Genomic DNA, 115,343 nt, shown 5'->3' with positions numbered 1-115,343 from the left:
GGCTTTTGAAAAGATTAAGAAAGCACATGATTTTGAAACTTCCAGGTTACAGGCTGCAGAAACGATTGCCCGTTACCGTCATTTAGGGACTATTCTTAGTGGCGTAATTGAGGATACCGGTGCGGCGAAAAAATTTGCATTCTCTGATAAAATCGATGCGGTTCTGACCAATAAGTTCTGGGGTTTCCTGATCTTTATTGGTATCCTGTTCTTTATTTTCAACTCTATTTTCTCCTGGTCAACGTACCCGATGGAGATGATCGAGGCGGGTTTTATGAAGCTGACAGAGTTGGGTCATACCTATTTGCCGGAAGGTTTACTGACTAATTTATTCCTCGATGGAGTCCTGGCAGGTTTAGGTGGTGTCATCGTCTTTATTCCACAGATTGCCATTCTCTTTGCATTTATCTCCATCCTGGAGGATACCGGATATATGTCCAGGGTGACCTTTATGATGGATAAAATCATGAGGAAATTCGGTTTGAGTGGTAAGTCTGTCGTACCGATGATTGGTAGTCTGGCTTGTGCCGTTCCTTCCATCATGAGTGCCAGAAATATCGAGAGCTGGAAAGATAGAATTATTACGATTATGGTGGCTCCTTTGGTGAGCTGCTCGGCAAGATTGCCGGTATATACGTTGCTGATCGGTCTTGTGGTACCTGAAAAGATGATCTGGGGTTTCATTAACCTGCAGGGTTTAACCTTAATGGGGATGTACCTGATCAGTATTGTTGCCGCAATTCTGGTTGCTTTTGTAATGAAATTTATCATCAAAGCGAAAGAGAAGTCTTATTTCATCATGGAATTACCAGTGTACAGGATGCCTCGCTGGGGCAATGTGCTGTACACGATGTATGAGAAATCCAAGACTTTCGTTTTCGAAGCGGGTAAGGTGATTATTGCGATTTCCATTATTCTATGGGTGATGGCATCTTACGGTCCTTCGGATAGCTTTGCCATGATTGACAAGAAATACGACGCTATAGAGGCTCAAAAAGATAGTGTGCAGATTTCTACGCTGGAAAGAGATAAGTCGGCAGAGAAGCTGGAAAATTCTTACGCAGGGATATTAGGTCATGCGATAGAGCCGGCAATTAAGCCTTTAGGGTTCGACTGGAAAATCGGGATTGCACTGATCACTTCATTTGCCGCAAGGGAAGCCTTCGTAGGTACCATGGCCACGATTTATAGTGTGGATGGTGGAGATGAAGCCGTAGGTACGATCCGGGATAAGATGAGGGCAGCTGTGAATCCGGATACTGGTTTACCTGTGTTTACTTTTGCTACCGCATTTTCATTGATGCTCTTTTATGCATTTGCCATGCAGTGTATGAGTACGGTTGCCGTAGTTTTCAGGGAAACGAAATCATGGAAATGGCCTTTAATTCAGCTGACTTACATGACCGCAATGGCCTATGTAGCCAGTTTGATCGCCTTCCAGCTTTTGAAGTAATTTACTTATCTTGGGGAGGTGGAAAAGAAGGATATCTTAGCGCAATACATGCCCCCGGCGGCAGCACCAATCATCGCGAAGTGGATAGATTATTTTCAATGTGAATTTAAAATATCTAAAAACCGGGTGACGAAACTGGGCGATTACCGCCATCCCTATCAAGGGTTGGGGCACAAGATCTCCGTTAACAACGACCTGAATCCTTATGCTTTCCTCGTGACAACGGTGCATGAATTTGCGCATTTGCTAACCTGGAACGACCATAAGAATAAGGTCAAGCCGCATGGCGGAGAATGGAAGCATAATTTTAAGCGCATGATGGCGCCTTTTATTGAGCAAAGTATTTTTCCGCAGGATGTGGAGTTGGCTATTGTCAGTTACCTTGCTAACCCTTCCGCCGCCAGTTGCACCGATTTAAAACTCTCCCGTGCGTTAAAAAAGCACGATGCATTAAAAGACGCTTCCCGTTTGGAAGAACTGCCTTTACACGCCGTGTTTACCATCAAAGACGGTCGCCAGTTTAAGAAAGGGGAGAAGCTCAGAAAAAGATACCGCTGCCTTTGTCTGGACAACGGCAATATCTATTTGTTTAATCCTTTGGCTGAAGTTATACTAGCCGCTACAGGTACATAAACCGCTTCTTTATCGGCAATTTCCCATTTAAAATTTAACTTTTCATTCTTGAATGTTGCAGGGCTTTTCTGTAGACTGTCGATCAGGGCATCCGGGATTCTCACGATAACATTCGCGGTATAGCTGTTTTGTCCGCTGCCTTTAAGCTGTATAATGCTTTCTTCCGGGATGTCTATAAATTGCTCAAAATGCATCGCAAAGAGGCCGTTTTGTGCAATGGCATCTTCCAGTGTTTTCAATTGTTTTTCTTCGTTCTCTGTGGTTTGAGAAGCGGTGGTAGCCGATCTTACGGATAGGTAAGGTTGTTTTTTTAGGGCTGCATCATCGGAGGCCGTACGTTGTTCCTTTTTAAAGGCAATGTTGTTCCTGAAAAAGGTACGTGTTTCCGTTAGCCCGTTATTATTCTTTATCTTTTCCTGTAACAGCACTAAGCTGTCGTTTTTCAGGTAGTATTTTTTGCTTTGATTGCTGATGAGCTTGTTGTCCAGATATTCTTCATATAAGACCGGCTTGCCATTCGTATTGTACTTTTCTACATACATTGATTGCTCGCCCTGTAGGAATATAAGGCTGCTTTGTTTTTCCAGTGCAGGGAGGCTTGCGTTGATAGAGTCTGCATATCTGAGAATCGTGTCATCGGTCATTGCAGTCGCAGAAGACTGGTTGATCAGGTCTGCCTGGGGGTGTTTGGGTTGTTGTGAACAACTAAACAGGGACAATAATAGTGGTATCTGGAATAATAGCTGAGCGTGCTTCATAGGTTAATCTTAAATGTAATTAACCAATAGAACGCGATTATCGTGCCATGCAAAAGAAGCGATACTTCTTAGTAGGCCAGCAATTTATCAATAGTTGCTGCTAACCTGCTTTTCGCAAGAAAATCTTCTTCCAGAATTTTACTCATCGGAATTGCGGTATCAGCACTGGCGCAACGCATCACGGGAGCATCGAGATCGCTAAAGCAATGCTCGCCAATCCATGCTGCCAGTTCTGCCCCGAAGCCATTGCTTAAGGTGTCTTCATGAAGGATCAGAACCCTGCCTGTCTGCTTTACAGCTGCGCTTACTGCGGTTTTATCCCAGGGTTGCAAGCTGCGTAAATCTACCAGGGTGATGCTCAGCTCCGGATGTTCTCCGATATAGGCGAGTGCCCAGTGAACGCCGAGTCCGTAGGTAATGATGCTCAGCTGCGAGCCTTCTTTTAATACGTTGGCTTTGCCGATTTCCAGGTGATATTCTCCTTGTGGAACGAGTCCCGTTAAACTCCTGTACAGGTATTTATGTTCAAAAAACAATACCGGATTAGGGTCGTCGATGGCTGAAAGCAACAGCCCTTTGGCGTCTTCAGGAAATGCCGGATATACGATTTTCAGTCCCGGGGTTTTCGTAAACCAGGCCTCATTGCTTTGAGAATGAAAGGGACCTGCGCCTGTTCCGGCGCCTGTAGGCATCCTGATCACGACATCCGCTTTTTCTCCCCAGCGGTAATGTGTTTTCGCCAGATTGTTTACGATCTGATTGAAGCCGCAAGTCACGAAATCTGCAAACTGCATCTCTACTACTGATTTATAACCGTTAATAGAAAGGCCTAATGCGGCGCCTACAATTGCAGATTCGCAGATGGGGGTGTTTCTAACCCTTGCTTTGCCAAAAAGACTGGTAAAACCTTCAGTAATCTTAAAAGCACCACCATATTCTGCAATATCCTGACCCATTAACACGAGATTATTGTGTTTGTACATGCCGGTTTTCAGGGCATCAGTAATGGCATCCAGATACCGGATTTCAATAGCAGGGGCATCCTTTGGAAGGAGAGCAGGTTCAAAATTAAAAGGCGCATACATATCTTCGAGTTCCGCCAGGGCATTAGCTACCGGCTCTTCTTCCTGAAATGCAGCTTCTATTTCATGCTCGATACCGGCTTTGAAATCGGCTTTAATCTCTGCGATAAGTTCAGTTGTTAAGACGTTTTCCGCCAGCAGGTAGCGTTCAAAGTTCGCTACCGGATCTTTTTCTGCCCAGGCATCCATCAAAACTTGTGGAACGTATTTAGTGCCTGAGGCTTCCTCATGGCCCCTCATTCGGAAAGTTAAGCACTCTACCAATACCGGTTTCGGGTCTTTCCTGATTTGAGCAGCAATTCCGGCTAAAGTATCATAAACTTCCAGGACATTATTCCCGTCAATTTGAATCCCTTCAATGCCATAACCAATTGCCCGGTCTACCAGATCTTTACATTTATATTGTTCACTGGTAGGGGTAGATAGGCCATAACCGTTGTTTTCTATCAGGAAGATCACCGGAAGGTTCCATACGGCGGCCACATTGATGGCCTCATGGAAATCACCTTCACTGGTGGCGCCGTCGCCGGTAAAGACTAAGGTTGCTTTTTCCTGACCGGAGATCAGGTCGGCAAGGGCTATCCCATCGGCAACGGCCATTTGAGGGCCCAGATGGGAAATCATGCCAATGATTTTATAATCCTGAGTACCGAAATGGAAGGAGCGGTCGCGGCCTTTGGTAAAGCCGTTCAGTTTCCCCTGCCATTGTGCCATCAGTCTTTTTAAAGGGATGTTACGCGCGGTAAACACCCCCAGATTTCTGTGCATAGGGAGGATATACTCGGATTCCTCCATCGCCAGCGTACTTCCAATGGCAATGGCCTCCTGACCGATGCCGGAAAACCATTTGCCAATTCTGCCTTGACGTAATAGGATAAGCATTTTTTCCTCTACCATTCTGGGGTAAAGCAATTGCGTATATAGATTTAGTAATACCGCATCGTTCTTATCTTTTCTGTCAAACTGCATATTTAAGGGTTTTTGTTTGCTTTCTTTTTCTCTTCGTAAAGCTTCGCAAAGGACTTAGGTGCAACCTCCGGCATATTCCGGTATTTGCCCCAGGTCTTCTTGAAGAAGAATTTGAGAAAGAAGTTTTTCATCTTTCCACCGATCATATCCATCCTCGATCTTTTCTGCATCCCTGTTGTGAAGGCATTCCAACCGATTTCTTCCACTTTCGTGTTCAGATTGTCAGCCACAGCGTCTCTTCTGTTCAGTAATAACATCTTATGTACGTCGATCTTCACCGGACACACTTCGGTACACTTACCGCATAGACTGGAAGCATTACTGAGGTGTTTAAAATCCTTCATGCCCTGTAAATGTGGGGTGATGATGGAACCAATGGGACCGCTATAAGTGGTGTTATAGGTATGCCCGCCGATATTTTTATACACCGGACAAGCGTTTAAACAAGCCCCGCAACGGATACAATATAAGGCCTGACGTTGTTCTTTTTGTGCCAGCAGATTGGTACGGCCATTGTCCAGCAGTACCACATACATTTCTTCCGGGCCATCTGTTTCTCCTGCTTGTCTCGGACCGCTCAATATCGTATTGTAAACGGTCAGATTTTGTCCGGTTCCGTGACTCGAAAGTAAGGGCCAGAACAAGTCCAGATCAGCCATAGAAGGAATCACCTTTTCAATACCGACAATCGCAATATGGATTTTAGGAAAAGTGGTACATAACCTCGCATTTCCCTCATTTTCCGTTAAGGCAACACTACCGGTATCGGCAATTAAGAAGTTCCCTCCGGAGATGCCGATGTCTGCTCTGAGGTATTTTTCCCTTAGCAATTCTCTGGCCTTTTGAGTCAGTTGTTGTGGGGTTGCATCTATTGGTGTTCCAAATTTATCATGGAACAGCCTGGCAATTTCCTCCTTGCTGAGGTGCATTGCAGGAGTAACAATATGGTATGGAGCCTGGCCCAGTAGCTGAACAATATATTCGCCAAGGTCACTCTCTAAGGATTCAATGTTATTTTTCTCCAGGAAATCATTGAGGTGGATTTCTTCTGTGGTCATCGATTTAGACTTGATTACCGTCTTTCCGCCACTTTTCTGGATGATGTTTAATATCTCTCTCTGTGCCTCTTCTATATCATTTGCCCAGATTACTTTCCCCCCTCTACGTTGAAAGTTGGATTCAAATTCAGGAAGAAACTTATCAAGGTTCTCCATCACCCTCCATTTAATCACATGCGCTTTCTTCTTCGAGTTTTCTAAATTCTCAAACCTCGATACACCCCGCTCTACCGCAACATTATACTTGCCAATATTATGATTAATTGTCTTGCGATGCCCTAAATCAAAGGCTTTTTCATCGGCCTTAACCAAAAATTCATCAGATATCTTCATCGTCATCAAATATAAAAATAATTAAGCTTCGGGTGAGACCTGCATCACATATTTAAGGATCAAAAGCTTTAAAGCAAAGTCCAAAAGCTATTTGAAAGGAATTCCTAAGCATAAATCACAATATAAGGAAAGGAAGGTGAGTATCGACGAAAATATTTTCGTCGATTGGTCGAGAAGTTCCGGCATTTCGTCGAGAGGTACACTGTCATGGTCTAAAGCGGCAAAAACCGCTGAAACGTTTCTCCTTTGAGCACGTCTTAACTACAAAACAACCTTAAAAACTTAAAAATTAAAGATATGAAAACTGCAATCAAAACTCTAATCGCTTCAACATTAACAGCTATCGTTTTAACTTCTTCAGCGTTTACAACCATCGCCAAAGAGAAATCACCAGCCAACACTGCGCCGGTAAAATTCAATAAAGTGGTAGTCACCGGAAATGCGAAGGTAGTACTGGTACAAGGAAACAGAGAAACCATCAATAGCTACGATGCGCTGAATGAAAGCAACACCAGTGTGAAACAAAAAGGATATACTTTGTACATCAATTCCAGTGATCAAAGCACGATCTACATCCAGGTAAAAGACCTGCAAAGAATTGATGTGGCCAATACTGCAACCGTTAAAACACGTGGTAACTTTGACCTTGCAGTACTTCAGGTCTTCTTAAAAGACGAGGCTAAGGCAAATGTGAACGCGACAGTAGGAAGTCTTTACACCAATCTAAGCGGTCAGTCTGATTTGAAATTAAGCGGATCATCAGCAGAACACCAATTGGTTAACAATGGCGTTTCTAAATTGAACCTGAATGATTTTGTGATCGCAAAATTGTAGTCATAGCTTAGACACGGTCCCTACCATACCCAAAAGAGCCGATACACCTAACGGAACCTGTTTTACGAAGAACCACTCTACATCGGGGTGGTTTTTTTTGCTATAAAAAAAACCTGCACCAGGCAGGTTTTTAATATTTTAAGGACGATAACTATTCCCTTTTTAGTTCTTTTTGCTACCGTCTTCGTTCTTGTCTACTTTAGGACGAGTGGCACGATTTGCCAGTTCCCATGCTGTAAAGTAAACCAGTTTCGCTCTTTTAGCCAACATAGGGAAATCGATTTTGCTGATTTCATCTCCCGGCTGATGGTAATCCTCATGAACACCATTGAAATAGAAAATCACCGGAATACCGTGTTTCGCAAAGTTATAATGATCTGAGCGGTAATAGTAACGATTCGGGTCGGTTCTATTGTTGTAAGTCTCATCAAGATGAACGTTCACATAATCTTTATTTGCTTTTTTACCGATCTGATCTAACTCAGAGCTCAACATATCTGAACCAATGATGTACACAAAATTATTGTCAGGATGTTCTTTATCACCACGACCAATCATATCGATATTCAGGTTGGTAATTGTGTTTTCCAAAGGAAATACCGGATGTTCAGAATACCATTCAGAACCTAAAAGCCCTTTTTCTTCACCGGTAACGGTCATGAACAAGATACTTCTTTTAGGGCCTTTACCAGCTTTCTTCGCTTTGGAGAAGGCTTCTGCCAGCATCAATACACCGGTTGTACCAGAGCCATCATCATCTGCGCCATTGTTGATTTTATCATCGCCTTTAGCATCCGGTGTGATACCGATGTGGTCATAATGCGCGGTAATCACCAGTACTTCTTTCTTAAGCTTAGGATCAGAACCTTCCAGGAAGCCCAATACGTTTTCTGCTCTCACTTTCGCTTCTACCCGCTTCGCAGAGGCTGAAACTGAAACATTGATTTCCTGAGTTGCAGGCTTACCGCTTTCAGCGATTTTCTTTTTAACGTCAGTTACGCTGGTTTTTGCTGCAGCAAAGATCTGATTGGCCAGTACTGTTCCGATAGTGATCACCGGAGTTTCCTGCGGACCATCCATTTTCTCCAGCTCTTCCTTCGTTTTCATCACCAATGCCGGTGAGCTCAGGTAAGCTTTAAGGTTTTCAGGCATAGCATCTACCGTAGGGTCGATGATCAATACTGCTGCCGCTTTTTGTGAGGTTAAGTATTTTATTTTTGCAGCAGCCACAGACCTGCTGTTCGTAGAACCGGCAGTACCATTAGGTTCACCTGTTTTGAAGATCATCACCACTTTTCCGGCAACATCTACACCTTCAAAATCATTGTAAGCTTCCTTTTTCAAACCGTAACCGGCGAATAAAACACTGCTGGTATTAAAGCCGAAACCCGCACCTGAAACGGTTTGTGGAACAACATAGAAATCTTTTAACGCTTCCGCAGGCTGTCCGTTGATCGTTAAGACCTGCGACAGAGAAATGGTAACCATATCAATCGGCTGAAAGTAATCGCCGTTTACCGGACCTTTTAAACCCAGTTTCTGAAAGAAAGTCCTGATATAATCAGCCGTCATCCAGCCTCCTTTTTTACCTGTTTCTCTACCTTCATAGGCATCTGAAGCAAGTACGGAAAGGTGCTTATAAGCGTTGTCTTTGGTGATGGTTTTACTGAACTTCACTGCATCTTTATTTTGGGCAGTAGCAGAACAAGCCATCGTCAGTACGAGACTGGCGTACAATAAATGTTTTTTCATCTGTTAATTTTAGTTTTGATTAGCAAGACATTTTGTTGACCCTAAGCTCATGTCTTCCACCTTCAAATTCAGTATTTAAAAAGGTGCTGGTCATTTCTTTTGCCAGTTCTTCTGAAACAAATCTAGCCGGGATACATAGAACATTGGCATTGTTGTGCACTCTTGCTAAAGCTGCAATCTCGTTCAACCAGCAAATGGCTGCGCGGATATGCTGGTGCTTATTGGCGGTAATGGCCACGCCATTTGCGCTGCCACAAACCAGAATACCAAAGGTATATTCCTGGCTTTCTACTGCCAATGCCACAGGGTGAGCAAAATCCGGGTAGTCAACAGACTGTGTAGAATGGGTCCCGAAATCTTTCACCTCGTAGTCGGCAAGAAAAGACTTTAATAATTCTTTGTATTCAAAACCGGCATGGTCGGCGCCGATTGCAATTTTCATTTTTGGGGCTGTTGACATCTTCGAAAATATTGGGTTAGTTTTTTCTAATTCTGGCTACACCATAAAGTTCTTTGTTTTTCTTACGCTCAATACTTGCTGAAATATAGATACTCAATTCATAAAGCAAGAATAGTGGCGCAGCTACGATTAACATGGTATATGGATCTGCAGTAGGCGTAACGATTGCTGCAACGATCAGGATCAATATCGTAGAATATCGTCTGCTGGCACGCATAAATGCTGGTGTCATGACGCCTAGTTTCGATAAGATATAAATGATCACCGGCAACTGGAAGATTACACCCGAACCAATGGTTAAGGTCATCACAGATGACAGGTAAGAATCGATGGTAAATGTATTTTCAATATCCGGACTCACGGTGAAATTGGTCAGGAAGTTGATAGATAAAGGGCAGATCAGGAAGTAACCGAACATAATCCCCAGGAAGAAAAGGAAAGAGGCAAATGCGACAAAACCACTTGCTGACTTTCTTTCATTTTCATGAAGGGCAGGTTTCACAAACAACCAAAGTTCGAATAACAGGTAGGGGATACCCAGGATAATTCCCACCATCACACAGGAATTTAGTTGCAGGGTAAACTGACCTGCCATTTCTGTATTGATAATCTTCGCATCGATCTTCGTAATACAAAGGTCGGAGCCCAGAGAAGGAAATTTCTCTACCAGTTTACACATCATTCTGTAAGTCCAGAAATTAGGGTTTTTAGGCCCCATAATGATGGTATTAAAAATGAAATCAGTAAAATAAAAAGCTCCGGCTGTTAATAATAAAACTACTGCTAATGCGCGCAACAGATGCTTGCGGAGGATATCGATATGATCAAAGAAGGACATTTCTGCCTCTAAACTTTTTCCTTTTTCTTTTATAGCACCAATAAGGTCCCTTTTCTTAGTATCACTCATGTACGTTATTTGTAAAACAAAAATACCATTCTATTTTGTTTAGAATGGTATTTACGTTTTAAATCTACTAAATAGTTTTTATTAGCGGGAATTTGCTTTGTAACAAGTATAAATCCCGCTTATGCTATGACTAATTGTTATTCCGAAAACTCGAAAGTCTCCATGAATTTAGTGGTAAAATTACCAGCTCTAAAGTTCGGATCTTTCATTAGTTTCAAGTGGAATGGAATCGTCGTTTTAATACCTTCAATTACAAATTCACTTAAAGCACGCTCCATGGTACTAATAGCTTCTTCGCGGGTTTGAGCCACACAAATTAGTTTAGCAATCATTGAATCGTAGTTTGAAGGAATCTGGTAACCAGCATATACGTGCGTATCTACCCTTACCCCATGACCACCCGGAGAGTGGAAATTGGTAATTCTTCCAGGACAAGGTCTGAAGTTGTTAAACGGATCTTCAGCATTGATCCTGCACTCGATAGCGTGCATATTTGGTAAATAGTTTTTTCCTGAGATTGGAACGCCGGAAGCTACTTTGATCTGTTCTTTGATCAGGTCATAGTTGATTACTTCTTCGGTTACCGGGTGTTCTACCTGGATACGGGTATTCATCTCCATGAAGTAGAAGTTACGGTGTTTATCTACCAGGAACTCAATTGTTCCGGCACCTTCATATTGTACCGCAATGGCACCTTTGATGGCTGCTTCACCCATTTTCTCCCGAAGTTCAGGTGTCATGAATGGAGATGGAGCTTCTTCAACCAGCTTTTGATGGCGACGTTGAATAGAACAATCACGTTCTGACAAGTGACAAGCCTTACCATATTGATCTCCGATAATCTGGATTTCAATGTGACGGGGATCTTCGATATATTTCTCTAAATAAAGACCATCATTTCCAAAGGCTGCACCAGACTCTTGTCTTGCGCTATCCCATGCATTTTCAAAATCTTCATCTTTCCAGACTACACGCATTCCACGGCCACCACCACCGGCAGTAGCTTTAAGGATGACAGGGTAGCCCATTTCATTGGCTATCTTAATACCTTCTTTGAAATTGTCAAGCAAACCTTCCGAACCTGGAATGGTTGGAACACCTGCTTTTTTCATCGTTTCTTTTGCGGAAGCTTTATCACCCATTGAGTTGATTTGCTCCGGTGTAGCACCGATAAATTTAATTCCATAATCACGGCAAACTGAAGAAAACTTAGCGTTCTCAGAAAGGAAACCGTAACCCGGGTGAATGGCATCTGCATTAGTTAATTCAGCAGCTGAAATAATATTGGGAATGCTCAGGTAAGAATCCTTACTTGGCGGTGGCCCAATACAAACGGCTTCATCAGCAAAACGTACATGTAAACTCTCTCTGTCTGCAGTAGAGTAAACAGCTACGGTTTTGATGCCCATTTCTTTACAGGTACGGATGATACGCAAAGCGATCTCGCCCCTGTTGGCAATTAGTATCTTTTTAAACATATATTTTTTCTTTTCCCCCCCGAATTTTGCCGGGGTATATTAAGCAACAAAACGAATTACATCGGTTCAACTAAAAATAACGGTTGGTCATATTCTACCGGAGAAGCATTTTCAACTAAAACCTTAACGATTCTACCGGAAACTTCACTTTCGATTTCATTGAACAATTTCATCGCTTCGATAATACAGATCACTTTACCTACCTGGAACTCATCACCTACATTTACAAAAGAAGGTTTATCCGGACTAGATGAACGGTAGAAAGTTCCGATCATTGGTGATTTTATGGTGATGTATTTAGAATCATCTTCCACAGCAACAGGTGCTTTTGTTTCTGTTGGGGTAGTTGGTTGCGGAGCTGCCGCTGCCGGAGCTACTGCTGGAGCAATCTGTGCTGGTACCGTTGCCTGAACGTAGGTAGGAGCCTGATTGGTTTTAATCGTTATTTTGAAATCTTCCTGCTCAATAGCGACTTCATTTACGCCCGAACGAGAAACAAATTTAATAAGTTCCTGAATTTGTTTGATATCCATTTTTTGGTGTTTTTTAGAGAAAACAGTATGTCTTAACAATTATCTAAGTTAAGATTAATTATTTTATAAAATTTAATAAGCCCATTTTAAGTACACAGAACCCCAGGTGAAACCACCTCCAAATGCCGCAAGGATGATGTTATCGCCTTTTTTAAGTTGGCTTTCCCATTCCCATAAACATAGTGGAATCGTTCCATTAGTGGTATTTCCGTAACGTTGAATGTTGATCATTACCTTTTCTGTACCAAGGCCCATTCTTGATGCCGTAGCATCGATGATCCTTTTATTGGCCTGATGTGGAACCAACCAGGTTACATCATCAGAAGTAAGGCTATTGCGTTCCATGATTTCGGCCGCAACATCTGCCATATTAGTAACCGCAAATTTGAATACTGCCTGACCTTCCTGATGCACAACGTGCTCATTATTGTCCACAGTCTCATGGCTTGCCGGTCTGGCAGAACCGCCAGCTTTTTGGTGTAGGAATTGACGGCCCGCACCATCACTTTTCAGGATGGAGTCCTGGATGCCCATTCCTTCCTCATTTGGCTCTAAAAGAACAGCACCGCAACCATCACCAAAAATGATGCAGGTAGTACGGTCCTGATAGTTGATGATAGACGACATTTTATCGCCACCAACAACCAATACTTTTTTATGTTTACCGGATTCGATGAACTGTGCTCCTGTAGATAATCCGAAGATGAATCCTGAACAGGCAGCCTGTAAATCATAACCCCAGGCATTCTTAGCGCCGATTTTGTCGGCAAGAATGTTTGCTGAAGCAGGGAAAGGCATGTCCGGAGTCGTGGTACAAAAGATAATCAGCTCGATCTCTTCTGCAGTAATTCCACGTTTTTTAAGTAAGCCATTCACGGCATGAACTGCCATGTCTGAAGTACCCAATCCTTCACCTTTCAATATTCTCCGCTCCTTGATCCCGGTTCTGGATAAAATCCATTCGTCCGTAGTTTCTACAATGGATTCTAGCTCTTTATTAGTTAGTACGTAATCTGGTACGTAACCATTAACAGCCGTAATCGCAGCGTGAATTTTATTCATTTTCAATGTTCTTATTTAAATGCAGCTTGAATTTTACCTACCAAGCCAGTAGTAATCATGTCTCTTGACTGAAGAATCATGTTTTTGACTGCTGTCGGACTTGAAATGCCATGACCTATGACCACAGGGGCATTGACACCTAGAACCGGGCTTCCGCCATAGTTTTCGTAGTTAAAGCGGTCAAAGAAATCATCCTTTAATCCTCTTTTTAGTGTCAATACATAAAATGACTCTGCCAGTTTCAGCATCACATTTCCTGTAAATCCATCGCATACAATCACGTCAGCTTTATCGTTGAATAAGTCCCTTCCTTCTACATTACCCACAAAGTTGAATAGTTCGGTTTCTTTCATTAAAGGGAAAGTTGCCAAGCTAAGCATATTGCCTTTTTCATCTTCTTCGCCAATGTTTAATAAGGCTACTTTAGGTTTTTCTATACCAAACATACATTCAGCATACAAACTACCTACAGCACCAAATTGAAGCAAAGTATCAGGCTTGCAATCGGCATTTGCGCCAACATCAAGCATTAAACCTAAGCCTCCACTGAGTTTTGGAAGAATTGTAATGATACATGGCCTGATGATTCCCGGAATAGTTTTAACACTAAACACGGCGCCAACAAGCATTGCACCAGAATTACCGGCGCTCGCAAAAGCATCGATTTTACCTTCTTTAAGTAAGGAAAAGCCGACAGCAATGCTGGAATTAGGCTTTTGAACAATAGCCTTAGTGGGATGTTCGCCCATACCAATCACTTCTTCGGTATGAACATATTCAAAGTGATCCGGATTGAATCCGTTTTCAGTGAGAAGGGGCTTAATCTGCTGCGTATCTCCGATCAACACTATGTGCTCCCCGGGAGATAACAATTGATGGGCAGCTATTGCTCCTAAAACGTTAGCTTTAGGAGCATAGTCTCCGCCCATTATATCGAGACCTATTTTCATAGTAAAAAATCAGTTTGTGTTAGAAGGCAAAATTGCCTTTGTTTCCAGTCGCTAAAGGTAAACTTTCAGAGACTTAAAACACAAACTATTTTTCAAGAAAATTAACCTATTGAAGTGTTTTCAATAACCAATTTACCGTTGTAGTATAGGTTACCATCAACGTTGTATGCATGGTGAGGTACGTGAATTGCACCAGTGGTTTGACAAGTAGCCAAAGAAGGAGCTACTGCTTTATAGTGAGTTCTTCTTTTATCTCTTCTACTCTTAGAAATCTTGCGTTTTGGATGTGCCATTGCTGATTTGTTTAATTATTATTTTAATTTTTTTAATGCTGCCCAACGCGGGTCATTATCGTTATTTTCTTCTTGTTGTTCTTGTTGTGTGTTGATTGAAAAACTTTCCAGTCTTGCAATCATCTCCTCGTCGCATTTCTGGCCACTGCCATCCTGCACACAGGCTTTAATATAAGGTACCGATACGTTGATAAGCTCATAAATCGGAAGTGAAACATCAAGCTCACTCTCTTTTCTGTTCAGGACTATGATTTCTAAATCATCACTTTCCAGCTCATCTTCAGCAAACTTTACAATCTGCCTTTCTTTTATTGAAATCGGTGCATTAAACTCCGACAAACACTTGTCACAATCCAATACGATTGTTCCCTGAATATCGAAATACAAAAGTAACATTGTTTCCTGTTTATCCAGTTCAATGCCAACTTTTAAGTTTCCTTTTTTTACTAAAGAGTATTCAAAGGAGTCAAAAAAAGTGTTATCTACCTCAAAATCAAACTGATGCTTGCCAATTTTTAAGCCGGTAAAAGGAATCGTGAATTGTTTTATAGGTTTCAATTGTAACAAAATTTTAGCCCGCAAATGTAGGAATTATTTTATAGAATTAAAATGTTTTTTCATTCTAATTTGCGTCGTCTTTTATATCGGCCGCAGTTTCTATAATTTTTCCTCCGCTTCTCAGTTGGTTTTTCAATAATTCTTCCTGTTCTCTTCGGTTCCGCACGATGTGAGTTGCTGCAAATAAGGCTTCTATAAATGAAGTCGGATCTGCCAGGTTCTTTCCTGCAATGTCGTATCCTGTGCCATGATCCGGTGAGGTACGCACGATTTTAAGGCCCGCAGAATAGTTCACTCCGGTGCCAAAAGCGATGGTTTTAAAGGGGATTAATCCCTGGTCATGATACATCGCCAATACCGCGTCAAATTGCTTGTAACTTCCCTTGCCAAAAAAACCGTCAGCAGGGTATGGACCGAAACAAATGATCCCTTTATCGAAGGCTTGCTGAATCGCCGGCATAATAATATCAGCTTCTTCTGTGCCCAATAATCCGTTATCACCGGCATGTGGATTCAATCCCAATACCGCAATTTTCGGTTTTTCAATCCAGAAATCTTTTTTTAAACTCTCATTCATCAACACCAGTTTCTTCACAATCTTCTCAATTGTAATGTTTTTTGAAACTTCCGTGATCGGAATATGTCCGGTTACTACGCCTACCTTAATGTCTTCACTCACTAAAAGCATCAATACGTCGTTGCTTCCACTGCGTTCCATCAGGTATTCGGTATGGCCCGGGAATTTAAAGGTATCTGATTGTATATTGTGTTTGTTGATCGGGGCAGTTACCAATGCATCAATTTCTCCTTTGATCAGGTCTTCTGTCGCCTTCTCTAAAGAAAGCAAAGCATATTTTCCACCAATTTCATTGGCTACGCCAAGGTCGATTTTCACATCTTCCTCCCAGCAGTTGATCATATTCGCCTTCTTTGGATTGGCCAGTGCAGCCTCTGTAATCACGTTGAAGTTGAAATCGCTCAACCCTAAAGCCTTGCGGTGGTATGAAGCAACCTTGGTATGTCCATAAACGATAGGGGTACAGTAATCGAGGATTTTGCTTTCCGCTAAAGTCTTAAGGATGACCTCTAAACCGATACCGTTCACATCTCCTATACTGATTCCAATTTTAATCTTATTGCTCATACTTCAAAAAAATTTAGCGCAAATTACAGAATTCATTTTAAAATGGTTGGTTTTTCATGCGCTTGTATTTACGGTTTTTTGGAAATCAGGAGGGATCTGGAAAACGATAGAAAAATGATATCCTTATTTTTAAGGCCGTAGAGGCTGTTTTAGCCGATTGTTGGTCTGATACTCGCAAAACTTTGCTTATTTTGCAGCTTTTAGAAGGATAATATATGAGTTTGGTAAGGGCAAAAAAACATTTAGGACAACATTTTTTAACGGATAAAAAGATTGCCGCGAAGATCGTAAACGGTCTGGTACATACCGATCAGTACAAACAGGTACTGGAAGTTGGACCGGGAATGGGGATCCTTTCAGACCTGCTTTTGGAAAGAGAAGATTTAGAAACTTTCATGATCGATATCGATGTGGAGTCTTATCATTTCTTAAAAGAGAAATATCCGCAGCTGGGCGACAGGTTAATCAACGGCGACTTTTTAGCCCTGGACCTTTCGGCGATCTTCAAAGAAAAATATGCCATTATCGGCAATTTCCCATACAATATCTCCTCACAGATTCTTTTCAAAATATTGGAGAACAGAGGTCAGGTGGTAGAGATGGTAGGGATGTTCCAGAAAGAAGTTGCAGAGCGCTGTGCTTCCAAAGAAGGAACTAAAGATTACGGAATTTTAAGCGTCCTGATTCAGGCGTATTACAATATAGAATATCTGTTTACGGTGAAACCGGGTACGTTTAACCCACCGCCAAAAGTAAATTCCGGCGTGATCAGGTTGAGTCGTAATGACGTGGAAACACTTCCTTGTGATGAAAAACTGTTCTGGCGTACGGTGAAAGCTGGTTTCAACCAACGCAGAAAAACGTTAAGAAATGCGCTTTCCGGCGTAGTTCCAAAAGAGAAAATGGACGACCATATTTTCTTCGACAAACGTGCCGAGCAGTTGAGTGTAGCGCAGTTTATTGAGCTGACACAACATTTAGCTCATCTTTCACAATAATTTTCCGGTTGGAAAGCCATCATCCATAGGTGGCAATTCATCAGGTTATAACTAATAATTGATCAGCAATAATATGAGTAAAGGAAGAATTTTAATAGTGGATGAGTTGCATCCTGTGTTTAAGGAACGTGCCATCGCTTTAGGATATGAAGTGGACGATCAGCCATTATATACCCGTGAGCAGACACTGGCAGCGATTTCCGATTATCAGGGGATTGCGGTGAGAACGAAATTCAGAATCGATCAGGAGCTGATGGCCGCTGCACCTTCACTGAAATTTATTGCAAGGGCAGGAGCCGGATTAGACAATATTGATGTGGATTACGCAAAGAGTCGTAACATCGAACTGCTAAATGCGCCGGAAGGTAATATGGATGCCGTAGGAGAGCACGCTACAGGAATGTTGTTGTCATTGATGAACAACTTGCGTAACGCCGATATGGAGGTCCGTAATGGCGCCTGGGACAGGGAAGGCAACCGTGGTTATGAGCTGAAAGGTAAAACCGTTGGGATTGTTGGTTACGGATTTATGGGCAGGAGCTTTGCAAAGAAGCTGGCCGGATTTGAAGTAAACGTGATCGCTTATGATAAGTATAAGACTGGTTTCAGTGATGCTTATGCCAAAGAGGTAAGCATGGAAGAGATCGTGAGACAAAGCGATGTGCTGAGTTTACACATTCCCCTGACCACAGAAACACGCCAGATGGTAGATGAGGAGTATTTCTTCCATTTCCGCAAGCCGATATTCTTTATCAATACTGCCAGAGGTGAAATTGTTAACACTCAAGCCGTGCTACAAGCCATCAGTTCAGGGAAAATCCTGGCCGCTGGTTTAGACGTGCTGGAAGTGGAGAAATTTCCGGCATTACAAAATACGCCCTGGTTTAATGACCTTAAATCGGCCGGGAAAGTCATCCTGAGCCCGCATGTTGGGGGCTGGACCTTTGAATCTTACCGTAAAATATCGGAAGTTTTAGCGGATAAGCTTTCGACTGTCATTTAAACAGACATTTTTGATAAACTGCCCAAAATCAAATTAAATAATTTGTTTTTGTGGTTATACCCCATTATCTTCGTTTTTATTGAAGCAAGACTATGTAGGCATAACAGCCTATATAGTCTTGTTTGTTTTTATAGTACTACATAAAATAAATTGAGCTATGACAGAGGTTACCTATTATACCCAAGATGGTTTAGACAGACTAAAGGCAGAATTACACCATATGAAAACCACCGGAAGACAACAAATCTCTAAGGCAATTGCCGAAGCCAGAGATAAGGGTGATCTTTCCGAGAACGCGGAATATGATGCAGCGAAGGAAGCGCAGGGTTTGCATGAAGCTAAAATAGCGAAATTGTCTACTACACTTTCTACCGCCAGATTAATTGATGAATCGAAGCTGGATACTTCTAAAGTATTGGCATTATCTATAGTTAAGATCAAAAATGTAAAGAATGGTTCCACCATGTCTTACCAGTTGGTAGCAGAAAGTGAAGCTGATCTTAAAACCGGAAAAATCTCCGTTAAATCGCCGATTGCCAAAGGTTTACTTGGTAAATCAGTAGGGGATACCATCGAGATTCAGGTTCCTGCAGGAATGATTGAATTTGAAATATTAGAGATCACCCGATAATCCTTAATCCCCCCAATTCTATGGCAAGTATATTTTCAAAAATAGTAGCTGGTGAAATCCCTGCGCATATCGTAGCGGAAACAGCCGAATTCATGGCGTTCTTAGATGTTAATCCCCTAACCATGGGCCATGTCCTGGTCATTCCTAAAAAGGAAATTGATTACATTTTTGATATGGATGAGGAAAGCTATTTCGGTCTGACCTTATTTGCTAAGATTGTAGCTACGGGGCTAAAGGTCGCGTTCCCTTGCAAAAAAGTAGGCGTAGCCGTTATCGGCCTGGAAGTACCGCATGTACACATACACCTGATCCCTATGAACGCAGTGAACGATATGAACTTTAGTAAGGAAAAATTGAAACCTTCTGAAGAAGAATTGGCGGAAGCAGCATTAAAGATCAAAGCAGCGTTGAATGAAACTACTGCTTAACAGATAAAAGCATTGGGTGTTTACCCGAATTGAAAAGGGCGTCTTAACAGGCGCCCTTTTTTTATGGAATGACTGGCAGATTGCGCTGATTGTGGTCGGGAAGAGCGTTTAGTTGCCGATAGGTTGCTGTAAGGCTCGCTATGGGTTGCGTAACAGTTGCTATAGGTTTTATTACGGCAACCTATACTGAACCTATGCTGTGCCCTTTTACAACATGCCTTTCTTCCCGACTACAACCCAGGCACATCCCGATCTTGTGATTTTATGGAATTCCGGGCTTGATTTCTTTTCTTTTCAGAGGAAATAATGAAAGGCTGCCCGGGAATTCCGGGCAGCCGATTTCTATAGGGGGGTAAATGTAGGGGCAGGTTGTTGTTGTTGGAAGCTGTAATTGATGCCTTCCGGATTAGAAATAAGATCAGCCATCAGTTCATCAATCTGAGCACAATCTACATTGGGCATACAGATGAGGTGTGAAAGACCGTTTTCTGAGGCCAGCTGCCACTTCTGACAGATCCATTTGGATGGGGCAGGGAAAACAACGGTGATGGCATTTGGATTGCTCCAGGCCTCGATTCCGATGCTTTTCAACTGTGCTTCCGCATAGGCAGCAACCCTAAGGCTGTGCAATGCTCTTTCTTTTAGACCTTCTAAGCCTAATTTTTTCAGGGTATACCACAGGAACAATGGCGTATGGCCATTTCTGGAACCTGTAATGGTGGTATCAACGCTTCCGATATAATCAATGGAGCGTGCAATCCTGTCCCGGTTGGTTTTCTTAACAATCACCAGGCCGCATGGCATTGGGGAACCCAGAAATTTATGTCCGCTAATCGCAATACTATCTGCGCCATCGGCAAAGTCGAAAGCCGGTCTTGGCTCAATAAAGGCACTATAACTTCCGGATAAAGCACCGTCAGCATGTATGTAATGGTTTTTTATCGCCAGATTTTTCAGGATGCCCTTGATCTTTCTAACATCATCCTTCGCTTCGGTCATCGTGGTGCCAATGTTGGCAAAAATCACGACCGGAAGGTGTCTGTTCATCAATAAGCTATTGTGCAGGTCTTCATAATCCATTTCGCCGTTTTCCTGCGAACGAATGGCAATATTTGGCATGTTTAGCAATAACAGGTTCTTCTGTACACTGTAATGTGTGGCGTCAGAATAGTAAACCATCGCCTTTGGGTAAAGCTCTCTGGCCAGATACAGGCCGTATAAGTTTCCTTCAGAACCACCATTCGTCACATATCCCCACCAATTGCCGGTAGGAGCACGAAACAGCTGCGCAAAAAACTCAATGACTTCTCTCTCCATTTCTCTCGTATCTACCGCATACGTGGACTCCGTAAATGGATCTCCAAGGTTGTTGATCGGATATTGAAGGAAAGGAAGTAGTTCGGTATAGTCAAAATCTTTAGAAACCGGATAACCCAGAAACAAACGGGTTCTATCCTGTACTTTTTCGTATAGTTCTGATAATCTTTTGTTATCCCCGGATGATAGGTTTGTAGTCATTTTCTGTAGGTGGTTCAGACTGCAAATCTATAATTCTCCATTCAATTGATCTTAGATGTGGTTAATATTAGAAAATAAACACTTAATTTTGGGGTTATACAGGTTAATCTATCTTAATGAGGCCGGATTGCTGTAAAAATCAGAAAAACTAAACTAGATGGAACAGTTCGATAAGATGGATCAGCGCATATTAAATGCGTTACAACACAATGCAAGGCTAAATACGAAGGAGATTGCGCATCAGGTGGGGCTTACCGTAACGCCGACTTATGAGCGTTTGAAAAAGATTGAAAAGACGGGAGTAATCAAAAATTATGTGACACTGCTGGATCGGGAAAAGATTGGAAAAACCCTGGCTGCATTTTGTAATGTGACGCTGCAGGTGCATTCGCTTCCATTATTAAAGAAGTTTGAGGCTGCAATGACTAAGCTGGACGAAGTCATGGAATGTTACCACGTTGCCGGAACCTACGATTACCTGTTGAAAGTAGTGGTGAATGATATGAACAGATACCAGGATTTCTTAACGAATAAGCTGGCGGCAATTGAGAACATTGCCAACGTAAACAGTTTGTTTGTGATGACAGAAATCAAGCACAATACGGCCTATACCATTGATAAATAAAAGACTATTTCAGCTTTTCGTTATTTCTATGACGGTCGGTATCTCTGATGGTCTTTTTAACAAGATTTTTTTCTAAAGCGCTGGTCAGGTCAATTCCGGTCTGATTGGCAAGGCAGATCAGCACGAATAACACATCGGCCATTTCATCGGCAAGGTCTACCGCTTCATCGCTTTTCTTGAAGGATTGCTCGCCATATTTTCTGGACATGATTCTGGCCACTTCACCCACTTCTTCCATCAGAATTGCGGTATTGGTGAGCTCATTGAAATAACGGATTCCTGTTTTATTGATCCATTGGTCTACGGTTTCCTGGGCTTCTGCTATAGTCATGTTATTCTTTGTTTTTAGTATCCATCATAATGGTGACAGGTCCATCATTCACTAAACTAATCTTCATATCTGCACCAAATATCCCTGTTTTGATCTCTTTTTGAAGGAGATTTGAGAGTTTGGCAATCATTTCCTCGTATAGCGGAATGGCTTTATCAGGTCTTGCAGCTCTGGTAAAACCAGGTCTGTTGCCTTTTTTTGTTGCCGCAAAGAGGGTAAACTGACTGATCAGGAGAATATTTCCGCCAACATCTGCCAGGGATTTATTCATCAGGTCATTTTCATCGCCAAAAATCCTCATGTTGACGATTTTCTGGCTGAGCCAGTCCAGCTCTTCTGAAGTATCGGTATCTTCAATACCCAATAATACCAGAAAACCAGTGTCGATGCTGCCGGTAGTCTTTCCTTCTACTACACAACTGGCTTCGGTTACTCTTTGTATAATTGCTCTCATAGGGATTAAAAAGCGGGATTAAGCCCGGGTTTCGTTGCCATGGAAAATACTCAGGTAGCTTTCATACCTGCTGATTTCAATTTCTCCATCTTCTACCGCCTTAAGCACGGCACAGCCCGGTTCATTGACGTGTCTGCAGTTATTAAACTTACATTTGTTCATTAAGGCACGCATTTCTACGAAATAATGGCCCAGTTCTTCAGGTCTGATGTCGAAAATACCCAATTCACGGATGCCGGGGGTATCAATCAGATATCCGCCAAAAGGTAAGACATGCATTTCTGCAAAAGTGGTGGTATGTTGCCCTTTGTCACTCGCTTCCGAGATTTCTCCGGTTTTGATGTGTCTATCGGGCAGCAAGGCATTGATCAGACTTGATTTTCCTACGCCGGAGTGTCCGGAAAACAGGGTAGTCTTGTCTTTTAACAGGCTTTCTATTTGTGGGATATTAGTTCCTTCCAAAGCCGATACTGTATAACAAGGATAGCCGATGTTTTCATAGATGTGCTTGTATTCTTCTAAAACCGCCAGTCCGTCTTCATTGAACAAATCCAGTTTATTGAAAATCAATACTGCTGGAATTCGGTAAGCCTCGGCAGTTGCCAGAAAACGATCAATAAAACCTAAAGAGGTTCTTGGCGAAACCAGGGTCACCACCAAAAATGCCTGATCCATGTTGGCGGCAATGATTTGCGCCTGCTTAGACAGGTTGATGGATTTACGGATGATGTAATTGTTCCGCTCATGTAATTTATGAATTACCCCGTTTTCTGAGTTTGGCTCCAGCTCAAAGTCTACCTGATCGCCTACGGCAATAGGGTTGGTGGTTTGAATGCCCTTGATCCGGAACTTACCTTTAATACGGCAGTCGTATCTGTTGCCGTCTTCCGCCTGTACCTGATACCAGCTTCCTGTTGATTTTATGACTAATCCTTGCATATGATGGCGCAAAGGTAAGAAAATGTTTGTCGGGAATCAGGGTTTACAAGCGCTTAGCTGTTGCTTTCCGCAAAACGGGGCTAAATTTGGGCGGCTGTAGCGCTTTCTTGTTTTTTGGTGTTGAAAATGAGTGTATTAACAGTCGATACCCGAAAAACCGATCTCTACCCCCTTTAAGCGCAATTTTTTTAAAAATCGAGCAAATATTTATGTAATCATTTGTTAATTAGAAAAATATAACTTTACTTTACGCCACAGCACACTAAGTGTAAAAAGTACAATGTTTAATAATTCAACCATTATTTCCATTATTATTACCACCGGGATATCTCGGAGGGAGGATAGCTAATGGGTATAAAATACTAAAAATAAAAACCACAAAAAGCGCCTTCCTCTAATCGGGGAAGGCGCTTTTTTTTTAACCTAAAACTATGAATATTTTAAAATTTGGAGGTACATCTGTTGGTTCCCTGGAAAGCATCACTGCTTTGCTGGGTATCTTAAAGGAGCAGCAAGGGGCTGAAAATCCTATCGTCGTCTTATCTGCCATGAGCGGGGTAACGAATGCCCTGGTTGATATGGCAGAAAATGCAGGGAAAGGGAAATCTTACGGCGAGGAACTGAGCGCAATTGAAAAGAAACATTTTGAGGTGATCCGTGCGTTATTGCCGGCAAGTGCTCAGAACCCGGTACTCACCAGGCTTAAAATTTACTTTAATGAACTGGAAGATATTTTGCAGTCGGTCTACAACCTGAAAGAACTGAGCCTGCAAACCAAAGACCTGATTTTAAGTTATGGAGAGCGTTGCTCGGCAGTAATGGTGAGCCATATCGCAAAGCAAACCTTTCCGGAAGCCTTATATGTAGATGGATCGGAACTGATCAAAACTGACCATAACTTCGGACAGGCGAAAGTAAGTAGCTACCTCACAGAAACTTTAATCAAGGATTTTTATGAGACGAATGCTGATAAACTATTGTTCGTAACCGGTTTTATTGCGAGTAATGAAGAAGGTAGAATTACCACTTTAGGAAGGGGAGGAAGTGATTATACTGCTGCAATCTGGGGTTCTGCCCTGAATGCACAGGAAATTCAGATCTGGACAGATGTAGACGGGATGCTGACTGCCGATCCCAGGATGGTGAAAAAAGCATTTTCTCTTGCCGAGTTGAGCTATACCGAAGCGATGGAGCTTTCTTATTTTGGCGCCAAGGTAATTTATCCGCCAACCATGATCCCTGCTTTTCTAAAGCGGATTCCTATTGTCATCAAAAACACGTTCAATGTTGATTTCCCGGGTACCTATATCAAGCATGGCGCAGGAAGTTCAAAATTACCAATCAAAGGGATTTCTTCTATTGATGAAATCAGTGTGCTGAACCTTTCCGGTAGCGGAATGGTTGGGAAAGCCGGTTTTAGCGGTCGTTTGTTCTCCATGCTTTCCCGTGAACAGATCAATGTGATCCTGATTACACAGTCTTCTTCTGAGCATAGCATCACTTTCGCCGTGAAACCAGGCGATGCCTTAAAAGCATTGGCATTGATTAATAAAGAGTTTGAATTGGAATTACAGGCACGTAAACTGGAATATCCGGAAGTAGAAAACGGGCTTGCCGCATTGGCCATTGTCGGCGAAAACATGAGACGCACTCCAGGTATGTCAGGAAAGTTGTTCCATGCTTTAGGAAGAAACGGGGTCAATGTAAGGGCAATCGCTCAGGGTTCTTCGGAATATAATATCTCGGTAATCATCTCTAAACCAGATTTGTCGAAAGCTGTAAATGCAGTGCATGATGCTTTTTATGCGAATCTGAAAAGAACACTCCATGTTTTTTGTCTGGGAACAGGTAACATCGGGAAAACCTTATTTGCACAACTGGAAGCGCAAACCACTTTCCTTGCCACCAATAACGACCTTCAGGTAAAGGTGATGGGCGTTTGTAATACCCGTAAAATGCACCTGAATGTGGATGGTATCGCCTTGAGCAATTGGGAAGAGAACATGGAAAGCAATGGTGAACCAGCAGATTTGCCGCTGTTCATCAAAAAGATGAAAGCGATGAACTTACCAAATTGTGTGTTTGTTGACAATACTGCAAGTCACAATCCGATTCAGTTTTATCAGGATGTGTTACAATCGAGTATTTCTGTGGTGACTTGCAACAAGATCGGTAATTCTGCCGATTACGAGCAATATGTGGCTTTTAAACAGGCAGCAAGAACTTATGGTGTAGATTTTCATTATGAAACCAATGTAGGTGCAGGCCTGCCGATCATCCGGACTTTAAAGGATCTGATGATGAGCGGAGACCGGATTCACCGCATTGAAGCCATTTTATCGGGTACCATCTCTTATATTTTCAACAATTATAAAGGCGATAAATTGTTCCATGAAGTGGTTAAGGAAGCCCAGGATAAAGGTTATACTGAACCGGATCCGAGAGACGACCTTAACGGGAAAGACTTTATGCGTAAAATGTTAATTCTGGCGCGTGATGCAGGTTATCCATTGGAAGAAGCTGACATTGAGATCGAAAGTATGCTTCCTCCGGCTTGTCTGGCAGCAGCTACTGTAGCCGACTTCTACCAGGAACTGGAGAACAATACTGAGTATTTTGAAAAGTTAAAGAAACAGGCCGCTGATGGCAATAAAGTGTTGCGCTATATCGGGAAACTGGAAGCAGGGAAGGTGGAAATTACCCTGCAAATGGTAGATGATAACCATCCTTTTTACATGCTTTCCGGAAGTGACAATATTATTTCATTTACCACGGACCGTTACAAAGACCGTCCATTGGTAGTTAAAGGCCCTGGTGCAGGTGCAGAAGTGACTGCCGCAGGTGTTTTCGCTGATATTATAAACGTTGGTAAACGATGAGAGAATCTATAAAAGTTTTTGCCCCGGCTACTGTAGCCAATGTGGTGTGTGGATATGATGTTTTGGGCTTCGCGGTGAATGAACCGGGTGATGAAGTGATCATGAAATTAACTGGTGGTTCCGGAATCACCATTACAAAAATTACCGGTGATGAGGGGCGTTTACCCCTTGATCCGAAGAAAAATACCGTGAGTGCCAGTGTGCAACATTATTTAAACCACATCGGGAAACCGGATACGGGGATAGAAATTGAGCTCCATAAGAAAATGCCAATTGGCAGCGGATTAGGTTCCAGCTCTGCCAGCACAGTAGCGGGATTGTTCGCGGTGAACAATTTATTTGATAGTTTACTGACCAATAAAGAATTGGTTCCTTTCGCGATGAAAGGGGAGGAACTGGCCTGTGGTTATGGACATGCGGATAATGTGGCTCCGGCTTTGTTAGGCGGTTTTGTACTGATCAGAAGTTATGAGCCTTTAGACATCATCAGTTTGCCACACCCTGAGGATTTATATGCTGCAATCGTTTATCCGGAGGTGGATGTGCCTACGAAAGATGCCAGACAGATGATCCGTTCCAAAGTATTGTTGAAAGATGCGGTTACGCAATGGGGTAATGTGGCAGGTTTAGTGAGTGGTTTGTTTTTAAAAGACCATGACCTGATTGGTAGGAGCATGACGGATATCCTGGTAGAACCTACCCGTTCTATTCTGATTCCTGATTTCTACAAGATGAGGTCCCTGGCGATGAAAACCGGTGCCATTGGATTTGGAATCTCCGGTTCCGGCCCTTCAGTTTTCGCCTTAACAAAAGACGAAGGTACCGCAAGAGCAATCACGCAAAAACTTCAGCAGCATTTAAAAGGAATTGGCATCAACAGCCTTTCTTTTGTGTCATCAGTAAATAAAAAAGGACCTGTTATCTTAGATTAAGAACGATGAAATTATACAGTACAAACAACCACGAATTAAACGTTGACTTTCCAACAGCTGTTTTTAACAGCATGCCTTTGGATAAAGGCTTATATATGCCGGTAAATGTTCCTTTGCTGGACGAGGAGTTTATTCAGAACATCCACAAATACAGTATGCCGGAGATTGCTTTCCAGGTGGCTTCTACTTTACTGGATGGCGCAATTCCTCTGGATGATCTGGTGAAAATCATTGATGAGACCCTCAGTTTTGATGCCCCGGTGGTGGAACTGGAAGAGAATACCTATGTTTTGGAATTGTTTCATGGCCCTTCCTTAGCTTTTAAAGATTTTGGCGCGCGTTTCATGAGCCGGGTGATGGCTTATTTCCTAAAAGACGGGGAGCAAATGCTGGATGTATTGGTGGCTACTTCCGGAGATACCGGTGGTGCAGTGGCACTGGGTTTTCTTGGTGTGCCCAATACCAGGGTGACCATTCTTTATCCGCAAGGGAAAGTGAGTGAAATCCAGGAGTTACAATTGTGTACCAATGGCCATAATATCCATGCGATAGCCGTTGATGGTACTTTTGATGATTGTCAGCATTTGGTGAAACAGGCTTTTGCGGATGTGGAACTCAATCAGAAACTGCGCTTAACTTCTGCCAATTCTATCAATATTGCCAGGTTGATCCCCCAGACTTTTTACTATTTCAATGCCTGGGCACGACTGCGCAGGGCAGGTAAAACGGAGGTGATCTTCTCTGTACCTAGTGGCAATTTCGGGAATATTGCTGCGGGATTACTCGCTTATAAAATGGGCTTGCCGGTTAAACAGTTCATCGCAGCAACCAATGTAAATGACACGGTTCCGCGTTTTCTGGAGACCGGAGTATATGAAACCAGGCCGTCTGTACAGACTTATGCGAACGCAATGGATGTTGGTGCGCCGAGCAACTGGGTGCGGATCATGGACCTTTTTAAACAAGATCGCAGTGCTTTAAAAGAGATTTTGAAAAGCTATACTTATACGGATACGCAAACATTGGCCGGTATCCAGTCTATTTACGATCAGTTTGGGTATATCGCTTGTCCGCATACTGCGATTGCTGCCCTGGCTTTGCAGGATTATAAAAAAGAAAACCCACAGGAAAATGCTGCGGGTGTATTTTTATCTACTGCTCATGCCTGTAAGTTTCCGGATGTGTTTCCTGCAGAATTAGCGGCAAAAATCAAGATTCCGGCTGCTGTGCAAGAACTGGATCTTAAAACCAAACAACTGGAGAAAATGGATACTGCTTACAGTTCTTTTAAGAATTATCTGGTTAAATTTTACGAAAACGCATAATAGCAATATCGCCCATCATGAAATTAAGGGTGCTATCACTGACAACATAACTGCTGGTTTTTTTCAGCATTTCCATAAAAGTGGCCTCTCCTTCACCGGGACAGGCCATTTTTGTCATGGCCATCGGATGGGTGAAATTGATCGTGCTGTCATCCGCCACTAAAGTGCCGGAAAAAGAATTACAGCTGCTATAGCCGCTAACTTTCTTGTTGGTAATGTCAAATGTAAGGGTTGGTTTTTTTGCGGGATATAATCCGTTAAAAGCTATTCTGGGGCCGGAAATATAGTTCAGTTCCCAGGTTCCTCCAAGCTCTGACAAGCCACCGTTTCCTATTGATCCAGGTTTTAGGGTGGTACATGCAGCGAAAGTACTGGTTACAACAAATGCCAGTATGATGATTCTTTTCATAGCCTTAGGATTTAAATGATAGCCGAAAGGTACAAAGAGTATTCCAAAAAATACCCATCGGCTATCAGGAAGGCCTAAAATACAGCGTTGGCGATTTTTTTAGTAGGCTCAGGATTACCCATCGTATAGAAGTGAAGCACTGGTGCGCCCATCTCTTTTAGCTCTTTACATTGGTTGATCATCCATTCAATACCTACTTCTTTCACCTCTTTTTCAGACTTGCAGGCCTGGATCGCTTCGCTCAGTTCAATAGGGATATCCAGGTGGAAAATCTTTGGTAAACTGATCAGTTGTTTGCTACTGGTAATTGGTTTCAATCCCGGGATAATAGGGACGTTAATCCCATTTTCACGGCATTTATCTACCAGTGCTTTGTATTTTTTATTGTCGAAAAACATCTGGGTAACGATGAAATCTGCACCCAGATCTACCTTATGTTTTAAGTATTTGAAATCCGTATCCAGGTTTGGCGACTCATAATGTTTCTCCGGATATCCGGCTACGCCGATACAGAAATCTGTCTTTTCAGAGTTCTCCATATCATCGTGCAGGTAACGGCCATTGTTCATGTCTTGTACATGTTGTAACAATTCTGAGGCATAGGCATGGCCATCCGGTGTAGGGATGAATGCATTGTCGCTTTTTCGGGCATCACCACGCAATACCAGTACATTATCAATGCCCAGGAATTGAAGATCGATCAATGCATTTTCAGTTTCATCTTTGGTAAAACCTCCGCAAATCAAATGAGGAACGGCATCTACTTTGTACTTGTTCATGATAGCGGCACAAGTGGCTACGGTACTCGGACGTTTCCGGTAAGCTACTTTTTCTAACAGGCCGTTAGCATGTTGTTTGTAGATGTAATCTTCCCTTAAATAAGTCACATCAATAAAAGGCGGGTTAAATTCCATCAAAGGATCTATGGCGTCAAAAATGCCTTTAATACTTTGTCCTTTTATAGGTGGTAAGAGCTCAAATGAGAAAAGGGTTTTTCCTTTTGCGTTACTGATATGGTCTACGATCTTCATTAAAATATTACTTGTTAGGTTTCGGTATCTGTTATTTAGTAAGCCAGGTTAGGGCTTAACCATCTTTCCACTTCTTCCAGTGGCATGTCTTTTCTGGTCGCATATTCTTCTACCTGATCTTTGGTGATTTTTCCCAATCCAAAGTATCTTGACTGTGGGTGGGCGAAATAAAAACCACTTACAGCAGCAGTAGGGTACATGGCATAGCTTTCTGTCAGGCGGAGTCCGATTTTATTTTCGGCGTCCAGCAATTCAAAAAGTGTTCCTTTTTCACTGTGTTCCGGACAGGCAGGATAACCTGGTGCCGGACGAATTCCTGCGTATTCTTCTTTAATCAGGTCTTCGTTGCTCAGTTTTTCATCTTTCGCATAACCCCAGTAATCTTTACGTACCAGCTCATGCATTCTTTCCGCGAAAGCTTCTGCAAGCCTGTCGGCCAGCGCTTTTGCCATGATGCTGTTGTAATCGTCGTAGTTGGCTTCAAATTCTGCAACCAGCTCATCGCAACCAATTCCTGTGGTGACTGCAAAGCCTCCGAAGTAATCGGCTACACCAGATTCTTTCGGTGCCACAAAGTCGGAAAGCGCATAATAAGGTTCTCCAGCCACTTTTTCCGCCTGTTGGCGAAGCGTATGGATGGTTACTTCTTTGCCTTCAACGTCCAGTACGATATCATCGCCAACCGTATTTGCAGGCCAGAATCCAATCACACCTTTCGCGGTTAGTAATTTCTCGTCTACAATGCGTTTCAATAAGGCCTGAGCATCATCAAACAGTTTTTTCGCTTCATCTCCAACCAATTTGTCGTTGAAAATTTTAGGATAGCTGCCGCGCAATTCCCAGGTATGGAAGAAAGGCGTCCAGTCGATATATGGAACAAGATCTTCTAATGGGTAATCTTCAAATACTTTAGTTCCGGTAAAGGCAGGGGCAGGAGCAACCTGATCCAGATCAATTTGAAACTGATCTTTTCTGGCTTCTGCCAATGTCTTAAAGCGTTTGTCGGAACGCTTGTTTAAATGCGCTTCCCTTGCTTTATCGTATTCCTGTCTGATGCCATCAATATAAGCCCCTCTGGTTTCCGGATTCATTAAGGTACTGCAAACCGTTACACTTCTGGAAGCATCCAATACGTGAATTGCAGGGCCCGAATAGTTTGGCGCTACTTTTACAGCGGCATGGATTCTGGAAGTGGTTGCACCACCAATAATCAATGGAATGGTAAATCCTTCACGCTCCATTTCTTTGGCAAAATGTACCATTTCATCTAGTGAAGGGGTAATTAAACCACTTAGTCCGATGATGTCGGCATTGATTTCTTTGGCTTTCTGAATGATGGTTTGTGCGGGTACCATGACGCCCATATCTACGATTTCGAAATTATTACAGGCCAATACTACGCCTACAATGTTCTTACCGATGTCATGTACATCACCTTTTACAGTGGCCATTAAGATTCTTCCTGCCGAAGAGCTGGTTTTTCCATCAGGATTGTCCAGTTTTTCCTGCTCAATGAATGGAAGGAGGTAAGCTACCGCCTTTTTCATCACACGGGCAGATTTCACTACCTGTGGTAAGAACATTTTTCCGGCACCAAAAAGGTCTCCAACGATATTCATCCCGTCCATTAAAGGACCTTCGATCACGTGGATAGGTTTTGGATATTTTTGTCTGGCTTCCTCTACGTCGGCATCCAGGTATTCTATAATTCCTTTAACAAGGGAATGAGAAAGTCTTTCTTCAACTGAAGTTTTTCTCCACTCTTCATCTCTGACAATCTCTTTGCCTTTAGATTTGATCGTTTCCGCGAATTCTACCAGTCGTTCTGTCGCATCATCTCTGCGGTTCAGCAACACATCTTCCACACGTTCCAGTAAGGCCGGTGGAATTTCCTGATACACTTCTAACATCCCTGCGTTCACAATTCCCATATCTAAACCAGCTTTAATGGCATGGTAAAGGAAGGCAGAGTGCATCGCTTCCCTAACGGTATTGTTTCCGCGGAAAGAGAAGGAAATGTTAGATACCCCACCACTTACTTTGGCATGAGGCAGGTTTTCTTTAATCCAACGTGTCGCATTGATAAAATCTACGGCATAGTTGTTATGTTCTTCCAGACCGGTAGCAACGGTCAGGATATTCGGGTCAAATATGATGTCTTGTGGCGGGAAGCCTACTTCATCTACTAAAATATCGTAAGAACGTTTACAGATTTCTTTTCTACGTTCAAAGTTATCCGCTTGTCCTTTTTCATCAAATGCCATCACCACTACCGCTGCACCGTAGTTCATGATTTTTTTAGCACTTTCTATAAACTTTTCATCGCCTTCTTTCAGGGAGATGGAGTTCACGATTCCTTTTCCCTGTAAACATTTTAGTCCGGCTTCAATTACCGACCATTTAGAGGAGTCAACCATGATTGGAAGCTTAGAAATATCCGGCTCCGAAGCAATCAGGTTCAGGAATTTAACCATGGCCGCTTCACCGTCCAACATCCCTTCATCCATGTTTACATCGATGATTTGAGCACCACCTTCTACTTGCTGACGGGCAACAGTTAAGGCAGCTTCATAATCTCCACCTAAAATCAGCTTGGAGAATTTAGGAGATCCGGTGATATTGGTACGTTCTCCGATGTTGACAAATATGCTTTCCGGAGTAACGGTTACCGCCTCTAATCCGCTTAAACGCAGGTAAGGGGCTACTGTAGGGATCTTTCTCGGACTTACTTTTTTGGCCTTAGCAGCGATGCAGGCAATGTGTTCCGGCGTTGTTCCGCAACAACCACCTACAATATTTACGAAGCCATGCTGAATGAAATCTTCTACCAGGTGAGCAGTTTCATGCGGCATTTCATCGTAAGCACCAAACTCATTAGGTAATCCTGCATTTGGATACGCAGACACATAACAAGTGGCTTTTGCAGAAAGCTCTTCAATGTGAGGTCTCATGTCTTTTGCCCCTAAAGCACAGTTAAAACCGATGCTGATTGGGTTGGCATGAATTACAGAGTTTAAGAAAGCCTCTACCGTTTGTCCGGATAGGGTTCTTCCTGAAGCATCGGTAATGGTACCGGAGATCATGATATCTATCGTTCTACCGATTTCTTTCTCGTATTTTTTGATGGAATATATAGCTGCTTTAGCGTTCAGCGTATCGAAAATAGTCTCAATTAATAGAACATCAGAACCACCGTCTACCAGTCCACGCACCTGCTGATCATAAGCGGATACGAGTTCATCAAAGGTTAGGGCCCTGTATCCAGGGTCGTTCACATCCGGCGACAGGGAAAGGGTTCTGTTGGTTGGCCCTACGGCTCCTGCTACGAAAGATACCCGGTCTGGATTTGCGGCCATGAATTCGTCTACTGCCTCACGTGCCACTTTAGCACCGGCAAAACTCATTTCATAGTCCAGCTCTTCCATCTGGTAATCTGCCAGGGAAATGCGTTGGGTACTGAAAGTGTTGGTCTCAATAATATCAGCACCGGCCTTTAGGTATTCGGTATGTATTGCTTTGATAATATCGGGACGGGTAAGGTTCAGCAAATCATTATTGCCTTTCACATCACAAGGGTGATCTTTAAATCGTTCACCTCTAAAATCTTCTTCTGTTAAGATGTAACGCTGGATCATGGTACCCATGGCTCCGTCAATAATTAATATGCGTTTCTCTAACTCTGCTCTAATGTCCATTTTTTTAGTTCTCCGGGTAACGCGTATGGTTTTATAGCCGCATAGGAATGCCCTGTCGGTTAAGTTTTGTACGCAGTTAAAAGCTTATTGAAAAGTCCGGTATCGGGTCGACTTTAACTTATCTTTCGGGAACCAATGGTCCGGTTTCCAGTAGAATGTAGCACCTTGTAAGCACAGGTTGCTAAGACATCGCAGGGTCTAATCCCTCCGTCTTTCTCTATAAGCTCTACAAAAGTGCAACAAAGAAAAATCATTTCCAAAAAAACAGCACTTAAAGCATATAATATTGCAATTGCCAGTGGTATTACGGGGTGGTTCGGAATAATATTCTGAAAATCTGTGGGTTTGTGTTCAGAAGAGTCGTTTTAAGGGGCGTTTGCATTATGGGTTTTCGGGAGATTCAGGGATTATCCCGCAACAAAAAGGGCTGCCAAAAATTTGACAGCCCTTTTGCTTATAATTTACTCCTGCTTATTTTCTGTCTCCGAAGATTCTCAATAAGAATAAGAAGATATTGATAAAGTCAAGGTATAGGGATAATGCACCCATGATGGCTAATTTTTTACCATCAGCTTGTACCATTGGGTCACCACTTTCTTCCAGGCCTGCACCGATACGTTTCAGCTTTTGAACGTCATAAGCGGTTAATGCCGTAAAGATGGCTACACCGAAAAAGCTCATTACATAACTGAATGTCGGGCTACCTAAGAACATATTGATGATGCTGGCGATAAATAAACCAACTACACCTACCATTAAGATCGGACCAAATTTCGTTAGATCCACTTCTGTGGTGTATCCTAAGAAGGCCATGATACCGAAGATACCTGCTGCGGCACCAAAACAGGCTACAATAGATCCTGCAGTATATACCAACAGAATATAGCTTAAGCTGATCCCTAATAAGACAGAGAAAAGTATAAATACACCCAGTAGGGCGCCGTAAGAAAGACGGCTAAAGCCGGCTCCCATTAACATGACTAATCCCAGTGGGGCAAACATGGCGATATATCCTAAAACTGTACTTCTTCCGGTTTCAAAGTTGATCAACTGGCTTAATAATGCCGGTGAGTTTGATACAACGAAGGCCGCCAAAGTAGATACACTTAAGGCAACGAACATCCATAAGAATACATTTGCGAAGAATTTCTTAGCAACGACTCCTCTTTCCTGCTCGACAAATACTGATTTGTTTGCCCATTCGTAATTATTGTTGTTATCCATTTTTCTTTTAAATTTTATAGTTAAAGATACTAATTAGTTTACGTTCATACAAAACCTATGCCCCAAGCCTTTTTGTCAGCGTTTCTTCTACTTTCTTGAAAATTTGAAGTGGTTTTAAGGTTCTCCATGCCAAATCGTCAAGCTGACCGCCAAAGTTGATGTAGTAATCCAGGTTTGCACTTCTGAACTCTTCGATCACATGTTCCTGGAAATTGATGCCGCAAATCCATCCATCTTCCACATCCTGGAACCACTCTTCATAATAGCTGTCCTCCGAAGCATGGAAGTTCAGGATGTTTTCTCCGATGAGGATAAACTTGTTGATGCCTTCATCAATCATGAGTTCCAGAATCTCTCTTTTCAGGAGCATGATGTCGTTGTCGATGGCATCATTCCACTCCCCGATAAACTCAATAATCGCATAATTCCTGTCGTAATCCGCATACAATACTTTTATGTATAGGGTGTTGGAGCCGAAATCATCCCATTGCGGGTGGATCAGGAAATTGTAAAGTTGTTTGTCAAAATAGAATTCTGAGTATTCGGTGTTATAAAATGGAGAACGTTCATCTTCCGCCGCGATATAATCATCACGCCACAGGTAGAAAGGTTCGATTTCGTGCATATAATATTCCGGTTATTTGCTGCCGGCCTCTACTGCTTTACGCACGCTGCCGTAGCGTAATAGCAAGTCTTCCGCCTTTGCGTAGTCAATGTTTAGTTCTTCCATTACCATTAGTATGCCACGATCCACCAATTTATGGTTGGTTAGCTGCATGTCTACCATTTTATTTCCCTTGACACGGCCGAGTTTAATCATGACAGTTGTGCTGAGCATATTTAAAACCAGTTTTTGTGCCGTGCCGGATTTCATGCGGGTAGAGCCGGTCAGGAATTCAGGACCTACGACTACTTCTACCGGAAAATCGCTTTCAGCAGCAATCGGGCCACCTGTATTACACACGATACAGCCGGTTAAGATGCCATGTTGACGTGCGGTATTTAATCCGCCAACCACATAGGGCGTAGTACCCGAAGCAGCCAATCCGATTAAACAGTCTTTTTCATTGATCTGGTATTCCTGCAGGTCGATCCAGGCTTGCGCTGCATCATCTTCCGCATTTTCTACGGCTTTTCTGATCGCAGTATCGCCACCGGCAATTATACCGACTACCCAATCAAATGGAACGCCAAATGTTGGCGGGCATTCTGAAGCATCTACTACACCCAGACGGCCGCTGGTGCCTGCGCCAATGTAAAATAAGCGGCCACCATTTTTCATGCGTTCCGTAACGGAAATCGCCAGTTTTTCTATTTGTGGAATCACCTTTTCCACGGCAAGTGGAACGGTCTGATCTTCCTTATTGATCCCCTGAAGAATTTCAAGGACAGACATCTGGTCAATGTGCTGATGTGTTGATTCCTGTTCCGTTACTCTGATCATGTTTTTTTTGTTAAAACTCGGGATTTTCTTTTTAAACGCGAAATAATCCCGGCTCATATTGCTTATTCGGGAACAAACCTGCAACATTCTTGTTAATTCTTATAAAGAGTAAACAATTGTTAATGATTAGGACTTAATTTACTAAATGATAGGGTTATTTCATAACTTTACGCAGCAATAAACCATGAAAAAGACCACCCGCAACCACCTTTTAATCGCGCTCACCTATTCTCTGACTTTAATAGGGGGGATGGTTGTTGGCTTTAAGTTTTTAAAAGATCAGGGGTATCAGCTTCAAAAGCCAATGGCGTATGCTGCGGATAGTAGCAGGAAGGTCGATGAAATCATTCATATCATCAATAAAAACTACGTTGATGAGGTGAATGCAGACAGTATGCACCATTTGCCGATTGATAGTTTACTTCATCAGCTGGACCCACATAGTGTTTATCTGCCGCCGGCAAAAGCCAATGAATTTGCAGAGACACTGGGCGGTAATTTTGAGGGGATCGGGATTGAGTATTACATTTTAAATGACACTTTACTGGTCACTAATGTGGTTAAAGATGGTCCGGCATTTCTTTCCGGAATCCGCCAGGGAGATAAAATCCTTAAAATCGATACCGTGTTTGTGAGTGGAAGAGATCTTCCGAGAGAACAAATGATTGGTAAGATCAAGGGTAGAAAAGGAACTGCGGTTAAATTAAGCATCTTACATCCTGGAAATCCTCAGCCGGTATTACTCTCCGTAAATCGGGCAAGGGTAAAAGTGAGCAGCATTGATGCCGCTTATATGCTGAGTCCGGAAACCGGATATGTGCGCATCAGTAAGTTTGGTGCAGATACAGACTCCGACTTTGTCGAGTCTGTGCGTAATCTGAAAGGAAAAGGCATGAAAAAGCTGGTCTTAGACCTGCGCGACAATGGGGGAGGTTACCTGACTGCCGCAACTGGCCTGGCCAATCAGATTCTTACAGAAAACAAGCTGATTGTATATACCCAGGGAAAACATGAACCACGTACCGATTACTTTAGTACCGGTGGCGGGGAGTTTGAACAGGGGAAACTGGCGATATTAATCAATGAAAACTCGGCTTCTGCCAGTGAAATTCTTGCCGGTGCGGTACAGGATCTGGATCGTGGAGTGATCATTGGACGTCGCTCTTTTGGTAAAGGTCTGGTGCAGGAGCAATTTCCTTTTGTGGATGGCTCGGCCTTAAACCTGACCATTGCGAGGTATTATACGCCATTGGGTAGAAGTATCCAGAAGTCTTATAAGAAGGGCTACAATGCCTATCAGAATGAGATTGAAGACCGTTTTAATGATGGGGAGCTGACTTCCGTAAGTGCAAAAGACAGTCTGAAGAAGAGTAAGGCCTTTTTAGGAGGTGGCATCCAGCCGGATATCTATGTAAAAATGGATACCAGTGGTTTCAACAGGTTTTATGCGAAACTGATTGCGAAGAAAGTGTTGTTTGATTTTGTGTATGACGTATTGGGAAATCGTTATACCGCTTCTTTTTTAGAACAAAACCTTGCAACCTTTACCATTAATGATGCAGATTACAAGGATTTAGTTAAATATATTCAAAGTAAGAATATTGTGATAGAGCCTAAATTACTACAGGCAGCAAAACCTTTAATCCTGAATGATGTTAAAGTTTTGCTTTGTAAATACCACCTGGGTGATGCCGGTTATTACAAAGCACTCAACTTAAGCGATGCGATGGTCAAACAGGCATTATCCAGCTTGCAGTAATTCAAATACTATTTCTGTCTGAAATAAATCTGGATCGGTGATCCTGAAAAATCAAAGTTTTCACGTAGTTTGTTTTCAATGAAACGTTTATACGGTTCCTTGATGTACTGAGGTAAGTTACAGAAGAAAGCAAACATTGGTGAAGTACCATTGATTTGCGTAATGTATTTGATCTTGATGTACTTTCCTTTCAATGATGGTGGCGGATATTTTTCAATAATCGGCAACATCACATCATTTAATTTAGAGGTTGGAACTTTCTTCCCTCTGTTTTTGTATACTTCTAAAGCAGTTTCAACTGCCTGGAAGATACGTTGTTTAGTGATTACAGAGGTGAAAACGATTGGTACGTCTGTGAACGGTTGTAATTTAGTACGAATCTGCTCTTCAAAAATCTTAGTGGTTTTGGAGTCTTTTTCTACTAAATCCCATTTGTTGACCAGGATTACGATACCTTTTTTGTTTTTCTCAGCAAGATGGAAAATGTTAACATCCTGTGATTCTAACCCTTCCATAGCGTCGATCATTAAGATCACCACATCCGCTTCTTCTAAAGCTTTGATGGTACGCATTACAGAATAAAACTCGATGTTCTCTTTTACTTTAGTTTTCTTACGAAGACCTGCCGTATCGATGAACATGAACTCATGTCCGAATTGGTTGTAGTGGATATGTATAGAGTCTCTTGTAGTTCCGGCGATTGGAGTTACAATATTTCTTTCTCTACCAATCAGTGCATTGATTAGTGATGATTTACCAACGTTAGGTCTGCCAACAATGGTCAGTTTAGGTAATGCATTCTCTTCTTCTACGATATCTTCGAAGTGTTTGATTACATCATCTAACAGATCACCTGTTCCAGAACCAGTCATAGAAGAGATCGGGTAGATCTCACCTAAACCAAATCCGTAAAATACGGAAGCATCATTTTGTAATTGAGTATTGTCTACTTTATTTACAACGATGAATACAGGTTTATTGCTGCGTCTAAGTAACTGTGCAATTTCGTCATCCAGGTCGGTAATGCCGGTTACGACATCCACCATAAACAACAATACAGTTGCTTCTTCGATAGCAATTACCACTTGTTCGCGGATAGCTGCTTCAAATAAATCTTCGGAATTGGCTACATAGCCTCCGGTATCAATAACAGTAAACTGCTTATCAGTCCATTCTGCCGATCCGTAATGACGATCACGGGTTACACCGCTAAAATCATCAACAATGGCTTTACGACTCTCTGTTAAGCGGTTAAATAGGGTAGATTTGCCTACGTTTGGTCTTCCGACGATTGCGATAATGTTGCTCATGTGTATGTATGAATTGTATTAATTATTAAGGGGTTGCAAAGGTAAGCTTAATTTTCGTACCCGAAACTTTTTAAATAGTTCTTTTTACTTCGCCAGTCCGGAACCACCTTTACGAAGGTCTCTAAAAAGACTTTTTGATCCAGGAATTTCTCAATATCCTTACGGGCCTCAGTACCAACCTTTTTAAGCATTGCGCCACCTTTACCAATCAGGATGTTTTTCTGCGAATCACGTTCTACGATGATCTCTGCACTAATCCTGGTAATTTTTTCTTCTTCTTTGAAGGAAGTAATTACTACTTCTGTGCTATATGGAATCTCTTTCTGGTAGTTGTTGAAGATCTTCTCTCTGATGATTTCCGAAACGAAGAACCTTTGTGTACGGTCTGTCAGATCTTCTTTATCATAGAAAGGAGCATGTTCCGGTAATTGATCCAATACCGTTTCCATGATGCCATCTAAGTTATATAAGTGTAATGCGGAGATGGCATATATATGTTTAGGATTTAACTTTTCCTGCCAGTAAGCCATTTTCGCTTCTACTTCTTCTTGTGTTGCATTGTCGATCTTATTGATCAGGACAATCATCGGGATCGTAGTGTCAATGATTTTATCTAATACATCATTCTCATCATGTGTTTCGTTAATGTCGGTAACGAACAGAATAAGATCTGCATCAGTAAGCGCTCCTTTTACAGAACTCATCATAGAATCTTGTAAACCGTAACGCGGTTTTATGATCCCCGGAGTGTCCGAAAATACGATTTGATAATTTTCTTCATTGACAATTCCCAGAATACGGTGACGGGTAGTCTGAGCTTTCGGAGTAATGATAGAAAGCTTTTCACCCACCAGGGCATTCATTAACGTTGATTTACCCGCATTGGGCTTACCAATTATACTTACAAAACCTGCTTTATGTGACATGAAAATATTTTTTGAAATAAATTTGCACCGCAAAGAAACGAATTATATCTTTGCATTCCAATTCGGAGGAAGAGTTAACCAATTAATTAACACAATCGGAATTGTATATAGTGCGGGATGGAGCAGTTGGTAGCTCGTCGGGCTCATAACCCGAAGGTCATCAGTTCGAGTCTGGTTCCCGCTACCAAAAAATGATTCGTCAACATGTTGTTGAAGGCAATCAAAATGGCCCGTTCGTCTAGGGGTGAGGACGCCAGATTTTCATTCTGGTAACAGGGGTTCGATTCCCCTACGGGCTACGATCCTCCTTACGTGTAAGGAGGACATTAATAAACTTGACTACAGAGGTAGGATAGTAATAACATAGAGTGCGGGATGGAGCAGTTGGTAGCTCGTCGGGCTCATAACCCGAAGGTCATCAGTTCGAGTCTGGTTCCCGCTACCAAAACAGGTTCGTCAACGTAAGTTGAAGGCAACCTTAAATGGCCCGTTCGTCTACCGGTTAGGACGCCAGATTTTCATTCTGGAAATAGGGGTTCGATTCCCCTACGGGCTACAATCTTCCTTTACAATGTAAAGAAAGATCATTAACTTGACTACAGTGGTAGGAGAGTATTAACATAGAGTGCGGGATGGAGCAGTTGGTAGCTCGTCGGGCTCATAACCCGAAGGTCATCAGTTCGAGTCTGGTTCCCGCTACCAAAACAGGTTCGTCAACGTTAAGTTGAAGGCAACCTTAAATGGCCCGTTCGTCTACCGGTTAGGACGCCAGATTTTCATTCTGGAAATAGGGGTTCGATTCCCCTACGGGCTACAAAAGCCGCTTTACGAAAGTAGAGCGGCTTTTTGCTTTTACAGCATTTCCATATTTTTTTCCTGTTTCTGCTGCTTCCATTGTAGAACTGATCCTGATCTCAGGCAGTCCAATCCTGGTTTTTTATTACCTTAGACTTTGCCAAAGCTTAGGTTATCCTTTATTATTTCCTCGAAAATGTTAATTGCGGCAATCCATCCGGTCAATATAAACTGGTGCCAAACCCATATTTATGCCTTTAATTAAGCAATCTCTTGTGAGGCATGGTAGCGATTCCACTACAAATTATACAGGTTCTGCTGCTTGGAAAGACAAGAAAGGAAAAGATTTATCGCTTTATAATTCCTCCTTTATAAAGGAAATCCCCGGAATAAGTACTGAACATTGGCCCGGAAATGGTAAGATTGTTTTAATCATGGGGCATAAACCAGGGTAGTAAAAGCTGGATCAGCATAGATCATCTGATTTTTGCTACTTTATTGCAGTCGAAAATGGTTCCTCAATCCCCATAAAAGTTCGATATATTGCGACCTGACTCTAAAAACTATGGAAAAAAGAACGGTTTTAACTATCTCCTCATTTTTGTTAATCATTTTGGGCATTGCTATTATTTTTGTGGGTATGTCCGGTCCTAAACTGATGTTGCCACCGGTGATTACTGGTTTGGGTTTTTTTGTGATCAGCTGGGCGCTGTTTGCGTTAAATAAATAGAACAATACTTCCCCCTTCCTTGTTTATTTCGATAATGAATCTGCTAATCTCTATGCTAAGGAGTTTCATTAAAAATAATTATTCGTTATATTCAGTTAATCATTAACCATTTACTTATCGAAATCATTTTATTATGAAAAAATCAATTCTTTATCTGGCCTGTATGGCAGTACCATTGGTGTATAGCTGTACTCAGGGTAACAATTCAGAAAAAACAGCTGCTGCGATGGTTGATACCACTGTGAGTAGTGCGTGTTATCTGGCTATTGATAGTTTAGATACTGCGGATCTTCACCTGAATACCAGTGCTAAGGGGAAAATTACCGGGGATCTTGTCATCAATTTTAAGGATAAGGGTGATAACGTAGGTAAAGTAGCCGGAGAATTTAGAGGGGATACCTTGTTTGTGGATTATACCTTTAAAATAGGTAAGGAAAATCCGGTAGTTTATAAAAACCCACTGGCATTTTTAAAGAAAGATGGTAAGTTGATACTAGGTGTCGGCCAGATTGAAACTTCTGTAGGCAGATCTTATTTTGTAAAAGGAAAGCCAATCTCTTTTGATAAAGGCAGGTTTACTTTTGCTCCGGTAGATTGTAAATAATAGTAATACATTAATAAAAGGCTGCGGAAATTCTTTGTTTTCGCAGCCTTTTTTGTGGAATTAACTTTTTAATTCCTCAGTGATCCCCTTCTAATTATTCAATTTTTCTCCCCAAATCCATTGTTAATACTGGCAATGAGAGGTCAAATACAGCCTTTAACTGCTAATTAAGGCTGGTTCCAACCTTAAATGAAACTATTTACAAATATATTCTATTAAATTAGTAGACTTTATTATATTTGAACCAGAAAGCTTTAAGAATTTGATTCTCAGTTCATCCGGACTGATGCTTTAAAAATATTAGATGTTTGGTTAGATCTAAGTTTTGTTTGGTTAAAAGCCAGGTTGGATGACCTGGCTTTTTTATTGTCCGGAGTCCGATAATCAAGGTTTTTGGGGATCAATCCTTAAGGAATTAATTATTAATTTACGACACACAAATAAATGAACCTATAAATGACCAAAATTTCAACCAAAACCAACAAATTTCCAATTCATGAAGACTGGGCTGTAGTGATCCTGGGATCACTCGTTATCCTAAGTACTCTTTTCTTTTTCTTATTACCGATTCCTGTTTTCAAATGGGAAAACACAGCTAGTTTAACCGACAAAATCTTTCAGCTGAATAACCTAAGCGCGATTTTAATACAATTTGTATTTATGAGTGTGATTGGGGCTTTAGGTGCATTCATCATGGGCAAATCTGTGAAAAGCTTTTTAAAGGGCTTTCCGGTAGTCTATGTACTCACCATTATTGCCTTGTTAATTGCAGGGAGTTCCGGTATGCGCGCCCTGAATCTGGAAGCTGTAATTTTTAGTCTGATGATTGGCCTGGCCATCAGTAATTTCTTCAAACTTCCAAAATGGTTTACCTCGGCACTGTCTACCGAGCTTTTTGTAAAGATCGGATTGGTGTTACTGGGTACCACTGTCATCTTTGCCGATATCTTGAAAGCAGGTTCTCTGGGGCTGATTCAAGCCCTGGTTGTCGTGGTTTCTGTATGGTATTTCGCTTACTGGCTTTGCCGGAAATTAAAAGTAGATGATGAGTTGACGATGATGATTTCCAGTGCGGTATCTATCTGTGGAGTGTCCGCTGCCATCGCTACTTCCGGAGCCATCAAAGGAGATTCCAAAAAACTATCTTATGTGATCTCGATGGTCTTGATTACCGCCATCCCGATGATGATTTTTATGCCTTACATTGCCCATTATTTTTCCTTTCCGCAGGCCGTAACCGGTGCCTGGCTAGGTGGAAGTATTGATACTTCCGGTGCGGTAGTAGCTTCAGGAAGTTTAGTCGGAGAAGAGGCTTTAAAAATCAGTACAATCGTTAAATTCTCGCAAAATGTATTGCTGGGGATCGCCGCTTTTGCGATCAGTATCTATTGGTCTTATACCAATCATAAAGATGAAAATGGTGAACGGGTGAAGCCAACCATTGGTGTGATCTGGGAGCGCTTTCCTAAATTCGTGCTGGGTTTCATTGCCGCTTCTTTATTGTTCTCTTTTTTCCTGCCCCAAGCGACGATTGCTAATGTGAAAGACAGCTTAAAAAACCTGCAGGGGGCCTGGTTTGCATTGGCATTTACCAGTATTGGTTTAGAGACAAATTTTAAGGATTTGTTCGGTAATCAGAGTAAAAAACCATTGTATGCCTTCCTGATTGCGCAGTTGTTTAATGTCATCATTACGTTGATTATTGCTTTCTATTTGTTTGGGAACAGCTAAATTTTCTGAAATCACAGATCATGGCAGGTTCCTTGCTGGTCTATCTGTACATTTGAAATTGTGTTTGTGAAAATGAGTGATACCCCAAAGAAAAGTTTGTTTAAAGCGATAAAAGGAAAAGTAATTTTAGCCGTTTTACTCGCCTGTTTTGCGCTGATTATGGCCTGGGCGGTGAGTAAGGTGGCTTTTAATGAAATGCTGAATACCGTAGAGAACATTTCTACGCCTAGTGAACGACTGAGGATGGTAAACCTCATCTCTTTAAAAATCAGCAGGCTGGATCAATTGCAAAAAACGCAAGCTTCAAATGATCCAAAAAACTATAGTAAACTTTTAAAAGAATCCAGGGAGCTTCGTACTTCTCTGGATTCTTTATCTAATTTATATGCGCAAGATTCCGTACAGCTTCAGCGGATCAGCAGTATTCAGAAACTATTAAAGGAACGTGACAACCAGTTTGTCAATTACCTGAAGGTTAGAGAGCGACTGGTGAACAACAAATCTTTCTCCACACAGGTGCAGAATCTGAGCGAACTGGTGAACAAAGGTGGGAATGACAGTACCGTTCTGGCTTCTCAGTTACAAACTTCTACCACGACCATTTATTCCTCAGAAGATAAAAACCGAGGTTTTTTTGGTCGCCTTTTTGGAAAAAAGAAGGAAAGTGAAGACAATAAATCCTATAAGATTATCAATGAAAAGAATTTGAAAGTAGATACGATCTCCCTTTCAAATGAGGATAAAACTTCTAAAAGTCTGGAAGAGACCCTCCGGAATATTGAAAAAGAACAACGCATCAACAGTGCGCGGTTTTTGGATAAAGAAGCGGAGCTGGCCAATGCAAATAACCTTTTGATCAATCAGATGCTGGACATCCTCCGTAAGGTGGAAAGTGAGGTGGTGACGCAGATTGAGCTCAATGGCATTCAGGCCAAGCACGTAGTAAATACAGGAATCACTACCATCAGTATCATTATGCTGGTGTTTTTCCTGCTCATGCTGCTGATGCTTTATTTTATTCTGGTCGATATTACGCGAAGTAACCGATATAAGAATGAGCTGGAACAGGCCAGAGATCTGGCCGAATATCACGGAATGGCCAAACAGCGTTTCCTCTCCAACATGAGTCATGAGATCAGAACGCCACTTCAATCGATTATCGGCTATGCCGAGCTGATTCGTCAGCAGGAAAAGCCAAAAGCGAAGGATATTGATGCCATTTATCATTCTTCCGAGCACCTGTTACAGATCGTAAATGAGGTGTTGGACTATAACCGGATCATTTCCGGGAAGTTTACATTCGTAGAAAAGCCTTTTGACATTGCTAAATTACTGGAAGAAGTGGTCTTCGTCATGCGTCCACAGGCAGAGCGGAAATCCCTGAATCTACTCACAGAGATCTCCCTCCATGAAACAAAATATATCAGTGGTGATCCTTTCCGCTTAAAACAAATCCTTTATAATTTATTGGGTAATGCCATTAAATTCACGAATGAAGGGGAGGTGGTCTTATCTGTTTTTTATAAAAGACAGGGTGAAAGTCTGCATTTTACGTTTATGGTAAGGGATACTGGTATTGGTATTTCTGATGCTTCACAAGCCCTGATTTTTAATGAATTTGAGCAGGTTAATGCGAATGATCAGGAGGTATTACATCAGGCCGGAACAGGTTTGGGCCTAACGATTATTAAGTCTCTTGTGGAAACCCAGGGGGGACGGATTTATGTGAAAAGTAAAGAGGGGGCAGGTAGTGTATTCACGGTTTACCTTACTTTTAAAGTTGCGGAGAAGCCGATAGAAGAGACTTTGTCTCAATCAAAAGACAGGTTGAGCTGGAAACCATTTAAAGTCTGGGTAGTCGATGATGATCCGCTGATTTTAGAGCTCTGCACGATTATATTTGAACGCAACCACATTGATTATAAAAGCTTCCATTCTCCATTGGAACTCCTGCATGAGGCAGATGTAGCGGAAGGTTTAAAATATATCCTGCTGGATATGCGGATGCCGGAAATGAACGGTATAGAACTTTGTCGACTGCTGCGGGAGAAAATGGGAACCAGTGTTAAGATTTTTGCCATTACTGCACAGGTATTACCCGACGAAAGAGAGTTTCTTTTGAACAATGGGTTTGATGGACTGGTGATGAAACCTTTCCGTGAAAATGAATTGCTGGCAGTTTTCTCTGAAGAGCTGGAATCCACCTCTTTTTCCAAAGAAGCCGGGGAAGAAAAACCGGAAGAACAGGAACATACGCCTGATGCTGCAATTGAACTCGATCTTGCTCCGCTAAGAAAAATGACTTTTGATGATGAAGATCAATTGAAAAAGATCCTGACAAGGTTCTCCCTGGATTGTGAAAATGATCTGGAAGAGATTGAACAGGCCATGAAAAATGAGGATGCGGCAACGCTCAGCTTACTGAGCCATAGGCTGGCTGGACGTATCGCACAGATCGGTTCCAAAAACCTGGCTTCAGATTTCCGGCAGATGGAGATTGCCCTTCATAAACAGGATAATCCTGATGAAAACAGCAAGCAAATGCTTAGGGATTTATCAGAGAAATTAAAGAAACTGATTGCTCAGATCCGCGCGATGTAGCTTGCTTATTCTATTTCATAGCGTTCCATTTTACTGTATAGCGTCTTACGATCGATATTCAGTAATTTGGCAGCTTTTGATTTGTTGTATTTTACTTTAATCAGGGTTTCTATGATCAACATCTTTTCGTTGACTTCATTGATGGCTTTAAGATCGGAACCATTAGGTTTAGGAACCTGATTGATCGCAATGATCATTTCTTCCGGCAAAGAATCAATCTCTGCGGTTTCAGTTGGCGTCAGTAACACCATTCTTTTGATCACATTTTTCAGCTCTCTCAGGTTTCCAGGCCAGTCATATTGAAGCAACAGGTCTTTTGCAGCCGGAGAAAGGTGCTGAACATTTCTGTTCAACTCTTCATTTGAAAGTTTTATAAAGTGATTGATAAACAATTCCACATCTTTTCCCCTGTCCCTTAATGGTGGAAGCTGGATTTTAAACTCATTTAAACGGTGGTAAAGGTCTTCGCGGAAATCACCGTTGCTCACACTATTTTTAAGGTCATCGTTGGTTGCAGTAATGATCCTGACATCAACTTTAATATTTTTTGTGCTGCCTAATGGCTGAATGGTTCTTTCCTGTAAAGCGCGTAACATCTTCACCTGAACTTCGTAACTCAGGTTTCCTACCTCATCTAAAAATAAGGTTCCCCCGTTGGCTACTTCAAACTGACCTTTTTTATCATTGAGTGCGCCGGTAAAGGCTCCTTTAGCATGGCCAAATAGCTCACTGGCGGCCAGTTCTTTTGATAAGGCACCGCAATCTATCGCCACGAAAGGTTTGTCTTTACGCTTGCTGTGCATGTGTAATGCTCTGGCTGCATATTCCTTACCTGTTCCGGTTTCACCTTGAATGATGACCGACATATCTGTTGGGGCAACCAGGTTAATGTGTTCGTATAATTTATCAGCGATGCTGCTTTTTCCTTTGATGGCATCGGCATGTTCGATCGAATTGCCGGTAGCGGGTTTTTCTTTTTTACCTAAAGCATTGTTGATGATCATCAGCAATTCATCAGGATTTACAGGCTTCGTAATGTAGTCGAAGGCACCTAATTGTATAGATTTTACAGCGGTTCTGACATCGTTAAAACTGGTCATGATAATCACCGGCTGGGTCATCCCCATTCCCCGGATATGGGATAAAACATCGAGTCCTGTTCCATCAGGAAGGCGGTAATCTACCAGGAATAAGTCGAAATTTTGTTCGGCTGATAACTTCAGACTTTTCTTTACTTCATTGACTGCGGTTGGTTCATGCCCATGCTTGGTCAGGAAGCCTTCCAGGATTTGCGAAAAAGTAAGGTCGTCTTCAATAATCAGTATTTTTGCCATAAGAATCTCGCTTGTAATTATAGCAAAAATACGAAAGCCGGGGGACATCCGGCTTTCGTACACTATATTAATTGTTATTTATTGATGGTTTACTCAATAATAGCGATGGTTTACTCAATAATAGCACCGTCTTTACTGATTTTTAAAGAAGCGGCTTCGTCACCTTTTTTAACATCTACCTGAAAGAATTCAGTTTTGTCGGCGTTTACTATTAAGAATGCTGCTGCTGGAGTCCATTCTTTATATTTGTCGGATGCCAATGTAGTTTTAACTGCATCTGGAAGATCTTTCAATTCAACCGGAGTTTTTGTTGTGCTATCTTGTTTAACGCTAATGATAACCGGGTTTTTAACGTCTGTTGCTTTTACTTGTGTTAATCCTGCGAATGCTAAAATTGCTGCTGATAAGATGATCTTTTTCATAACTCTATATTTAAATTTAAATTCTTTTTGTTTCAATTACGATTAGATAAGGTTCATAATGGTGCCAAAACCAATGAATGTGCCTTAATTAGCTGATAATCAGTGTTTGTTTGATTTATGCTAAAACAAGAACTGTTGCATTGTTCCACACTTTGTGGTTAAAAGAAACAGGAGGAGTCACTAATGGCGGTAAAGCGACGGCTTATGGAGGAAAGCTGCAGGGAAATACCTGGTGATTTGGTAATAATGGGCTGTTTATATAGGTATAACTGCTTTGCCGGCTATTTCTGACAAATTATTACCTGATGAGAAAGTAACGGATTTTTCTTAACTTTGCCTTATGCTATCTAAGAAGACTAAATATGCAATAAAGGCACTTGTTGCGCTCGGAAAAAATGCTGGAAATCCTCCTATGCAGATCGTAAGGTTAGCAGAACAGGAAATGATCCCCCGCAAATTCTTAGAGCAAATTCTATTGGATATGCGTAATGCAGGCTATCTATATAGTAAGAAAGGTGCCGGTGGCGGTTATAGCTTAAATAAAGAACCAGGTGATATTTACCTGGCGGACATCCTTCGTATCACCGATGGGCCTATTGCCATGGTGCCTTGTGCCAGTCTTAAATTCTATCGCAAATGCGATGAATGCCATGATGAAATCACTTGTGGTATTAGGAAAACCTTTATCGATGTACGCGATGCTACACTAAAAGTGTTGGCGCAAACCTCTATTGCAGATGTGATTGCACGCGAAACGGATGGTAATTTCAGAGAGTAAATAAATATTTTCAGATAAAGTCTACTACTTCTATAGTCTTTTTATATATTTGTGTCATCAATACAAATATATAATCCCTTTAAACCTAAGGCTATGATTTTAAACAAGATTGAAAATGGTGTAAAAGAACCTAAAATTACATTGGTAGGTGCTGGTCCGGGTGATCCTGAACTGATCAGTTTAAAGGGAGTGAAAGCCATCAATACAGCGGATGTAGTGCTGTATGATGCACAGGTGAATGAAGCATTGCTAAACCATGCGCCTGAAAAAGCAATTAAAATATTTGTAGGTAGTAAATCTGACGATGATTCCTTTTCTCAGGATGCGGTCAATAAACTGATGATTGATTACGCTTTAAACTTTGGCCATGTGGTGAGGTTGAAAAGCGGTGATCCTTTTGTGTTTGCCCGTGGGTTTGAAGAAGTGGACTATGCAGAATCTTATAACATCCAAACCGAAATCATCCCGGGAATCTCCAGTGCTTTAGGAGTTCCGGGTTTACATAAAATCCCAATGACCTATGATACGCTGAGCGAGAGCTTCTGGGTATTGAGTGGTACAAATGCGGCGGGAGAGCTTTCTCCGGACCTGAAAGTTGCCGCAAAATCTAAAGCAACGGTAGTCGTATTGATGGGGATTGAGAAAATCAGAGAGATCACAGCGATTTTTCAGCAGGAAGGGAAAAACAGATTACCTGTGGCCGTAATTGAAAATGGTTCTTCTGTAAATGAAAACATCAAGATAGGAGTGGTAGACACTATTGCCGAGCTTATTGAAGATCATCAGATCTCCGCACCTGCACTATTGGTATTTGGTGATGTCGTCTCTTTACATCCTTCTTTTGCCAGAATCAAAAATTTCTATGAGTTGATCGCCATGCAATAAACAACAGACCGGAGGACTAAGCTCCTGGTATTGTCAAAATAACTATTAAACCTGAATTTTAAGATTAGCCGGATATCTCTATCCGGCTTTTTTACGTTTATCGGAATAATATAGGTGATCGTCGCATATTTGATACGAACACCATTCCTCAATTATTATTTAACTTTGCACAAAACATCTATATAATATGAATATGAAGAAAGCGAACTTTTGCTATCGTGGAATATTAAGTTTGTCCTTATTGGCAATGGTTCCATTTGTGTCAGTAGCGCAAAAACCAAATTGGCAGAACCTGGACCTTAATACAGATTCAACTTTTGGAATCAGTACCGAAAAAGCTTATAACGAATTGTTAAAAGGGAAGAAATCTAAACCTGTGATCGTTGCAGTGTTAGATGGTGGGGTAGATATTAAACATGAAGACCTTAAAAAGGTGATCTGGCTAAACAAAAAAGAGAAAGCCGGAAACGGAAAAGATGATGATAAAAACGGATACATTGATGATGTAAACGGCTGGAGTTTCTTAGGATCGGATAAAGGTTCTATCAATTATGAAACTTTGGAGTTGACCCGCTTAGTGCGCAGAGACAATGCTAAGTTTGCAAACCTGGACTCAGCTTCGGTAAAACCAGCAGACCTTCCTGCATTTAAAGCTTATCAAAAGAATAAAGCAGAATTTGAAAAGCAAATTGCAGAAGCTAAAGAAAACCTGGTGCGTTATACCGGATTGAAAATGGCAATTGACGAAGTGGTGAAAAAGATAGGTAAAGAAAACCCTACAGCTGCGGATTTCCAGAATTTCACTCCTGCAAATGATATGGAAAAAAACGTTCAGAGAATCATGGTGCAGCAATTGCAAAACACCAGTTTCAATGAGTTTTATGAAGATCAGGTAAAGGGTGGATATGACCACTTTAAAGATCAGGTGGAATACAACCTGAACATTGACTTTGATCCAAGATCAATCGTTGGGGATGATCCTAATGATGTAAAAGACCGTTTCTATGGTAATAATGATGTTGCCGGACCAGATGCTTTACACGGTTCTCACGTTGCAGGAATCATTGCTGCAGAAAGAAACAACAAAATCGGTATCAATGGAGTGGCGGATAATGTAGTCATATTACCTGTTCGCAACACTCCGAACGGTGATGAGCGTGATAAAGATGTGGCTAACGGTATTCGTTATGCAGTTGATAATGGTGCAAAAGTGATCAATATGAGCTTTGGAAAAGGCTATGCATGGGATAAAAAGATCGTTGATGATGCCGTGAAATATGCAGTATCAAAAGATGTTCTCTTAGTTCATGCAGCAGGAAATGATAATAAAAACCTGGATGAAGCGCAGAATTTCCCTAATCCGGAGTACCTGGATGGTGGTGTTGCAGCTTCATGGATCACTGTTGGTGCCTCAGGATGGAAGAATGACGCAACTGTGAAAGCGGATTTCTCTAACTACGGAAAAACTAAAGTAGATGTATTTGCACCTGGTGTCAACATCAATTCTACGACTCCGGGTTCTAAATACCAAAAACTGAACGGTACCAGTATGGCAGCTCCGGTTGTAGCTGGTTTGGCTGGTTTGATTCGTTCTTACTATCCTCAGCTAACCGCATCTGAAGTAAAAGACATCATTATGAAGTCTGTTGTTAAAGTAGATCAGGTAGTGAAAGTAGAACAAGGTGATAAAGTGAACGAAGTTCCTTTTGCTGACCTTTGTATAAGCGGTGGTATAGTGAATGCTTATAAAGCACTTCAATTGGCTGCTGAATACAAGAAATAATTACAATTCTTTTAAAAAAAGGCCTGGTATCGACCGATGCCAGGCCTTTTTTTATGGCCCGTATCAGTACCCATTACTGGGTATATTTCCTTAATTACAAGCTGAATCAACAAATTATAACGCAGGTAATCCTTCGCTATTGTATTTTTGTTAAAATGACAAGCAGATTTTGTATGGGGTTATGAAATGCGGGCTTGTTTTTCAAAAAAATTAAAAATTCTAAGATGTTTTCTTTTTTTAACAAAAAAACGCACGTTGATCATATTGAATGGTTGGGTGTGGACATGCATGCACATTGGTTACCAGGTATTGATGATGGTGCTAAAGATATGGCATCGGCCCTGAATTTTATGAAAAGCCTGCAGGAACTGGGCTTTAAGAAATTGCTGGCGACACCTCATATTTTTGCGGAATTGTATCCTAATGATAAGGAAGTCATTGGAAATACCTTAGAAAGCACCAGACAGGCGCTAACAGCAGCTTCGCTACAGATAGAGACTGCTGCTGCGGCCGAATATATGGTGAATGAGGATTTTGAAGTTAGCAACGACCTTTTGTGCCTCCCTAAAAAGCACATCTTAATAGAAATGTCTTATGTTTCGGAAATGCCGAATATAGAGCAGATCATTTTTAACCTCCAGGTTAAAGGATATGTAGTGGTTCTGGCACATCCTGAACGCTACAGTTTTTATCAGGATAAACACCAGCGTTTTCATCGTTTCAAAGAAATGGGGGTATTGTTTCAATTGAATCTGCTTTCCGTATCCGGCTATTATGGAAAAGATGTGAAAAGACTCGCAGAGTATCTGCTTCAAAAAAAATACTATGATCTGGCGGGAACGGATCTGCATCATGAGAAACATTTGCATGCATTGACCCGTGAAATACAAAGTGGAAGACTACATGAGAAGGTCGGAAATGTGGATTTCAAGAATATGGAGCTGTTTTTCTAGCTAAATACCCATTTGTAGCTAGGTGTAATTGAAATTTAAAACGATTATTTTTGCTTTCACATGATTCTGGTGATTAAGCCGTTTTTTAGATCGAAATTACTATGGTTAAAGTTTTGTTATCAAGAAAATACCTGAATTATTTGGCTATTTTCTGTGTTATTTTACTGAACGCTTGTTCTACGACAAAAAAAGTTCCTTATTTTCAAGATATTACTGCTACTGGTCAATCAAGTGCAGAAAACAGTGCTGCTTTTAAAGGGTTAACGATAGATCCTGACGATATTCTGTCAATTTCTCTGATAACTGTTGACCCAATAACCGGTATGCCGGTAAATCAATTGGCTAGTCAGACGGTAAGCAGTAATGTTGTAGCTGCAGTTGCAACAGCAGGGAGCAGTACTTCCGCTGCCAGTGGCTTCCTCGTAGATAAAAACGGAGAAGTAGACCTCTCCATTATTGGTAAAGTGAAAGTCGCAGGACTAACCACTTATGAGGCCCGTGAGCTCCTGAAGACCAAAGCCGCCGTCTTTTATAAAGACCCCAATGTGCAGGTCCGATATGCAAATTTCAAAGTGACCGTACTGGGGGAAGTCGCAAGACCCTCTTCTTATATCCTGCCAAATGAAAAGGTGAGTGTGCTGGATGCCCTGGGTATGGCTGGTGACCTCACCATTTTTGGAAGAAGGGAAAATGTATTATTAATCAGGGATAATGATGGCAAAAAAGAATTTGCACGATTAGACCTGAATTCCTCCCGGATTTTTGACAGTCCATATTATTATCTGAAACAAAATGATGTACTCTATGTGGAGCCTAATAAAGGTAAAGCAGCCTCATTGAATCAGGCAAGAACACAAACTTTTGCCGTCATCGGAACAGTCCTGTCCGTTTTAATTGTACTGTTCTCAAGGATTTAACCGCCATTACTTTATTAACCGCTAGACAATAAAAATGAAGAATATAAATTCTGAAGATAAAACCGCGCATGAAAATTCAGATGGCCTGGATGTTAAACAGCTCTTACTACGCTTATTGGACAATTGGTATTGGATTGCGTTATCCGTACTCCTTTGTCTTGGGCTTTCTTATTTATATGGGAAGTATAAAACGCCCTACTATAAAATTTCAGCCAGGGTACTGGTAAATGATGAGAAAAAGGGGTCCGGATTATCAGGTGGAGGCGATCTTTTAGGTGACATTGGAGGCCTTCTGGGCACAAAAAGCACCGTAGATAATGAAGCAGAAATTCTTAAAACCAGAAACCTGATGGAAGAGGTGGTTAAGGATATGAACCTGAACATTACCTATTATGAAAAAGGAGCAATTAAGAGTGTAGAATTATATGAATCCCCTTATCAGGTAAAGGTTTTAGCCCCGATGGATACGATTAAGTCCGTCGAAGTAAAAGTGAAATTCGCAGAAAAAGGGAAAGTAGCAGTAACAGCTGATGGCCTGGATACATTGGTCGCTTTTGATCGTTCCTTTAAGATTCCAGACGTCGGTGTAGTGCAGATTGTTGAAAATCCAGCGATTTCGCCTGCTAATGAAGATTATAGCTTTACCATTATGTCTGTTGACTCCCGGGTAATTGACCTGATGTCCGCATTAACTGTAGAAGTTAAAAATAAGCTGGTGACCGTTATTGACCTGGCCTTAAATCATCCGGTTCCGAAAAAAGGAGAAGATATTTTAGGAAAACTTATTGAAAAGTATGTACAAGCCAACCTTAAAGATAAGAATGAAGTAGCCGATAGTACCGTGAAATTCATTCATAACCGATTGGCACACATCAGTAATGAGTTGGGTGGACTGGAGGGGAATATCCAGAATTTCAAGCAGAAGAATAACCTGGCGGATATGTCTGAGCAATCTAAATTGCTGGTACAGACCACCGGGCAATATGTTAATGAACTGGGAAAAATAGAAACCCAGATCAGTGTTTTAAGTAGTTTGCAAGACTATTTAAAAGATGAAGGCAAGAATAAAAAAGTGCTGCCAAGTTCATTGGTCCCTACAGATATGGTATTCAATGCGGTTGTAGAGAAATACAATACCCTGACTTTAGAAAGAGCCAGACGCATGATTGGGGTAACTGAATCTAACCCTACCATACAATTGATGGATAAGGAAATTCTCAATGCCAGAGCAGATATTGAAACCAATATTGCCAGTACACTGAGTGGCTTTGTGATCGCCAGAAACCGCATTAATGATCAAATGAAAAGGGCGGAAGGTCAGATAAAAAACGTTCCTCAGATGGAGCGGAGTTACCTGAATCTCGCCAGACAACAGCAGATCAAACAGGAGCTTTACATCTTCCTGATGAAAAAAAGCGAGGAAACAGCCATCTCAAAAACAGCTAACATCGCAAATTCAAGAACAATAGATCCGGCTAAATCTGAAATCAAGCCATATAGCCCTAAAAAAGCTTACCTGTACCTTTTTGGATTGATTGCTGGATTGGCCATCCCTCTGGGAATAATGTACCTGAAAGACCTCTTAAATGATAAGGTCCAGCTGAAAGAAGATGTGACCAAGGCAACAAAAGTTCCGGTGATTGGAGAGATCAGTCACCAGGATGAAAGCATGGGCATTGCCAACAGTTCACGTTCTGCAATTTCAGAACAGTTCAGAGCATTGAGGACTAACCTGTCGTTCTTCTTTAAGAACAAAGATGAGAAGGTGATCCTGCTGACCAGTAGCATGTCCGGCGAAGGAAAATCATTTGTCGCCATTAACCTGGGGCATATCCTTGCACTGGCCAATAAAAAGGTATTGCTGATGGAACTGGATTTACGTAAACCCGGGCTTTCAGCGAAATTACAACTTCCCGGTACGGTTGGATTTACGAATTATATTGCCAATACTGAACTTAATATCGATGATATTATCATGCCGCTGAAGATTCAGAAAAACTTGTTTATGGTAAGTTCCGGACCGATTCCTCCAAATCCTGCAGAGTTGCTGCTGAGTGAACGCACGCAATCGCTGATGGAAGAATTGAAACAGAAATTTGATTATATCATCATTGATGCGCCGCCGATAGGCATCGTGACAGATGCACAATTGATGGCCTCTTATGCCGATGTCTGCATCTATGTGGTGAGACAAAACTATACGTTAAAACAACAATTGACAATTGTGGATGACTTGCAAAGAAGTCAAAAGATGAAGGGATTAAGCATTGTAATCAACGATATCGAAGCAACTAAAGGATATGGTTATGGATACAGCTATGGCGACTACGGCACCAGTCCTCAGAAAAAAGGGTTTTTTAATAAATTATTTAAATAAAAATAAGAATCAGATCAAATGAAATCAGGAAATAAGGTAGTGATGAACATGGGCATATTGTATGCGCGGATGTTGATTACCATGGGGATTTCATTGTATGCAACACGGTTGGTTTTAACCGCGTTAGGAGCGGTGGATTATGGGGTTTTTAACCTGATCGCCGGACTTATCGCCATGCTTTCTTTTTTGAATACCGCGATGGCAACCTCGACCCAGCGTTATCTTTCCTTTTATCAGGGGAAAAATGACCTGACCATGCAGAAAAAGGTTTTTACAAACAGCCTTATTTTGCACCTGGGGATCGGAGTCCTGGTTGTTGCCGGTCTGGAGATCGCAGGTTTATTCTTGTTCAACGGATTTTTGAATATCCCGGCAGATAGAATCCATATCGCTCAGATGATTTATCATTTTATGTCGGTTACGGTTTTCTTTACCGTGTTGGCCGTTCCTTTTACAGGTTCACTCGTAGCTCATGAAAATATGCTTTGGGTGGCAGTTGTGAATGTGGTGGAAACACTGTTGAAACTGGGAATTGCCTATTTGTTATATGTGATTGCGCAGGATAAACTGGCCGTTTACGGGATATTGACCGCAGGAATAAGCATCATCAGCTTTTTACTATATGGCGTTTACTGTTTTCGTAAATATGAAGATTGTACTTTAAAAGGTGTTTTTTCCGTTGACCGTAAACTGATCAAAGAGCTGACTTCCTTTGCCAGTTGGAATTTATTCGGTTCCCTGTGTGCCTTAGGTAGGGTGCAAGGCCTGACCATTTTATTGAATATATTTTTAGGAACAGTAGTCAACGCTGCATTTGGCATCGCCAACCAGGTTGCTGCGCAACTTAACTTTTTTTCCCTGACCATGTTGCGTGCCATCAATCCGCAAATCATGAAAAGTGAAGGCGCTAATAACAGGGAAAAGATGTTGAGACTGTCTATGATCGGCAGCAAATTTGGATTCTTTTTGCTAGCCTTTGTAGCCGTTCCCTGCATTTTTGAAATGAACACCATCCTGAACTTATGGTTAACGAACGTTCCGGAATATACCGTGGTCTTTTGCTCTTTAATGTTATGCGCAACGCTAATTAATCAGCTTACGATAGGCTTGCAGTCTGCAGTACAGGCGACGGGAAAAGTGAAAGCTTACCAAATTGTAGTGGGTGGGGTTTTATTGCTGGCTTTACCACTTGCTTATGGCCTGTTAAAATTAGGATACCCGCCGTATTATGTGTTTATCGGCTATTGTTTTGTTGAATTGATTGCCTGTATCCTGAGGCTGTTTTTCTTAAGAAGTATTGCAGGGATGTCTATCTCTCTATACTTTTCTAATGTCATATTCAAAATCATCATCCCACTTTTCCTACTGATACTGACCTGCTATTTGTCCGTTTCTTACCTCCATTTCGAGTTCAGATTTTTCTTTACCGGAATTGCTGGTGTACTGGTCTTTGCAATTAGTATCTACTTTTTTGGACTGTGTGCCGATGAGAAGTTATTCCTGAAAAAAATGATTCCGGCTTTGCTTGATAAACTGCAGGTAAAGAAACAATTGAAACATACATAAAACCAACCAAATATAAAATCCAGATGAACTTAATCCGCGCCGAAAAATGATTTCGGCGCATTTAAGTATGACCACCGTTTAAAAATTATAACACTCCGAATGAAAAATTTAATTAAAAAGATCGTCCCAAAATCAGCTAAAAGGCTTTATAGATCGAAGCAAACTCAGTTGTCGATTATTAAAGATTATATATATGATTATCGGAAGTTTAAAAGAGAATCTGCCTCATTTAAGCTAAGAAGTAAAGAAATGATGCAGGCATATATCCTTAAGGAATATCATGCGGTGGAAAAAGGACTGGCCCTGCGCGAACCGCGTCCGGGGTTTGGCGGGCCAAGGATTGGGGCATTAGCCGATATTGTGGATGATTATGTGACTAAGTACGGAGTAGATGCGATTACTGATATGACCGCTTACACGCTTCGCGAATACCTGAACTTTGATGAAGACCACCGTCAGGTATCCGCAGAATTAAAGGATAAACTGGAGCGGCTGTTATTGCGATGTGATGAATCAACGCTGAACAAAACCGGAGGTACAAAGATGGTCCCTAAACAGGAAATTCTGGATACCCTGAATTTTGATTACGAAAGGTTTTTCAAATCCAGAAATAGCGTCAGAGATTTTTCTGATGAACCGGTGCCTACAGCCACCATACTTAAAGTAATTGATACGGCCAGGTATACACCTTCGGTGTGTAACAGGCAGTCCTGGAAGGTCTATGTCATTGAACATTCCAATGTGGAACTGAAGCGGAAACTTTTGAATGTGCAAAATGGTAACAAGGGTTTTGGCGAACACATCAGCTCTTTAATTGTCATCACCGGTAAGCTGTCTTCTTTTTTCGCTTATGAACGAAATCAGGTTTATATCGATGGCGGAATGTTCGCGATGTCAATCGTTCTGGGCTTACATGCACAGGGATTAGGAGTTTGTTGCCTGAATACCAGTTATGCCAAAAAGCAGTACGAAGCATTTACAAATTCCATGGAAATGGATAGCGACTGTGCTCCGATCATGTTTTTAGCAGTGGGCAACCTCAAAGACAATTATAGTGTGGCTATTTCAGAGCGTAGACCATTGGCTGACATCGTTGAAGTAAGATAATAGAATTAATTTTTAATATATAATTGATGAACAAGTTAAAAGAAGTATTTAAAGGGATCTATGTAGAGTTATTCTGGTCTTTAGCCCTTTTTTGTTCCCTTTTTGTAAAGGGTAAAAAAGATGCAGGGAAGGTGTTAGTGCTTCCTGCTGCCAATTTGAATGGTGGTTTTGGGGAAGATATTATGATCACTTCCTTTATCAATAACTTCGCAAATGATGCGCAGGTTTGTATTTTAAACGGTCATAAAATCATTCGTGAAGACTATAGAACGATCAATAAAAATGTGGTGTTTCTGGATGGCTTTAATGAAAAGGTTAATTTTCTGAAACTGTTGTTTCTAATGAAAGACTGCGCTTTAGTGTATGTGATTGGCGCAGATATCATGGATGGAACTTATCGCGTTCACAATTCTATCAACCGCTTGAGAGTGATTGAGCTGGCGCATCGCATTGGTGTGAAAGCTCAGATCTCCGGATTTAGCGTCAGCAAAAATATACTGCCAGTAGTGAAAGCTAAATTTTCGGCAGTATCAAAAGACGTTAAATTGAAAATCAGGGATGTGGAATCTTATGTCAGAATGAAAGAATTTATTCCTGCCGACAGATTGATCCTGACCAATGATATCGCTTTTATTTGTCCGGATCTTCCGGCCGTGTACCAAAGTAAAACTTATGAAATCTATAAGGGATGGGTGTCTGCGGTAAAGGCAAATGGTAAAACCGTTATCGGGGTTTGTCCGAATGCCATCCAGGCTAAAAAGATTGGATTTGATAAATATCTTTCTGGTTTCAAGAGCCTGTTGGAAGGCTTTTTGGATACGGGTAACTACGCGTTTGTATTTCTTTATCATGACATCAGGCCGATTTGCGATGAGGCCAGCGACAGTACCATCAGCTGTATTCTGGACGAATATTTCCGTGCTAAAGGTGTGGACTGCTTCTTTACCGATCAGATCAAAAATGGGGTGGAACTGAAAGGTTACGTTTCCCTGGTCGATTTTACCATTACCGGAAGGATGCATCTGGGAATTTCAGGACTGACTTACGCCAGGCCAATGTTCGGCGTTTCTTACGCCAATAAATTTGAAGGCATGGTGAAGTTGTTTGAAATTGATCCGAACCTCTGCCTGATCGATTATGATAAGCTGGACAACTCAAAAGAGAAGATTCGCCTGTTTACGGAGAACTTCGGGGCTATCCAAAATAGTGTCAATAAGAACATTAACAGCGTAAAGCTGGAAACAACTAACAACTATACGCATGGGTAAAGGAATATTATTATTTCTAGTCATCTTCTGCTATATCTTCAGATCGGTAGTCCTTAAATCTAAAAAGAAGGATACTAAATTTTTATGGGTGAGCTTTTTCATTTTTTGCATTCCATTTGAATTTGGAAAGGCATTAAACACCCCGAAATTCAACGAGATAGCCGGAACAGTGCAGCCGATTTATATGATTTCCTTAACCATAGGATTGATCATTGCGGTACTGCCTTCTGCAAAAAGGAGATGGATGGAGTATTCCTTTAAACCAAATAACTGGGTCAACTGTGTTGGCCTGCTACTGATATTGTCTTTTCTGAATCCCTACAATTCTTTCCCTACCGGAACCTGGGTACTGGCCATCTTCTTCTTGTCAAACATACTTTTATTTAAAATGCTCAGCAGTTTTCTGAGTATGGAGGATGTATTGAATGGCCTTTTTGATGGCTTGATGTTGCTGACAGGGGCACAATTTTTTCTGGCCATCTGTTTTCCGGTATTGGGCATTTCTGCGGTGACAAAGTTGTTTCATGAATCCGCAGAGATCTGGGCCACCAGACTGGATACCCGAAGCGGGGCCGTAGGTTTCTTTAACCACCCCGGCAGACTGGCTTTATTCATGGTGATTACAGCCGCTTTTTTCCTGTCTACCTATCTTTATGATTTCAGGAAAAAGGCTAGTAAAACAGCCCTGATTCTTTGCGTCGCGATCATTTTCCTGACCTACTCCAGGACTTCTTATCTGGCGCTGATCATTACCCTTTCTGCTTGTTATTACCTGAATAAAAATGCCCATAAAAACCTTTTTTCAGTTGGGAATGTCCTGAAGTTTGTCGTGCCAACAGTATTGGCATTGGTTTACCTGATCGCCTATTCTCCTTTGAGTGAACTTTTCATGGGTAGCGATTCTTCGGATCAGTACGACAACAGGATGGTGCATTGGCTGATGGCCATTCATTTGTTTGATGTTTCGCCGATTATCGGTGTTGGATTAAACGGGCATCTTTCTTACCTCTCCCAACATCTGGGAATCATAAATCAAATGACAACTGATGATTTTTTTGCCATCAATCCTATCCATAATATCCACCTGATTGTCCTCGCTGAAGTGGGGATTTTGGGCATGATCTTATGGCTCGGCTTTTTATTCGGCAACATCTCTAAAGCTAAAAAAGAAATTAGTGAGGGACATAATCAAATCCTTTCCCTTAGTATGATCGGCATGTTTATAGCCTACATAATTTATGGGCTTAGCGGTTGGGCTCCATTTTCAACCGCCATTTTACCCCTATTTCTTTTCATCACCTTTTTTTCAATTAAATATAGACAACAATGAGGAAGATATTAATTGTTACGCCCTATATGCCATTCCCTCTAAATTCCGGAGGCAGGATTGCCCAATTCGAATTTGATAACGAGTTGCGCCATCATTTTGATATGACCATCGCATTTACCATGAAAGCCGCCGATCAGAAAGATCTGGAGCAGTTGAAGGCATTATGGCCGAATGTGAAGTTTAAGCCTTACCTGATTACGGAACAATCTCTTTCAGGTAAGTTTAGTTCGGTGATGTTCCGGTTTTCGGAATTCCTGAACCGCTTAATTGGAAAAGGCGTGTTTTATGCCTTTTGTAAAACAAATTTAGATCGCCTGCTTAAGCTAAATACGACCTTATTCAGGTCCAAAAGTTTTGGCTTCCCCCGCGCATTTATTGACCATTTCAGGAATGTCCTGCTGGAGAATAATTTTGAATTTGTACAGGTAGAATTTCATCAGCTGATCTCTTTTGCAAAATATATTCCGCAAAGTTCTTACCGGATTTTTGTGCATCATGAATTAAGATTCGTAAGAGAAAAAAGAGAACTTGATCTTTTTAGTTTTCAGTCTGCTTTTCTAAACCGCGTATATAAAAGGAATAAATCATATGAACTGTCTGCCCTGGAAAAATTTGATATGGTCTGCACACTTTCAGAAGTAGATAAAATCATCCTTGAAAAAGACCTGAAAAAAGCACGTCTGGTTTCTTCACCTGTTCCCATTAAAGCTTTGAGCTCCGGAATGAATTATTCCTTTGATCATAAGCTGGTTTTTTTAGGTGGAGAAGATCATTTTCCAAATAAAGAAGGACTGGATTGGTTCTTAAGAAACTGCTGGTCCGGATTAAAATCAAATTACCCTAAGCTGGAGCTGCAGGTCATCGGAAAATGGCACCAGGCAAGTATAGACGAGTATGAGGCAGAATTGGATTCCGTAAACTTTATGGGCTATGTGGAAGACCTGGCTGCGGTACTGGCAAACAGCATTTTTATTGTTCCGATTCGTATTGGTAGTGGTATTCGTATGAAGATTATTGAGGCCGTAAATATGGGAGTCCCATTCGTTTCTACAGAAGTAGGAGTAGAGGGCCTGTGTTTTCAAAACGGGAAGGATTGTTTGATTGGAAATACAGCTCAGGAGTTCTGCTCTTCTGTTGCCAAACTTATTGAATCAAATGATTTAGGGAGTCGCTTATCAAAAAATGCGCTGAACACCTTAAATGAAGAGAACTCTTATGAAAAGCTGATGGACAAAAGATTGGCGATATATAATTAATATGGCTTAATAAGCTGTAACCGGGATTTACCTGGTTATCAACCTGAACAGCAGACAAATTGATAAGTAAATGAAAAACATTGAAAAACAGTCACCAGCATTTCATCAAAAGACAGCAGCTACCGGAATAAAAGAGCAGTTTGCTAAACCAAAATTACTCGTTTTAGTGGTGTTGTATAAAAAGATGATTTCCGAATCCCCAACGATTAAAACGTTGTTGCTACAGCACAGGGATTTGTTTGAAATCGAGCTGGTGATTTGGGATAACAGTCCGGCGAAATGTCCGGAAGTTCAGATCAATGAACTTGAAAAGGATTTTGGTCAGTTTCAATACCGATGGACAGCGGAAAATACCTGGTTGTCAAAACTCTATAATCAGGTGCTGTCAGCTCATACTTATGATTATGTTTTGTTGTTAGATCAGGATACAAATATTCCTCCTTATTATTTTGATAAGCTGAATGAGGCTCTTTTTAAATTCCCGAAAGTTGCGCTTTTCCTGCCTCTGGTGCTTCATCAGAAAAAGGTAGTGAGCCCTGGTTCCTGGGTTTATTTCAAAGGAAAACATTGGAAAAAGATAAAAACGGGAATCATTCCCGCAAAGAATGTATTGGCTATTACCAGTGGAATGGTGATCTCCGCTAAGATGTTTGGTGTCCATAAAATGAAATTTGATGAACGCTTAAGCCTGTATGGAATTGATACCGGCTTTATGCTGAATTTCTCAAAATTTGAAAAACAGTTGTGCGTATTGCCCATCAAATTTGCTCATGATACCGTATTGTGGTCCAATCCTTCTGCCGATGTCATGTTAGGTAGGTTTAGGAATTTGAAAAGTGCCTGGCCTAAGATTTTGTCAGACAGGCCGGTAGCACGGGTGTTGGTTTATTTTTATAGTATGGCCGTGTCTTTTAAAATGGCGCTTAAATATCAGGATACCAGGTTTTTGAAGTAAGTTTTTATTAGCCCGTTAGCATGGAGCGCATGATCGCAGTGTGAGAGGGAATGATCGGATGGTCACAATGATTGCAAGACAGGAGTGACCGCAGTATAGAACCGAATGATCATAGGACAGAAATGATTGTAAGACAGCAATGGCGATGTTTAAATCATCATTGAAATAGAATTCTAAAATATAATCGCTTAATAATGAATATTATTTGTGTGCACCAGAGTGCTGATATGTATGGTTCTGACCGGAGTTTTTTACAGGTAGTAAATTACCTGAGCCTGTCACCCAATTTTGAAAAGATAACCGTTGTTCTTCCGCGAAATGGCCCATTGGTCGATGAACTGGAAAAATTAAAGGTGGAAATCATTTTCATGAACCTCTCTTTATTAAGTAAAACCTATTTGATGAAACTCCAGTGGGGGAAAATCATATTTCCTTTATTTTCATTTTCAGCTAAAAAGAAACTGTTTGACCAATACGATGTGGTCTATGTGAACACTTCGGTGATCCTGGACTTTTACCTGCTGGCACCCTTCCTGAAGCAAATGAAAATCATTCATATCAGGGAAATTCCAAATGGTATAATCAGTAAAGTGCTGTCGTTCTTTTTGAAATGTTCGAAAGCTAAAATCATATTCAACTCCCAATCTACGTTAAATAGCTTTAGTCCTTTAGCCCAAAGTCTGGTTATTCACAATGCATTTGAAGGCTTTGCTAAAAAGAGTCCGGCTGAAATAGCGCTGGTTTCTCCTGAGCATGACGTTCTGGTCACCGGAAATGAGTCGCTGATCTCTGAAAGGGAAACGTTGACCTCTGGAAATGAAATAACCGCTGGAAATGAAATAACTAAACGTGTTGACACTGAAAAAGAAAGTGCCGGATCAGGAATTAAACAACCGGAAAAAGCACCGCTAAAGATATTGTTGATTGGCAGGATCAATAGCTGGAAAGGGCAGGATTTCGCCATAGAAGCATTGTCTGGAATACCCAATGCGGATGTATTGTTGAGAATCGTAGGCAGTACCTCTGCTGGAAATGAGGAAATGGTACAAGATTTAAAGAAAAAGGTAAAGCAGCTTGGCTTAACTGATAAAGTCGAGTTTATGGACTTTGTCCGGGATACGGCAGAAATTTATAGCTGGTCGGATGTAGCCATTGTACCAAGTACCAGGCCAGAGCCTTTTGGTAGAATTGCTATTGAAGCCATGAGCTTAAACAAACCGGTTATTGCTGCCAATCATGGTGGTTTGCCCGAAATTATTGAACATGGATACAGTGGTTTCTTATTTGAGCCAAATAATAAAGCAGCGTTTATAAAGGCCATTAGCCAATATATTGATGATCCTGAATTGTTAAAGAAACATGGCAGGAATGCCAAAATGGTGTTTGAAGAAAAGTTTTCTTTAATCGGATTTTATAAAAAACTGGATGAAGCCTTTAAAAAGGAATCGGCCTGATAACCGGCTGGCTTTAGAACGGGCCCGCCTGAAAATGAGCAGATCCAAAAAATGAATTGGTCTGAATATGAGCCGGCCTGCGAAGGACTAACATTGAAAATGTAATAACATAAAAATCAAATGAAAAAAACAATCTTCTGCTCTTTTCTGGTTTCTCTGGCATTATTATCAGCGCCTGGTGCGCCTGTTTACGGGCAAAATAATACTGGTGCTCAATTGAAAGTTGGTGCTTATTATTTTGATGGCTGGACAGGTAAAACAAGTCATATTTCCAGGTCATTAAAGGAGGATTATAAGGAACGCGCTCCGGTTTGGGGCTGGGTAACCAGTACGCCGGCTGGCATTCGTAAACAGGTGACTGCCGCAGTAAATGCAGACCTGGATTTTTTCACCTTTTGCTGGTACTACTCTGAGCTTGGTAAGCAGAATCTGGCGGAACCCAGAAATAATGCGCTTCGGTTATTTGTCAATTTAAAAGATAAACAGGGTTTAAAATTCAATTTGCTGGTGTCCAATCATTATGGATATATCATCGGTCCTGCCGACTGGGATAAAGTCTCAAAAATATGGCTCGACCTCTTTGAGATGGATGCTCATCTGAAATTTAATGATAAACCTTTGATTACTTTTTTAAGTCTGAAAATGCTCATGAGCTCATTTGGTTCCGCTGCAAAAATTAAAGTAGCCCTGGATCAGTTGAGAGCGGGAGCGGTAAAAAGAGGATTAAAAGGCGTAAATATCGGAATCAGTCTTTCTCCTGATGAAAAGGAAGTCGCACTGGCTAAAAAAGCCGGATTTGATGTGTTGACCGGGTATAATTACCATGACCAGACACTAATCAATGGACAATCGGTTAGTCCGATCACGGCAATAAGTAAGCGGGAACGGGCAGTATGGTCTCAGTTTTTAAAGTTTGACATGCCTTACATCCCCGTGAGTACTTTAAACTGGGACCCACGTGCATGGGATGAAATAAATAAAATAAAAAAGCCTTCTCCTCATTTTAAAGGTTATGCTCCGGCATCGGTTTTTCAGTCTGTTAAGGGCTTGAAAGATTGGGTTCTGGAAAACAATCCGACCAGATCAAAGGATCAGATTGCAGTACTCTATGCCTGGAATGAATACGGTGAAGGAGCGTGGTTAACACCATCACTTATCTATAAAAACGGACTCCTGGAGGCTGTGAAAAAGGCTTTAGGATCCTCAGATTAACTGGATACCGACAGCCTGTTCCTGAACCCATAACCCAACTTTGTTTAAAAGCTTTAAAAAAAATCATTACGTTAATGAAAGCAATATTTCAATCGATAATCAGGAAGAGAAATCCTTCCTTCAAATTTGATGAAAACATCAGTAGCCGAACCTTGTTCAATCTGGCAGTCAGCAAAAGCATTGAGCTTTTAAGAGGACTGTTGTTCCAGATTTTTCATTTGAAAAAGCCGAAACCTATCTTTTTAGGCAGAGGGGTGCGGACTTTCAATAACCAGCACATCAGTATCGGAAAATGGGTTAAAATTGATGCCGGTGTCTATTTGAGTGGCCTGGGTAAAGGGAAACTGATCATTGGAGATTCTTCCGGCATTGGGGCCTACTCACAAGTGGTCATTTCTACTTCATTTAACAATTTAGGAGAGTTTATTCATATTGGTAAACAGGTAGGAATCGGGCAATTTGCCAGCATTGGTGGTTCTGGTGGGGTTTCCATCGGAAACAACACCATCATCGGACAATATTTTAGCTGTCACCCGGAAAATCACAATTACAATGACCCGACTAAACTGATCAAAAATCAAGGGACTACCCGTGCTAAAATTACCATTGGAGAGAATTGCTGGATTGGAGCCAAGGTGACTATTCTGGCCGGTGTCTCGATTGGGGACAATTCAATCATAGCTGCCGGAGCAGTGGTCACCAAAAGTATGCCTGCAAATTCAATTATAGCCGGCGTTCCTGCCCGTGTGATTAAAGGGGTTTATGATTAATAAATGAACCTAAAAGAAGGAAAACGAAAATGAAAAAAGAGCCACTGTTTAACCAAAAAAAAATATTTAAAAATATAGCCTTAACTGTCTTTTACAGCTTGATTTTAACTGTAAGCCTCCGTGTTTACGGACGTGGCCTGGCGGATCCTATTCCCTTAAAAGTATTGGTTTTGGGAAACAGCATTGCCTGGCATGGGGCGAAACCTGCTGTGGGCTGGAAAGGCAACTGGGGGATGGCAGCAACGGCAGCGGAAAAGGATTTTGTCCACTTATTGAGGTCAAAGATAAAAGCGGTTAGTCCCCGGACTGAATTTCAATGGGCCAATATTGCCGACTCCTTTGAGCGGAAATTCTGGAAATATGATCAAAAGGATTTTAAAAAATTCAGAGACTGGAATCCAGATTTAATTGTGCTGGAAATAGGGGAGAACATCAACGATACCCTTGCGGTAAAACACCTTTTAGGGGAGCACCTGGATCGCTTCGCTAATGAATTGTCAGCGGGTAAGAAAACTAAAATTTGTCTGGCAGGCAGCTTCTGGCCAAATGAACATGTAGATGAGATCATGAAGGAAGCCTGTGCCCGCAACAACTGGATATACGTAGACCTTCAGGGTCTTTATGAAGACAGAAATGAAAATACCGCCATTCAGCAATATCAAAATCAAGGAGTGGGGATGCACCCTTCAGATATTGGAATGGCGCATATAACAAATAGAATCTGGAATGAAATACAACACTTATTTAAGTAATCTATAATGAAAATAGCAATTATTGGTACCCGGGGCATCCCAAATCATTATGGAGGATTTGAGCAATGCGCAGAATATTTAGCGTTGGGTCTGGTGAAAAAAGGACATGAAGTCCTGGTTTATAATTCGCATAACCACCCTTATCAAAAGAGTAAGTGGAATGGTGTTGATTTACGTCATTGCTATGATCCCGAGTATAAGCTGGGGACTGCCGGCCAGTTTATTTATGATTTGAACTGCATTCTCGATGTCAGAAAGCAGGGATGTGACGTGATCTTACAGCTGGGTTATACCAGTGGTTCTGTATGGGGATGGCTGTTGCCAAAGAAAGTAGTCGTCACTACTAATATGGACGGACTGGAATGGAAACGTACCAAGTACTCTGATAAAGTAAGGAAGTTTCTGCAGTGGGCGGAGAAATTAGGTGTAAAATATAGCGATCACCTGATCTCTGATTCCATTGGAATACAGGATTATCTGAAAGAAAAATACAATGCAGATTCTACTTTTATCGCCTATGGAGCAACCTTATTTAAGGACCCAACCATAGGAATCCTTAAAAGTTATGATCTGGTTGCCTATCAATATGATATGCTCATTGCCAGATTAGAGCCAGAAAACAGTATTGAAGTTATCCTGGATGGCGTGGCAAAAGCAAATGTTAAACGCCCGTTTTTAGTAGTAGGTAAACATGAAACCACCTACGGTAATTATTTAAAGGAGAAGTTCGAGGCCTACCCGCAGATTAAGTTCATCGGGGGGATTTACAACATTGATATTTTAAACAACCTGCGGTATTACGCCAATATTTATTTCCATGGCCATACCGTTGGCGGAACAAACCCGTCATTATTAGAAGCCATGGCATCCAATAGCCTGATGTGCGCCAATGACAACCCTTTTAACAGGTATATACTAGGGGAAGATGCCATTTATTTCAGGACTGCCGATGAAGTCGCAGATCACTTGAAAAAGGTACGTTATGACCTTGAAAAGTATCAAATGATGAAGAAAAACAATTGCGATAAGATTACCGGAATATACGACTGGGAATTGATCGTGGATCAATATGAAAAGCACCTTTTGAGTGTAAAAGGTGTGCTGACAAGGTAGTTTTAAAAGCTTAAAAGACGCGCTGGGGGGCGTTTTCCATACGCAGTATTGTAGCGCTGTTAACCTGCGCCGCAATACTGCCTGGAATATTTATCTACTGAAAATCCTGCTGCTGGTTATTGAAAATCCTTTTTCAGTTTCAACATCAGACCAAAAGAATTGTTTAGCAATTTCCCCTGATCCACCGCTGTTGCAAAACCAGCACTATACCCGTTTTTAAGCGGCTTAGTGCCTTCCAAATAAAAGGAGAATTGTGGAACTGTTTCAAATATTTCACTGTTTACAGGGCTTTTGATAGCCCCTGTGGAGTTCCCGTATTTGCTGGTTCCAAAAGTCCCGTAGTTATCTGAATAGGTAACTTTGGTCATGAAATCCCAGTGGTACAGTCTTCCGCTAAGTCCGGCATGAAGTGCCACCACGCGGTTGTTGATAAAGTAATCAGCCGGTTTTACCGCCTGACCGGCTCTGGCATCATGTCTCGGGGTGATCAGTGGATTTCCGATCCCCATGCCTTGATAAGACCAGCCGTTTTTATAATAAAAGTTGTTGTAGTAATCTTCGTCTCCCGATTTGGTAGGCGTAGACCATGGGTATCCCGCCTGATCTTTTGAATAAAAGAATTCAAGTAAGATTTTCTTCCAGGCAAAACCGGAACTCTCCGGGTTGAAACGTTTGTTTTCCAAAGAAAGCCCGTTTAAACCATCCTTGATATTAGCCAGTTTCGACAAAGCACCAACATCGTAAAAGGTTTGTCGGTAGAGCATCACCTTAATATCATTAAAGTCGTACTCCATTCCCAGGTCAATAGAGCCCAGCTGATTCCCTATTTTGGAGGTAGGAACCCCCTTTGTACCGTATGATTTTCCGCGCACCACATATAAAAAGGTCTCGGCGGGAGACAACTTGAAATTGTCGCCATAGGCGGCCTGTTCATTCCCCCAGAACACCTGGTGATTGAATCCACCATACATTTTAAAGCGCCAGTCTGCTTTTCCTAACCTCACATATAAAGATTTCTGATGGAAATAGCTGACGGGCTTCGTATCGTTGATGTAATATTTAATCGTGGGTCCGGCAATGATACTGTCCAGGATCCGGGTTCTTCCTATCCAGCCATGAACAAAGTTTCCTTTGACAGCGAAAAGGCCACCAAATACGGGTAGCGTATAGTAATTGGGGATAGAAAGTTCCAGTTTTGGGATTCCGGGGGCATTTCCGGAGACCGAAAAATTGCCGGAACTCAGCACACTGTCGCCATTTAAACCCATCACATCTTTTGATCTGCCTGCTTTAAGTTGAAAGACGCCCATTCTTGCCTTCGCATAGGCCGAAATCAATTGGACATTTGCGCCTTTTCCTGCATTTGCTCTGGCTTCAAAGCCAAAACCCCAGTCGAAAAGCTTCTTTCTCCCGGGACTGTCGGAAGGGAGGTAAGCACTGTAATCTTTCTCCGCTTTTCCGATGAAACTTCCCGACATACCGGAAAGCGGGATGGAGCCAAACTGGTTGGATCGCATCCAGAAAGGAACAACCTGGTTCGTCGTTCCTATGGCTTGTGCTTCCAGTGAATATTTAATTTCAGGCTTTTGTGCCTGAACTACACTGGATAATGTCAAAAGCAATAGTGTCGGGAGCAGCGCGTTTTTTACTGGTTGGATGCCATTCATAGGGATGGTTGTTTAGTTTTTATACATAGTGATTTCCATAAGTTTCTGCCATTGTCTTTACAACTTCTTTAATTTCCTGTTCCTGATCTTTAGGATAAATCAGCAAGGCATTTCCATCATCCACGACAATGAAGTTATCAAGCCCACGGATCACCGCCAGCTTGTTTTCATTGACCTGAATGATGCTGTTTTGAGTGTCTTTTACATTAATCTGTTTTGCAGAAATGACATTGCCTGATTCATCTTTATCCGCGGATTCATGTAACGAAGCCCAGGTGCCAAGATCAGACCAGCCGAAATCTGCCGGAATGGTGTAGATATTATCTGCCTGCTCCATGATGGCATAATCGATGGAAATATTTGGAGATTCAGGGTATTTCTGGTCGATAAAAGCTCTTTCTTCCGGCTGATTGTAATAAGCATTTCCACTTTCAAATAAATCATGAATGCTGCCGGCGTGTTTTTTCAAAGCCTGGATAATCGACTTCGCTTTCCAGATAAATATCCCTGCATTCCAAAGATAATTTCCTTCTCTCAGGTATTCTATAGCAGTGGAAAGGTTGGGTTTTTCCCTGAATTTCTCCACTTTGTAAATCCCTTTTTCCGTTTCCCTGCCATACTGAATATAGCCATAGCCGGTGTCGGGTCTTGTCGGACTAATACCTAAAGTAACCAATGCTTCATGGCTGGCAGTATAAGCTAAAGCCGCAAGAATTTTCTCTACAAAAATGGCCTCATACTGTATGAAATGGTCTGAAGGAGCGACCACCAGATTGGCTTCCGGATTCAGTGCTGCCAGTTTAAAAGAGGCATAAGCAATGCATGGAGCCGTATTGTTTCTGCTGGGTTCGCAAATGAGCTGTTCCGGAGAAATTCCCTCCAGCTGTTCCAGAACAAGGTCGCTATATTGACTATTGGTGACAATATAAATATGGGAAGCCGGGCATAACTTCAGGAAGCGTTCATAAGTAAGCTGTAATAATGACCTTCCTGTTCCTAATATATCTAAAAACTGTTTCGGAAAATGATTACGGCTTTTTGGCCAAAAGCGACTGCCTACGCCACCAGCCATAATCAATACATAATTGTTTTTATCCATGTTTTTCAGGTGTTATAAAGACACAAGTTCGTTTGGGTTGCGCTTTTCTTCAGTGGGAGTAGCATCAGTTGCTGCGGAATTTGAGATTAAAGACCTGCCAATACTATTATAGTAATAGCCCAGATCAACCATCTTTTGAAGATCATAAAGATTTCGGCCATCAAAAATGACTTTGTTACTCATGATTTCTTCCATCTTTTCAAAGTCTGGATTTCTAAATACAGACCATTCTGTGGCGATCAATAAGGCATCTGCCCCTTGTAAAGCATCGTATTGATTGTCTGCATAATTGATTTTATCACCTAATAAAGCCTTGATGTTGTTCATTCCTTCAGGATCATAAGCAGTCACCGTAGCACCATTAAGGAGCAATCTGTTGATGATATATAAAGCTGGTGCCTCGCGGATATCGTCGGTTTCCGGTTTGAAAGCCAGGCCCCAAAGTGCAAAATGTTTTCCTTTCAGGTTCCCTTTATAATACTTCAGGACCTTATCTACCAGCACTGTCTTTTGTTTTTCATTTACGGTCATTACCGCTTTCAGAATCTGGAAATTATACTGGTGTTCTTCTGCCGATTTTGAAAGGGCCTGCACGTCTTTAGGGAAGCAACTGCCTCCATAACCAAGGCCAGGGAATAGAAAACGCTTTCCAATACGGTCGTCAGAACCAATCCCAAGACGCACCGCATCTACATCTGCATGAACCAGCTCGCATAAATTGGCAATCTCATTCATGAAAGTGATTTTTGTGGCCAGGAAGGCATTTGCAGCGTATTTTGTCAATTCGGAAGACTTTTCATCCATAAACAAAATCGGATTTCCAGACCTTACATAAGGGGCATAAAGTTCAGTCATCAGTTTCATTGCTTTCTCGCTTTTTGTCCCGATCACCACGCGGTCAGGTTTCATGAAATCTTCTACTGCAACACCTTCACGTAAGAATTCCGGATTGGAAACCACATCGACTTCTACCGCTGTATTGGCTTCGAAAACGGCCTTTACTTTATCTGCTGTACCCACCGGAACGGTAGATTTATTGATAATTACCTTATAAGAAGTAATCAGTTTTGAGACATCCGCTGCTGCACCAAGAATATAAGAAAGATCGGCTGTGCCATCTTCTCCCGGAGGCGTTGGTAAGGCCATAAAGATGATCTGAGCATCCTTAATTGCCATGGCTAAATCTGTAGTAAAACTCAATCGCTTCTGCGAAATGTTCCTCAGAAACAAGATGTCAAGTCCTGGTTCATAAATTGGAATTATCCCATGTTGCATCTTTTCAACTTTCAGCTGATCGATGTCTACACAGATCACCTCATTTCCTGTCTCAGCGAGACAGGTACCGGTTACTAGACCGACATACCCTGTTCCTATTACCGCGATTTTCATAAATGATTTATTTTTTAATCTTATTTTATTGTAAAAATACCCATCATTTTGCGAAATGAAGTCCTGTGGATGTTGTTAATGTTGTTGTTTTTGTTAAAATACCTATTTGTGGGGAGCTTTTTATTCCGTAATGGAGTTAATTTTGGTAATTGTTATTGGGTTTTTAATATAGCAGGATTATTTCCTGTTGTTTTCCCCGGATAACCTGTTTTTTGAGCATTATTTATTGATAATACTTTAATAATTCAACTTTAATTTATCCAAATCCAGATGCAGACTCGTTATTTGTACCTACTTAGATATATTTTGCCTATTACGGATGTCGTAATGCTTAATTTGATCTACATTTTAGCTTATTATCTTACGGGATATTTGGGAAAAACAGTTTCATACGAGTTATGGCGACATTATATGGTCGTTTGTAACCTTGCATGGTTGTTTAACTCTGCGATTTTCGGCCTTTATACCGATTATGGCTCCAGAAGATTGGAAAGAATTTACAGAGGAACCTGGCGAAGCGTTGCGCTGCACGGGGTGATTTTTGCCTTGTACCTGCTGTTCTCCAGAGATATCGAATTCTCAAGAACCTTCCTTGTGGTATTTTATACCTTATTGGTGTTCGGTTTTATCGTGAATCGTTTCCTGGGGACTGCTTTTCAGTCGCTCCTGGTTCATAAATTTAATGTCAGTAAGAAAGTGGCCTTGATTGGAGTAAACCCGACAGGTCTTCGCCTGGCGCATTATTTTGACCGTCAATACAATATAGATTTCTATGGATACCTGGATGATGGCAGCCGTATTTATGGGGATGAAAACGGCCGCCTATCCACAAACTTTATCTCTAAAATGGGAAAAGCAGCATTGAACGGAGTTAAAGACATATATGTTGCTTTAGAGCCACATAAAATGGCCCTGGTACAACCGTTTTTGCAGGAAGCTGACAAGCACTGTCTCCGCGTAAAATTCATTCCGGATATGGCCGCAACCATCGCTTCACCCTATACCATTAGCTACGTAGGAGGGGAGTTTCCGGTCATTTCGCTAAGAAAAGAACCCCTGGAAAGTATCGGGAACCGATTCAAAAAGCGTGCTTTTGACATCGTTTTCAGTGTTGGCGTAATCGTATTTCTGATGAGCTGGCTATATCCGTTAATCGCAATTCTGATTAAACTGGAAAACAGAGGCCCTGTCTTATTTAAACAACTTAGAAGTGGCCGTAATGACGAGCCTTTCTACTGCTATAAGTTTAGAAGCATGAAGGTCAACAACGATAGTGATCAGAAACAAGCCACTAAAGATGACGACCGCATCACCGGAATCGGAAAATTTCTTCGTAAATCCAGTTTGGATGAACTTCCGCAATTCTTTAATGTTTTGATGGGTAATATGAGTGTGGTGGGGCCAAGGCCACATATGCTGAAACATACCGAAGAATATCGTGCCATCATCAACCAGTTTATGGTACGCCATTTCCTGAAACCAGGGATCACCGGATGGGCACAGGTAAATGGCCTCAGAGGGGAAACCAAAGAAGAAGGTTCCATGCAGAAACGCGTGCAGCACGACATCTGGTACCTTGAAAACTGGACGGCAATGCTGGAAGTAAAGATTGTCTTTATGACAGTTATCAATATGATCAAAGGAGAAGATAACGCCTACTAATAGCTTTTAACCTATAAAAAATGATGAAAAAGATTTTAATTACCGGGGGAGCGGGTTTTATTGGCTCTCATGTAGTCAGACAGTTTATTAAAAATTATGCTGATTACCAGATTATTAACCTGGATAAGCTAACCTATGCAGGGAATCTACTGAACCTGACCGATTTGGAAGATGCTCCTAATTATCGTTTTATCAAAGGAGACATCACTGATGCGGCATTTATAAGCGAACTTTTTCAAACTGAAAAGCCTGATGCAGTGATTCACCTGGCTGCGGAATCGCATGTAGACCGCTCCATCAGCAATCCTATGGAATTTGTGATGACCAATGTCATCGGTACAGTAAATTTGTTGAATGCCGCGAAAGAAAGCTGGAAAGGTGATTATGCCAATCACCGTTTTTACCATGTGAGCACGGATGAAGTGTATGGCTCTCTGGGCGAAACAGGCATGTTTACAGAAACTACGGCTTATGATCCGCATAGCCCATACTCAGCTTCAAAAGCAAGTTCTGATCATTTTGTGCGCGCTTACCATGATACTTATGGCCTGGATGTAGTGATCTCTAACTGTTCCAATAATTATGGATCTCATCATTTTCCGGAGAAACTCATCCCTTTGGCGATCAATAACATCAAAAATAATAAAGCCGTTCCGGTATATGGGAAGGGGGAAAATATCCGCGATTGGCTTTGGGTAGAAGACCATGCTTCAGCTATCGACAGGATTTTTCACCAGGCTAAAGCTGGCGATACCTATAATATTGGTGGCCATAATGAATGGAAAAACATAGACCTGATTCAGTTGTTGTGCCGTATTATGGACGAAAAACTAGGACGGGAAAGCGGAACTTCTGCCGCATTGATCACCTATGTGACAGATCGTGCAGGGCATGATCTTCGTTATGCGATTGATTCCGGTAAGCTGCAAAAAGAACTGAACTGGACGCCTTCTCTGCAATTTGAAGAAGGTCTGGCAAAAACCGTAGATTGGTATCTTGAAAATGACGAATGGTTAGAAAATGTAACCTCAGGGAATTATCAGGACTACTATAAACAACAATACGAATATAATGAGCAATAAAGGAAAGGTAATCGTTTTTGGCGGAATTGGCCAGCTTGGACAATGTATCAGCAAATTAACTACAGCGCGTAATATACAGGATTTTGTATTTCTGGATGAAATCGCAGGGAACATCCTGGATCTGGAAGTGTTGAGGTCGGTGTTTACCAGCGAATCGCCGGAGTTTGTGGTCAATTGTGCAGCTTATACTGCCGTAGATAAAGCGGAAGACGAACCGGAACTTTGCGAAAAGATCAACAGCACAGGTGCTGGAAATCTGGCCATGCTTTGTGCAGAATTTAAGGCTACCCTGATTCATATCTCTACTGATTTCGTCTTTGAAGGGGATATTCCGGGCTTGTTAAAAGAAACAGACCCGGCAGTGCCAATCAATGTTTATGGAAAAACAAAATTGCAGGGAGAGCTGGAAATCGCGAAGCATTTAGAAGCCCATTATATCCTGCGCACCAGCTGGCTGTATTCAGAGTTTGCGGGGAATTTCGCAAAAACGATGCTTAAACTGGGTGCAGAGCGTGATGAGCTGAGTATCATCGTAGATCAGGTAGGGACGCCAACTTACGGTGTAGACCTTGCTGCGGTCATATTAAACGTCATTGCTTCAGCAAATAAAGCTTACGGAACCTACCATTATAGCAATGAAGGACTCTGTTCCTGGTATGATTTCGCGAAAGCAATTTTCGAAATCAGTGCGACAGAACTGAGGGTTTATCCCATTCCTACCAGTGCTTATCCGACTAAAGCACGCCGTCCGGCCTTCTCGGTGATGGACAAAACTAAAATAAAAACTACATTTAACCTTGAAATTCCTTATTGGAGAGACAGTCTGGTTAAGTGTATTCACGCAATAAAATAACCAATACATGAAAGGAATTATACTGGCCGGGGGAAGCGGGACACGATTACATCCCTTAACCCTGGTGATGAGTAAGCAAATGATGCCGGTTTATGATAAGCCGATGATTTACTATCCATTGTCTACCCTGATGCTTGCCGGCATTAACGAGATTCTGATCATTTCTACACCGCATGACCTGCCTAATTTTGAGAAATTACTAGGCGATGGAAGTCAGCTGGGATGTAAGTTCTCTTATGCGGTACAAAAGGAGCCCAATGGATTGGCTCAGGCCTTTGTGATTGGTGCCGATTTTATCGGAACAGACAAGGTGGCGCTGGTATTAGGAGACAATATCTTTTACGGAGATGGAATGGCTAAATTACTGCAAAGTAGCGCTGATCCGGAAGGTGGAGTAGTCTTCGCATATCAGGTTTCAGACCCTGAACGTTACGGCGTTGTGGAGTTTGATGAAAACAAAAAGGCAGTATCAATTGAAGAGAAGCCAGTTGTTCCCAAGTCAGATTATGCGGTTCCCGGACTGTATTTCTACGACAACTCTGTAGTAGAAATTGCTAAAAACATCAAACCTTCTCCAAGGGGAGAGTATGAAATTACAGATGTAAATAAGGTATACCTGGAGCAGGGTAAACTTAAAGTTGGCGTATTAAGCCGTGGAACTGCCTGGTTAGATACCGGTACTTTTGATTCCCTGATGCAGGCCGGGCAGTTTGTACAGGTCATAGAAGAACGTCAGGGCCTGAAGATCGGTTGTATTGAAGAAGTAGCTTACCGCATGAACTTTATTGATAAAGAACAGCTGTCTGCAGTCGCTGCCCCGCTGGTGAAAAGCGGCTACGGCGCCTACCTCTTAAAAATGATTAAATAGAGATATCTTGTGTATTTTTTTAACTATTTTGTTTCCTTATTTTCAGAATAGTTTATAATATTTTTAGTCGTATTTTCTCTAATGACATTTTTGAGTATCACTATCTTGTGTTTGTGTGTTGATTTCTGAATTTGGAGACAGTTTTGTAGCTATTTGATACAAATTCAGAGCTTTAAAAGCTGTCATTTTGAACAAGTATCACATTCCGGAAGATTTGATCCCTCAAAATTTTCATAAATAAGTATAAAAGCATCCTTTTAACTACGTGTAATCCATTTGTTGAATCCAGGTTCAATAAAATCACTAGTTATAGGGATGCTTTTTTTGGGTACTTGGATTAATTTTTGCGGTTAACCGGTCTTTAGAAGTTTAATTCCTTTGGGTGCTTATATGCTCAGGGGTTGTGAATCACTTGAATTTCTTTTAAATTAAAATAACTAGTTTTTTATGCCGATGCTCATCTTTAGTTTAACCCTTTCAAATCACTGTTGCTCTTCAATCGAAGCAATAATCTTTCATTTATATCGTTTTTCAATTGTCACTTTGTTGATACCTTCTGAAAAGGCTGCTTGTTTTTTTGCGCCTTCCGGTAGGAAATGATAGTTTTTGATTTGGAAAAAGATGATGCAGATGAAAAAAAGCATGAGTTGTATCCTTTTAAATATGAATCTAATCAATCCATAATTATTAATCTAATCCCTATTTACAATGTTAAAAAATTCTCTTAATTATTTCGCTTCACGAGTCGTCAGCGAAATCAGTGAACAACACGAAAATCAATCCTTAGAGGTCTACTTGTTAATGAATAATTGTATCTGGTAGCCGAAAGAGGGTAAACTTACATTAACCCTCCGCGCTACTCATTTTACATTTTTAAAAAAGGTAAAGAACACGCTTTTTTATTTTTTTAATCTATTTAATTAACATTATGGAATCTAATAACAACGTCATTTACGATACCTGGAACAGGTATAGTGATTTTTATACACGTTCGACTATAGCCCTGCCTGAATTGAATTTAGATCAGTTTCTACCCTCATTTCTTAGCTCGGGGAACTTTTATTACGTAGTAGATTTTTGCGATAAAAAAATCAAGTATGTAGACCCCGGAATTGCTGATGTGTTGGGCCTGGACCCAACATCTGCCACAGTTGATGATATCTTAGGCCGTATACATCCAGCGGATGTCAATTATGTGGCTCAGACGGAATCGGCAAGCGTGCGCTTCATGCTTGATCAAATGAATAAAGAAAGTATAAAAACCTATTATAAAACCTCTTACTGCCTTAGGTTTAAATTGGCAGACGGGAGTTATGAACTGTTTCATAATGAATCCGTCTATCTTTCTAAAGATGATTCGGGTAGGATAGCTCAGGTATTACACATTCACACCAATGTGAATCACATTACCTCGGTCAATAATTACATCCCTTCTTTGGTAGACACACAAGGGACCAAGAAAGTCTGGCCGGTTACCCTCAATGCGGAGTCGGAAAACCATGCCTTAAACCTGCAGTTTAGCAAAAGAGAAATGGAAATCATTAAGTTGATTGCACTCGGTAATAAGAGTGAAGAGATTGCGGATACGCTGTTTATCTCTCTGCATACCGTGCATTCGCACCGCAAAAACATCATCAGGAAGTCTGGCGTGAAGACCAGCTCCGAACTGATCAGTTTATGCGTAAGAGAAGGGTTAATCTAATCTGAATGATGAAAAGGGTCTGTTCTTGAAGCGCAGGCCCTTTTCTATTTTAAATGATCTTTTCTATTTCAATAGGGAATTATCCTGCTTTCACTAATAAACGATGGGGGATTTTTCTTTCCTCCATAAAACAAAGCCTTTCATACTTATACTCATTTACCTTGACTGCGTCATTCAAGTCCTGGAAGATCGCAATCATCAGGTCATAGACCATGATGCAGTTCAGATTGAGTTCGTTTCTTTTGAAAATCTGAAGGCACTCATTGCAATATTCATACGCTTTGACGAATTCTCCACGCAACCTCAATTGATTGGCCATCATGATTCTAAACATACATTCTGAGTATTCTGATAGCTTGAACCTGGACTTGTTCTCATGGATGCCTGCTAAAATATGCTCCAGCTGATCTGTTTTCTTTCCCGGGTTAATTTTAGAATTTGATATTCCTAAAATGGTCATCATAAAGATGGTAAAAGGAGATCTCCTGGAAAACATTCTTGGATGTAGCTTCGTGATGCGCTGAATGATTTTTAGGGTGCCTTCTTCGGTGCCATAGAATTTATTTAGCATGATGAGCAGCAGGTAAGAAATGCCCTGTCTGGTGTCAATTGCGGCCCTGTTTTCTGTAAGGGGAAATTTGAAATTTTCCAAATCCTGAACAAGAGGATGGGCGTCATCAGGCCGGTTGCTGAGTTTTAAGTAAATCAACCAGCAAACTTCATAAGGGCTGATGGACCAGTCGGTTAAGTCCATTGCTGCGATTTTTGTCAGCCGTATCGCAATATGGTCCTGATCCATGCTCATTACATCAAAAATCGCTAAAATGCTTTCGTAAATAGCCCGGTTCTCATCACTGTCGGTAACCTCTGCCAATACATTGACAGCCTCTTTATAACAGGAATCTACAAAGTCAAAATTGATGAGTTGTTTGATCAGCGTGTCATGTAGCTTGTGTTCTGTCAGTAATTTAAAAGTATCCGGACTGTATCTGGAGCGAAACCGGATGTTCTCAGCGATAAATAAAATCAGGTAATTGCGCTCAAAATGATTGAGATCCAGATCAAATATATGTGCTAATGCACTGAAATCACCAATCCTGATGATAAAACGGATAGTCCATTGCAGCAGGTGAAAACGAACATTATTGCTCTCATAATTACGTTGGATAAATTCAAAGAAGGTCCAGTTGACCTGTAAATGAAACTTTTCCAGTAACTCTATAAATAGAAAATATTCAAAGATATGCGGATAGATAAAACGGACATATTCCCTTGGCTGGTAATCATCCTGGCTCTTTTCTTCTACTAAAATACCTTCAGAAACCAATTCCATATAAGCATTCTTGAAGGCCGATAATTCCGCAATCAGCAGGTCTTTCGGAACTGAATTTGCTTTCTTGCCGTATCCGGTCAGCTGAATTACCTTCTTCAGGAATAGGATTTTCTCTGTGTAATAATTGGATTTATAGATCTTTTCCTGAATGAATCTGGAAATCAGTTCATGGAAAGTAATGCTGCTGGAATAATTGAAATAAGGATCTTCTTCTTTCAGCTGATAATAAAGCTGAATATATAAAGGGAACTTCAATTGAGTTTTTAGCTTCGGATTTAATTCATTGACATCCGATTTGTTGATTTTATGAATGATCCGGTCTATCTCCTGACCTGTTAGGGGAGGGACATTAGACACTTCATTGTGATTGAAATAATTCCCTGAAAACCATTTAGACCTTAAAAAGGCCGAATGTCTGATGCAATCATAGAACCTCATCCAGGTGGTAGAGCGCATGCTCATTACCAACTTTATAGCATCATTATGCTCAATAGCACAGATAAAACTGATGATGTTTTCAAACATCTGTTTTTTTAGATCCCGTTTTACCATCACCTCCGAAAAGCCGTCAATGATCACCACAAATTTTTTGCCGCTGGCTTTATGGTTTTCACTGATGTGCTCTAACAAGCTTTCGTGATGGGGGATGCCCAGTTGCATTTTCAGGCGGTCTTCAAAGCTGATGTGATGCTGGTCCGGATTGAAAATATTACTCGCCGTAAGGAATAAAGCTGTTGAATCTAAATGTGTAGCTGCATCACTCTGGAAAAACTTTTCTACTAAATGGCTTAATAAAATGGTCCTTCCATAACCAGGTTGAGAAATGAAACAGGTAAAACTATAATCGCTTTTAAAGAAATCATCAAAATCATGCTCAGCAAACTTTCTGCTGATCGTCATTTCGTAGGGAATGCCAGATCTGTTTTTAATACCTTTTAACGTGAAATTAGTCACCTTTTTCGCATTCGCCCGGATATCAGACCAGGTATGAACAGGCGCCTGAGTATTGGCAGGCAAGGCATTAGTCCAGCTTTTAGGATCTTCCTTATTTACGTATTCAGCAAGCGTAGTCAGGGTGAATTTTGAAAAATTATGTTTTACAACAGCAAACCCAAACAATCGTTTGATCGTCGTTTCGCTGACGTTTTTATTAAGTGTTTTGCTGATTTCAATGGAGATCCTTTTACAGTCAGCAGGAGTGATGGTCCGAATTCCTGTTTTCACCAGGATAAGACTCTTCACTTCATTTAGGGTAAATATATCCTCCATAGGTAGGCTGAGTGGGCGTTAATTCCTTAAACTAAACGAATATAATGCTTTCAACACAATAATGAACAGCGGTAAAAAAAGTAAAAAAAGAATAAAATACGCAGATACAGTATAAATACCTGCTTATTAGGTTTTTATACGTGTTTTTTCGCGTAGAGGAAAATTGGTGCATGTCAAAATGAACAAAATGAATAAGAAATTTATTCTGGTTTGCTTAAATGAACAATTCGAACAGGTCTTAGGAACTTAGCTATGACTAAAATTGCACTAAAGTATAATTAAATCGTTCCAATTCCGCTCCTATGAAATCTACTTCTACCCTCCCGGGCAAGCTTAGAAACTTAAAGGTAATAAAATTTATTCTTATAAGTTGTGTCTTATTAACGTTAAATAATTTTAAATCGTATGCACAAACGAAAAATTATGCAACAGTAGCTCCCTCTATCGGAGTAACGAAAGCTACGATTGGGCTGTTTCCAAGTGCACCTGTGCCTAATCCTGAAGGAGGAACAGTGGTTAATCCTGAAAATGCGGCAATAGGTAATGATTTGGCTGCTGCAACATTGACGGCTAACTTTTCTGCGACTCTGGTCACCGGTACAGTAGGAGAGGCATGGTTGCAACTCAAGTTTCCACAAGCCCTCACCGCAGGGCAAACAACTTATATCCGTTTTGATCCACTCACACGCGAGGGGTTGAACCTGGATCTGTTAGGCCTCGTAAGTGATTTAACAGGATTGCTGAAGACTGATGTAGTGAAGCTGGAAGCTTATTCAGGGGCGGCAGCGGGCAGCGTTGGCACTAAAGTGCCTGAAGCTAATGTAACAGCTATGATTGTTCAGGATGGTCAGGGAAATAATTATTTTGCGGTTACCTCAGCGAATGCCTATAATTCGGTGCGCATCAGACTGAGTTTTGAACCAAAGCTTTTGGCTGTTGCGGTTGGATCAGTAAGCCTGAAGGTTTATAATGCTTTTACCATGGGATCAGCCAGTTGCGGAATTTCTGCTTTTGCCAGTGTAGGAGAAACCACAGGCGTCAATGTAAGCTTGTCGACTCTGGTAAAGAATCCTTCCTTCTCAGCAGATCAGCAATTAAGTACTGCAACTCAATTACAAACGGGTTTAGTAGCACTGGGAAATACCACTTCACAAACGATTTTTTTCAATCAATTGTCATCAGCAAGCGATGTCGCGAGAGTTTCGGTCTCTGTTCCTGCAAGCTTACTCAACGTCGGTTTGTTTAATAATATAAAATTTCAAGCCTATAATGGAACTACACCGGTTGGTACCGAGACTTCAATCAGTAATCTGATTAATCTTGATCTGCTCACCTTGTTCGCAAATAATAGAGTAATTCCAGTGTTTTTTACACCGGGGCTTCCATTCGATCGTATTAAAATCAGCATAACCAACTTTCTTAATGTAGGTGGGAACCTACTGGCTGGAGGCTTAAATATCCATGAGGTTGAACAAACAGTAGCAAAGCCAACTTTTGTTGGCGCAACCAACGGTGCCTTAGCCGGCGTTTGCGGAAATAGTATGACTTTAAACATTACTAGTCCAAACAGCGGATTTACTTATAGTTTTTACCGTAAAACTCCTGAAAATGAAATTGCCTTACGTGGTACGAGTGCAACAGGGACCTTCACAGAAACAGGAGTTGTTCCGGGTGCCTACACTTATTACGTTTCTGCAAAGAAAACCGGATGCCTTTCTGAGTCAGACCTGGACAGTGTAACGGTAACCGTTACTGCGGTTCCTGAAGTGCCTAATGTTACCGCGAATGCAGTTTGTTCCGGATCACCAGGTATTTTTACAGTAACCAATGCGGAAGTAGGAGTGATTTACAATTGGTATACTACAGCTGACGGAGCTGTTCTTGCCTTCACAGGTAGTTCAATTAATACCGGTGCTTTAACTGCAAATACAACTTATTACGTGGAGGCTGTTCGCGGAACCTGTCTAAGTACAAGTCGCAAGGCAGCCACCATTACCGTAAGTCCAATACCGGCAGATGCACAGGTTTCCGTTACCAATGTCATCATCAGCAGCGGACAAACGGCAACACTTACCGCTACTGCGCCAACAGCAGGTAGCACCATCAACTGGTTTACCGCCTCAACAGGCGGTGCAGCAATTGCAACCGGAACCACTTTTACTACACCAGCATTAACAAGCCCGACCACCTATTTTGTAGGAACACTGGGAGCCGGTGGTTGTACAAGTGTAAATCGTACGCCGGTTACGGTAACCATCGCAGGAGTAGTTCCTGCATTGAACTGTAAAAGTCCAACAGCACAAACCAACGGAGTAGAAGGCCTGCTATGTCTTTTATGTGGCATCAGCGATCCAGTCAATGCCATCGATGCAGACCCTGCTACTTTCAGCGAAATTCGTGTAAATGTGGGTTTAGCTGCAGCTGCTTACCAACGCCTGATTTTTCCGGCAGCAGGAGTAGCAACAGATAGCATCCGTTTAGTTCTGGGCACGCCAGGTGGATTAGCAGATCTTTCCTTATTGGGAGGAATTACGGTGAATGTCATGAATGGCAATAACATTGTGAGTACCTACCAGCTGAACTCTGGTTTGATCAGCCTGCAATTGCTGGAAAACAAAACTGCCAGAGTCACTATTCCTGCCGGAGCAATCTATGACAGGGTAGAACTGAGAGTTGGCGGACTATTATCCGCATTAACCTCACTGAATGTTTATGCTGCGGAAGTAATTTATCCGAATCCGGTGATCGCAACTACCGGAAGAGACATCTGTTCAGGAGCGGGAGCAAGCCTGTCTGCAACACCTGCTGCGGGTACGATCTTAAACTGGTATGCGAATTCCAGCGGAGGAACATCACTGGCTACCGGGAATACTTATTCGCCAACGGGCTTAACTGCCAATACTACTTATTTTGTAGAAGTAAGCAAAGGGGGCTGTGCTAATACAGACCGCGTACCGGTTACTGTAAATGTGAACCCTGCGATAGTCTTTGCAGCAACTACTTTAAAAGCTGCAACTGCAAGTTCCCCATATTCAAAACAGATTACTGCGGCTACAGGTGGAACACCAGTCTTTACTTATACACTGGCTCCGGGTTTGGGCAACCTGCCGGCAGGATTAAGCTTGTCGACCACAGGATTGATCACCGGAACACCAACCGCAAACGCAACAACTGATTATAATTTCTCAATCATAGCCAAAGATGGCAAAGGATGTATTGCAACTACCGCGTTTAACTTAAAACTAACCGCGGCACTAACACTACCTTCGGCAACACTTCCTAATGGAACGGTATCAGTTCTTTATCCAAACCAACTACTTCCTGTAGCAACAGGAGGAACGGGACCTTATACCTATGTGGCAACCAATACGCCTCCGGGATTAACATTTAACGACACGACTCCAGGCATTTCCGGTACACCAACACAAGCGGGTACTTACCCGGTTCAGGTAGCGGTGACCGATGCTAATGGAAATACCATCACTCAGAATTATACCATTGTAGTTAAGGATCTGTTGGTATTACCTGCAGCAACATTAGCCAACGGTACTGTAGGTGTCAACTATCCTGCACAAAGAATCCCTGAAGCAACAGGCGGAACCGGACCGTATACTTATACGGCAACTGGCCTTGCTCCGGGACATGACTTTAACATCAGCACACGTGAAGTAACCGGAATACCAACTACAGCAGGTCCATATACTGTATTGGTTACGGTGACTGATGCAGAAGGAAAAACGGCAACCAATACTTACCCTTTAACTATCGGTGCTGCCTTAGTGCTTCCTCCGGCAACACTTGCCGATGGAAATGTTGGCATAGCCTATACTCCTCAAACCATTCCGGCTGCCATAGGCGGAACTGGTCCATATACTTATACCGCGGCTAATCTTCCGCTAGACCTTAGCTTTGATCCGGGTACAAGGGTGATTTCTGGAACACCTGCACAATCTGGTCTATACAGTGTTTCGGTAACCGTTACTGATCAGGCAGGAACTACAGCAACCAATACTTATGCCTTAAGAGTGATCGGAGCTTTGTCATTGCCATCCGCAGCTTTAGCTGACGGAACGGTAGGCACAGCTTATCCAGCGGTAGTGTTACCATCGGTAACCGGCGGAACTTCACCTTATACCTATACTTCGGCAAATGTGCCGGCTGGATTAAACTTCAACCCGGCAACGAACACCTTGTCCGGAACGCCAACACTTGGCGGAACGTTTACCTTCCAGATCACTGCAAAAGATGCAGCCAACAATGCCACTACCACCGACTTTATCATTAAAGTAAAAGTAGGAGACCCGGTAATTGCATCAACCAGCACCTGTGCAGGAACAAGCGCAACACTTACGCCAGCTAATGTACTTAGCGGTGTTACTTATAACTGGTACGGAGCAACAGGAAGTACCCCGGTCTTTACAGGTAATTCCTTTAGCACACCAGCATTAACGGCCAACACTACTTATTATGTAGAAGCAGTTTCAGGTACAGCAGTTAGTAACCGTATGCCGGTAACCATTACCGTACGCCCGGCACCAGCCTTAGCGGTGCTTACTGAAAATCAAATCATCTCTGCCGGACAAACAGCAACATTGGAAGCTACTGCTGATGCAGGAAATACCATTAGCTGGTTCAGCAATTCAACAGGAGGTACTGCCCTGGCAACCGGTGGTAGTTTTACCACACCGGTATTAACAGCAAACACTACTTATTTTATCGAAACTCAAAACTCATCGGGTTGTTTGAGTGCAACCAGAGTTCCTGTAACCGTAACCGTTACGCCATTGCCAACCAATGCGAGTTGTAATGCGGCAACAGCACAGCAAACTGCAATCGACGGTCTTTGCCTGTTGTGTGGTGCCAACGATCCGGGAGGTTCTACCGATGCAGATCCTAATACTTTTACGACCATTCATTTAACGGTAGGCGTAGGTGCAACAGGTTACCAACGCTTAATCTTTGCAAATCCAGGTAACGCTGCAGATAGTATCCGTCTGGATATTGGTGCTGCTGTTGGATTGGCTGATGTAGGGGTACTGGGCGGTGCTACTGTAACCGTTTATAACGGAACAACACTAGTGAGTACTTACCCTTTAAATTCTTCATTAATCCAACTTTCCCTGTTAAATCCAAACAGAGCGCAACTGACCATCCCTGCGGGAGGTGTTTATGACCGTGTAGAGATTCGTTTTGGTGCAGTGGTTTCAGCTTTAAACAGCCTTGATATTTATGGAGCTACCGTAATTTATCCGGGTCCGACAGTAGCTGCTATAGGTCAAACTACTTGTGCCGGTAGTACAACAACACTGACTGCTACCGCGAACGGAGATACCAATTTAAAATGGTATGCTACTGCAAACAGCGGCACGGAATTGGGAACAGGATCATCTTTTACTACCCCGGTCTTAAATGCAACTACTACTTATTATATAGAAGTAAGCAGAGGCAATTGTGCCAATGTAAACCGCGTACCAGTTACCGTAACCATTACTCCTGCACCTACAGCGCCGGTATTGGCAACTGTACTTCCGGTATGTTATGGTAGCACAGCCAGTCTGACGGTAAGCAATGCAACTGCGGGCTTAAATTATAACTGGTATACCGTTCCAACAGGAGGTACCTCAGTATTTACGGGTGCAACATTTGTAACCTCTGCTTTAACTGCAAATGCCATTTATTATGTAGAAGCAATCAGCCCCGGATGTGGCGGTTCTACCCGTACTGCGGTACCGGTAACGGTTAACCCAATCGTAAGCCTGCCACAGGTTCATGCTTCTGCAACTACCGTAAACGCCGGACAAACGGTTCTTTTAAACATCAGTCCGGTGCTGGCCGATGTAACCTATAACTGGTATACAGATCTAAATGGAACTATCCCGGTTTATAGCGGCCCAACTTATGTAACACCTCCGCTGACAGTGAATACCACCTACTATGTGGAAGCAAAATCAAACCTTACCGGCTGTCTTTCTTTAAGTCGTGTTCAGGTAAGCATTACCGTAAACAATGGCGGTAATCCAAATCCGGTAGCCTGTGAAGCCGCCGTTTCGGAAACGAATGGCGTAATCGGAGTGGCCCTGCTTTCAGGAGTGTTTAACGCTCAACTGGCTGTTGATCAGGATACACAAACAGGTTCTTCACTGGTGATGCCGGTTGGCGCACTAGGTGCCTACGTATACCAACGTCTAAGCTTTGGCAGTGTCTCCAGTGTAGGTGATACCGTTAAAGTGTTGTTAAATACACCAGGTAGATTGCTTTCGCTTGGTTTATTATCAAATATTGAAATCGGAACCCTTAACGGAGCAACAAGTAACAATGACGCAGTGGCGATCAGCAACACCAACCTGGTTAACCTTGAGTTGTTGAGTAACGATACGCAGGCCTTACTTACTTTTGTACCAACCCTTCCTTTTGATCAGGTGGAAATCCGTCTGAATGCAGGTCTTGCCGGCGTATTGTCAAGCGTAGACATAAATTATGCACAAAGAAAACTACTGGCTCCAACATTAACAGTTCCTAATCAAACCGTTTGTGCTGGTGGGGCAGTTACTTTAACAGTCCGGAATCCAAATCCGTCAATCATCTATAAATGGTATGATGCCACAGGAGCTGTTGAACTCTTTACGGGATCAAGCTATAGCCCAACGGTAAATGCCAATTCTATTTTCTATGTATCAGCAAATACCGCAACCTGTGAAAGTTACAGAACAAAAGTATCGGTAACGGTAACGCCATTACCTGTGGCACCTACATTGGTTACGGCTAATGTTGTAACCTGTCCGGGTAGCGATGTGATTCTGGAGGTAAAAGATCCGATCGCAGGCATGACTTACAGATGGTATAACAGTGCCGATGTTTATCAGGCAGGTAAAGATGGGGTAACCTTCACGATTACAAATGTAACCGGAGCTGTGTCTTACTCAGTAGAAGCATCATTAGCTACCTGTGGCGTGTCTGTAGCAAAAGCAACAGCAAACGTGTCACTGGGTGCCTTAACTGAACCAGTCATTACACCATCAGCATTAACAGTAACTTCAGGCACACCGGCAGTATTGACAGCAAGTTCAAGTACTGCAGGAGCAGTGTTTACCTGGTATACTGATGTAGACTTAACCAATCAGGTGTCTACGGATGCCATTTTCCAGACTGGTCCGATCATGAATAACGGAACGACCAACATCGTGAATACTTATTATGTAACCGCAGCAGTTCCCGGCGGATGTACTTCTGCCGCAGCTAGTGTATCAGTAACTATTTTACCGGCAGGAACACCGGTAGATGCACCTTGCGAATTTGCCTCGGTTGCCGTAAGATCAGGAGTAGATGGCGTAGCCTTACTAACTGATGTGTTTAATAAAGAAAGAGCAGTAGACAATGATGCAAACTCTGCCTCATCACTGGTTATGCCGGTAGGTGTTTTAGGTGCTTCGGTTTATCAGCATGTTGGATTTACCAGATTATCGAATGTTGGAGATACCGTTCGTATCCGCCTGACTTCACCTGGTAAACTGCTGAATGTTGCCGTACTATCTGCCCTTGAATTGACTACTTACAATAACCTTGTGAGCAACAATGACATGATTACTGCGAGCAATCCTTTAATCACCTTAGATATCTTAAGTAATGATGGCGACCGTATCCTTTCCTTTGTTCCGCAAAAACAATTTGACGGGGTAGAGTTGAGGTTGAGATCAGGTCTGGTAGCAGTTTTAAGTACTGTCGACCTGAACTATGTTCAACGTGTACAAATCGCACCGAAAGTAGCCGATGCTACCGTTTCAGCTTGTGTAGGTACTGCGGCTATTTTAAGCGTACTTAACCCTGATGCTACGGCCACTTATAAATGGTATACCGGAACATCAACAACCGCAGAAACTCAGACAGGACCTAATTTTACAACAGCCGGCAACCTTGCTGTAGGTACCTATGATTATTATGTAACGGTAACACGCGACAATTGCGAAAGTGCGAAAACCAAAGTAACGGTAACGATATTGCCAGCACCGGATGCACCGGTAGCAGTAGCAGGAAATCCGGCAACAATCTGTCCGGCTTCACCAGCGACTACTTTAGCAGTAACTGCCGTAGCAGGAGTAACCTACAACTGGTATGACGCCTTAACCGGTGGAACATTACTGGCTGCAAATACAGCTAGCTATACTACTGCGGCAAACCTGATCACTGGTGATCATGATTTCTTCGTAGAAGCTGTAAATGCAAATTCATGTGTGAGCACTGCGGCAAGAACAAAAATCACCATCAAAGTAAATCCAGCTTCAACAGCTGCTGATATTACGGTGACAGGTGCAGAAAAAGGGTTATGTAAAGACAACACTGCTACCCTGACGGCAAGCAGCCTTACAGTAGACAGTCCGGTATTTAACTGGTACACTGACCCTACCCTGGCTGGTGCTCCGATATTCAGCGGACCAGTATTTAGCCCGGTCGTTACCGTAAGTACCATGTACTATGTAACAGTAAGCGGTACTAACAAATGCGCAAACAATGCTGCAAATGCAAAAATTGTTTCCATTATCGTGAATCCACCTGCAATTGCCACTGACATTAATGTAAACGGTGCAGCTGCACCATTCTGTGCAGGAGCAACAGCAAGTTTAAGAGCAACAAGCCCTGGTGTTGTGAATCCGGTATTTAGCTGGTACACCAATGCGCAGCTAAGCGGGGTTCCAATATTCACAGGTGCTGTATTTAATACTTTAGTTACGGTAAGCACCACTTATTATGTGAGTGTGAGCGGTGACAATAAATGTCCAAACCTTCCCGGAACTGGAAAAGAAGTGGCCATTACCGTAAATACGCCAGCTACCGATGCTGATATTGCCGTAACCGGTAATGGTACTCCTTTCTGTGCAGGTACAAAAGCAGTATTAACAGCAAGCAGCACTACGGTAGATAACCCTAAATTCATCTGGTATTCTGATGTAGACTTAACTAAAGAAGTATTCAGAGGTAAAGTTTATGAGACAACGGTTACGGCAAGTACAACCTTCTACGTGACCGTAAGCGGAGATAATAAATGTGCGAACAACATAGGCAATGCAGAAATTGTTGCCCTTGTAGTCAACAACCCGGGTACACCAGCAGATATCAATATTACAGGTATCAATACCAATTATTGTAAAGGATCAACTGCCAGACTTACCGCAAGTAGTCCTGATGTAGATACGCCGGTGTTTACCTGGTATAACGATGCAAACCTGACGGATGTAGCCTTCAGCGGTCCGGTGTTTGAACCTGTATTGAGTGCCACTACTACTTATTATGTAACAGTACGTGGAACCAACAGATGTGAAAACTTAAGCTCGGGTGCCAAAGTAGTAACCATAACTGTGAACCCGACAGGAGTTGCTGCCGACATCAATGTGGCCGGTAACAATGCACCATTCTGTGTAGGTACCAAAGCGTTGTTAACTGCAACGGCCGACAATGTAACCAGTCCGGTATTTACCTGGTACAGTGACGCAGCCTTAACAAGCGTTGCCTGGAACGGTCCGGTATTCGAACCGTTAGTAACGACTACCACCACTTTCTATGTAACCGTATCCGGTTCAAACAGATGTCAGAATGCAGTTGGCGATGCCAGAATTGTAACCCTGATTGTAAACCCACCGGCAGTAGCTACAGACCTGATCGTTTCAGGTGCAGAAACTGCAGTCTGTGAAGGTACACCGGTAAAATTAACTGCAGTAAGTACTACTGTTAGTAGTCCGGTGTTTACCTGGTACACCGATGAAGCATTAATGAATGCCGTGTTTACAGGACCAGTATTAGAAAAAGTGTTCAACGCAACCACCACTTATTATGTGACGGTAAAAGGCGCTAACAAATGTGAAAATCTGCCTGGTACAGCTAAAGTGATCACCGTAACCGTAAACGCATTGCCGGAAGTACCGGTGATTGTGAACGGAGCCGGTGCCGGAATCTGTGCAGGTGATAACATTACCTTAAGTGTACAAACGCCGCGGACAGGAACTACCTACCAATGGTACGATGCTGCAACAGGAGGTACCTTATTAGGTAGCGGAACAACTTTACAAACAGGTGTGTTAAACCTGACTAAAGATTTCTACCTGTTAGCAACGAATACCACAGGATGTGGTTTGTTAAGCGGAAGAGTTAAAGTAACCGTAATCGTTAATGTGAAACCAGCAGTACCTTCGGTAGTCGCAGCAGCAGTAAGTACCTGCTCAGCAAGTCCGGCAGTGCTGACGATTGCTAACCCAATCAACGGTATCACTTACAACTGGTACAGTAACCCAACAGGCGGAACACCACTGGGAACCGGAGTTAACTTTACAACCGGCCCGATCAGCACAACCAGTACATTCTATGCGGAAGCGGCCACGGCTACTTGTACCAGCATCAGCCGTACAGCAGTAGTAGTGACACCATCAACATTGCCAAACGCACCGGCATCGGTGTCAGGTGCAACAAATCCATTATGTAGTACTAACACTGCAGTATTAACGGTCAACAACCCTGATCCGGCACTAACTTACCGTTGGTACAGTGTAGAAACCAATGGTACCCATTTAGCGGAAGGAAACAGCTTTACTACGCCTGGATTAACTGCCACCACTACTTATTATGTAGCTAGTGTAAACACGCAGACCGGATGTCAGAGCAGCAGTCGTACCGCAGTAACCATAACCATCCTGCCAAAACTTGCCGCACCGGTAGTTTCGGTACAATCAGCCACTGCAACAAGTGTCACCTTTATCTGGCCTGCAATAGCTGGCGCAAGAGGGTACGAAGTATCTGTGGACGGTGGTAATACCTGGATCACACCAGGTTCAGGATTAACAGGAACGACACATACCATCGAAGGCTTAAAACCAGATCAGGCAATCAGCATCAGCGTGAGGGCAACCGGACAACTGGCTTGTCAGATGAGTGATGCAACTACCTTCAGTTCGAAAGCAGATAACCCTGCTGGTAACCAGGTCTTTATACCAAATACATTCACGCCAAATAATGATGGTAAAAATGATGTATTGTATGTGTATGGAAATACAATCGCGAAAATGAGATTGCGCGTGTATAACCAATGGGGTCAGTTCCTTTTCGAATCCACTAACGTTCAGACGGGATGGGATGGAACTTACAAAGGGCAGGTACAGCCTAATGGAGTCTATGTCTACCAATTCGAAGGCGAGTTGAACGACGGTACAAAAACAACTAAAAAAGGAACAATAACCCTATTGAGATAATTAAAATAACATTTGTTATGAAGAACCTAATTCGAATTATTATACTAAGCGCATTTTTAAATATGGGAGCAGAAAGGGTTGTCGCACAGATAGACCCTCACTTCTCACAATATTATGCCCATCCGTTATGGCTAAACCCAGCCATGACGGGAGTTATTGACGGCGATTATCGGGTGTCAATAAACGCAAAACAACAATGGGGGTCTATTGCCAATTCGTTTTTAACCGGGGGCGCGTCATTTGATATGGCCCCCGTTAAAAACCTGGCCTTTGGCGGAATGATCTTAAACCAGAATGCCGGAGACATTGGCTACAATCACCTGAGTGCCATGGCCTCTGCCGCTTACCGGATTCACTTCGGACAAACCGGATTGAATATGATCAACTTCGGTGTACAGGCAGGTATCCTGAATAAAAGTTTTAATGCTTCCAAAATCACCCTGGGAAGTCAGTTTAATCCCGTAACCGGTTATGACCCTAACTTCGGTGCCGGCGAAAATTTTGGCTCAACAAATACCCTCGTTCCCGATGTGAATGTAGGGGTCATGTATTTTGATGGAAATCCAGACCAGACCGTCAATGTATTTGGTGGGGCAATGGCTGCTCACCTGACCAGACCTGTCGACAAGTTTTTAGGAGCAGATGTTAAAATGCCCATCCGATATGCCGCACATGGCGGAGCAAGAGTCAGGGTAACCGATATGCTAGACATTACACCCAATGCCCTGTATATGAAACAAGGTAATGCAAAGGAAACTTCTTTTGGTGCTTATGCCAAAATGATGGTGAATCCGGAAACAGATCTGATGTTCGGCACAAATTATAGAGTAGACGATGCGGCAATTGCCTTCTTCGGCCTGAATATTAAAAACATGGTGATTGGAGTAAGTTATGATTTCAATACCTCAAGCCTCAATAAGGCCACCCAAAGCCAGGGAGGATTAGAATTGTCGATCTCCTTTACCCGAAGAAGAGGAATTACCGGTCCTAATTTCTTTTGTCCAAGATTATAACCCTACGTATCATGAAACTTAGATTATTACTCGTCTTTATGCTGCTTGGCAGTATTGCTTCTGCTCAGTTTGTAACCAATAGTAAAAGGGTTGCAGACATCTATTACCAAAATAAGGAGTATTATGCCGCTGCGGAATATTATAAAAAAGCCCTGCAGATTTCTTCCGATACCGCCGGATTTGTAGTGCCTTACGGCTTTGAAAGTAAACTCAAAAAAGATAGCCCAAAGAAAGAAGACTATGAAAATAGTGTCTACCAGCTGGCCGAATCTTTAAGGCAATATAAAAACTATAGAGATGCCGAAAAATGGTATGCCATTGCCATCACTTTTAGTAACCCTAAATTTAACCTTGCCGATTTCTGGTATGGCGTTACACTTAGAGCCAACCAGAATTATGAAGCAGCAATTACCGCTTTCAAAACCTTTCTGAAGAAAAATAATGGGCAGGGGGAATATCAAAGAAACGCGAACATGGGAATCGCTTCCTGCGAATTTGCTTTGTATGAAGTGAGCCACCCGAGGCTATTTAAACTGGCCAGATTAAACAATGACATCAATCAGGCAGGATCCAATTACACGCCTTTACTGAGAGGTAGTACTTTATATTTCAGCTCTTCCAGACCAGTAGACAGCAAAGGTAAAAGCGTTGTTTTATCTGATGATAAAGGCAGTGCAAAGGTGACCAGAAAACAAAGCCCTTATGTAAATGCCATCTATGAAGCTACCGGAAACCTGATGAAGGAAAAGATCACAGTCAGCAGAGTAACTACCAATATCAAAGATAAAGAACTCGCGGCACCAGCCTTCCTTCCAAATGGAAAAGCAATGTTCCTGACCGGATGGAATGCCAGAGAGACCAGAAAGATCTATCAGCTAAAGCGCAATACCTCCGGTTCAGATTGGTCTGAACCGGTAGAACTGAGCGGAAGTATCAATGTCAATGGCTTCAATTCTATGCAGCCTTTTGTGAGTAAAAATGGAAAATACCTGATCTTCGCTTCAGATCGCCCGGGTGGATTCGGTAAATATGACCTATGGTATTGTGCCATCCGTCCGGATGGATCTTTTGGGCAGGCTGTCAATATGGGTAATACCATCAATACTGCCGGTGATGAAGAAGCTCCCTATTACAATAGCAGAACTAAAAAATTACTGTTTAGCAGCAATGGAAAAGTAGGTCTTGGTGGTTTCGACTTCTATGAAAGTGAAGGCGACTTCGACAGCTGGTCCGATCCGCGTAACCTCGGTTACCCGATGAATTCTTCCAAAGACGACCTTTACTTTACATCGGTAGATGAAGACGATGTAGCAGGTTATATCAGTTCCGACAGGGAGTCTTTATGCTGCCTGGAAGTCTTCTACCTGAAACGTGAATTCCTGAATCTAAGGGGTCAGGTCTTTAATTGTAAGGATGGGAAGCCACTGGAAAATGTACTGGTTACAGTATCGGATTCCTTACAACAGTTCATGTTTACCACCGGCCCGGATGGGAAATATAATTTTCAACTGAATACCAATCGCCGGCTAAAAATTACCGCCTCAAAAAAGGATTATTTCGATAAAATTCTGTCCTATTCTTATGATCAGCTTGCACAGAAAGATACCTTGCTGACCGAAGATATTTGCCTGGTGCCATGGCCGCCGGGACCGATCGAGTTAAAAAATGTGCTTTATGAATTTGATAAGGCAGAGCTGACAGAAGACTCCAAAGAAAAAATGGACTTCCTGTATACCATTCTTGTTGATAATCCAACAATTGAAATTGAACTCAGTGCCCATACCGATAATAAAGGTACTGCCGGATATAACCTCGACCTGAGCGATAGAAGGGCGAAGTCATGTGTGGATTACCTGGTTAGTAAAGGGATTGATCCAGGCCGGATGACCAGTAAAGGTTATGGAATGAGCAGGCCTGTAGCCGAAAATACCATCAAAGGAAAAGATAATCCTGCCGGTCGTGCATTAAACAGACGTACCGAATTTATAGTGACTAAAAGATAATAAGTTCCAAAGGTTAAAAATAAGTTCCCTGATAAACCCCGGTTGATGAAAGCCCTTTTTAAGCGCTTTTATCAACCGGGGTTTTACTTTTCGGTTCAGTGAACCCATTCTGCCCGAAATCCCTATGGATAAGATTCAGGTCGCTGCTTAATATTTGGTTTCATTGTCCCTAATTGCTAATTGACCATCAATTTTAAGATAAGTTTTACTGATGTTGAACATGATACTGATTTCTATCCTTAGATTTGTATATGAATTACCCAGAAAGTCATATACAAATGGTTGCGGATACCTTACTTCCCGGCTTTTTACCTAAAGATCCCAATGAAACCACTTTGGTTTTCCACTTCACTTTACCCCCTAACGAGAGCTACAAGGTAGAATATCTGAAATCTGCTAAAAATGTATGGGAATTTAGCAAATCGGAAAAAGTGACTCGTTAAAACGTTGCAATTATTTTTTTTTAAGAAACCTCAGGAATTTGTTTACTTTTGATTGATATTCAGTATTATACACTGGATTGGTGTGAGGGCACCTCTATTTTGAATATAGGATATTAAAGTATTTATAAATTCAATAGCGTAGTTAAATAGGCTATTATATCAACAAAATGAGTAATAATTACCCTGCAAAAGCCAGGGTTTTAGGACCTGTTTTGAGCCGGCTGTTATTCGGGTAGTAGTGGGCACCTCCGCATTTGGCAGGATTTCTGCGCAAAGATGCCATAGGGATTGATTTATTTCTAATATACTTTTCTTCCTGTTTACCATAGAGATAGGCCATACCCCGGGTATGGTAATTGATAAAGGGTAATAATTAGATCGTAAAGAATTGGAAAACAACACGGGGGGTGTCTTGGTTTCATCAAATGAAGAGGCAAGATTAGAAAATTTAAAAAAATACAAGATTTTATACACGAAAACGGAACCTTATTTTGATCAGCTGGCAGCCATCACGGCAACCATGATGAATACGCCTATCGCAATGATCAACTTCGTGGATAGAGATGTCGTATGGACAAAAGCAGACCAGCATGGCCAAACCGGAAAAGAAATGGAACGGGGAATGAGCCTGTGCTCGCTGGCCATCTTAAACGAGAGTGTAACGGTTTTTGAAGATTTAATTAAGAACCCGGTCTTAGTGTCGAACCCAATGTTTGTGGGAGAGTCCGGATTGCGCTTTTATGCTGCGGCTGCCATTACCACGAATGAAGGATTTAGAGTAGGCTCTGTTTGTATCGTGGATAAAAATCCAAGGGTATTCAGCGAAGAAGACCGCAGAAAGCTGGAAAGAATGGCCCTGTTGGTCAGACTGGAAATGAACAGAAGAATAGCAGCCTCTTGAGAATTTTAAGAACAAAGGAGGCGATTCCTATGGAATTGTTCCTGCTGGCCGATCCAGCGGAAGATAGTGTACTGGGATACCTGCATAACTCCCTGGTATATGTCGCAAAGATGGGGGAGGAAGTCGTAGGAGGATATATCCTGCAGGCGACCGGTCATGATCTTTATGAACTTAAAAATATCGCTGTAGCTGTTCCTGCTCAAAATAAAGGGATAGGTACCAAATTATTGAACCACATGATCGAAGTGGTGAAAGAATTGGAAGGGAAGCATATCGAGGTTGGAACAGGGACGTTTGGATATCAGCTGACCTTTTATCAACGCGCAGGATTTAGGGTAGACCGGGTTGACAAAGACTTTTTTCTATTAAATTATCCTGATGCCGTTTTTGAAAACGGCATTCAGCATAAAGATATGTTACGGCTGTCACTTAAACTGTAATGCCTTCTTTTCTTAAGATATAATTGAAAATGCCAGTGATCGGTTTCTGGTAAATCTTACCTACACGTACATGGTTTTTTGAACAGATCTCCCGAAGGATGTCCTGATAATAAAAAGCAATAGAACCTACAAAATGGCAATCCAACGTTTTGTAATTGCTATAATCTTTGATATTGCTGTCCACAAATTCCTGAAATCCATCCCTTAAAATCTGAATAATGTAGGGATGGTCCGTATGGTCTGCCATAAAACGGCTGATCGATGCGAGATAAGTATTTGGGGAAGGCTTCTGATACAAATTGGTCACTACGGTTTCTTTATCCACTGGATAAGCCTTCGCGAAAGCAGTACGAAGTTCTGCCGGCATTGTTCCGTAAAGGTAGCCGGTGATCATCTTGCGGCCAAAAAAGGTGCCCGAACCTTCATCACCCAATACATAACCTAGTCCGTGATGTCCGGGGTGGATATTCTTCCCATCATAATAAGAGATGTTGGATCCGGTACCCAGAATACAGGTTAATCCTTCCTTATCGCCACAGGTTGCATAGGCAGAACCGATCAGATCATGCTCCACAGAAACATAGGCCTGGGTGAAAAAAGAAGAAATCCCATTAGAAATCACCTCCACTTTGTCCGGCGAAGAACAGCCGGCACCAAAAAAGTAAATTTCCTTTACCTGATCAGCATAAGCGGCAATATCTTTCTTCTTCGAAAAAAGCTTAAAAATGTCATGAGCATTCAGAAAATAAGGATTAATTCCTTGAGTGCTAAAGCTAATGGTTTCTTCCGGGGTGTACCCCATCCAATCCGTTTTCGAGGAACCGCTGTCTGCTACTAGTATCATTCGCTAAAAATAACAATCTTATTGAATATTTAACGTTCCGCTAATTTCTTTTAGACTAATTTCTGTCAATTTTGCCTGGTATTGTGCATCCAGATAGCGGGTGATGGCCGTTATAGAATTCCTTTGTGCCTCCCGGAGCTCCAATGGAGCGATACTACCCAGGCGGTATTTAGCCAGGGTGATGTCCAGATTCTGTTTCGCAATATCCAGGTTGTGCTGCTCTACTTTCAACAGGTCGAGGTTGGTTTCGTAATTCTGAAAAGCAGAAAGTAACTGCGCATTCAGATCCAGTCGCATTTTCTCCAGGTTAAGCTCCGAAGAATTGATTTCTATTTTCGCATTGCGCTCATTCTGGCGTTGTAAAAAGCCGTTAAACAGGTTCAGACTGGCGGTTACACCATAAGTGAAACCCCGGGCGCGAAACTTCTGGTTAAATCCCGTCGGACTGGTGCTATTCGAAAACTCATAACCACTGTTTAAGTCAATAGTAGGGTAGCGCTGTCCTTTTACCTGCTTTAAGTTCAATTCTGCAATCTTCTTATTGATAAAGGCGGTCTGTAAAGCCGGGCTCAACTGTTCGGTTAAACCAGCCAGTTCCGTATAATTCAGGTTCTGTTCTATATTAATTGCTTCTTCAACTTCAAAAACAAGATTCAGATCTCTGGCCATGATTTGATTTAAAGTCACCATGCTATTTCTCAACAGGTTTTTCTGTTGCAGGTAAGCGGAAGTATCCGCATTGTAATCTACCGTTGCAGAAAGTACGTCCAGCTTTGAACCTCTTCCAATGGCCAGTTTATTTTGGGCAATGGTTAAGCGCATTTTAGAGATGTCGAGGGCGGTATCTGTCGCCATCACCAGTTGCTGTTGTCTGGCAACCGCATAATAACCACTGATCACATCGGCAACGGTGGTTAAGATGGTTCCTTTCGAATTTACCTCTCCCAGTTTCTGCAATTCTTTCAAACGGTCATAATTGGCAAACATCTGGAAACCATCAAAGACGGTCCAGCCCAGTGAAGCACCATAATTCTGGTTGGTACTCCTCACGCCGTCCGATTTTTTCTCTACACCGGTAGCTGCGGTTTGTACAGTATTCTGTCTGCTGCCACCCTTGCTGTAATCGGCGGTCAGTTGTGGCAGCATACCTGCATTACCAGGGTTCACATTGTTTTTCGCAATGCGGATATCATTGTTCACGAGCTTGATGTCGTAATTGTTCTTTAACGCAGTGCTGATGGCTTCTTCCAGACTCAGTTTTTGCTGTGCAAAACCAGTCGTACTGCCAATTAGCAACAGGGCAATCGGGAACAATAGCTTCCTGAATTTCAGGAGCTGAAAGTGTTTAAGCTGGTTCATGATTCTTAACTTGTTTTTCTAGCGCCTCTTCAGCCAATGCGGCTTTCAGTGAAAGGTCTAATTCTGTATTTGCTTTATGTTCTTTTGACCAGTACGAGTAAATGGCCGGGATTACGAATAAGGTCAGGATCAGGGCAAATAAAGTTCCCCCAACGATGACAATACCCATACCCATTCTGCTTTTTGCGGCGGCACCTAAAGCCATCGCAATCGGTAACGCACCAATGGCAATCGCCAGACTGGTCATTAAAATTGGCCTTAATCTGGAAACCGAAGCTTCGCGGATGGCATCATGCACACTCTTGCCGGTTTCTTTCAGCTGATTGGCAAACTCAACGATCAGGATCCCGTTCTTGGTTACCAGCCCGATGAGCATAATCGTACCAATCTGACTAAAAATATTCCAGCTTTGCCCGAATAGCCAGAGCGATAAAAATGCGCCGGCAACAGCCAGAGGAACCGTCAAAATGATGATGATCGGATCAATGAAACTTTCAAACTGTGCGGAAAGAATCAGGTAAACCAGTAACAATGCCAAACCAAAGGCAAATAAGGTATTGGAAGAACTCTCCTGGAAATCTCTGGACTCTCCACCTAAATCTGTAGAAAAGGATTCGTCTAGTATCTTTTCAGAAATCCGGTCCATTGCAGCAATACCTTCGCCGATACTTTTACCCGGAGCCAGACCTGCGGAAACAGTCGCAGAAATGAAACGGTTATTTCTATACAATTGCGGCGGACTACTTTTCTCATTTGCCGTCACGAGGTTATCAATCTGGATCAGCTCTCCTTTGTCATTCCGTACATAAACAGAACTCAGGTCCAAAGGATCTTTACGGTCGCTCATTTCAAACTGTCCGATGACCTGGTATTGCTTGCCATTCATAAAGAAGTAAGAGAAACGTTGTCCGCTTAAGCCCAGTTGCAAGGCAAGGCCGATATCAGAAACCGATACCCCCAGGTTTTTCGCTTTATCACGGTCGATGGTTAAATCGATCTCTGGTTTATTAAATTTAAGGTCTACATCAGAAGTGGTAAAGGTTGGGTCTTTAGCTACCTCATCCATAAACAAAGGCACTTTTTCACGAAGCTTATCGAAGTTTTGTGCCTGAATGATATAGTTGACCGGTAATCCACCACGACGGCCTACAGAAATCGTAGGCTGTTGCGTAACCACTACTTTACCTTCTGTGTATCCCCTGGTGATTTTAGTTAGTTTTGCAGCCAGCTGATCCTGGGTCAGGGTCCGGTCTCCCGGATCGGTTAAGCCCATCCGGATGAAACCACTATTTGTAGAACCAGAACCGCCGAATCCCGGAGAAGTAATGGTAATGTTTACCTTCTTTTCAGGAATAGAATCGCTGATCATCTGCTGGATTTTCATCATGAAACGATCCGTGTATTCAAAAGAAGAACCCTCCGGGGTGGTTACCCTCATGTTGATGGCACTTCTATCATCGTATGGAGCCGTTTCTTTTGGTAAAAGCTGCCAGAAAAGCCCGATAATACTTACGCAGACCACAATAATCGGAATGGCCAGCCATTTTTTATTCAGGAATTTATTCAGATTTTCTGCATAAGTTTCATTTAACCTCACAAAGTAAGGCTCCGTCATGTTGTAAAACTTAGATTTTTTATGCCCTGTTTTTTTCATCAGGTAGGCATTCAGCATCGGTGTTAAGGTTAAGGATACGAATGCGGAAATGAGGACGGCGGCGCCAATCACAATCCCGAACTCCCGGAAGAGCCGCCCCACAAATCCTTCCATAAAGATCACCGGCAGGAATACTGCGGCCAGCGTCACCGAGATCGAAATCACGGCAAAGAAAATCTCATTGGAACCTTTAATCGCGGCTTCGAAAGGAGAATAGCCTTCCTCCACCTTTTTGAAAATGTTTTCCGTCACCACAATCCCGTCATCCACCACCAGACCGGTAGCCAGTACAATCGCTAACAGCGACAATACGTTGATGGAGAAGCCAAAAATATACATGATAAAGAAGGTGAAGACCAGCGAAACCGGAATGTCAATCAAAGGACGGATGGCAATGGCCCAATCCCTGAAAAACAGGTAAATGATCAGGATCACCAATACCAGCGATAACATGATGGTTTCCGCAACTTCCGTAACCGACATCTTGATAAACTTTGTATTGTCCAGGGAGATATTCAGCTTAATGTCCTCCGGAATATCTTTCTTTAACTGCTCAAATCTTTTGTCAAATTCTTTGGAGATTTCCAGGTAATTGGCACCTGGCTGAGGGATCAGACCAACGGCAACCATTGGTTTCCCCGATTCCCGTAAAATGGTTTCTTCGTTTTCAGAACCCAAATCCGCATAACCGATGTCTTTTAAACGAACCACCTGATCGCCGTCGTTTTTCAGGATCAGGTTGTTAAATTCTTCTTCATTGGTTAGTTTACCCAGTGTTTTTACAATCAACTCAGTATTGGCACCGGTAATTTTTCCGGAAGGCAGCTCCACGTTTTCATTGTTGAGTGCCGTGACAATATCTTGCGTGGTTAAGCCGTAAGCAGCCAGTTTATCCGGAGAAATCCGGATACGCATCGCATATTTACGTTGTCCCTGGATTTGTACACTACTCACTCCGGTAATGGTCTGCAAGCGGTCGGCAATTACGTTTTCTGCATAATCACTCAGCTCCATTACATTCCGTTTGTCACTCTGAATGGTCATCGTGATGATGGCATCAGAGTTGGCATCTGCCTTACTCACCACCGGATTTCCATCAATGTCTTTCGGTAAACTCCTGGCCGCCTGGGAAACTTTATCCCGCACGTCATTTGCCGCGTCATCAATGTCTTTATTCAGGTTGAATTCTATGGTAATGTTACTACTCCCCTGGTTACTGGAAGAGGAAATGTTCCTGATTCCGTCGATCCCGTTGATGGATTTCTCCAGAGGCTCGGTAATTTGTGATTCAATAATGTCTGAATTGGCTCCGGGATAGGAGGTCCGCACAGAAACTACGGTAGGGTCGATGTTCGGGTACTCCCGGACACCAAGAAAATTATAGCCGATCACCCCAAAAACGAGGATCATGAGGTTCATTACGATGGCCAGAACGGGCCTTTTTATACTGGTGGTTGAAATACTCATAATTAAAACTTAATTTTTTACCACAGTTACCTTCACAGGAGCATCCTGCTTTAAGGCCATTGCACCGGTCGTCAACACGGTGTCTCCCAAACTTAATCCCGAAGTGATCATAATGTGTTCCGCAGTACGGGTACCCGCTTCTACCGGAATCTGTTGTGCTTTGCCATTTTTGCTGATGAACACCGTTTTCCCTTTTAACACCGGAATGATGGCCTCATTTGGAATGAGGATGGCATCTTTGGTGGTGGTCAAAGCAATCTTGATTTTCGCAAAAGAACCCGGACGAAGTTCCTGATCTGCATTAGGTACCAATGCTTTGATTTGTAAAGTTCTGGTGGCAGTATTGATGCCCGGCTCTATCGCAAACACGCGACCGGTAAATGTTTTTGAATAACCATCGGTTGTAAAGGATATGTCTGCACCCGATTTAATCTGTCCGATGTATTTCTCCGGAACAGAAAAGCTGAGTTTTAAGGGGTTGATACTGGATAAATTCGCAATCACCATAGTAGGAGTCAGGTAAACGCCTTCAGAAATGGAGCGTAAACCGATCTTCCCGCTAAATGGGGCGTATATGGCGGTTTTGGCAAGTTGTGCCTTCACCAATTGTACCTGTGCTTTTAAAGATTGCAGGTTGGCAAGAGAAGTATCATATTCTTCCTGACTGATCGCTCCTTTTTCCAACAGCTGTTTAGATCTGTTTTCATTGGTGGCACTCAATCGTTGTTTGGTTAAGGCATCCTGTAATTGTGCCTGTATGTCGCGGTCGTTGATTTTTACCAATAAACTGCCTTTGGTTACATTAGAACCCTCTTTGAAATTAATTTTGGTCACTAACCCAGATACCTCAGCACGCAGATCTACGGTTTCATTGGCCTCCAGCGTTCCGGTAATGTCCAGGTTACTGCTGAAATCACTAGCCGAAACCACCATACCGTTTACCTGTAATCCCTTTGCCGGACCAGCTTTGCCTTTTGACATTCCAGGACCATCACCGGCTATTTTTTTATTTGCAGAAATCCGATAGTAAACTAAATAGGCGATGCCTAGAGCGATGAGGGTATAGATAATGTACCTTAGTTTCATATTTGTGTGCTGAATGGGATAAGTTAACAAGCAAAAATATTTATTTAAACCGCCTCTAATAGCTTGTATTAAGTATGTTACAGCTTAATTGCCAATTTAAAGGCAACAGAAAAGGATAAATTATAAATTTGCGAAACAGTAGGACGCTGAAAAGGACGGATGGTTTAGCGACTTTTCAAGAGTTTAATATAATAATTGTGTGACAAAAGAAAAACACCGCTTTGATAGCAGCAGTGCAGGGGAATATTAAAATAAGCAGGAAAACAATTCAATGAAAAAAACATTAACAGGATTAGTAGTATTACTATCATTAGGTATGACCGCAAAATCGCAGGTGAAAGTAGCTTTCGAGGTGAGCTTTATTGAGCCACAAGCACATTATGTAGAAATGGAAATGAACATTTCCGGATTGACCAAAGATTTTGTAGATGTAAAGATGCCAACATGGGCACCAGGTTCTTACCTGATCCGTGAATTTGAGAAAAGTGTAGAAGATTTTACGGCAACAGCTAACGGCAAAGCAGCGAAAGTTGAGAAAGTAAAAAAGAACGCATGGAGAGTCTATTCAGCGAAAGCAAAAAACGTTAAAATTAAATATAGAGTATATGCATTTGAAGTTTCTGTGCGTACTTCTTTCATCGACGACCGTCACGCCTTCCTGTCCAGCACAGGGATTTTCATGTATCCTGATGGGATGCTGAACCTGCCAAGCACGGTTAAGGTAATTCCTTTTAAAGGCTGGACGAAAGTGTCTACAGGTTTAGAGCCGGTAGCAGGTCAGGCATTCACCTACAAAGCAGCAGATTTTGATATCTTATTTGATAGCCCGATAGAAGTAGGAAACCAGGATGTTTTTGATTTCGAAGCTTCCGGTGTAAAACATACGGTTGCCATGTTTGGTGGTGGTAACTACGATAAAGAACGCTTAAAAGTAGATATGGCGAAAGTTGTTGAACTTGGAACAGCCATTTACGGTGAAAATCCCAACAAGCATTATACTTTTATTGTACACAACTTTGTAAAAGGTGGCGGCGGTTTAGAGCATTTGAACTCAACGGTTCTTGGCGCTTCCCGTGATGCCTACAACACAACAGATGGCTATTTAGGCTTCATGAATTTAGTAGCACACGAATACTACCATTTATGGAACGTGAAAAGAATGCGCCCGATTGCTTTAGGCCCATTCGATTACGACAATGAAAACTATACAACTAATCTGTGGGTGTCTGAAGGTTTTACTTCTTACTATGAGAACAAACTGGTATTACGTGCAGGTTTTGTAGACCAGAAAGCTTTTGTTGATGGATTGGCAACGGCCGTAGCAACGGTATCAAACACACCGGGCGCTAAGGTACAGTCGGCAGCAGAATCTAGCTATGATGCCTGGATTAAAGGTTACAGACCAAATGAAAATTCAAGCAACACCGGCGTTTCTTACTACAGCAAAGGTGAAGTAGTAGGCCTTTTAATGGACATCGAAATTGCAAATGCAACCAAAGGAAAGAAAAGCCTGGACGATGTGATGAAAGCAATGTACCTGCAGGGAAAGAAACTGAACAGAGGATATACCGATGCTGAATTTAAAGCGATGGTAGAAAAAATCAGCGGAAAAAACTTTACTGATTTCTGGGCTAAATATGTAACAGGTACACATCCCCTGGAGTATGATAAATACTTTGGTTATGCAGGTATCCGCGTTAAAAATGAAAATGAAGGAAAACAAGTTCCTTACATCGGCGTAGCTTCTAAGAAAACAGAAGGTAAAATCTATATCTCTGCAGTATCGAGAAATTCGGCAGCATGGGTAGATGGCCTGAATGTAAACGATGAGGTGATCAGTGTAAACGGGATTCCGGTAGAAGCTGCATTGGAACGCATGCCGGTAATTGCTGGTAGCAATGTTGGTGATGTGGTTACTGTGAAAGTGAAAAGAGACGGTGAACTGAGAGATTTCAATGTGACGTTAAAAGCGAACCCAAACATCAAACTGATCGCAGAGATCGACCCGAATGCTACAGCAACAGAAGTTGCCGTACGTAAAGGCTGGATGGGCGTTTAGAAACAAGATGTTTTAAAACCAGATATCGTTAAAAAAGGAAAAGGGTTAATCTGCATGATTTCATGCAGATTAACCCTTTTTCCTTTTATGCTTTTTTTCTGATTTGGCATTCAGCTGACTGATCAGGTGCCAGCTGGAAATTGCGTTTACTTAGAAAGTGAAACGTAAAGATAGTCCTACGCCAGAAGCATCAAAATCAGTTTCAGGAACCAATCCGATTGCTGGTTTCCAGTCTAGTGAAAGGTTGATTGGCGCATCAGCAAATTTATAATCCAAACCTAAAACACCGTCTAAACCTAAGTAAAGATCACTTTCATTATGTGGTTTGTATTTAACAGATCCTACAGTACCACCAATACCATAGTACCAGTTTAAGCCGGAAGCATTGCTGATTGGGTTATAGATTTCGTATAAACCCGTTACACGGAAATAGCTATAGTTACCGCTTGATCTAAAGTTGGCAATTAAATCTACCATTTTGTTTCCACCCAATGTTGTTTTGAAAGTAACCCCATTAGCAGCACCAAAGCGTCCACCAATAGCATTCTTGTAACTTTGCGCGTTTGAAGTAGATTGGAATGCAAACGTAGCAATCACTGATAAACAAATAATAGTAAGTAATTTCTTCATAATTGTGTTTTTAATTAATTTTTGTAACCGGTTCGTACCCTTACAACTATTGTGCCGTAAGTCATGTCAAAGTGGTTTTTTTGTATTATTTCAGTGCGATTGTGTTTTTTTTCTGAAATATCACGATAAGAAGGTCAGAGAAATCCAGGCTTAATGCCTGCTGCAGGTAGTAAGGTAAGCTCATAAAATGGACTTCTGGCCTACAGAATCTTCTCCTGTTTATTCTGAATAAAAGAAAACATACCATTATAATAATTGGTTTTAATAGCACATTTAATTTGTTAGATTTGAGAAAGGACCAGGTATTAAATATAAAAATAACCACATATGGCTGTAAATATCACGCGCGTATTTGATTTACTTCAATACAATTTAGAGAATTTTCCCAAAGAGGAGTTTATCAGTGGTAAGGTTAAAGGGGAGTGGAAAAAATATAGTACACCACATTTTTGCGAAACCGTTGATGCATTGAGCAGAGGACTGGTTGGCATTGGTGTGAAAAAAGGGTCGAGGGTGGCGGTTATGTCTGCCAACAGGCCGGAATGGAACATTACGGATTTCGCCATTGTGCAGCTGGGCGCTTATCAGGTTCCTTTATATCCGACACTCGCCGAGCATGATATCAAATTTATTCTGGAAAATGCGGAAGTGACCATCGTCTTTGTTGCCGATGACCTGATCTATGAAAAAGTGAAACTGGCTTGCGCAGGATTGAAACATGAAGTGAAAATTTATAGTTTCAATCCGGTAAAGGATGTGGCTTCCTGGGAAGAACTGGTTGAAGCCGGAAAAGCACAGTCAGACCTTGATCTGGAAGTGTACCGTAAAGCAGTAACACCGGAAGATATCTTAACCTTAATCTATACCTCCGGTACAACCGGTACCCCAAAAGGAGTGATGCTCACGCATGATAACCTGGTGAAAAACTTTGAAAAATCGTCTGTACTGGTTCCTTCGGGATTAAACAAGGCTTTGAGCTTTTTGCCATTGTCGCATATTTTTGAACGCATGATCATTTACCTCTACATGTATAAAGGATCCGCCATTTACTATGCAGAAAGTATGGAAACCATTGTAGCAGACATTCAGTTTGTAAAACCTAATGCCTTCTCTACTGTTCCCCGTTTGCTGGAAAAGGTATATGATAAAATTATGGAAAAGGGGAAAGCCCTAACCGGGATTAAAAAAGGAATTTTCTTCTGGGCGCTATCCGTAGCGGAGAAATTTGAATTCGATAACGGTGCTTTTTATAATTTTAAACTGAACATCGCGAGAAAACTGGTCTTTAAAAAATGGCAGGAAGCCCTGGGCGGGGAGATCGTGGTGATCGTTTCCGGTGGTGCCGCGCTAAACCCACGTTTATGCCGCATCTTCTGGGCGGCAGGAATGCCGGTGTTCGAAGGATATGGACTCACAGAAACATCTCCGGTGATTACCGTAAATTATCACGGAGCCGCCAGATTCGGAACCGTAGGTCCTCCGATTGATGGGGTAGAGGTTAAAATTGCGCCGGATGGCGAAGTACTGGCCCGTGGACATAACATCATGAAAGGTTATTACAACCGCGAAGACCTGACTGCAGAAACTATTGATAAGGATGGCTGGTTCCATACCGGAGATATCGGCGAACTGATAGAAGGCAGGTTCTTAAAAATTACCGATCGTAAGAAAGAGATTTTTAAAACCGCAGGCGGTAAATATGTAGCACCACAAATGCTGGAAAATAAACTGAAAGAATCGCCATTGGTGGAACAGGTCATGGTACTTGGTGAAAACAGGAAGTTCCCCTCAGCATTAATTATTCCCACTTTTGCAGCCTTGAAAACCTGGTGTGAGAAAAAGGGAATTCCTTATACTACCAATGAACTGATGATCAAAGACCCGCAGGTCTTGAAAAAATACGATGAAATTGTGGCTTATAGCGGCAAGGAATTTGGCAAATGGGAACAAGTGAAACGCATCGCGCTGCTATCCAAAGAATGGAGCATTGATGGTGGTGAACTGACCCCGAAATTAAGCTTAAAAAGAAAAGTCATTCTGGAGAAAAACGGAGTGGTGATCGAGAAAATATATACGGATGCAGCAGATTATAAAGGGTAGGTTTTGATTAAGGAGCGGGTGTTTTTAAAAGTAAATGGATTTGTGCTGATCACGGCCTTCCTGTTGTCAGGATGTGCCGGTAGAGCACCTGTTCAAAATAAGGTAACGGAGTACCGGAATGGGATGGTGGTTTCTGCCAGTCCTTTTGCGTCTAAAGTAGGTCTGGATATCCTGAAAAAGGGTGGTAATGCGGTAGATGCGGCAGTAGCCATACAGTTTGCGCTGGCCGTAGTGTACCCCAATGCCGGAAATATCGGTGGTGGTGGTTTTATGGTGTACCGATCCGCAAGTGGCGAAACCAATACTCTTGATTTTAGAGAAAAAGCCGGTGCTGCAGCATCCAGAGATATGTATCTGGATCAATCCGGCGTGCCGATAGTGGATAAGAGTTTGTACGGGCAGCTGGCAGCAGGTGTTCCGGGCTCGGTAGCAGGAATGGTCGCCGCCCATCAAAAATACGGGAACTTGCCCTGGGCGACGCTTTTGGAACCGGCAATTTTGCTGGCCAGAAAAGGTTTTCCGCTGAGTACCCAACAGGCGGATGAATTAAACGGTCTTTCTGAAAAGCTGATGCAATTAAATCCCGATGGGACTGCATTGCTGAAAACCGGAAAATGGGCTGCCAATGAATTATTGAAACAGGAAGAACTGGCGGCTACGCTGGAACAGATCCGCGATCATGGAAAAGCCGGCTTTTACGAAGGTAAAGTGGCGGATCAGATCATAGCCGAAATGAAACGCGGTGGCGGTATCCTGACCAAATCAGATTTACAACAATATGAGGCCATTTGGCGAAAAGCCATTACCGGTGCTTATAAACAATATCAGATCATTACCATGCCTCCGCCTTCCAGTGGTGGAATTGCCTTGATTCAACTGCTCAAATCTGTGGAACCTTATCCTTTGAAAAGATGGGGTTTCCAGCAGGACTCTACCATACAACTGATGGCAGAAGCGGAACGGAGGGTCTATGCAGATCGTGCCACTCACCTTGGTGATCCCGATTTTTATGATGTTCCCACAAATGCGCTGATGGAAGCTCAGTATGTTAAGGATAGAATGAAAACTTTCGACTGGTCTAAGGCTACGCCGAGCAGCAGCGTTAAGGCAGGTGAGGTTAAGGGAAAAGAACACGAAGAAACGACCCATTTTTCTATTGTCGACAAAGCTGGAAATGCCGTATCGGTAACCACCACTTTGAATGGCTCCTATGGTGCGGTAGTGCTGGTCAAAGGTGCCGGTTTTCTGCTCAACAATGAAATGGACGATTTTTCTGTGAAACCTGGTGCGCCAAATATGTACGGATTAATTGGTGGCGAGGCCAATGCCATCGCCCCCGGCAAGAGAATGTTAAGTTCTATGACCCCTTGTATCCTGGAAAAAGACGGAAAACTGTTTATGGTGGTTGGTACCCCCGGGGGATCAACAATTATAACGTCCGTTTTTCAGACCATTCTAAATGTGGTCGAATTCGACCAGAATATGCAGCAGGCGGTATCTGCTAAGCGGTTTCACCACCAGTGGTTACCGGATTTGATTTATGCGGAAAAAGGAGCGATTGATTCCCTTACCCGCGTTAAACTGGAGTCTAAAGGCTATATCATTCAGCCAAGAGGGCCAATGGGTAGAGTAGATGCAATCCTGAAAACCAGGCAAGGTAATTATCAGGGCGGTGCAGATCCACGTGGAGACGATCAGTGGCTGGGTTGGTAGCTGTCTAAAATTCTGCACACTTACCCCCAAATTACAGTCGTTTAAAGCAGTTTTAATAATTGGCCTGAGTATTGAAATGAGTTGCGTGATTAAACATTGTAATAATAATTCAATACTTATCTTATGAAACAAAATTTATTTAAAACCCTGCCTGTAGCTATTGCTGCGCTCCTTGTTGGAGGTTCTGTTCAGGCACAGGATCAAGCAGGTGCAAACTCAAGCCAATTGACTACCTGGTCTATTGGTGTTAATGCCGGGGTTTTAACTCCATTATCTCCTCTGGGTGGAAAAAATGATTTTTCCAATTCAAAATCTAGTCTGGGTTACGGATTGTACATTAAGAATCAAATTACTCCTTATTTCTCCCTTCGTTTAGACGGTGTCAGAGGTAAACTGAAAGGTGACAACTCTGAAAACTGGAAAAGCGGTGCGCCAAATACAAGTGCTGTAAATGCTTTTGAAACTGACCTTACTTATTCAGGTAGTTTAAATGCAGTAGTAAACTTATTTAACATCAGCATGTTCAATGCCAACAGTGCGGTACAAATGTATGCTTCTGCGGGTGCTGGTTTAGCAGGTTACAAAGTGAGAACTTCGGCTACCGCTGGCGGTGCTTTAGTTGATTATGCAGATCATAAAACGATCTCTGAATTGATTATTCCTGTTGGATTAGGTGCTAAATTCAAAGTGGCAGAACGCGTAAATTTAGATTTAGGCTGGACAGTTAACTTTGTTGATGGTGATAACCTTGATGGTGTTTACCGTGGTAACAACGATAAATATAACTACGGTTATGCTGGTTTAGAATTTGCTTTAGGAAAAGGTTCGAAACAAATGGCATGGCACAACCCGGTAGCTTTAACTTACGAAGAAGCTTTATCGGCTAAACAAACTGCAAATGCATTGAAAGCTGACAATGATAAATTGAGAGCTGAAATGAGTGATTTGTTGAAAGATACTGATGGCGATGGTGTTGCTGATAAATTGGACAAATGTCCGGGTACTTTGGCAGGAATCGTTGTTGATGGTTCTGGTTGTCCTTTAAAAGTTCCTGTTCCTGTAATTCAGGAGAAAGTAATCATCACTGAAGCTGACCGTAAGGTAGTGGAAGAGGCGATTAAAAACTTAGAATTTGATTTAGGAAAATCTACTATCCGTTCTAAATCTTACGCTACTTTAAACCGTGTTGCGGCATTATTAGTAGAGAAAAACTTTAGCCTTAAATTAGCTGGTCATACTGATAACACAGGTTCTATGGCTTTAAACTTACGCTTATCGAAAGAAAGAGCAGAAGCAGTAAAAGCTTACTTAGTATCACAAGGCGCTAACCCTTCACGTATTGAAGCGGTAGGTTATGGTCCAAACCAACCAATTGCAACTAACAAAACTGCAGCTGGTCGTCAATTAAACAGAAGAGTAGAATTTACACTTTACTAGTCTGATTTTAATATCATTTTAAAAACCGTCTTACCCGAAAGGTAAGGCGGTTTTTTTGTTGGCGTCGTATTAGCTGTCGTAGGTCGGGGGGCAATTACTCTGGTATTGCTATTTTTAAGCGGAGCTTGTCCGGGAGTAGCCGGGTGACAGACGTTGAGATGAGCTGATAGCCTTGTGATTTTTACTGCGGTTTTGGCTGTTAGCTGCTAGGGCCTTGCTTGCTGAAATTGCCTGAAAACCCTGCGCTGAGGTTGGTTTAGGTTACGGATAAATTACTAAATAATTTAGTATCATTATAGGGAATTTATAGGATATGCTGCTATTTGTCAGTATCTTGGTTCTAGTCAATTCAGACGAATTAATCAATTATATTATGGCAGTATGCAAAGTGGGCCCTTTTGGGCACCCTACGGGGAAATTAGGGGATGTGGTGTTTTATATGTCCAGAGGGCAATTGATATGCCGCACTAACGGTAAACCTGGTAAACCCAGCCTGAAACAAAAAGCCAACCGCGGGGAGATGTCGGTAACGATGGAACTGCTGAAACCGATGAAGGATTTTATCAATGTCAGTTTTAAGCAGGAATCAGAAGGAACGCTTAAAAATCCACACAATCTGGCGACTTCCTATAACAAGAAACAGGCTTTAACGGGCGAGTATCCCAATATTAAGGTCGATTATGCCAAAGTGATCCTTAGTAAAGGAACACTGGAAATGGCGGCGGATCTGAAAGTGAGCAAAGGAACAGATGGGCTCAATTTAAGCTGGGATTCCGGTATCGAAGAAAATGGTGCTATTGATGATATCCTGATGGTACTGGTCAGTCACCCAACAAAAAAATGCGCAAGTACCTATCTGAATGCTGCAAGAAGGGCAGATGGAAGCTGTTTCCTTCCGCTTGACAAAGAGTGGATGATGGAAGCGCAAATGGAAGTTTATGTCTGCTTTAAATCTTCCAATGAGAGATTAATCTCTGACAGTGCTTATGCAGGGAACCTGAATGGCGCTCCGGATAGCCCGCTTGAAATCGCAGAAAAAGCAAAGTACGGTGTTATTAAAGCGCGTTTTGATCAGGTTGCTGCAGATTACGAAAAGAAAAAAATGGACTACGCGGAGGGAGTCATCGCAACCAAAGCATTCCGGTGCCTGGAAAGGGAATACCAGGTATTAAAAGATAAATTGAAACACCTGCCGGGGAAACCTTCCTGAGCTTAAGCTGAATCTGGCTGATTATGTTAACCCCGCATCAGCTGTTCTTTCAGAAAACCAAGCAATACCTGCGCATGGTTATAGGTCTCGCTATGCGCGGCATATAACAGGGTGATGCAGGACTGTGTCTTTGTTTTTTCAAGGAGCTCCGCTACTGCCGGATTCTTTGCCAGTTCTTCTTTGTATTGAAGGTTAAAATCTGACCATCGTTCCGGCCGGTGGTTAAACCATTTTCGGAGTGCTGTGCCCGGGGCAATGTCTTTAAGCCAGCAGTCCAGGTGTGCGTTTTCTTTTTTTAAGCCTCTGGGCCAAAGCCGGTCCACGAGTACCCTGAACCCATCGCCTGTGGCCGGTTCTTCGTAAATTCTTTTGGTCTTAAAAATTACCTGCTTACTGAGCTTGTCCATTTTTATTGAATTTACGATTTATTCAGTTGAAAAAGCAGGTAATCAGCCTGATTTTCTGCCGGATAAATTAATTTAATATTTTTTTTCTTTGCTTGCATTTGATTTATTTATTCGATAGCTTTGTTATGCAAGCATAGTAATTAATGAAACAACAAGAGACAGTAGATTATTTCCTGAAGGTGGTTTGGCAGAACGTTTCCAACACCTATAATCAGATCGCTTCCGGGTTCGGAATCACGCAGGCCATTGGCTATGTGCTGATCAATATTGAAAAAGAAGGTACCGCTGTCTCCAAGCTGGCGGGATTACTGGGCGTTAAGGCAACCAGTTTATCACGAATGCTAAACAATATGGAAGAACAGGGGTTAATATATAGAGAGACTTCCATCGGCGACAAGCGTTCGGTGAAAGTTTTCCTGACTGATCTGGGCCGTGAGAAAAGACTACTCGCAAGGGAAGTCGTGATCTCCTTTAATGAATACCTGAACACCCATTTTAGTACGCAGGAAAAGAACAATTTGATTTCCTCTTTACAGAAACTGAATAAACTTACACTGGCATATAAAATTCCTACTGAAAATTATGAACAAGAAGATAAATAGAGTAGCGGTATTGGGCTCAGGTATTATGGGTTCACGTATTGCTTGTCACTTTGCGAACATTGGAGTTGAAGTACTTTTACTGGACATTGCTCCGAAAGAGCTGAGCGCAGAGGAGCAGTCCAAAGGGCTGAGCCTGGAGCACCCGGCAGTTAAGAATAGAATTGTAAATGCTGCTTTGCAAAACACGGTGAAGACCAATCCTTCTCCGGTGTATACCAAAAAGGTATTGAATAAAATTACTACAGGGAACTTTACCGACGACATGTCAAAGATCAGCACCTACGACTGGATCATTGAGGTAGTGGTAGAAAATCTGGATATTAAAAGAAAAGTATTTGAGCAGGTAGAGCAATTCCGTAAACCGGGTTCATTGGTCACTTCAAATACTTCGGGAATTCCGATTCACCTGATGGCAGAAGGAAGATCCGACGATTTCAAAGCGAATTTCTGTGGTACCCACTTCTTTAATCCGCCACGTTACCTGAGGTTGCTGGAAATCATTCCTACACCGGATACACATCCGGAACTGGTGGATTTCTTAATGCATTACGGCGATAAATTTTTAGGAAAAACAACGGTGTTATGTAAGGATACCCCGGCATTTATTGCCAACAGGGTAGGTGTGTATTCTATTATGTCTTTACTTCATCTGGTAGAGAAAATGGACCTTACCGTAGAAGAGGTTGATAAATTTACCGGTCCTGCTTTAGGCAGACCAAAATCGGCAACTTTCCGTACTACTGATGTGGTCGGATTAGATACCATGATTAAAGTTTCTAAAGGACTTTACGACAATTGTCCGGAGGATAAAGCGCATGATCTTTTTAAGCTTCCCGCTTATGTAGAGAAAATGGAAGCCAACAACTGGTTAGGCGATAAAACCAAACAAGGTTTTTATAAAAAAACAAAGACTGCTGATGGCAAGACAGAAATTTTAGCCCTGGATTTAAAAACCCTGGAATACCGTCCTCAGGAGAAAGTGAAATCAGCCACGCTGGATCTCACTAAA

At 42.0% G+C, this 115,343-nt stretch carries 89 protein-coding genes, 6 tRNA genes and 1 riboswitch (2 of these 96 only partly in view); of the genes, 58 read left to right on the top strand and 37 right to left on the bottom strand.

The genetic code is table 11. From position 1 onward, the window contains the following. On the top strand, positions 1-1,453 hold the 3' portion of the coding sequence (gene feoB / locus OQX61_RS18660) for a ferrous iron transport protein B (RefSeq protein ID WP_265843312.1). 653 nt of this gene lie to the left of the window's left edge; 1,453 of the gene's 2,106 nt are visible here — the last part of the coding sequence; the start codon falls outside the window, past its left edge; the stop codon is at positions 1,451-1,453. A gap of 18 nt (positions 1,454-1,471) precedes the next feature. Further along, complete coding sequence (locus tag OQX61_RS18655) at positions 1,472-2,086, top strand: sprT domain-containing protein (protein WP_265843311.1); 615 nt, start codon at positions 1,472-1,474, stop codon at positions 2,084-2,086. Here OQX61_RS18655 and OQX61_RS18650 read toward each other — a convergent pair. The 3 genes from OQX61_RS18650 to OQX61_RS18640 form a co-directional block, all read right to left on the bottom strand. After that, on the bottom strand, positions 2,035-2,844 hold the full coding sequence (locus OQX61_RS18650; RefSeq protein WP_265843310.1) for a hypothetical protein: 810 nt from the start codon (positions 2,842-2,844) through the stop codon (positions 2,035-2,037). The two genes, OQX61_RS18655 and OQX61_RS18650, sit on opposite strands and share 52 nt — an antisense overlap. A gap of 68 nt (positions 2,845-2,912) precedes the next feature. After that, positions 2,913-4,895: an alpha-ketoacid dehydrogenase subunit alpha/beta gene (locus OQX61_RS18645; protein WP_265843309.1), complete on the bottom strand. Its 1,983-nt coding sequence runs from the start codon at positions 4,893-4,895 to the stop codon at positions 2,913-2,915. Positions 4,896-4,897: 2 nt separating this feature from the next. Then, positions 4,898-6,292 carry a LutB/LldF family L-lactate oxidation iron-sulfur protein gene (locus OQX61_RS18640; RefSeq protein ID WP_265843308.1) on the bottom strand — a complete coding sequence of 465 codons (1,395 nt, stop codon included), beginning with the start codon at positions 6,290-6,292 and terminating at the stop codon, positions 4,898-4,900. A 291-nt stretch (positions 6,293-6,583) separates the two neighbouring features. Between OQX61_RS18640 and OQX61_RS18635 the strand changes: the two genes are divergently transcribed. Next, positions 6,584-7,120, top strand: a complete 537-nt coding sequence (locus OQX61_RS18635; protein WP_265843307.1) for a DUF2807 domain-containing protein — start codon at positions 6,584-6,586, stop codon at positions 7,118-7,120. A gap of 162 nt (positions 7,121-7,282) precedes the next feature. On the opposite strand, the gene OQX61_RS18630 is transcribed toward OQX61_RS18635, so the two are convergent. The 10 genes from OQX61_RS18630 to pdxA all read right to left on the bottom strand — a co-directional run bounded on the left by OQX61_RS18630 (position 7,283) and on the right by pdxA (position 16,257). Continuing rightward, positions 7,283-8,872: a M28 family peptidase gene (locus tag OQX61_RS18630; protein ID WP_265843306.1), complete on the bottom strand. Its 1,590-nt coding sequence runs from the start codon at positions 8,870-8,872 to the stop codon at positions 7,283-7,285. Between the two features lie 19 nt (positions 8,873-8,891). Beyond that, a complete protein-coding gene (rpiB, locus tag OQX61_RS18625) occupies positions 8,892-9,332 on the bottom strand; it encodes a ribose 5-phosphate isomerase B (protein ID WP_265843305.1) in 441 nt (146 codons plus the stop codon). A 16-nt stretch (positions 9,333-9,348) separates the two neighbouring features. Next, positions 9,349-10,239 carry a twin-arginine translocase subunit TatC gene (tatC, locus tag OQX61_RS18620; RefSeq protein WP_265843304.1) on the bottom strand — a complete coding sequence of 297 codons (891 nt, stop codon included), beginning with the start codon at positions 10,237-10,239 and terminating at the stop codon, positions 9,349-9,351. Between the two features lie 137 nt (positions 10,240-10,376). Further along, positions 10,377-11,717 (bottom strand): acetyl-CoA carboxylase biotin carboxylase subunit, encoded by a 1,341-nt coding sequence (accC, locus tag OQX61_RS18615; RefSeq protein ID WP_265843303.1) that lies wholly within the window; start codon positions 11,715-11,717, stop codon positions 10,377-10,379. Between the two features lie 56 nt (positions 11,718-11,773). Beyond that, complete coding sequence (accB, locus tag OQX61_RS18610; RefSeq protein ID WP_265843302.1) at positions 11,774-12,250, bottom strand: acetyl-CoA carboxylase biotin carboxyl carrier protein; 477 nt, start codon at positions 12,248-12,250, stop codon at positions 11,774-11,776. 72 nt (positions 12,251-12,322) lie between these two features. Continuing rightward, on the bottom strand, positions 12,323-13,312 hold the full coding sequence (locus tag OQX61_RS18605; protein ID WP_265843301.1) for a beta-ketoacyl-ACP synthase III: 990 nt from the start codon (positions 13,310-13,312) through the stop codon (positions 12,323-12,325). Positions 13,313-13,323: 11 nt separating this feature from the next. After that, positions 13,324-14,262 carry a phosphate acyltransferase PlsX gene (gene plsX / locus OQX61_RS18600; protein WP_265843300.1) on the bottom strand — a complete coding sequence of 313 codons (939 nt, stop codon included), beginning with the start codon at positions 14,260-14,262 and terminating at the stop codon, positions 13,324-13,326. A gap of 101 nt (positions 14,263-14,363) precedes the next feature. Further along, on the bottom strand, positions 14,364-14,555 hold the full coding sequence (gene rpmF, locus OQX61_RS18595) for a 50S ribosomal protein L32 (RefSeq protein WP_073238280.1): 192 nt from the start codon (positions 14,553-14,555) through the stop codon (positions 14,364-14,366). An 18-nt stretch (positions 14,556-14,573) separates the two neighbouring features. Beyond that, on the bottom strand, positions 14,574-15,113 hold the full coding sequence (locus OQX61_RS18590) for a DUF177 domain-containing protein (RefSeq protein WP_265843299.1): 540 nt from the start codon (positions 15,111-15,113) through the stop codon (positions 14,574-14,576). Positions 15,114-15,177: 64 nt separating this feature from the next. Continuing rightward, the gene (pdxA, locus tag OQX61_RS18585; RefSeq protein WP_265843298.1) at positions 15,178-16,257 is read right to left on the bottom strand and encodes a 4-hydroxythreonine-4-phosphate dehydrogenase PdxA; all 1,080 of its coding nucleotides are present in this window, start codon (positions 16,255-16,257) and stop codon (positions 15,178-15,180) included. 215 nt (positions 16,258-16,472) lie between these two features. On the opposite strand from pdxA, the gene rsmA reads away from it, so the two are divergent. The 4 genes from rsmA (at position 16,473) to OQX61_RS18565 (ending at position 19,317) form a co-directional block, all read left to right on the top strand. Then, positions 16,473-17,255, top strand: coding sequence for a 16S rRNA (adenine(1518)-N(6)/adenine(1519)-N(6))-dimethyltransferase RsmA (rsmA, locus tag OQX61_RS18580; protein WP_265843297.1), 783 nt, complete (start codon positions 16,473-16,475; stop codon positions 17,253-17,255). Between the two features lie 73 nt (positions 17,256-17,328). After that, positions 17,329-18,258, top strand: coding sequence for a 2-hydroxyacid dehydrogenase (locus OQX61_RS18575; RefSeq protein WP_265843296.1), 930 nt, complete (start codon positions 17,329-17,331; stop codon positions 18,256-18,258). Positions 18,259-18,415: 157 nt separating this feature from the next. Beyond that, the gene (greA, locus tag OQX61_RS18570; RefSeq protein ID WP_265843295.1) at positions 18,416-18,889 is read left to right on the top strand and encodes a transcription elongation factor GreA; all 474 of its coding nucleotides are present in this window, start codon (positions 18,416-18,418) and stop codon (positions 18,887-18,889) included. Positions 18,890-18,909: 20 nt separating this feature from the next. Continuing rightward, complete coding sequence (locus OQX61_RS18565; RefSeq protein ID WP_265843294.1) at positions 18,910-19,317, top strand: HIT family protein; 408 nt, start codon at positions 18,910-18,912, stop codon at positions 19,315-19,317. A 342-nt stretch (positions 19,318-19,659) separates the two neighbouring features. Here the strand turns inward: OQX61_RS18565 and OQX61_RS18560 are convergent, their stop codons facing one another. Next, entirely contained in the window at positions 19,660-20,835 is a 1,176-nt protein-coding gene (locus OQX61_RS18560) for a histidine decarboxylase (RefSeq protein ID WP_265843293.1), read from the bottom strand. Positions 20,836-20,992: 157 nt separating this feature from the next. On the opposite strand from OQX61_RS18560, the gene OQX61_RS18555 reads away from it, so the two are divergent. Then, positions 20,993-21,460 (top strand): Lrp/AsnC family transcriptional regulator, encoded by a 468-nt coding sequence (locus tag OQX61_RS18555; protein WP_265843292.1) that lies wholly within the window; start codon positions 20,993-20,995, stop codon positions 21,458-21,460. A 4-nt stretch (positions 21,461-21,464) separates the two neighbouring features. On the opposite strand, the gene OQX61_RS18550 is transcribed toward OQX61_RS18555, so the two are convergent. From OQX61_RS18550 to rsgA, 3 genes are read right to left on the bottom strand one after another with little or no spacing between them, the layout of a single operon-like run. Beyond that, complete coding sequence (locus OQX61_RS18550; protein WP_265843291.1) at positions 21,465-21,791, bottom strand: nucleotide pyrophosphohydrolase; 327 nt, start codon at positions 21,789-21,791, stop codon at positions 21,465-21,467. A 1-nt stretch (position 21,792) separates the two neighbouring features. After that, positions 21,793-22,245 (bottom strand): D-aminoacyl-tRNA deacylase, encoded by a 453-nt coding sequence (gene dtd / locus OQX61_RS18545; protein WP_265843290.1) that lies wholly within the window; start codon positions 22,243-22,245, stop codon positions 21,793-21,795. 18 nt (positions 22,246-22,263) lie between these two features. Next, on the bottom strand, positions 22,264-23,184 hold the full coding sequence (gene rsgA, locus OQX61_RS18540; protein ID WP_265843289.1) for a ribosome small subunit-dependent GTPase A: 921 nt from the start codon (positions 23,182-23,184) through the stop codon (positions 22,264-22,266). Positions 23,185-23,615: 431 nt separating this feature from the next. Between rsgA and thrA the strand changes: the two genes are divergently transcribed. From thrA to thrC, 3 genes are read left to right on the top strand one after another with little or no spacing between them, the layout of a single operon-like run. Then, complete coding sequence (gene thrA / locus OQX61_RS18535) at positions 23,616-26,063, top strand: bifunctional aspartate kinase/homoserine dehydrogenase I (RefSeq protein WP_265843288.1); 2,448 nt, start codon at positions 23,616-23,618, stop codon at positions 26,061-26,063. Then, positions 26,060-26,995 (top strand): homoserine kinase, encoded by a 936-nt coding sequence (locus OQX61_RS18530; protein WP_265843287.1) that lies wholly within the window; start codon positions 26,060-26,062, stop codon positions 26,993-26,995. Before thrA ends, OQX61_RS18530 begins: the two co-directional genes overlap by 4 nt. 5 nt (positions 26,996-27,000) lie before the next feature. Then, positions 27,001-28,320, top strand: coding sequence for a threonine synthase (thrC, locus tag OQX61_RS18525; protein WP_265843286.1), 1,320 nt, complete (start codon positions 27,001-27,003; stop codon positions 28,318-28,320). On the opposite strand, the gene OQX61_RS18520 is transcribed toward thrC, so the two are convergent. From OQX61_RS18520 to murQ, 6 genes are all read right to left on the bottom strand, one after another. After that, positions 28,298-28,729 carry an META domain-containing protein gene (locus OQX61_RS18520; RefSeq protein ID WP_265843285.1) on the bottom strand — a complete coding sequence of 144 codons (432 nt, stop codon included), beginning with the start codon at positions 28,727-28,729 and terminating at the stop codon, positions 28,298-28,300. The two genes, thrC and OQX61_RS18520, sit on opposite strands and share 23 nt — an antisense overlap. Before the next feature lie 74 nt (positions 28,730-28,803). Then, the gene (gene metF, locus OQX61_RS18515) at positions 28,804-29,760 is read right to left on the bottom strand and encodes a methylenetetrahydrofolate reductase [NAD(P)H] (protein WP_265843284.1); all 957 of its coding nucleotides are present in this window, start codon (positions 29,758-29,760) and stop codon (positions 28,804-28,806) included. 35 nt (positions 29,761-29,795) lie between these two features. Next, positions 29,796-33,455 (bottom strand): methionine synthase, encoded by a 3,660-nt coding sequence (gene metH / locus OQX61_RS18510; protein WP_265843283.1) that lies wholly within the window; start codon positions 33,453-33,455, stop codon positions 29,796-29,798. Positions 33,456-33,570: 115 nt separating this feature from the next. Continuing rightward, a riboswitch (SAM riboswitch) is annotated at positions 33,571-33,681 on the bottom strand. 245 nt (positions 33,682-33,926) lie between these two features. Beyond that, positions 33,927-34,679, bottom strand: coding sequence for a Bax inhibitor-1/YccA family protein (locus OQX61_RS18505; RefSeq protein WP_265843282.1), 753 nt, complete (start codon positions 34,677-34,679; stop codon positions 33,927-33,929). A 55-nt stretch (positions 34,680-34,734) separates the two neighbouring features. Next, positions 34,735-35,304 carry a hypothetical protein gene (locus tag OQX61_RS18500; protein ID WP_265843281.1) on the bottom strand — a complete coding sequence of 190 codons (570 nt, stop codon included), beginning with the start codon at positions 35,302-35,304 and terminating at the stop codon, positions 34,735-34,737. A gap of 12 nt (positions 35,305-35,316) precedes the next feature. Further along, positions 35,317-36,123 (bottom strand): N-acetylmuramic acid 6-phosphate etherase, encoded by an 807-nt coding sequence (gene murQ / locus OQX61_RS18495; protein WP_265843280.1) that lies wholly within the window; start codon positions 36,121-36,123, stop codon positions 35,317-35,319. Between the two features lie 184 nt (positions 36,124-36,307). On the opposite strand from murQ, the gene OQX61_RS18490 reads away from it, so the two are divergent. Further along, positions 36,308-37,882, top strand: coding sequence for a S41 family peptidase (locus OQX61_RS18490; RefSeq protein WP_265843279.1), 1,575 nt, complete (start codon positions 36,308-36,310; stop codon positions 37,880-37,882). A gap of 8 nt (positions 37,883-37,890) precedes the next feature. Here OQX61_RS18490 and der read toward each other — a convergent pair whose 3' ends face one another. Together der and era are read right to left on the bottom strand one after the other, a co-directional pair. Beyond that, a complete protein-coding gene (gene der / locus OQX61_RS18485; RefSeq protein ID WP_265843278.1) occupies positions 37,891-39,192 on the bottom strand; it encodes a ribosome biogenesis GTPase Der in 1,302 nt (433 codons plus the stop codon). A 47-nt stretch (positions 39,193-39,239) separates the two neighbouring features. After that, positions 39,240-40,118 (bottom strand): GTPase Era, encoded by an 879-nt coding sequence (era, locus tag OQX61_RS18480; protein ID WP_265843277.1) that lies wholly within the window; start codon positions 40,116-40,118, stop codon positions 39,240-39,242. 111 nt (positions 40,119-40,229) lie between these two features. On the opposite strand from era, the gene OQX61_RS18475 reads away from it, so the two are divergent. The 11 genes from OQX61_RS18475 to OQX61_RS18425 all read left to right on the top strand — a co-directional run bounded on the left by OQX61_RS18475 (position 40,230) and on the right by OQX61_RS18425 (position 46,579). Continuing rightward, a tRNA-Met gene (locus tag OQX61_RS18475) sits at positions 40,230-40,305 on the top strand. A 40-nt stretch (positions 40,306-40,345) separates the two neighbouring features. Continuing rightward, positions 40,346-40,417, top strand: a tRNA-Glu gene (locus OQX61_RS18470). Between the two features lie 70 nt (positions 40,418-40,487). Then, positions 40,488-40,563 (top strand) — tRNA-Met (locus OQX61_RS18465). A gap of 39 nt (positions 40,564-40,602) precedes the next feature. After that, positions 40,603-40,674 (top strand) — tRNA-Glu (locus tag OQX61_RS18460). A 70-nt stretch (positions 40,675-40,744) separates the two neighbouring features. Beyond that, a tRNA-Met gene (locus OQX61_RS18455) sits at positions 40,745-40,820 on the top strand. Between the two features lie 40 nt (positions 40,821-40,860). Next, a tRNA-Glu gene (locus tag OQX61_RS18450) sits at positions 40,861-40,932 on the top strand. Positions 40,933-41,164: 232 nt separating this feature from the next. Beyond that, positions 41,165-41,368, top strand: a complete 204-nt coding sequence (locus tag OQX61_RS18445) for a hypothetical protein (RefSeq protein ID WP_265843276.1) — start codon at positions 41,165-41,167, stop codon at positions 41,366-41,368. A gap of 110 nt (positions 41,369-41,478) precedes the next feature. Then, positions 41,479-41,643 (top strand): hypothetical protein, encoded by a 165-nt coding sequence (locus OQX61_RS18440; protein ID WP_265843275.1) that lies wholly within the window; start codon positions 41,479-41,481, stop codon positions 41,641-41,643. Between the two features lie 133 nt (positions 41,644-41,776). After that, positions 41,777-42,247: a hypothetical protein gene (locus tag OQX61_RS18435; protein ID WP_265843274.1), complete on the top strand. Its 471-nt coding sequence runs from the start codon at positions 41,777-41,779 to the stop codon at positions 42,245-42,247. A gap of 456 nt (positions 42,248-42,703) precedes the next feature. Continuing rightward, positions 42,704-43,978, top strand: coding sequence for a putative sulfate exporter family transporter (locus OQX61_RS18430; protein ID WP_265843273.1), 1,275 nt, complete (start codon positions 42,704-42,706; stop codon positions 43,976-43,978). Positions 43,979-44,050: 72 nt separating this feature from the next. Next, positions 44,051-46,579, top strand: a complete 2,529-nt coding sequence (locus OQX61_RS18425) for an ATP-binding protein (RefSeq protein WP_265843272.1) — start codon at positions 44,051-44,053, stop codon at positions 46,577-46,579. Positions 46,580-46,584: 5 nt separating this feature from the next. Here OQX61_RS18425 and OQX61_RS18420 read toward each other — a convergent pair whose 3' ends face one another. Both OQX61_RS18420 and OQX61_RS18415 read right to left on the bottom strand, forming a co-directional pair. Next, a complete protein-coding gene (locus OQX61_RS18420; RefSeq protein ID WP_265843271.1) occupies positions 46,585-47,913 on the bottom strand; it encodes a sigma-54 dependent transcriptional regulator in 1,329 nt (442 codons plus the stop codon). A gap of 110 nt (positions 47,914-48,023) precedes the next feature. Then, positions 48,024-48,335, bottom strand: a complete 312-nt coding sequence (locus tag OQX61_RS18415; protein ID WP_265843270.1) for a hypothetical protein — start codon at positions 48,333-48,335, stop codon at positions 48,024-48,026. A 340-nt stretch (positions 48,336-48,675) separates the two neighbouring features. Here OQX61_RS18415 and OQX61_RS18410 point away from each other — a divergent pair, with 340 nt between their 5' ends. From OQX61_RS18410 to OQX61_RS18330, 17 genes are all read left to right on the top strand, one after another. Continuing rightward, on the top strand, positions 48,676-49,113 hold the full coding sequence (locus OQX61_RS18410) for an Rrf2 family transcriptional regulator (RefSeq protein WP_265843269.1): 438 nt from the start codon (positions 48,676-48,678) through the stop codon (positions 49,111-49,113). A 93-nt stretch (positions 49,114-49,206) separates the two neighbouring features. Then, positions 49,207-49,998 (top strand): uroporphyrinogen-III C-methyltransferase, encoded by a 792-nt coding sequence (gene cobA, locus OQX61_RS18405; protein ID WP_265843268.1) that lies wholly within the window; start codon positions 49,207-49,209, stop codon positions 49,996-49,998. Positions 49,999-50,185: 187 nt separating this feature from the next. Next, on the top strand, positions 50,186-51,781 hold the full coding sequence (locus tag OQX61_RS18400) for a S8 family peptidase (protein ID WP_322973614.1): 1,596 nt from the start codon (positions 50,186-50,188) through the stop codon (positions 51,779-51,781). 224 nt (positions 51,782-52,005) lie between these two features. Next, positions 52,006-52,734 (top strand): CpsB/CapC family capsule biosynthesis tyrosine phosphatase, encoded by a 729-nt coding sequence (locus tag OQX61_RS18395; protein WP_265843267.1) that lies wholly within the window; start codon positions 52,006-52,008, stop codon positions 52,732-52,734. A gap of 101 nt (positions 52,735-52,835) precedes the next feature. Next, positions 52,836-53,651 carry a polysaccharide biosynthesis/export family protein gene (locus OQX61_RS18390; RefSeq protein WP_265843266.1) on the top strand — a complete coding sequence of 272 codons (816 nt, stop codon included), beginning with the start codon at positions 52,836-52,838 and terminating at the stop codon, positions 53,649-53,651. Positions 53,652-53,685: 34 nt separating this feature from the next. Further along, positions 53,686-56,028 carry a tyrosine-protein kinase gene (locus tag OQX61_RS18385; protein ID WP_265843265.1) on the top strand — a complete coding sequence of 781 codons (2,343 nt, stop codon included), beginning with the start codon at positions 53,686-53,688 and terminating at the stop codon, positions 56,026-56,028. A gap of 18 nt (positions 56,029-56,046) precedes the next feature. Further along, complete coding sequence (locus OQX61_RS18380; protein ID WP_265843264.1) at positions 56,047-57,594, top strand: hypothetical protein; 1,548 nt, start codon at positions 56,047-56,049, stop codon at positions 57,592-57,594. 99 nt (positions 57,595-57,693) lie between these two features. Next, positions 57,694-58,701, top strand: coding sequence for a nitroreductase family protein (locus OQX61_RS18375; protein ID WP_265843263.1), 1,008 nt, complete (start codon positions 57,694-57,696; stop codon positions 58,699-58,701). 26 nt (positions 58,702-58,727) lie between these two features. Continuing rightward, complete coding sequence (locus tag OQX61_RS18370) at positions 58,728-59,969, top strand: polysaccharide pyruvyl transferase family protein (RefSeq protein WP_265843262.1); 1,242 nt, start codon at positions 58,728-58,730, stop codon at positions 59,967-59,969. Further along, positions 59,962-61,299 carry an O-antigen ligase family protein gene (locus tag OQX61_RS18365; RefSeq protein ID WP_265843261.1) on the top strand — a complete coding sequence of 446 codons (1,338 nt, stop codon included), beginning with the start codon at positions 59,962-59,964 and terminating at the stop codon, positions 61,297-61,299. The genes OQX61_RS18370 and OQX61_RS18365 overlap by 8 nt, the downstream gene beginning before the upstream one ends. Then, positions 61,296-62,555, top strand: coding sequence for a glycosyltransferase (locus OQX61_RS18360; RefSeq protein WP_265843260.1), 1,260 nt, complete (start codon positions 61,296-61,298; stop codon positions 62,553-62,555). The genes OQX61_RS18365 and OQX61_RS18360 overlap by 4 nt, the downstream gene beginning before the upstream one ends. 70 nt (positions 62,556-62,625) lie before the next feature. Further along, the gene (locus OQX61_RS18355; protein ID WP_265843259.1) at positions 62,626-63,510 is read left to right on the top strand and encodes a glycosyltransferase; all 885 of its coding nucleotides are present in this window, start codon (positions 62,626-62,628) and stop codon (positions 63,508-63,510) included. A 194-nt stretch (positions 63,511-63,704) separates the two neighbouring features. Continuing rightward, positions 63,705-64,964 carry a glycosyltransferase family 4 protein gene (locus tag OQX61_RS18350; protein WP_265843258.1) on the top strand — a complete coding sequence of 420 codons (1,260 nt, stop codon included), beginning with the start codon at positions 63,705-63,707 and terminating at the stop codon, positions 64,962-64,964. A 120-nt stretch (positions 64,965-65,084) separates the two neighbouring features. After that, positions 65,085-66,176, top strand: a complete 1,092-nt coding sequence (locus OQX61_RS18345) for a glycoside hydrolase family 99-like domain-containing protein (RefSeq protein ID WP_265843257.1) — start codon at positions 65,085-65,087, stop codon at positions 66,174-66,176. 74 nt (positions 66,177-66,250) lie between these two features. After that, positions 66,251-66,946 (top strand): acyltransferase, encoded by a 696-nt coding sequence (locus OQX61_RS18340; RefSeq protein ID WP_265843256.1) that lies wholly within the window; start codon positions 66,251-66,253, stop codon positions 66,944-66,946. A gap of 29 nt (positions 66,947-66,975) precedes the next feature. Further along, positions 66,976-67,698 (top strand): SGNH/GDSL hydrolase family protein, encoded by a 723-nt coding sequence (locus tag OQX61_RS18335; RefSeq protein WP_265843255.1) that lies wholly within the window; start codon positions 66,976-66,978, stop codon positions 67,696-67,698. A gap of 6 nt (positions 67,699-67,704) precedes the next feature. Continuing rightward, complete coding sequence (locus tag OQX61_RS18330; protein ID WP_265843254.1) at positions 67,705-68,811, top strand: DUF1972 domain-containing protein; 1,107 nt, start codon at positions 67,705-67,707, stop codon at positions 68,809-68,811. A gap of 116 nt (positions 68,812-68,927) precedes the next feature. On the opposite strand, the gene OQX61_RS18325 is transcribed toward OQX61_RS18330, so the two are convergent. Genes OQX61_RS18325 through OQX61_RS18315 form a run of 3 tightly spaced genes read right to left on the bottom strand, consistent with a single transcriptional unit; the run spans position 68,928 to position 72,966 of the window. Beyond that, positions 68,928-70,478 (bottom strand): capsule assembly Wzi family protein, encoded by a 1,551-nt coding sequence (locus tag OQX61_RS18325; protein WP_265843253.1) that lies wholly within the window; start codon positions 70,476-70,478, stop codon positions 68,928-68,930. Between the two features lie 19 nt (positions 70,479-70,497). Continuing rightward, positions 70,498-71,577, bottom strand: a complete 1,080-nt coding sequence (locus tag OQX61_RS18320; RefSeq protein ID WP_265843252.1) for a mannose-1-phosphate guanylyltransferase — start codon at positions 71,575-71,577, stop codon at positions 70,498-70,500. A gap of 12 nt (positions 71,578-71,589) precedes the next feature. Further along, a complete protein-coding gene (locus OQX61_RS18315; protein WP_265843251.1) occupies positions 71,590-72,966 on the bottom strand; it encodes a UDP-glucose/GDP-mannose dehydrogenase family protein in 1,377 nt (458 codons plus the stop codon). Between the two features lie 270 nt (positions 72,967-73,236). Between OQX61_RS18315 and OQX61_RS18310 the strand changes: the two genes are divergently transcribed. The 5 genes from OQX61_RS18310 (at position 73,237) to OQX61_RS18290 (ending at position 79,133) form a co-directional block, all read left to right on the top strand. Beyond that, positions 73,237-74,628: an undecaprenyl-phosphate glucose phosphotransferase gene (locus OQX61_RS18310; protein WP_265843250.1), complete on the top strand. Its 1,392-nt coding sequence runs from the start codon at positions 73,237-73,239 to the stop codon at positions 74,626-74,628. A 23-nt stretch (positions 74,629-74,651) separates the two neighbouring features. Beyond that, on the top strand, positions 74,652-75,710 hold the full coding sequence (gene rfbB, locus OQX61_RS18305) for a dTDP-glucose 4,6-dehydratase (protein WP_265843412.1): 1,059 nt from the start codon (positions 74,652-74,654) through the stop codon (positions 75,708-75,710). Next, positions 75,700-76,563, top strand: a complete 864-nt coding sequence (rfbD, locus tag OQX61_RS18300; RefSeq protein WP_265843249.1) for a dTDP-4-dehydrorhamnose reductase — start codon at positions 75,700-75,702, stop codon at positions 76,561-76,563. Before rfbB ends, rfbD begins: the two co-directional genes overlap by 11 nt. A 7-nt stretch (positions 76,564-76,570) precedes the next feature. After that, entirely contained in the window at positions 76,571-77,431 is an 861-nt protein-coding gene (gene rfbA / locus OQX61_RS18295; protein ID WP_265843248.1) for a glucose-1-phosphate thymidylyltransferase RfbA, read from the top strand. Between the two features lie 928 nt (positions 77,432-78,359). Further along, complete coding sequence (locus OQX61_RS18290; protein WP_265843247.1) at positions 78,360-79,133, top strand: LuxR C-terminal-related transcriptional regulator; 774 nt, start codon at positions 78,360-78,362, stop codon at positions 79,131-79,133. A 79-nt stretch (positions 79,134-79,212) separates the two neighbouring features. Here OQX61_RS18290 and OQX61_RS18285 read toward each other — a convergent pair whose 3' ends face one another. Then, the gene (locus OQX61_RS18285; RefSeq protein WP_265843246.1) at positions 79,213-81,708 is read right to left on the bottom strand and encodes a hypothetical protein; all 2,496 of its coding nucleotides are present in this window, start codon (positions 81,706-81,708) and stop codon (positions 79,213-79,215) included. Between the two features lie 329 nt (positions 81,709-82,037). On the opposite strand from OQX61_RS18285, the gene OQX61_RS18280 reads away from it, so the two are divergent. The 6 genes from OQX61_RS18280 (at position 82,038) to OQX61_RS18255 (ending at position 97,766) form a co-directional block, all read left to right on the top strand. Beyond that, positions 82,038-92,966, top strand: a complete 10,929-nt coding sequence (locus OQX61_RS18280; protein ID WP_265843245.1) for a putative Ig domain-containing protein — start codon at positions 82,038-82,040, stop codon at positions 92,964-92,966. A gap of 17 nt (positions 92,967-92,983) precedes the next feature. Then, positions 92,984-93,979 (top strand): PorP/SprF family type IX secretion system membrane protein, encoded by a 996-nt coding sequence (locus tag OQX61_RS18275; RefSeq protein ID WP_265843244.1) that lies wholly within the window; start codon positions 92,984-92,986, stop codon positions 93,977-93,979. Between the two features lie 11 nt (positions 93,980-93,990). Beyond that, positions 93,991-95,982 (top strand): OmpA family protein, encoded by a 1,992-nt coding sequence (locus tag OQX61_RS18270; protein ID WP_265843243.1) that lies wholly within the window; start codon positions 93,991-93,993, stop codon positions 95,980-95,982. Positions 95,983-96,233: 251 nt separating this feature from the next. Beyond that, the gene (locus OQX61_RS18265; protein WP_265843242.1) at positions 96,234-96,425 is read left to right on the top strand and encodes a hypothetical protein; all 192 of its coding nucleotides are present in this window, start codon (positions 96,234-96,236) and stop codon (positions 96,423-96,425) included. Between the two features lie 388 nt (positions 96,426-96,813). Beyond that, on the top strand, positions 96,814-97,326 hold the full coding sequence (locus OQX61_RS18260; RefSeq protein WP_265843241.1) for a GAF domain-containing protein: 513 nt from the start codon (positions 96,814-96,816) through the stop codon (positions 97,324-97,326). Then, positions 97,323-97,766, top strand: coding sequence for a GNAT family N-acetyltransferase (locus OQX61_RS18255; protein WP_265843240.1), 444 nt, complete (start codon positions 97,323-97,325; stop codon positions 97,764-97,766). The genes OQX61_RS18260 and OQX61_RS18255 overlap by 4 nt, the downstream gene beginning before the upstream one ends. Here the strand turns inward: OQX61_RS18255 and OQX61_RS18250 are convergent. The 4 genes from OQX61_RS18250 to OQX61_RS18235 are packed head-to-tail and all read right to left on the bottom strand — an operon-like array spanning position 97,756 to position 104,176. After that, complete coding sequence (locus OQX61_RS18250; RefSeq protein ID WP_265843239.1) at positions 97,756-98,610, bottom strand: N-acetylglucosamine kinase; 855 nt, start codon at positions 98,608-98,610, stop codon at positions 97,756-97,758. The genes OQX61_RS18255 and OQX61_RS18250 overlap by 11 nt on opposite strands. An 18-nt stretch (positions 98,611-98,628) precedes the next feature. Beyond that, positions 98,629-99,969 carry a TolC family protein gene (locus OQX61_RS18245; RefSeq protein WP_265843238.1) on the bottom strand — a complete coding sequence of 447 codons (1,341 nt, stop codon included), beginning with the start codon at positions 99,967-99,969 and terminating at the stop codon, positions 98,629-98,631. Then, positions 99,956-103,090, bottom strand: a complete 3,135-nt coding sequence (locus OQX61_RS18240) for an efflux RND transporter permease subunit (RefSeq protein ID WP_265843237.1) — start codon at positions 103,088-103,090, stop codon at positions 99,956-99,958. Before OQX61_RS18240 ends, OQX61_RS18245 begins: the two co-directional genes overlap by 14 nt. A 9-nt stretch (positions 103,091-103,099) precedes the next feature. Next, positions 103,100-104,176: an efflux RND transporter periplasmic adaptor subunit gene (locus tag OQX61_RS18235; RefSeq protein WP_265843236.1), complete on the bottom strand. Its 1,077-nt coding sequence runs from the start codon at positions 104,174-104,176 to the stop codon at positions 103,100-103,102. Between the two features lie 271 nt (positions 104,177-104,447). Between OQX61_RS18235 and OQX61_RS18230 the strand changes: the two genes are divergently transcribed. After that, positions 104,448-106,235, top strand: coding sequence for a PDZ domain-containing protein (locus tag OQX61_RS18230; RefSeq protein WP_265843235.1), 1,788 nt, complete (start codon positions 104,448-104,450; stop codon positions 106,233-106,235). A gap of 150 nt (positions 106,236-106,385) precedes the next feature. Here the strand turns inward: OQX61_RS18230 and OQX61_RS18225 are convergent, their stop codons facing one another. Next, positions 106,386-106,865: a hypothetical protein gene (locus OQX61_RS18225; RefSeq protein WP_265843234.1), complete on the bottom strand. Its 480-nt coding sequence runs from the start codon at positions 106,863-106,865 to the stop codon at positions 106,386-106,388. Positions 106,866-107,192: 327 nt separating this feature from the next. On the opposite strand from OQX61_RS18225, the gene OQX61_RS18220 reads away from it, so the two are divergent. The 4 genes from OQX61_RS18220 to OQX61_RS18205 all read left to right on the top strand — a co-directional run bounded on the left by OQX61_RS18220 (position 107,193) and on the right by OQX61_RS18205 (position 113,325). Continuing rightward, positions 107,193-108,965: a long-chain fatty acid--CoA ligase gene (locus tag OQX61_RS18220; RefSeq protein ID WP_265843233.1), complete on the top strand. Its 1,773-nt coding sequence runs from the start codon at positions 107,193-107,195 to the stop codon at positions 108,963-108,965. A 63-nt stretch (positions 108,966-109,028) separates the two neighbouring features. Continuing rightward, positions 109,029-110,678 carry a gamma-glutamyltransferase gene (gene ggt, locus OQX61_RS18215; protein ID WP_265843411.1) on the top strand — a complete coding sequence of 550 codons (1,650 nt, stop codon included), beginning with the start codon at positions 109,029-109,031 and terminating at the stop codon, positions 110,676-110,678. A 123-nt stretch (positions 110,679-110,801) separates the two neighbouring features. Continuing rightward, positions 110,802-112,115 (top strand): DUF6089 family protein, encoded by a 1,314-nt coding sequence (locus OQX61_RS18210; protein WP_265843232.1) that lies wholly within the window; start codon positions 110,802-110,804, stop codon positions 112,113-112,115. 373 nt (positions 112,116-112,488) lie between these two features. Beyond that, complete coding sequence (locus tag OQX61_RS18205; RefSeq protein WP_265843231.1) at positions 112,489-113,325, top strand: DUF6266 family protein; 837 nt, start codon at positions 112,489-112,491, stop codon at positions 113,323-113,325. Between the two features lie 26 nt (positions 113,326-113,351). Here the strand turns inward: OQX61_RS18205 and OQX61_RS18200 are convergent, their stop codons facing one another. After that, positions 113,352-113,732, bottom strand: a complete 381-nt coding sequence (locus OQX61_RS18200; protein WP_265843230.1) for a DUF488 family protein — start codon at positions 113,730-113,732, stop codon at positions 113,352-113,354. Positions 113,733-113,875: 143 nt separating this feature from the next. Between OQX61_RS18200 and OQX61_RS18195 the strand changes: the two genes are divergently transcribed. Together OQX61_RS18195 and OQX61_RS18190 are read left to right on the top strand one after the other, a co-directional pair. Next, positions 113,876-114,334: a MarR family transcriptional regulator gene (locus OQX61_RS18195; RefSeq protein WP_265843229.1), complete on the top strand. Its 459-nt coding sequence runs from the start codon at positions 113,876-113,878 to the stop codon at positions 114,332-114,334. Further along, a protein-coding gene (locus OQX61_RS18190; RefSeq protein WP_265843228.1) for a 3-hydroxyacyl-CoA dehydrogenase/enoyl-CoA hydratase family protein crosses the window boundary here: on the top strand, positions 114,315-115,343 show its start. The gene runs 1,377 nt beyond the window's last position; 1,029 of the gene's 2,406 nt are visible here — the first part of the coding sequence; its start codon is at positions 114,315-114,317; the stop codon falls past the right edge of the window. The genes OQX61_RS18195 and OQX61_RS18190 overlap by 20 nt, the downstream gene beginning before the upstream one ends.

Source organism: Pedobacter sp. PLR (assembly GCF_026239675.1).
Taxonomy (GTDB): Bacteria; Bacteroidota; Bacteroidia; order Sphingobacteriales; family Sphingobacteriaceae; genus Pedobacter.
Note: the sequence above shows the minus strand (reverse complement) of the source record. Positions and strands in the feature narration are given on the sequence as shown.

Excerpts from the sequence above, each read along its gene's own strand:
- OQX61_RS18355 (WP_265843259.1), top strand. The coding sequence starts at position 62,626 with ATGAAAAACATTGAAAAACAGTCACCAGCATTTCATCAAAAGACAGCA.
- OQX61_RS18650 (WP_265843310.1), bottom strand. The coding sequence starts at position 2,844 with ATGAAGCACGCTCAGCTATTATTCCAGATACCACTATTATTGTCCCTG.
- OQX61_RS18370 (WP_265843262.1), top strand. The coding sequence starts at position 58,728 with ATGAACAAGTTAAAAGAAGTATTTAAAGGGATCTATGTAGAGTTATTC.
- OQX61_RS18560 (WP_265843293.1), bottom strand. The coding sequence starts at position 20,835 with ATGACTACAAACCTATCATCCGGGGATAACAAAAGATTATCAGAACTA.
- OQX61_RS18315 (WP_265843251.1), bottom strand. The coding sequence starts at position 72,966 with ATGAAAATCGCGGTAATAGGAACAGGGTATGTCGGTCTAGTAACCGGT.
- OQX61_RS18350 (WP_265843258.1), top strand. The coding sequence starts at position 63,705 with ATGAATATTATTTGTGTGCACCAGAGTGCTGATATGTATGGTTCTGAC.
- metH (WP_265843283.1), bottom strand. The coding sequence starts at position 33,455 with ATGGACATTAGAGCAGAGTTAGAGAAACGCATATTAATTATTGACGGA.
- OQX61_RS18275 (WP_265843244.1), top strand. The coding sequence starts at position 92,984 with ATGAAGAACCTAATTCGAATTATTATACTAAGCGCATTTTTAAATATG.
- metF (WP_265843284.1), bottom strand. The coding sequence starts at position 29,760 with ATGAAGATCGTAGACCATATCAGTAACGCAAAAGGAAAAACCCTTTTC.
- dtd (WP_265843290.1), bottom strand. The coding sequence starts at position 22,245 with ATGAGAGCAATTATACAAAGAGTAACCGAAGCCAGTTGTGTAGTAGAA.
- OQX61_RS18345 (WP_265843257.1), top strand. The coding sequence starts at position 65,085 with ATGAAAAAAACAATCTTCTGCTCTTTTCTGGTTTCTCTGGCATTATTA.
- OQX61_RS18500 (WP_265843281.1), bottom strand. The coding sequence starts at position 35,304 with ATGCACGAAATCGAACCTTTCTACCTGTGGCGTGATGATTATATCGCG.
- OQX61_RS18505 (WP_265843282.1), bottom strand. The coding sequence starts at position 34,679 with ATGGATAACAACAATAATTACGAATGGGCAAACAAATCAGTATTTGTC.
- OQX61_RS18220 (WP_265843233.1), top strand. The coding sequence starts at position 107,193 with ATGGCTGTAAATATCACGCGCGTATTTGATTTACTTCAATACAATTTA.
- rpmF (WP_073238280.1), bottom strand. The coding sequence starts at position 14,555 with ATGGCACATCCAAAACGCAAGATTTCTAAGAGTAGAAGAGATAAAAGA.
- OQX61_RS18520 (WP_265843285.1), bottom strand. The coding sequence starts at position 28,729 with ATGAAAAGAATCATCATACTGGCATTTGTTGTAACCAGTACTTTCGCT.
- OQX61_RS18420 (WP_265843271.1), bottom strand. The coding sequence starts at position 47,913 with ATGGCAAAAATACTGATTATTGAAGACGACCTTACTTTTTCGCAAATC.
- OQX61_RS18340 (WP_265843256.1), top strand. The coding sequence starts at position 66,251 with ATGAAAGCAATATTTCAATCGATAATCAGGAAGAGAAATCCTTCCTTC.
- rpiB (WP_265843305.1), bottom strand. The coding sequence starts at position 9,332 with ATGTCAACAGCCCCAAAAATGAAAATTGCAATCGGCGCCGACCATGCC.
- OQX61_RS18290 (WP_265843247.1), top strand. The coding sequence starts at position 78,360 with ATGGAATCTAATAACAACGTCATTTACGATACCTGGAACAGGTATAGT.
- OQX61_RS18240 (WP_265843237.1), bottom strand. The coding sequence starts at position 103,090 with ATGAGTATTTCAACCACCAGTATAAAAAGGCCCGTTCTGGCCATCGTA.
- greA (WP_265843295.1), top strand. The coding sequence starts at position 18,416 with ATGACAGAGGTTACCTATTATACCCAAGATGGTTTAGACAGACTAAAG.
- OQX61_RS18280 (WP_265843245.1), top strand. The coding sequence starts at position 82,038 with ATGAAATCTACTTCTACCCTCCCGGGCAAGCTTAGAAACTTAAAGGTA.
- der (WP_265843278.1), bottom strand. The coding sequence starts at position 39,192 with ATGAGCAACATTATCGCAATCGTCGGAAGACCAAACGTAGGCAAATCT.
- accB (WP_265843302.1), bottom strand. The coding sequence starts at position 12,250 with ATGGATATCAAACAAATTCAGGAACTTATTAAATTTGTTTCTCGTTCG.
- OQX61_RS18265 (WP_265843242.1), top strand. The coding sequence starts at position 96,234 with ATGAATTACCCAGAAAGTCATATACAAATGGTTGCGGATACCTTACTT.
- rfbD (WP_265843249.1), top strand. The coding sequence starts at position 75,700 with ATGAGCAATAAAGGAAAGGTAATCGTTTTTGGCGGAATTGGCCAGCTT.
- OQX61_RS18575 (WP_265843296.1), top strand. The coding sequence starts at position 17,329 with ATGAGTAAAGGAAGAATTTTAATAGTGGATGAGTTGCATCCTGTGTTT.
- pdxA (WP_265843298.1), bottom strand. The coding sequence starts at position 16,257 with ATGAGCAATAAGATTAAAATTGGAATCAGTATAGGAGATGTGAACGGT.
- OQX61_RS18445 (WP_265843276.1), top strand. The coding sequence starts at position 41,165 with ATGCCTTTAATTAAGCAATCTCTTGTGAGGCATGGTAGCGATTCCACT.
- OQX61_RS18325 (WP_265843253.1), bottom strand. The coding sequence starts at position 70,478 with ATGAATGGCATCCAACCAGTAAAAAACGCGCTGCTCCCGACACTATTG.
- OQX61_RS18235 (WP_265843236.1), bottom strand. The coding sequence starts at position 104,176 with ATGAAACTAAGGTACATTATCTATACCCTCATCGCTCTAGGCATCGCC.
- OQX61_RS18385 (WP_265843265.1), top strand. The coding sequence starts at position 53,686 with ATGAAGAATATAAATTCTGAAGATAAAACCGCGCATGAAAATTCAGAT.
- OQX61_RS18210 (WP_265843232.1), top strand. The coding sequence starts at position 110,802 with ATGAAACAAAATTTATTTAAAACCCTGCCTGTAGCTATTGCTGCGCTC.
- plsX (WP_265843300.1), bottom strand. The coding sequence starts at position 14,262 with ATGAAAATAGGTCTCGATATAATGGGCGGAGACTATGCTCCTAAAGCT.
- OQX61_RS18205 (WP_265843231.1), top strand. The coding sequence starts at position 112,489 with ATGGCAGTATGCAAAGTGGGCCCTTTTGGGCACCCTACGGGGAAATTA.
- OQX61_RS18270 (WP_265843243.1), top strand. The coding sequence starts at position 93,991 with ATGAAACTTAGATTATTACTCGTCTTTATGCTGCTTGGCAGTATTGCT.
- OQX61_RS18635 (WP_265843307.1), top strand. The coding sequence starts at position 6,584 with ATGAAAACTGCAATCAAAACTCTAATCGCTTCAACATTAACAGCTATC.
- OQX61_RS18435 (WP_265843274.1), top strand. The coding sequence starts at position 41,777 with ATGAAAAAATCAATTCTTTATCTGGCCTGTATGGCAGTACCATTGGTG.
- accC (WP_265843303.1), bottom strand. The coding sequence starts at position 11,717 with ATGTTTAAAAAGATACTAATTGCCAACAGGGGCGAGATCGCTTTGCGT.
- OQX61_RS18195 (WP_265843229.1), top strand. The coding sequence starts at position 113,876 with ATGAAACAACAAGAGACAGTAGATTATTTCCTGAAGGTGGTTTGGCAG.
- OQX61_RS18225 (WP_265843234.1), bottom strand. The coding sequence starts at position 106,865 with ATGAAGAAATTACTTACTATTATTTGTTTATCAGTGATTGCTACGTTT.
- OQX61_RS18630 (WP_265843306.1), bottom strand. The coding sequence starts at position 8,872 with ATGAAAAAACATTTATTGTACGCCAGTCTCGTACTGACGATGGCTTGT.
- OQX61_RS18310 (WP_265843250.1), top strand. The coding sequence starts at position 73,237 with ATGCAGACTCGTTATTTGTACCTACTTAGATATATTTTGCCTATTACG.
- OQX61_RS18365 (WP_265843261.1), top strand. The coding sequence starts at position 59,962 with ATGGGTAAAGGAATATTATTATTTCTAGTCATCTTCTGCTATATCTTC.
- OQX61_RS18380 (WP_265843264.1), top strand. The coding sequence starts at position 56,047 with ATGAAATCAGGAAATAAGGTAGTGATGAACATGGGCATATTGTATGCG.
- OQX61_RS18565 (WP_265843294.1), top strand. The coding sequence starts at position 18,910 with ATGGCAAGTATATTTTCAAAAATAGTAGCTGGTGAAATCCCTGCGCAT.
- OQX61_RS18645 (WP_265843309.1), bottom strand. The coding sequence starts at position 4,895 with ATGCAGTTTGACAGAAAAGATAAGAACGATGCGGTATTACTAAATCTA.
- OQX61_RS18440 (WP_265843275.1), top strand. The coding sequence starts at position 41,479 with ATGGAAAAAAGAACGGTTTTAACTATCTCCTCATTTTTGTTAATCATT.
- thrA (WP_265843288.1), top strand. The coding sequence starts at position 23,616 with ATGAATATTTTAAAATTTGGAGGTACATCTGTTGGTTCCCTGGAAAGC.
- rfbA (WP_265843248.1), top strand. The coding sequence starts at position 76,571 with ATGAAAGGAATTATACTGGCCGGGGGAAGCGGGACACGATTACATCCC.
- OQX61_RS18605 (WP_265843301.1), bottom strand. The coding sequence starts at position 13,312 with ATGAATAAAATTCACGCTGCGATTACGGCTGTTAATGGTTACGTACCA.
- OQX61_RS18250 (WP_265843239.1), bottom strand. The coding sequence starts at position 98,610 with ATGATACTAGTAGCAGACAGCGGTTCCTCGAAAACGGATTGGATGGGG.
- OQX61_RS18430 (WP_265843273.1), top strand. The coding sequence starts at position 42,704 with ATGACCAAAATTTCAACCAAAACCAACAAATTTCCAATTCATGAAGAC.
- OQX61_RS18530 (WP_265843287.1), top strand. The coding sequence starts at position 26,060 with ATGAGAGAATCTATAAAAGTTTTTGCCCCGGCTACTGTAGCCAATGTG.
- rsgA (WP_265843289.1), bottom strand. The coding sequence starts at position 23,184 with ATGCAAGGATTAGTCATAAAATCAACAGGAAGCTGGTATCAGGTACAG.
- OQX61_RS18425 (WP_265843272.1), top strand. The coding sequence starts at position 44,051 with ATGAGTGATACCCCAAAGAAAAGTTTGTTTAAAGCGATAAAAGGAAAA.
- rsmA (WP_265843297.1), top strand. The coding sequence starts at position 16,473 with ATGAGTTTGGTAAGGGCAAAAAAACATTTAGGACAACATTTTTTAACG.
- OQX61_RS18395 (WP_265843267.1), top strand. The coding sequence starts at position 52,006 with ATGTTTTCTTTTTTTAACAAAAAAACGCACGTTGATCATATTGAATGG.
- OQX61_RS18200 (WP_265843230.1), bottom strand. The coding sequence starts at position 113,732 with ATGGACAAGCTCAGTAAGCAGGTAATTTTTAAGACCAAAAGAATTTAC.
- rfbB (WP_265843412.1), top strand. The coding sequence starts at position 74,652 with ATGAAAAAGATTTTAATTACCGGGGGAGCGGGTTTTATTGGCTCTCAT.
- murQ (WP_265843280.1), bottom strand. The coding sequence starts at position 36,123 with ATGATCAGAGTAACGGAACAGGAATCAACACATCAGCACATTGACCAG.
- cobA (WP_265843268.1), top strand. The coding sequence starts at position 49,207 with ATGATTTTAAACAAGATTGAAAATGGTGTAAAAGAACCTAAAATTACA.
- OQX61_RS18330 (WP_265843254.1), top strand. The coding sequence starts at position 67,705 with ATGAAAATAGCAATTATTGGTACCCGGGGCATCCCAAATCATTATGGA.
- OQX61_RS18555 (WP_265843292.1), top strand. The coding sequence starts at position 20,993 with ATGGAACAGTTCGATAAGATGGATCAGCGCATATTAAATGCGTTACAA.
- OQX61_RS18415 (WP_265843270.1), bottom strand. The coding sequence starts at position 48,335 with ATGAAAAAGATCATCTTATCAGCAGCAATTTTAGCATTCGCAGGATTA.
- OQX61_RS18410 (WP_265843269.1), top strand. The coding sequence starts at position 48,676 with ATGCTATCTAAGAAGACTAAATATGCAATAAAGGCACTTGTTGCGCTC.
- OQX61_RS18640 (WP_265843308.1), bottom strand. The coding sequence starts at position 6,292 with ATGACGATGAAGATATCTGATGAATTTTTGGTTAAGGCCGATGAAAAA.
- OQX61_RS18400 (WP_322973614.1), top strand. The coding sequence starts at position 50,186 with ATGAATATGAAGAAAGCGAACTTTTGCTATCGTGGAATATTAAGTTTG.
- thrC (WP_265843286.1), top strand. The coding sequence starts at position 27,001 with ATGAAATTATACAGTACAAACAACCACGAATTAAACGTTGACTTTCCA.
- OQX61_RS18550 (WP_265843291.1), bottom strand. The coding sequence starts at position 21,791 with ATGACTATAGCAGAAGCCCAGGAAACCGTAGACCAATGGATCAATAAA.
- OQX61_RS18490 (WP_265843279.1), top strand. The coding sequence starts at position 36,308 with ATGAAAAAGACCACCCGCAACCACCTTTTAATCGCGCTCACCTATTCT.
- OQX61_RS18335 (WP_265843255.1), top strand. The coding sequence starts at position 66,976 with ATGAAAAAAGAGCCACTGTTTAACCAAAAAAAAATATTTAAAAATATA.
- OQX61_RS18230 (WP_265843235.1), top strand. The coding sequence starts at position 104,448 with ATGAAAAAAACATTAACAGGATTAGTAGTATTACTATCATTAGGTATG.
- era (WP_265843277.1), bottom strand. The coding sequence starts at position 40,118 with ATGTCACATAAAGCAGGTTTTGTAAGTATAATTGGTAAGCCCAATGCG.
- tatC (WP_265843304.1), bottom strand. The coding sequence starts at position 10,239 with ATGAGTGATACTAAGAAAAGGGACCTTATTGGTGCTATAAAAGAAAAA.
- OQX61_RS18245 (WP_265843238.1), bottom strand. The coding sequence starts at position 99,969 with ATGAACCAGCTTAAACACTTTCAGCTCCTGAAATTCAGGAAGCTATTG.
- OQX61_RS18390 (WP_265843266.1), top strand. The coding sequence starts at position 52,836 with ATGGTTAAAGTTTTGTTATCAAGAAAATACCTGAATTATTTGGCTATT.
- OQX61_RS18375 (WP_265843263.1), top strand. The coding sequence starts at position 57,694 with ATGAAAAATTTAATTAAAAAGATCGTCCCAAAATCAGCTAAAAGGCTT.
- OQX61_RS18360 (WP_265843260.1), top strand. The coding sequence starts at position 61,296 with ATGAGGAAGATATTAATTGTTACGCCCTATATGCCATTCCCTCTAAAT.
- OQX61_RS18320 (WP_265843252.1), bottom strand. The coding sequence starts at position 71,577 with ATGGATAAAAACAATTATGTATTGATTATGGCTGGTGGCGTAGGCAGT.